The 115,343-nt window shown below is 73.2% G+C and carries 95 protein-coding genes (2 of these 95 only partly in view); 53 read left to right on the top strand and 42 right to left on the bottom strand.

All coding sequences use genetic code 11. The features are described from left to right. Positions 1-418: the 5' end (the start) of an aminotransferase-like domain-containing protein gene (locus ACVGV0_RS23045; RefSeq protein ID WP_459157776.1), read on the bottom strand. Its footprint begins 920 nt before the window's first position; the window shows 418 of its 1,338 coding nt (coding positions 1-418); it begins with the start codon at positions 416-418; its stop codon lies off the left edge, out of view. A gap of 428 nt (positions 419-846) precedes the next feature. On the opposite strand from ACVGV0_RS23045, the gene ACVGV0_RS23040 reads away from it, so the two are divergent. Beyond that, positions 847-1,476, top strand: coding sequence for a GNAT family N-acetyltransferase (locus ACVGV0_RS23040; RefSeq protein ID WP_459157775.1), 630 nt, complete (start codon positions 847-849; stop codon positions 1,474-1,476). A gap of 33 nt (positions 1,477-1,509) precedes the next feature. Here the strand turns inward: ACVGV0_RS23040 and ACVGV0_RS23035 are convergent, their stop codons facing one another. The 9 genes from ACVGV0_RS23035 to ACVGV0_RS22995 form a co-directional block, all read right to left on the bottom strand. Beyond that, on the bottom strand, positions 1,510-2,658 hold the full coding sequence (locus ACVGV0_RS23035; RefSeq protein ID WP_459160112.1) for an N-acetylmuramoyl-L-alanine amidase: 1,149 nt from the start codon (positions 2,656-2,658) through the stop codon (positions 1,510-1,512). A 343-nt stretch (positions 2,659-3,001) separates the two neighbouring features. Then, on the bottom strand, positions 3,002-3,328 hold the full coding sequence (trxA, locus tag ACVGV0_RS23030; RefSeq protein WP_459157774.1) for a thioredoxin: 327 nt from the start codon (positions 3,326-3,328) through the stop codon (positions 3,002-3,004). A 37-nt stretch (positions 3,329-3,365) separates the two neighbouring features. Continuing rightward, positions 3,366-4,358, bottom strand: a complete 993-nt coding sequence (gene trxB / locus ACVGV0_RS23025; protein WP_459157773.1) for a thioredoxin-disulfide reductase — start codon at positions 4,356-4,358, stop codon at positions 3,366-3,368. 264 nt (positions 4,359-4,622) lie between these two features. Beyond that, positions 4,623-5,537 (bottom strand): hypothetical protein, encoded by a 915-nt coding sequence (locus ACVGV0_RS23020; RefSeq protein ID WP_459157772.1) that lies wholly within the window; start codon positions 5,535-5,537, stop codon positions 4,623-4,625. Continuing rightward, on the bottom strand, positions 5,534-6,160 hold the full coding sequence (gene sigM / locus ACVGV0_RS23015) for an RNA polymerase sigma factor SigM (RefSeq protein ID WP_459157771.1): 627 nt from the start codon (positions 6,158-6,160) through the stop codon (positions 5,534-5,536). Before sigM ends, ACVGV0_RS23020 begins: the two co-directional genes overlap by 4 nt. Before the next feature lie 82 nt (positions 6,161-6,242). Then, positions 6,243-7,799, bottom strand: coding sequence for a protein kinase family protein (locus ACVGV0_RS23010; RefSeq protein WP_459157770.1), 1,557 nt, complete (start codon positions 7,797-7,799; stop codon positions 6,243-6,245). Positions 7,800-7,903: 104 nt separating this feature from the next. Then, positions 7,904-9,595, bottom strand: a complete 1,692-nt coding sequence (gene murJ / locus ACVGV0_RS23005) for a murein biosynthesis integral membrane protein MurJ (RefSeq protein ID WP_459157769.1) — start codon at positions 9,593-9,595, stop codon at positions 7,904-7,906. Positions 9,596-9,916: 321 nt separating this feature from the next. Beyond that, entirely contained in the window at positions 9,917-12,136 is a 2,220-nt protein-coding gene (locus tag ACVGV0_RS23000) for a DUF6049 family protein (protein ID WP_459157768.1), read from the bottom strand. Further along, positions 12,133-12,717, bottom strand: coding sequence for an NUDIX hydrolase (locus tag ACVGV0_RS22995; RefSeq protein ID WP_459157767.1), 585 nt, complete (start codon positions 12,715-12,717; stop codon positions 12,133-12,135). The genes ACVGV0_RS23000 and ACVGV0_RS22995 overlap by 4 nt, the downstream gene beginning before the upstream one ends. Here ACVGV0_RS22995 and ACVGV0_RS22990 point away from each other — a divergent pair. Beyond that, on the top strand, positions 12,716-14,302 hold the full coding sequence (locus tag ACVGV0_RS22990; protein WP_459157766.1) for a CCA tRNA nucleotidyltransferase: 1,587 nt from the start codon (positions 12,716-12,718) through the stop codon (positions 14,300-14,302). The genes ACVGV0_RS22995 and ACVGV0_RS22990 overlap by 2 nt on opposite strands. 663 nt (positions 14,303-14,965) lie before the next feature. Continuing rightward, the gene (locus ACVGV0_RS22985) at positions 14,966-15,538 is read left to right on the top strand and encodes a YqgE/AlgH family protein (RefSeq protein WP_459157765.1); all 573 of its coding nucleotides are present in this window, start codon (positions 14,966-14,968) and stop codon (positions 15,536-15,538) included. 85 nt (positions 15,539-15,623) lie between these two features. On the opposite strand, the gene ACVGV0_RS22980 is transcribed toward ACVGV0_RS22985, so the two are convergent. Both ACVGV0_RS22980 and ACVGV0_RS22975 read right to left on the bottom strand, forming a co-directional pair. After that, the gene (locus ACVGV0_RS22980) at positions 15,624-16,064 is read right to left on the bottom strand and encodes an SdpI family protein (RefSeq protein WP_459160111.1); all 441 of its coding nucleotides are present in this window, start codon (positions 16,062-16,064) and stop codon (positions 15,624-15,626) included. Positions 16,065-16,242: 178 nt separating this feature from the next. Beyond that, positions 16,243-16,887, bottom strand: a complete 645-nt coding sequence (locus ACVGV0_RS22975; RefSeq protein WP_459157764.1) for a class I SAM-dependent methyltransferase — start codon at positions 16,885-16,887, stop codon at positions 16,243-16,245. A 235-nt stretch (positions 16,888-17,122) separates the two neighbouring features. Between ACVGV0_RS22975 and leuS the strand changes: the two genes are divergently transcribed. The 8 genes from leuS to ACVGV0_RS22935 all read left to right on the top strand — a co-directional run bounded on the left by leuS (position 17,123) and on the right by ACVGV0_RS22935 (position 29,110). Further along, positions 17,123-20,008 carry a leucine--tRNA ligase gene (gene leuS / locus ACVGV0_RS22970; protein ID WP_459157763.1) on the top strand — a complete coding sequence of 962 codons (2,886 nt, stop codon included), beginning with the start codon at positions 17,123-17,125 and terminating at the stop codon, positions 20,006-20,008. 394 nt (positions 20,009-20,402) lie between these two features. Continuing rightward, complete coding sequence (locus tag ACVGV0_RS22965) at positions 20,403-22,304, top strand: acyl-CoA dehydrogenase family protein (RefSeq protein WP_459157762.1); 1,902 nt, start codon at positions 20,403-20,405, stop codon at positions 22,302-22,304. An 823-nt stretch (positions 22,305-23,127) separates the two neighbouring features. Further along, complete coding sequence (locus tag ACVGV0_RS22960; protein WP_459157761.1) at positions 23,128-23,889, top strand: DeoR/GlpR family DNA-binding transcription regulator; 762 nt, start codon at positions 23,128-23,130, stop codon at positions 23,887-23,889. After that, positions 23,886-24,839, top strand: a complete 954-nt coding sequence (gene pfkB, locus ACVGV0_RS22955) for a 1-phosphofructokinase (protein WP_459157760.1) — start codon at positions 23,886-23,888, stop codon at positions 24,837-24,839. Before ACVGV0_RS22960 ends, pfkB begins: the two co-directional genes overlap by 4 nt. Next, the gene (locus tag ACVGV0_RS22950) at positions 24,836-25,294 is read left to right on the top strand and encodes a PTS sugar transporter subunit IIA (protein ID WP_459157759.1); all 459 of its coding nucleotides are present in this window, start codon (positions 24,836-24,838) and stop codon (positions 25,292-25,294) included. The genes pfkB and ACVGV0_RS22950 overlap by 4 nt, the downstream gene beginning before the upstream one ends. Next, positions 25,291-26,790, top strand: coding sequence for a PTS fructose transporter subunit IIC (locus ACVGV0_RS22945; RefSeq protein ID WP_459157758.1), 1,500 nt, complete (start codon positions 25,291-25,293; stop codon positions 26,788-26,790). The genes ACVGV0_RS22950 and ACVGV0_RS22945 overlap by 4 nt, the downstream gene beginning before the upstream one ends. Before the next feature lie 182 nt (positions 26,791-26,972). Beyond that, a complete protein-coding gene (locus ACVGV0_RS22940) occupies positions 26,973-27,254 on the top strand; it encodes an HPr family phosphocarrier protein (protein ID WP_459157757.1) in 282 nt (93 codons plus the stop codon). 284 nt (positions 27,255-27,538) lie between these two features. Further along, a complete protein-coding gene (locus ACVGV0_RS22935; RefSeq protein ID WP_459160110.1) occupies positions 27,539-29,110 on the top strand; it encodes a glycoside hydrolase family 32 protein in 1,572 nt (523 codons plus the stop codon). 367 nt (positions 29,111-29,477) lie between these two features. Here ACVGV0_RS22935 and ACVGV0_RS22930 read toward each other — a convergent pair whose 3' ends face one another. Further along, a complete protein-coding gene (locus ACVGV0_RS22930) occupies positions 29,478-29,675 on the bottom strand; it encodes a hypothetical protein (protein ID WP_459157756.1) in 198 nt (65 codons plus the stop codon). A gap of 159 nt (positions 29,676-29,834) precedes the next feature. Here ACVGV0_RS22930 and ptsP point away from each other — a divergent pair, with 159 nt between their 5' ends. Continuing rightward, the gene (gene ptsP / locus ACVGV0_RS22925; RefSeq protein ID WP_459157755.1) at positions 29,835-31,451 is read left to right on the top strand and encodes a phosphoenolpyruvate--protein phosphotransferase; all 1,617 of its coding nucleotides are present in this window, start codon (positions 29,835-29,837) and stop codon (positions 31,449-31,451) included. 230 nt (positions 31,452-31,681) lie between these two features. On the opposite strand, the gene ACVGV0_RS22920 is transcribed toward ptsP, so the two are convergent. From ACVGV0_RS22920 to ACVGV0_RS22910, 3 genes are all read right to left on the bottom strand, one after another. Next, complete coding sequence (locus ACVGV0_RS22920; RefSeq protein WP_459157754.1) at positions 31,682-32,377, bottom strand: response regulator; 696 nt, start codon at positions 32,375-32,377, stop codon at positions 31,682-31,684. Further along, the gene (gene macS, locus ACVGV0_RS22915; RefSeq protein ID WP_459157753.1) at positions 32,374-33,579 is read right to left on the bottom strand and encodes a MacS family sensor histidine kinase; all 1,206 of its coding nucleotides are present in this window, start codon (positions 33,577-33,579) and stop codon (positions 32,374-32,376) included. The genes ACVGV0_RS22920 and macS overlap by 4 nt, the downstream gene beginning before the upstream one ends. 84 nt (positions 33,580-33,663) lie before the next feature. Then, on the bottom strand, positions 33,664-34,824 hold the full coding sequence (locus ACVGV0_RS22910; RefSeq protein WP_459157752.1) for an AI-2E family transporter: 1,161 nt from the start codon (positions 34,822-34,824) through the stop codon (positions 33,664-33,666). A gap of 235 nt (positions 34,825-35,059) precedes the next feature. On the opposite strand from ACVGV0_RS22910, the gene ACVGV0_RS22905 reads away from it, so the two are divergent. Together ACVGV0_RS22905 and ACVGV0_RS22900 are read left to right on the top strand one after the other, a co-directional pair. After that, the gene (locus ACVGV0_RS22905) at positions 35,060-36,352 is read left to right on the top strand and encodes a DNA polymerase III subunit gamma/tau domain-containing protein (RefSeq protein WP_459157751.1); all 1,293 of its coding nucleotides are present in this window, start codon (positions 35,060-35,062) and stop codon (positions 36,350-36,352) included. Positions 36,353-36,475: 123 nt separating this feature from the next. After that, positions 36,476-38,002: a hypothetical protein gene (locus tag ACVGV0_RS22900; RefSeq protein ID WP_459157750.1), complete on the top strand. Its 1,527-nt coding sequence runs from the start codon at positions 36,476-36,478 to the stop codon at positions 38,000-38,002. Positions 38,003-38,078: 76 nt separating this feature from the next. On the opposite strand, the gene ACVGV0_RS22895 is transcribed toward ACVGV0_RS22900, so the two are convergent. Continuing rightward, a complete protein-coding gene (locus ACVGV0_RS22895; RefSeq protein WP_459157749.1) occupies positions 38,079-39,404 on the bottom strand; it encodes a glycosyltransferase 87 family protein in 1,326 nt (441 codons plus the stop codon). 482 nt (positions 39,405-39,886) lie between these two features. On the opposite strand from ACVGV0_RS22895, the gene ACVGV0_RS22890 reads away from it, so the two are divergent. Further along, positions 39,887-40,705 carry a GGDEF domain-containing protein gene (locus ACVGV0_RS22890; protein WP_459157748.1) on the top strand — a complete coding sequence of 273 codons (819 nt, stop codon included), beginning with the start codon at positions 39,887-39,889 and terminating at the stop codon, positions 40,703-40,705. A gap of 206 nt (positions 40,706-40,911) precedes the next feature. Here ACVGV0_RS22890 and ACVGV0_RS22885 read toward each other — a convergent pair whose 3' ends face one another. Together ACVGV0_RS22885 and ACVGV0_RS22880 are read right to left on the bottom strand one after the other, a co-directional pair. After that, entirely contained in the window at positions 40,912-41,991 is a 1,080-nt protein-coding gene (locus ACVGV0_RS22885; protein WP_459157747.1) for an inositol-3-phosphate synthase, read from the bottom strand. A 20-nt stretch (positions 41,992-42,011) separates the two neighbouring features. Further along, positions 42,012-42,584, bottom strand: coding sequence for a PadR family transcriptional regulator (locus ACVGV0_RS22880; RefSeq protein ID WP_459157746.1), 573 nt, complete (start codon positions 42,582-42,584; stop codon positions 42,012-42,014). Positions 42,585-42,782: 198 nt separating this feature from the next. Between ACVGV0_RS22880 and ACVGV0_RS22875 the strand changes: the two genes are divergently transcribed. Further along, the gene (locus ACVGV0_RS22875; RefSeq protein WP_459157745.1) at positions 42,783-43,187 is read left to right on the top strand and encodes a DUF5318 family protein; all 405 of its coding nucleotides are present in this window, start codon (positions 42,783-42,785) and stop codon (positions 43,185-43,187) included. Positions 43,188-43,670: 483 nt separating this feature from the next. Here the strand turns inward: ACVGV0_RS22875 and ACVGV0_RS22870 are convergent, their stop codons facing one another. Further along, the gene (locus tag ACVGV0_RS22870) at positions 43,671-44,648 is read right to left on the bottom strand and encodes a hypothetical protein (protein ID WP_459157744.1); all 978 of its coding nucleotides are present in this window, start codon (positions 44,646-44,648) and stop codon (positions 43,671-43,673) included. Here ACVGV0_RS22870 and ACVGV0_RS22865 point away from each other — a divergent pair. From ACVGV0_RS22865 to ACVGV0_RS22825, 9 genes are all read left to right on the top strand, one after another. Continuing rightward, positions 44,640-47,030, top strand: a complete 2,391-nt coding sequence (locus ACVGV0_RS22865; RefSeq protein ID WP_459157743.1) for a transglycosylase domain-containing protein — start codon at positions 44,640-44,642, stop codon at positions 47,028-47,030. The genes ACVGV0_RS22870 and ACVGV0_RS22865 overlap by 9 nt on opposite strands. A gap of 99 nt (positions 47,031-47,129) precedes the next feature. Then, positions 47,130-48,761 carry a glycosyltransferase family 87 protein gene (locus ACVGV0_RS22860; RefSeq protein WP_459157742.1) on the top strand — a complete coding sequence of 544 codons (1,632 nt, stop codon included), beginning with the start codon at positions 47,130-47,132 and terminating at the stop codon, positions 48,759-48,761. Between the two features lie 95 nt (positions 48,762-48,856). Continuing rightward, positions 48,857-49,957: a hypothetical protein gene (locus ACVGV0_RS22855; RefSeq protein WP_459157741.1), complete on the top strand. Its 1,101-nt coding sequence runs from the start codon at positions 48,857-48,859 to the stop codon at positions 49,955-49,957. Between the two features lie 363 nt (positions 49,958-50,320). After that, a complete protein-coding gene (rpsF, locus tag ACVGV0_RS22850; protein ID WP_459157740.1) occupies positions 50,321-50,650 on the top strand; it encodes a 30S ribosomal protein S6 in 330 nt (109 codons plus the stop codon). A gap of 57 nt (positions 50,651-50,707) precedes the next feature. Then, the gene (locus ACVGV0_RS22845; RefSeq protein WP_459157739.1) at positions 50,708-51,187 is read left to right on the top strand and encodes a single-stranded DNA-binding protein; all 480 of its coding nucleotides are present in this window, start codon (positions 50,708-50,710) and stop codon (positions 51,185-51,187) included. Between the two features lie 54 nt (positions 51,188-51,241). Then, positions 51,242-51,481, top strand: a complete 240-nt coding sequence (gene rpsR, locus ACVGV0_RS22840; protein WP_459157738.1) for a 30S ribosomal protein S18 — start codon at positions 51,242-51,244, stop codon at positions 51,479-51,481. Positions 51,482-51,509: 28 nt separating this feature from the next. Further along, positions 51,510-51,962 carry a 50S ribosomal protein L9 gene (rplI, locus tag ACVGV0_RS22835; protein ID WP_459157737.1) on the top strand — a complete coding sequence of 151 codons (453 nt, stop codon included), beginning with the start codon at positions 51,510-51,512 and terminating at the stop codon, positions 51,960-51,962. Between the two features lie 584 nt (positions 51,963-52,546). Then, on the top strand, positions 52,547-55,624 hold the full coding sequence (locus tag ACVGV0_RS22830) for a replicative DNA helicase (RefSeq protein WP_459157736.1): 3,078 nt from the start codon (positions 52,547-52,549) through the stop codon (positions 55,622-55,624). Positions 55,625-55,806: 182 nt separating this feature from the next. Then, on the top strand, positions 55,807-58,179 hold the full coding sequence (locus ACVGV0_RS22825; protein ID WP_459160109.1) for an ATP-binding protein: 2,373 nt from the start codon (positions 55,807-55,809) through the stop codon (positions 58,177-58,179). 413 nt (positions 58,180-58,592) lie between these two features. Here the strand turns inward: ACVGV0_RS22825 and ACVGV0_RS22820 are convergent, their stop codons facing one another. Continuing rightward, positions 58,593-60,020, bottom strand: coding sequence for a M20/M25/M40 family metallo-hydrolase (locus ACVGV0_RS22820; RefSeq protein WP_459157735.1), 1,428 nt, complete (start codon positions 60,018-60,020; stop codon positions 58,593-58,595). 54 nt (positions 60,021-60,074) lie between these two features. Beyond that, positions 60,075-60,731 carry a GOLPH3/VPS74 family protein gene (locus tag ACVGV0_RS22815; protein WP_459157734.1) on the bottom strand — a complete coding sequence of 219 codons (657 nt, stop codon included), beginning with the start codon at positions 60,729-60,731 and terminating at the stop codon, positions 60,075-60,077. A 328-nt stretch (positions 60,732-61,059) separates the two neighbouring features. Here ACVGV0_RS22815 and pdhA point away from each other — a divergent pair, with 328 nt between their 5' ends. The 5 genes from pdhA to ACVGV0_RS22790 all read left to right on the top strand — a co-directional run bounded on the left by pdhA (position 61,060) and on the right by ACVGV0_RS22790 (position 66,584). Continuing rightward, positions 61,060-62,286 carry a pyruvate dehydrogenase (acetyl-transferring) E1 component subunit alpha gene (gene pdhA, locus ACVGV0_RS22810; RefSeq protein ID WP_459157733.1) on the top strand — a complete coding sequence of 409 codons (1,227 nt, stop codon included), beginning with the start codon at positions 61,060-61,062 and terminating at the stop codon, positions 62,284-62,286. Continuing rightward, positions 62,286-63,305: an alpha-ketoacid dehydrogenase subunit beta gene (locus ACVGV0_RS22805; RefSeq protein WP_459157732.1), complete on the top strand. Its 1,020-nt coding sequence runs from the start codon at positions 62,286-62,288 to the stop codon at positions 63,303-63,305. Before pdhA ends, ACVGV0_RS22805 begins: the two co-directional genes overlap by 1 nt. Positions 63,306-63,316: 11 nt before the next feature. Further along, complete coding sequence (locus tag ACVGV0_RS22800; protein WP_459157731.1) at positions 63,317-64,837, top strand: dihydrolipoamide acetyltransferase family protein; 1,521 nt, start codon at positions 63,317-63,319, stop codon at positions 64,835-64,837. Between the two features lie 179 nt (positions 64,838-65,016). Continuing rightward, positions 65,017-65,892 carry an SAM-dependent methyltransferase gene (locus ACVGV0_RS22795; protein ID WP_459157730.1) on the top strand — a complete coding sequence of 292 codons (876 nt, stop codon included), beginning with the start codon at positions 65,017-65,019 and terminating at the stop codon, positions 65,890-65,892. A gap of 266 nt (positions 65,893-66,158) precedes the next feature. Further along, positions 66,159-66,584, top strand: coding sequence for a VOC family protein (locus tag ACVGV0_RS22790; RefSeq protein ID WP_459157729.1), 426 nt, complete (start codon positions 66,159-66,161; stop codon positions 66,582-66,584). Between the two features lie 104 nt (positions 66,585-66,688). On the opposite strand, the gene ACVGV0_RS22785 is transcribed toward ACVGV0_RS22790, so the two are convergent. The 4 genes from ACVGV0_RS22785 to ACVGV0_RS22770 all read right to left on the bottom strand — a co-directional run bounded on the left by ACVGV0_RS22785 (position 66,689) and on the right by ACVGV0_RS22770 (position 70,617). Further along, a complete protein-coding gene (locus tag ACVGV0_RS22785) occupies positions 66,689-67,879 on the bottom strand; it encodes a CapA family protein (protein WP_459157728.1) in 1,191 nt (396 codons plus the stop codon). A gap of 199 nt (positions 67,880-68,078) precedes the next feature. Further along, entirely contained in the window at positions 68,079-68,459 is a 381-nt protein-coding gene (locus ACVGV0_RS22780) for a hypothetical protein (RefSeq protein WP_459157727.1), read from the bottom strand. A 389-nt stretch (positions 68,460-68,848) separates the two neighbouring features. Beyond that, positions 68,849-70,057, bottom strand: coding sequence for an acyl-CoA dehydrogenase family protein (locus tag ACVGV0_RS22775; RefSeq protein WP_459157726.1), 1,209 nt, complete (start codon positions 70,055-70,057; stop codon positions 68,849-68,851). 2 nt (positions 70,058-70,059) lie between these two features. Further along, positions 70,060-70,617, bottom strand: a complete 558-nt coding sequence (locus ACVGV0_RS22770; RefSeq protein WP_459157725.1) for an SCP2 sterol-binding domain-containing protein — start codon at positions 70,615-70,617, stop codon at positions 70,060-70,062. 177 nt (positions 70,618-70,794) lie between these two features. Between ACVGV0_RS22770 and ACVGV0_RS22765 the strand changes: the two genes are divergently transcribed. Then, a complete protein-coding gene (locus ACVGV0_RS22765) occupies positions 70,795-71,454 on the top strand; it encodes a TetR/AcrR family transcriptional regulator (protein WP_459157724.1) in 660 nt (219 codons plus the stop codon). A 242-nt stretch (positions 71,455-71,696) separates the two neighbouring features. Here the strand turns inward: ACVGV0_RS22765 and ACVGV0_RS22760 are convergent, their stop codons facing one another. Beyond that, positions 71,697-72,527, bottom strand: a complete 831-nt coding sequence (locus tag ACVGV0_RS22760) for a MaoC family dehydratase (RefSeq protein WP_459157723.1) — start codon at positions 72,525-72,527, stop codon at positions 71,697-71,699. Position 72,528: 1 nt separating this feature from the next. Next, positions 72,529-73,875, bottom strand: coding sequence for a 3-oxoacyl-ACP reductase (locus ACVGV0_RS22755; protein ID WP_459157722.1), 1,347 nt, complete (start codon positions 73,873-73,875; stop codon positions 72,529-72,531). A gap of 236 nt (positions 73,876-74,111) precedes the next feature. Between ACVGV0_RS22755 and ACVGV0_RS22750 the strand changes: the two genes are divergently transcribed. Next, the gene (locus ACVGV0_RS22750; RefSeq protein ID WP_459157721.1) at positions 74,112-75,404 is read left to right on the top strand and encodes an acetyl-CoA C-acetyltransferase; all 1,293 of its coding nucleotides are present in this window, start codon (positions 74,112-74,114) and stop codon (positions 75,402-75,404) included. Positions 75,405-75,700: 296 nt separating this feature from the next. Continuing rightward, entirely contained in the window at positions 75,701-76,696 is a 996-nt protein-coding gene (locus tag ACVGV0_RS22745) for a pentapeptide repeat-containing protein (RefSeq protein WP_459157720.1), read from the top strand. A gap of 758 nt (positions 76,697-77,454) precedes the next feature. Here ACVGV0_RS22745 and ACVGV0_RS22740 read toward each other — a convergent pair. Beyond that, entirely contained in the window at positions 77,455-78,444 is a 990-nt protein-coding gene (locus tag ACVGV0_RS22740; protein WP_459157719.1) for a pirin family protein, read from the bottom strand. Then, the gene (locus ACVGV0_RS22735; protein ID WP_459160108.1) at positions 78,441-78,854 is read right to left on the bottom strand and encodes a MarR family winged helix-turn-helix transcriptional regulator; all 414 of its coding nucleotides are present in this window, start codon (positions 78,852-78,854) and stop codon (positions 78,441-78,443) included. Before ACVGV0_RS22735 ends, ACVGV0_RS22740 begins: the two co-directional genes overlap by 4 nt. Before the next feature lie 257 nt (positions 78,855-79,111). Here ACVGV0_RS22735 and ACVGV0_RS22730 point away from each other — a divergent pair, with 257 nt between their 5' ends. Both ACVGV0_RS22730 and ACVGV0_RS22725 read left to right on the top strand, forming a co-directional pair. After that, on the top strand, positions 79,112-80,089 hold the full coding sequence (locus ACVGV0_RS22730) for a ring-cleaving dioxygenase (RefSeq protein WP_459157718.1): 978 nt from the start codon (positions 79,112-79,114) through the stop codon (positions 80,087-80,089). Next, positions 80,086-80,712, top strand: coding sequence for an alpha/beta hydrolase (locus ACVGV0_RS22725; RefSeq protein ID WP_459157717.1), 627 nt, complete (start codon positions 80,086-80,088; stop codon positions 80,710-80,712). Before ACVGV0_RS22730 ends, ACVGV0_RS22725 begins: the two co-directional genes overlap by 4 nt. Positions 80,713-81,085: 373 nt before the next feature. Here ACVGV0_RS22725 and ACVGV0_RS22720 read toward each other — a convergent pair whose 3' ends face one another. Continuing rightward, on the bottom strand, positions 81,086-81,475 hold the full coding sequence (locus ACVGV0_RS22720) for a phosphotransferase family protein (RefSeq protein ID WP_459157716.1): 390 nt from the start codon (positions 81,473-81,475) through the stop codon (positions 81,086-81,088). A gap of 21 nt (positions 81,476-81,496) precedes the next feature. Then, positions 81,497-82,033 (bottom strand): hypothetical protein, encoded by a 537-nt coding sequence (locus ACVGV0_RS22715; protein WP_459157715.1) that lies wholly within the window; start codon positions 82,031-82,033, stop codon positions 81,497-81,499. Between the two features lie 59 nt (positions 82,034-82,092). Between ACVGV0_RS22715 and ACVGV0_RS22710 the strand changes: the two genes are divergently transcribed. From ACVGV0_RS22710 to ACVGV0_RS22680, 7 genes are all read left to right on the top strand, one after another. Then, entirely contained in the window at positions 82,093-82,428 is a 336-nt protein-coding gene (locus ACVGV0_RS22710; protein ID WP_459157714.1) for a hypothetical protein, read from the top strand. A 139-nt stretch (positions 82,429-82,567) separates the two neighbouring features. Next, positions 82,568-82,993: a heavy metal-responsive transcriptional regulator gene (locus ACVGV0_RS22705; RefSeq protein WP_459157713.1), complete on the top strand. Its 426-nt coding sequence runs from the start codon at positions 82,568-82,570 to the stop codon at positions 82,991-82,993. A 49-nt stretch (positions 82,994-83,042) separates the two neighbouring features. Further along, on the top strand, positions 83,043-83,312 hold the full coding sequence (locus tag ACVGV0_RS22700; protein ID WP_459157712.1) for a hypothetical protein: 270 nt from the start codon (positions 83,043-83,045) through the stop codon (positions 83,310-83,312). A gap of 121 nt (positions 83,313-83,433) precedes the next feature. Continuing rightward, positions 83,434-85,293, top strand: a complete 1,860-nt coding sequence (locus tag ACVGV0_RS22695) for an NHL domain-containing thioredoxin family protein (RefSeq protein ID WP_459157711.1) — start codon at positions 83,434-83,436, stop codon at positions 85,291-85,293. A gap of 123 nt (positions 85,294-85,416) precedes the next feature. After that, entirely contained in the window at positions 85,417-85,737 is a 321-nt protein-coding gene (locus ACVGV0_RS22690; RefSeq protein ID WP_459157710.1) for a GroES family chaperonin, read from the top strand. 296 nt (positions 85,738-86,033) lie between these two features. Next, the gene (locus tag ACVGV0_RS22685) at positions 86,034-88,343 is read left to right on the top strand and encodes a VanW family protein (RefSeq protein ID WP_459157709.1); all 2,310 of its coding nucleotides are present in this window, start codon (positions 86,034-86,036) and stop codon (positions 88,341-88,343) included. Between the two features lie 187 nt (positions 88,344-88,530). Continuing rightward, entirely contained in the window at positions 88,531-90,813 is a 2,283-nt protein-coding gene (locus ACVGV0_RS22680; protein ID WP_459157708.1) for an AsmA family protein, read from the top strand. Positions 90,814-91,043: 230 nt separating this feature from the next. Here ACVGV0_RS22680 and ACVGV0_RS22675 read toward each other — a convergent pair whose 3' ends face one another. From ACVGV0_RS22675 to ACVGV0_RS22655, 5 genes are all read right to left on the bottom strand, one after another. Then, the gene (locus ACVGV0_RS22675) at positions 91,044-92,273 is read right to left on the bottom strand and encodes an ROK family transcriptional regulator (RefSeq protein WP_459157707.1); all 1,230 of its coding nucleotides are present in this window, start codon (positions 92,271-92,273) and stop codon (positions 91,044-91,046) included. Between the two features lie 734 nt (positions 92,274-93,007). After that, positions 93,008-94,825 (bottom strand): phosphoenolpyruvate carboxykinase (GTP), encoded by a 1,818-nt coding sequence (locus ACVGV0_RS22670; protein WP_459157706.1) that lies wholly within the window; start codon positions 94,823-94,825, stop codon positions 93,008-93,010. Positions 94,826-95,319: 494 nt separating this feature from the next. Then, complete coding sequence (locus ACVGV0_RS22665; RefSeq protein ID WP_459157705.1) at positions 95,320-96,285, bottom strand: DUF6802 family protein; 966 nt, start codon at positions 96,283-96,285, stop codon at positions 95,320-95,322. Positions 96,286-96,555: 270 nt separating this feature from the next. Continuing rightward, positions 96,556-98,532, bottom strand: coding sequence for a dynamin family protein (locus ACVGV0_RS22660; RefSeq protein WP_459157704.1), 1,977 nt, complete (start codon positions 98,530-98,532; stop codon positions 96,556-96,558). A 104-nt stretch (positions 98,533-98,636) separates the two neighbouring features. After that, positions 98,637-99,137 carry a MarR family winged helix-turn-helix transcriptional regulator gene (locus ACVGV0_RS22655; protein ID WP_459157703.1) on the bottom strand — a complete coding sequence of 167 codons (501 nt, stop codon included), beginning with the start codon at positions 99,135-99,137 and terminating at the stop codon, positions 98,637-98,639. A gap of 53 nt (positions 99,138-99,190) precedes the next feature. Here ACVGV0_RS22655 and ACVGV0_RS22650 point away from each other — a divergent pair, with 53 nt between their 5' ends. Further along, complete coding sequence (locus tag ACVGV0_RS22650) at positions 99,191-100,573, top strand: chloride channel protein (RefSeq protein ID WP_459157702.1); 1,383 nt, start codon at positions 99,191-99,193, stop codon at positions 100,571-100,573. A gap of 61 nt (positions 100,574-100,634) precedes the next feature. Here ACVGV0_RS22650 and grpE read toward each other — a convergent pair whose 3' ends face one another. Both grpE and ACVGV0_RS22640 read right to left on the bottom strand, forming a co-directional pair. After that, complete coding sequence (grpE, locus tag ACVGV0_RS22645; RefSeq protein WP_459157701.1) at positions 100,635-101,030, bottom strand: nucleotide exchange factor GrpE; 396 nt, start codon at positions 101,028-101,030, stop codon at positions 100,635-100,637. 86 nt (positions 101,031-101,116) lie between these two features. Further along, a complete protein-coding gene (locus ACVGV0_RS22640; RefSeq protein WP_459157700.1) occupies positions 101,117-102,676 on the bottom strand; it encodes a dynamin family protein in 1,560 nt (519 codons plus the stop codon). A 274-nt stretch (positions 102,677-102,950) separates the two neighbouring features. On the opposite strand from ACVGV0_RS22640, the gene ACVGV0_RS22635 reads away from it, so the two are divergent. The 5 genes from ACVGV0_RS22635 (at position 102,951) to ACVGV0_RS22615 (ending at position 107,704) form a co-directional block, all read left to right on the top strand. Then, the gene (locus tag ACVGV0_RS22635) at positions 102,951-104,168 is read left to right on the top strand and encodes a sensor histidine kinase (RefSeq protein ID WP_459157699.1); all 1,218 of its coding nucleotides are present in this window, start codon (positions 102,951-102,953) and stop codon (positions 104,166-104,168) included. A gap of 100 nt (positions 104,169-104,268) precedes the next feature. Continuing rightward, entirely contained in the window at positions 104,269-104,925 is a 657-nt protein-coding gene (locus tag ACVGV0_RS22630) for a response regulator (RefSeq protein WP_459157698.1), read from the top strand. Positions 104,926-104,962: 37 nt separating this feature from the next. Then, a complete protein-coding gene (locus tag ACVGV0_RS22625) occupies positions 104,963-105,745 on the top strand; it encodes an HAD family hydrolase (RefSeq protein WP_459157697.1) in 783 nt (260 codons plus the stop codon). 281 nt (positions 105,746-106,026) lie between these two features. Next, on the top strand, positions 106,027-106,968 hold the full coding sequence (locus ACVGV0_RS22620; protein WP_459157696.1) for an ABC transporter ATP-binding protein: 942 nt from the start codon (positions 106,027-106,029) through the stop codon (positions 106,966-106,968). A gap of 1 nt (position 106,969) precedes the next feature. Next, positions 106,970-107,704 carry a hypothetical protein gene (locus tag ACVGV0_RS22615; RefSeq protein ID WP_459157695.1) on the top strand — a complete coding sequence of 245 codons (735 nt, stop codon included), beginning with the start codon at positions 106,970-106,972 and terminating at the stop codon, positions 107,702-107,704. A 476-nt stretch (positions 107,705-108,180) separates the two neighbouring features. On the opposite strand, the gene ACVGV0_RS22610 is transcribed toward ACVGV0_RS22615, so the two are convergent. Further along, positions 108,181-108,645: a universal stress protein gene (locus ACVGV0_RS22610; protein ID WP_459157694.1), complete on the bottom strand. Its 465-nt coding sequence runs from the start codon at positions 108,643-108,645 to the stop codon at positions 108,181-108,183. A 252-nt stretch (positions 108,646-108,897) separates the two neighbouring features. Here ACVGV0_RS22610 and ACVGV0_RS22605 point away from each other — a divergent pair, with 252 nt between their 5' ends. Beyond that, positions 108,898-109,488: a hypothetical protein gene (locus ACVGV0_RS22605; protein WP_459157693.1), complete on the top strand. Its 591-nt coding sequence runs from the start codon at positions 108,898-108,900 to the stop codon at positions 109,486-109,488. Between the two features lie 192 nt (positions 109,489-109,680). Continuing rightward, entirely contained in the window at positions 109,681-110,325 is a 645-nt protein-coding gene (trmB, locus tag ACVGV0_RS22600; RefSeq protein ID WP_459157692.1) for a tRNA (guanosine(46)-N7)-methyltransferase TrmB, read from the top strand. Positions 110,326-110,345: 20 nt separating this feature from the next. Here trmB and ACVGV0_RS22595 read toward each other — a convergent pair whose 3' ends face one another. Next, positions 110,346-110,486 (bottom strand): hypothetical protein, encoded by a 141-nt coding sequence (locus ACVGV0_RS22595; RefSeq protein ID WP_459157691.1) that lies wholly within the window; start codon positions 110,484-110,486, stop codon positions 110,346-110,348. Between the two features lie 421 nt (positions 110,487-110,907). On the opposite strand from ACVGV0_RS22595, the gene ACVGV0_RS22590 reads away from it, so the two are divergent. From ACVGV0_RS22590 to ACVGV0_RS22580, 3 genes are all read left to right on the top strand, one after another. Beyond that, positions 110,908-112,767 (top strand): sensor histidine kinase, encoded by a 1,860-nt coding sequence (locus ACVGV0_RS22590; protein ID WP_459157690.1) that lies wholly within the window; start codon positions 110,908-110,910, stop codon positions 112,765-112,767. Beyond that, on the top strand, positions 112,764-113,420 hold the full coding sequence (locus tag ACVGV0_RS22585; protein WP_459157689.1) for a response regulator: 657 nt from the start codon (positions 112,764-112,766) through the stop codon (positions 113,418-113,420). The genes ACVGV0_RS22590 and ACVGV0_RS22585 overlap by 4 nt, the downstream gene beginning before the upstream one ends. A 262-nt stretch (positions 113,421-113,682) precedes the next feature. Next, positions 113,683-115,017, top strand: a complete 1,335-nt coding sequence (locus ACVGV0_RS22580; protein ID WP_459157688.1) for an amidohydrolase family protein — start codon at positions 113,683-113,685, stop codon at positions 115,015-115,017. 53 nt (positions 115,018-115,070) lie between these two features. On the opposite strand, the gene ACVGV0_RS22575 is transcribed toward ACVGV0_RS22580, so the two are convergent. Then, positions 115,071-115,343 carry the final stretch of an SDR family oxidoreductase gene (locus tag ACVGV0_RS22575; RefSeq protein WP_459157687.1) on the bottom strand. It continues 411 nt past the right edge of the window, so only the last 273 of its 684 coding nucleotides appear in the window; its start codon lies beyond the right edge, outside the window; its stop codon occupies positions 115,071-115,073.

Raw genomic sequence — 115,343 nt, 5'->3', positions numbered from 1 at the left:
CGTCGCCCGGGTCGCAGAAGATCCGCGTGACCATGTCCAGCGCCATCTGCGAACCGACGGTCACCATCACGTCGTCCGCGTGCGCCTCGATGCCCTCCAGGGACATGACCTCGCAGATCTGCTCGCGCAGCTCGGGAACACCGTGCGCGGAGCCGTACTGCAGGGCGCTCTGGCCCTCGCGGGCCACGAGATCGCCGATCTCGGCGGAAAGGGAGTCCAGCGGGAGGTCCGCGAGGTTCGGCATCCCCCCGGCCAGCGACACCACCTCGGGGCGGTTGGCCACGGCGAACAGCGCGCGCACCTCGGAGGCGGTCATCCCGGTCGCTCGCTGCGCGTACAGCGCGCGGTGCGCGTCGAGGTTGCGGGCCGGGGAGTCTTTGTCCGGTGTGCCCTCCGGCTGACTTTCCTGATCAGACATGTCCCGCTCCGATCCGATGTGTGCGCCGTGCTCGGTATGCTACCGGCGGCGGTGGTGGCGTGATTCTAGTCGTCCTATCGCTGCACCTTGTTCAGGTGTGACACGGGTTCAGGTGTGACACGGGTCGAGCTGCGACACGGGCCGGCGCGCGGCACGGCTCCTGGTGCGCCCGGCCCTCGCGCACCCGGTGCCCCGGCTGCGCGGCCGCTCCCCGCAGGTCGAGCGCGGTGTCCCGGTGCGACACGGAGCCATGGTGCGCCCGTCCGCCGGCGCCCGCCCGCGCGGCCGTGCGTGCGCCCGCACCGTCTCACTCCATCGGGTCCGGTGGGCACTGCGCGCGACTTTCCCGTGGTGAAAGCCACATCGTATGCTGTGCCCTGCGCGGTTCGTGCCGGCGATCGCCCGCATCGCCATCCCTGGGAGGTTCGGTGTCCCGACGTGTTGTCGAGGTCACGCTGGACAACCTCGACCAGCTGCCGCCGCGGTGCCGTCGTTGCGTGTTCTGGGAGCTCGGCAGCACCGGTCAGCAGGCCGAGGAGTTCGGCGCGACCGAACTGGAGAAGGAGGCGTGGGTCTCCGGTGTGCTGCTGGACTGGGGCGTCTGCGGCCACCAGCTGCTCCTCGGCGACACCCCTGCCGGCTACGCCTTCTACGCGCCCCCGGCGCGGGTGCCGGCGGCGGGGGCCTTCCCCACGGCGCCGGTCAGCGCGGACGCGGTGCTGCTGACCGCGCTGCACGTGGTGCCGGAGCGGCGGCGCCTCGGCCTCGGGACGCTGCTGGTGCGCAACGTCGCGCGCGAGCTGAGCCGCCGGGGGGTGCGCGCGGTGGAGGCCTTCGCGGACGCCGCGGGCGAGCGCTCGTGCGTGATCCCCGCGGAGTTCCTGCAGCGGGTCGGGTTCCACACGGTGCGGGCGCACGAGCAGTGGCCGCGGATGCGGATGGAGCTGCCGGAGGAGCCGACGTGGAAGGCGGACGTGGACGCGGCGCTGCAGAACCTCACCGCCACGATGACGGTCTCCACCGCCCGGCCGCACGCGGAGCCGTCCACGTGCCGCTGAGCCGCCCGCACGGGCCCGCGGCCGGAACTCCGGTCAGGCGCCCTCGGCGCGGGCGTACTCGTAGCGAAGCAGGTCGTCGAAGGTGAACGTGCCGGTCGGCTGGTCGTTCTGCCCCAGCAGGTACAGCCGCTTGATCGCCACGAGCAGCCCCTCGGCGACCACGTCGCGGAAGCCGGGGTCGAGCAGCCGGTACCGGTCCTGGGCGTTGCTCAGGTAGCCGATCTCCATGCGCACCGCGGGCATCCGGGTCAGGCGCAGCACGTCCCACGTCTTCGGGTGGGTCTTGCAGTCGGTCATGCCGGTGCGTGCGACGAGCTCGCGCTGCAGGAACCCGGCCAGCGCCTCCCCGACGGTGGAGGTGGTGCCGTTGCCCGTGCCGAAGTGGAACCCGGCCACGCCCTGCGCCAGCGCCGAGCGGTTCGCGTCGATGTGCAGCGACAGGAACATGTCCGCACCCGCCTCGTTGGCGAACCGCGCGCGGTCGGCGTCGGGCGGGCAGCCGTGCGGGCCGCGCGTGATGAGCGCTTCCATGCCGGTGGCGATCATCCGGCCCTCGAGGCGGCGCGCGAGGTCCCAGGTCAGGTCCGCCTCGCTGACCGAGCCCCACTGGGCGCCGCGCTCGGGCCCGCCGTGCCCGGGGTCGATGACGATGCGCTTGCCGCTCAGCCGCGGGCCGGAGCGGCGCACCTTCTCCTGCTCGCGCAGGTACACGGGCCGGCCGCCGCGCACCTTCGGGGCGAGCTGCTTCAGCGCGCGCAGCGTGCTCGGGCCGCAGATGCCGTCCGCGTTCAGGCCGTAGTCGCGCTGGAAGCTGCGCAGGGCCTGGTCGGTTTCGCGCCCGAAGATCCCGTCGGGACGCCCCGCGTCGTAGCCCAGTTCGAGCAGCCGTTCCTGGAGGGTGAACACGTCGTCGCCGCTCATGGGCTTGCTCACGAGGAAGGTCAGCGAGCGGTCGCCGAGCTGCCAGCGCGCGTCGGTCAGCGCCCGGTAGGTCGCGGGGCCGACGACGCCGTCGGTGATCAGACCGCGCTGCTGCTGGAAGATCCGCACCGCGTGCTCCACCGCCTCGTCGAACACGGCGGCACCGCGCCCGTCCTGGGCGGGCAGGAGTCCCAGCGTGGCCAGCGTGTTTCTGATCTCGGTGACGCCCGGGCCGACGTCACCGCGGCGGAGCAGCTGCATGCACTCCTCGCTCGTGTCCGGCGCCGATGAGTGCATCGGCGCGAATGGATGATCGTGCCTCTCCCCGTTCGCGCGGTGCTCGTCCGGGCAACGGGTGGCACAACGCCGATTCCACCTATCTGGGCAGTCATTGTGCCTTGCTCGTCCGGCACCGGCGTTGCGGGCCGAGATCGACACCGCGGCGGCGGGGTCCGCTTCCGCGGAGGTGCGTCGATTCAGCTGAGCAAAAACGCGGCCCCGCCGTCGCTGTGTTCATCGACAGGACGGCGGGGCCGCGTTATTCGGTTGCACGCGGGAGGAGTGCGAACTCACACCCCTCCGCGGGGTCCCGCGGGGCTCGCGGTCACAGGTACTCGGAGAGCTCCTCGAGCATCGCGGCCTTCGGCTTGGCGCCGACGATCTGCTTGACGGGCTCGCCCTGGTTGAACAGCAGCATCGTCGGAACGGACATCACCTGGTAGTCCCGCTGCAGGGTCGGGTTCTGGTCGATGTCCAGCTTGGCGATGGTGATCTGCTCCGGGTACTCGTCGGCGATCTCCTCGAGCACCGGGGCGACCATCTTGCACGGTCCGCACCAGGTGGCCCAGAAGTCCACGAGCACCGGCTTGTCGCTGTTCAGAACGACGGACTTGAAGCTGTCGGCGTCCACGGTCACGGTGTTGCCGGCCATGTCTACTCCCTTGCTCGATCAGTGGGGACGGGGGCGGTCAGTTCACGTCCGGGCCGTAGCCGCCGCCGACGAGCTCGGCGGCCTTCTCGGCCTGCGACACGGACTCCTGCTCGGCGAGCCATCGCTCGGCGTCGATGGCCGCGGAGCAGCCGGTCCCGGCGGCCGTCACGGCTTGCCGGTAGGTGCGGTCGACCAGGTCGCCCGCGGCGAACACACCGGGGATCTCGGTGCGCGTGGAGGGCGTGTCCACCTGCAGGTAGCCCTCCTCGTCGGTGGCCAGCTGGCCCCGGACCAGTCCGCTGCGCGGGTCGTGCCCGATGGCCAGGAACATGCCGGTCACGTCCAGCTCCGACTCCTGGCCGGTGGCGGTGTCGCGCAGCCGCAGTCCGCTGACCGTGCCCTCCCCCAGCACCTCGGTCGGCGCGGTGCTGGTCAGCCACTTGATCTTCTCGTTGCTGCGGGCGCGCTCCAGCATGATCTTGGAGGCGCGGAACTCCTCCCGCCGGTGGATGATCGTCACCGACCGGGCGAAGCGGGTCAGGAAGGTGGCCTCCTCCATCGCGGAGTCGCCGCCGCCGACGACGGCGATGTCCTGGTCCCGGAAGAAGAACCCGTCGCAGGTGGCGCAGGAGGACACGCCGCGGCCGAGCAGCCGTTCCTCACCGGGGATGCCCAGGTAGCGCGGGGCCGCGCCCATGGACAGGACCACCGCGCGCGCCTGGTACGTCCGGCCGTTGGCCCGCACGGTCTTGACGTCCGCACCGAGGTCCAGCTCCTCGACGTCCTCGGCGCGCAGCTCCGCGCCGAACCGCTCGGACTGGGACCGCATCTGCTGCATCAGGTCCGGGCCCATGACGCCGTCGGTGAAGCCCGGGTAGTTCTCCACCTCGGTGGTGTTCATCAGTTCGCCGCCGAACTGGGTTCCCTCGAAGACCAACGGTTCGAGCTCGGCCCGCGCGGCGTACACCGCTGCGGTGTAGCCGGCCGGCCCCGAGCCGACGATGATCACGTTGCGCACGTCGCCAGTCACCGCGCCCCTTCCGTCGTCGCGTGCTCGCCCGCTTCCCGCGCGCGAGCCTACTCGGCACAACACGGGCGGGGCGTGGCGTGTTCCCGCGCACCACCGAGGGGTGCGGCACCGCACACCGCGCCGGTTCCGGTGCCGTTGCGCAGCTGTTTCCGCCGGATCCGGGGCACCGGAGCGGATGCGCGCCGCTGCACCGCGCCCGCTCCCCGCCTGCTTCGACCACCGTACTGGCGGCGGCGGTTCACACACGAGTGCGATGCGCGGCCGTCATCCGCCGTAGGTGGCCTCGGAGATCGTGGCGGGCTCGTCCGGACCGCAGTCCGGGCCGACGGCGAGCAGGTGGAACCGGCCGATCTCCCCGGTGGAGAGCACGAACAGCTGGGCCGGCTTCCCGTCGAGGGTGATGGCGTGCGCGCCGAGCGGTTGCTCGCCGCCGGTGCCGTTGGCCCGCAGGCAGCCCGGCCACTGCCGCTCCTCCCGCAGCCCGTCGTAGTTCTGCGCGCGCATCACCCGGGTGAACTGCTCGCCGGTGAGGTCGACCTCGGGACCGGTGAGCGCGAGGGGGGCGGAATCACCGGGTGCGGGGGGCAGACCGGTCTGCGGTTGCTGCCCCGGAGGGGGCTGCTGGGTCGATGGGGGTTGTTGGGCCTGCTGCTGCGTCCTCGGCCAGGGCGAGAGCACGAGGACGAGGACCGCGGCCACCGAGGCCGCGGCGGCGACCGCCGCCACCGCCCAGGCGGAGCGGACGCGGCGACGTCTGCGCGCGGAGAGGTCGACCGCGGGGGCCGGCCGCGCAGCCGTCCCGCCCGCCGGGGCGCCGTCCGCGGTGGGCCGCTCCGCGGCGGGGGCTGCGGGGCCGTGCGGCAGGTGCGGTCCGGGCTGCTGCCCCGCCGGCCGGGCCGTCGGCTGCGGGGCGTGCCGCTCGTGCGCGGCCTCGCGCAGCGCCCCGTCGATGCGCGCGGCGACCGCCTCCGGGACGGGTTCGGCGCCGAGCTCGCCGAGCTGCTCTGTGGTGGTCCGCAGCGCGGCGAGCACCTCCCGGGCCGCCGGGTCCGCGGAGACCTGCTGCCGCAGCTGCTGCGCCGCGTCCTCGTCGAGCGCCCCGGCGTGCAGGTCGGCCAGCGACTCCGGGGACCACGACGGGTCCTGCGGCGCGGATCCGCGCCGGTCGTGACCGCTCATCGCCCCTCCCCTCGCTGCTTCGACTCCGCTCGTGCCGGAGCACCCGCGGGACCTGGGACGTCCGGGTGCGCGCTCGGGTTCCGCAGATGCCCGAGAAGTTTCGCCATGCGCAGCCGTCCCCGCGCGCAGCGGCTCTTCACCGTGCCGGAGGCGACGCCCAGCATCGCGGCCGCTTCGGCCACCGAGTAGCCCTCGACGTCCACCAGGACGACGGGGGCCCGTTGATCCTCCGGCAAGCTGGCCAGCGCGTCGCGCACCTCCATCCGCGTGTCCTGGACGGCGAAATCATCTCGTTGCACGGCGGGCTCGCCCTGTCCGGTTTCGGGGAGGGGGACGCTGGGGCGTGCGCGGCGGCGCCGCATGCGGTCGACGCAGGCGTTCACCACGATGCGGTGCAGCCACGTGGTGACCTGGGATTCGGAGCGGAACGATGCGGCGTTGCGGAAGGCCGACAGCATCGCGTCCTGCAGCGCGTCGGCGGCTTCCTCGGGGTCGCGCATCGTGCGCAGCGCCACGGCCCACAGCCGCTCGCGATGCCGGCGGAACAGCTCGGAGAACGCGTGCGGATCTCCACCGAGGTGCGCCGCGAGAAGATCGGCATCCGAACTGACAGGCACAGACACGATCTCGCACTGTACTGTTCACGCGACGGAGAATGATCCCCCGTGTTCCGCAACCTCGATCGTGCCTGCTCACCTGGGCGGTTCAGCCCGCGGAACCGGTCACCTCGATCTCGCCGATCTCCGCGCTGTAGTTCCCGCCGGACTCGGCGAGCTTGGTCAGCACCACGAGCACGCGGTCGGTGGGCTGGGCCGCCTCGATCGGGATCGTCGTCCGCCCGTCCTGCAGCGTCGCCGAGCCGAGCACCCGACCGCCGTCCAGGGCGGGTTCGCCGTCGACCGTGCGGATCTCGACCTGCGCGCCCGCACTGGGGGAGTTGATGGTGACCTCGCCCAGCACGGCGGGCCGGTCGAGGGTGAGCACCGCACCGGTGCCGTTGCTGATCCCGCCCGGGCCGAGCTGCTGGAAGTAGTCGAAGGTCTTCCACGCGGTGCTCGGGTCGCCGTCGTAGAGGTTCGGGATCCGGTGCGGCGCATCGGGTTCGCCGTTGTCGTTGTACGCGGTGCCCTGGCTGACCGCGAGCGGTTCCGCCGGTGGCGGGGGTTGCGTGGAGGTGCCGTCGCTCGCGTTGCCGGACTCGTCGATGACCTGGCTGTCGCCGGGGTTGACCGGGTCGGTGAACACGCCGATGAGGCTGGCCGCGATCCAGCCGACCACCAGCAGCGTGGCGACGCCGAGCACGCTCACGCTGAGCACGAGCTTCTTGCGCTTCGCCCGGTCGGGTTTGGGGTCGTCGGTGCTCCACACCGCGGTGCTCGACGCGCCGGCGTTGGCGACGGCCGCGGAGTGCTCGTCGGTGGCGTGCTGCTCCAGCACGCGCAGCACGGCCGCGCCGGTGCGCACTCCGCCGGTGGTGCCGGAGTTGTCCACCGGGCCGAGCGCCCGGGAAGCCACTGTGGACAGTTCCATGGGGACGGTCGGGCGCAGCGTGCGCGGCGGCACGACGCCGCCGTCCTGGCCGAGCGGGGCGGAGCTGAGGCCACCGGGGGCACCGGCCAGGGGCCAGCGCGCCGTCAGCATCAGGTACAGCACCGCGCCGAGCCCGGCGACGTCCTCGTTCGACGTCGCGTGCGCCAGCGGGCCGGGGAAGGCCATCCGCACCTCGCCCTCCGGGGTGACCCGGATGCGCTGCGGGTGGTCCACGCCGAGGACGAGCCCCGCGTGGTGGCCGGCCTCCACGGCCGCGGCCAGCGGTTGCAGCAGCCGCGCCGCCGTGCCCGGAGCCAGCGGGCCGTTCTCGACGAGTTCCACGAGGTCGGTCCCGTGGGTCCACTCGGCGATGACGATGCCGAGCACGCCGTCGGGATCGCCGGGGGACGGTGCGACCACGTCGAGCACGCGGGCCACGCCGAGGTGGTTGAAGGTGCTCGCGTGCATGGCGCGTTCCAGGGTCCGGCGCGCGCCGGCCGCCGCGTCCGTGTCGGAGCGGTCGCCGACGAGGACCGTCAGCGCCACGTCCCGGCCGAGGACGCCGTCCTTCGCCCGCCACAGCTGGGCGTTGCAGCGCGTGTCCGCGCCGACCTGGGCGAGCAGCCGGTACCGGCCGTGGTCGAGCACCGTCCCGGGAGTGAGGTTCACCCCGCTCCCGCCGGCGTCCCCGTCGTCCTCCGGCGTCATCTGCTCGGTCTGTTCGCTGGTCACCTTCCCTCTCCCGCTCCTTCCGGTCCGCTCTCGGGGGCTGGAGGCGCCCCTGACTACTCCCCCACGGAAGGAGACTTCCACGACGAGGGTACGTGACGCGTGTGTCAGCGACGACGCAGCAGACCGGCGAGCCGCCCGATCGCGGGGCTCATCTCGCGCACGCGCAGCAGCGCCATGCCGCCGAACGCGACGGCGAACCCGGCGAGGCCGCCGAACACCAGCTGCAGCCAGCCCGTGCCGCCGCCGGCCTCGCCGGGGACGGCCGCACCGATCGCCAGCGTCACCAGCCACGCCACCGCACCCCCGACCGCGGAGGCCAGCAGCGTCTTGCCCAGCGTGACGGCGAACCGCCCCGTGCCGAGGGGGCCGAGCCGGTGCCGCAGCCAGAGCTCGCCGATGATCCAGCCGACGAGGAAGCTCGCCGAGTTGATGATCGACAGCGCGTACAGCACGTCCTCGGTGCTGCCCAGCGTTCCCGCCCACATCGACGCGGGGATCTTGAACGCCGTCATCAGCACCATGATCAGCGTGGGCGTGCGCGCGTCCTTGAGGGTGTAGAACACGCGCATCTGCAGCATCGTCAGCGCGTAGGGCAGCACGCCGAACGCGCTCACCGCCAGCGCCGTGCCGACGGTGCCCGCGTCCCCGGCGCTGCGGCCGAGGGAGAACAGCGCCAGCCCCAGCGGCGGCCCCACAGCGGCCATGACCGCGCTGACGGGCAGCAGGCTCACCGTGGACAGCCGGTTGCCGAGCGAGAGGTCGTCGATGACGCGCTGGTGGTCGCCGTCGGCCGCTGCGGCGCTCATCCGCGGCAGGATCGCGGTCATCACGGAGAAGCCCAGCACGCCGTAGGGCAGCTGCAGCAGCATCCAGACGTACTGGTACATCGACCAGGCCCCGGCCTCGGTGCCGGCCTTGCTCATCGCCATCAGCCCCAGCTGGCTGACCGCGACGTAGCCGACCATCCACGCGGCCAGGCCGCCGAACTCGGTCAGGCGCGAGTCCCAGCCCCAGCGCCACCGCAGCCGGATCCCCGCCCTGCGCAGCGCGGGCAGCTGGATCGCGGCCTGCGTCAGCACGCCGAACGTGACGCCGATGCCCAGGGTGAGCAGGTGCGCGTCACCCATCTCCACCGGGTTGAAGGTCAACCGGCCGGGGATGAGCCAGTACGCGCCGAGCGTGGCGATGACGACGAGGTTGTTCATCACCGGTGCCCAGGCGGGCACGGCGAACTTCTCCTTCGACTGCAGGATCGCGCCGATGAGCGCGCTGATCCCGTAGAAGAAGATCTGCGGCAGCAGCAGGTAGGCGAACGCCGTCGCCAGCTCCGGATTGCCCGAGCCCTCGTCGGCCGCGTAGCGGGCGACCAGCCACGAGGCGCCGACCAGGGACAGCGCGGTGCCGACGCCGAGCACCACCACCGACAGCGTCAGCAGGCGCTGGATGTACCCCTCGCCCCCGTCGGGATCGGACTTCTGCGCGCGCACCAGCACGGGCACGATCACGCTGGTCAGCACCCCGCCGAGGAGCAGCTCGAAGATGCTGTTCGGCAGGTTGTTGGCGACCATGAACGAGTCGTTGACCACGCCGTAGCCGATCGCCCAGGCCAGCATCACCTTCCACAGGAATCCCGTGAGGCGGCTGAACAGCGTGGCCACGGCCATCGAGCCCGTGGCGCGCAGCAGCGACCTGCCGCCGCGCCCGGACTCCTCCGCACCGCCGGGGACGGGGTGGATGACCTGCGTCCGGTCCGAGACGTGCTCGGTGGCCTGGTCGATGCCCGGTTCCGGGGGCACGGTCGGGATCGGCTCGGTCGGAGCGGCGTGCCACCCCCGGGCCGCCTGCGCGTTCGGGCGGGTGCTCTCGGGGTCGGACGCGCCCGGTGGGCGCGTGGACGCGGTGGGTGCGCCGGACGGGTGCTGCTCGGTCCCGGGTGCCGGTGCCGCCCCGTTCCCGGTGGCGGGAGGCATCCGCCGCGTCCCGGCCGGGGTCGGCCTCGCGGGCCGCTGTCCGTTCTCTCGCACTCCTCGCGTCCCTTCCTCAACGGTCACCGCGCGACCCGCTGCCGCGGGGTCACGCGGGGTGCCGGAGCACCGGAGGATGACCGCGCCAGGATCTCAGTTCCCGGTTCGATCGCCGTCCGCGGTGGCGTCACCGGGCGGAAACTCGGTGGTGGGCGTTTCGTCCGGCGTCCCCCCGCGTCCGGCGCGCATGCGCCGCACGATGCGCATCGCGGACAGCACGACGAGCAGACCGCCCGCGGTGATCGTGATCGCCGGGATCAGCGGGCCGTAGGCGCTGGAGTCGACCTGCAACCGCTTCGGGCGCCCGAGGGGCGTGCCGCCCTCGGTCACGGCCGCGACGTCGAGGTTGAACTCGCCGACGCGGTGCACCGAGACCTCGGGCCAGAACTGCCTCCTGCTGTGCGCGGGGATGCGCAGCGTCCCCAGGTCCGACACCTCCACGCCGGGCGTCGGACCGACGCGCAACCGCAGGCTGACCGTAACCGGCAGGTCGTTGACCACGGTCAACGGGATGGCGCTGTTGGAGGAGGCCAGTGCGATCTTGCCCTGGAACTCCTCGATGTAGACGTGCGAGAGGGTATTGCGCACCGCCGCTCGCCCGAGGCCGGTCCAGCGGCGCGCCCCCGTCGGGTCGCCGCGCCACGCGCTCGACACGCCGCGCAGCAGGCCGTTGCGCAGCGGAGTGGTGACCTGGGCCGGGTCGACGTGGCGTGCCTGCTCCTCCGAGGAGGACCGGTACAGGTCGCCGACCGCGTAGTTGGCGCGCGCCAGCGTGCGCAGCACCGGCTGCGGGATCTCGGCGCTCGCCGCGGTGTCCGGGTAGGTCAGCTCCGCTTCGGGCAGGCGGCCGCCGGGGTGCGGCAGCGCGGTGGGTTCGACGTAGCCGGCGTCGGCGAGCGCGCGCATCCCGTCGAGCAGGCCGCGCAGCTGCTCGCCGTTGATGTTCCACCGGCGCGGTGGGGCGAGCACGGAGGTCGAGTCGGGCAGCGACCCGAGGGTGGAGCGGAACAGCAGCGAGCCGAGCGCGTCCTGCGCGGTGGCCGACTCCTCCGTCGGCGGGGACTTCGCCGAGGACTGCCGCGGCGTGCCGCGGAGCGGGTTGAGCGCGCTGCTCAGCAGCGGGTCGAGCGGTTGGGCGGTCAGGTCGGTGCCCCGGATCCTGGCCGGTGCCAGCGTGCCCGCGGGCACGTCCAGCGAGCGGGTGTCGAGCAGGGCCGTCTCCGTGCGGGGGAGGTCCGCTGCGGTGCGCTGGTCGAGCGCACCGGAGATCGGCCAGGTGGCGGGGCGCGGGTCCACCGTGGCGTTGCCGCCCTCGTTGAGGATGCGGCCGACGACCCGGCTGCCGTCCACCGCTCCCTTGGTCACGTCGGGCAGCCCCGCCCTGCTGAGCGCGACCAGGTCGGCGTCGGCGTAGGGCAGCGCGAGCACGCAGCGCCCGTCGACGGCTTCGCGCAGCTTGCTCAGCCACAGCCCGGCCGCCTCGCCGCCGATGCCGGGTTCGGTGCCGCCGTTGGAGGTGCGCACCAGGTACCCCTCGGGGCGGCTCATCGCCTTGGCGGTGGCCAGCAGGTCCGGGTCGATGGCGAAGCACAGCGCGCTGCCCAGCGGTGATCCGTTGTTGACGCGCTCGTTGACGGCCTGCACCAGCTCGTAGAGCCGCCCGCCGGGGGAGAGCTCGCCCGCCAGCCGGTCGTCGGTGAGGATCGCGCGGTTGCCCGGGGAGGTGGAGCGCTCCATCCGCGGGTAGTCGACCAGCGGCACGAGCAGCGAGGTCGGGGTCGGTGCTGGCGGCGGTTGCGGGGTGCCGCCGGGCGGGGCCTGCACCGGCAGCAGGAAGTTCGCCTCGGCGACGCGGGCCCGCGAGCTCGACTCGGGCTGGCCGTTGACGTTGACCAGCAGCGGGTACGTGCCCGGTTCGGTGATGTCCAGCGAGTCGGGGCCGGAGAAGGGGATGCGGATCTCCACCGGCACCTGCTCACCCGGGCGGATCCGGTCGACGACCGGGGTGAACTGCGGGTCGGTGGTGATGTTCGCCTCGCCGCGGAGGGCCTGCTGGACCCCGGGCTCGGTGGTCGGGGCCTCGCCGCGCTGGACGCGGGCCTCGACGTCGTCGATGACGTGGTCGCTGGTGTTGGTGAGCCGCCCGCTGACGACCAGTTCGCCCGGAGCGCGCTCGGTCACCACGTTCGGAGCGACCCCGGTCACCTCGAATCGGGTGAGCTGCTGGGCCTGCGCGTGCGCGCGGGGCGCCGGGACAGCCGGCAGCAGCGCGAACACGAGCGCGGCGACCAGCGCGGCCAGTAGAAACCTCACCCCGGCTCCGTTCCACTACCTCGTGCCGGTTCGATGCGAAAACCGCCCACCGGTCCCCGCGGGCCGGACGTCCGGGGGCCGCGCGCGCCGCGGTGCTCGTCGCGGTCCAGGGCCCGCCGCACGAGCCGCCGCTCGTCGGTGTAGGCCAGGACCTCGTCGAGCTCGCCCAGCGGCACCCACGCCACCTCGGTGACCTCCACATCCTCGTCGGACAGCTCGCCGCCCACCGCTTCCAGCAGGAAGTGGTGCACGGTCTTGTGCACGCGCCGGTTGCCCGCCACGAACCAGTAGTCGATCGTGCCGATCGGAGCCACCACGCTGCCGGTGATGCCCGTCTCCTCGGCGACTTCCCGCGCCGCCGCCTGCTCCGGGGTCTCACCGGCCTCGATGTGGCCCTTGGGCAGCGACCACAGCAGCCGCCCCTTCCGATCCAGCCGCCCGATGATCGCAGCCATCCCCTCGCCGCCGGCGATCACCAGCCCACCCGCCGATGTTTCCTCGAACGTCCGCAGCCGACGCCGGCGGCGTCGGTTCCGACGCCCCGGTTGGCTACCGCCGGAGCGGCCGGGCGACGGGGGCATGCCGCCGATACTAGGCCGTTCACTCAACTGGTCGGCGCTCCGGCGGGCCGACACGCCACGGGGTCCGAGGAGCCGCCCAGTACCCTGGAGAGCCGTGTCCAGTTCGGAGTACGACGCCACCTCGACCGCAGGCGCACCGCCGGTGAACAGCCGCTCCCGGGAGCGGGCCGTGGACGACATGCTGCGCGCGGCGCCGCTGGCGGGCGAGCTCGGCGAGCTCTTCGCGGCCGCGGGCCACCAGCTGTACCTGGTGGGCGGCAGCGTGCGCGACGCGCTGCTCGGACGTCTCGGCACCGACCTGGACTTCACCACCGACGCCCGCCCCGAGCGGATGCGCGAGCTGCTGACCGGCTGGGCCGAAACCATCTGGGACACCGGCGTCGAGTTCGGCACGCTCGGCGCGCACAAGCGCGGCACCACCGTGGAGATCACCACGTTCCGGGCGGACCAGTACGACCGCGTCGGCCGGAACCCGCAGGTCGCGTTCGGCGACAGCATCGAGGGCGACCTGCTGCGGCGGGATTTCGCCGTCAACGCCATGGCCGTCGACGTGATCGACCGGACCTTCGTGGATCCGCACGGGGGCATGGCCGACCTCACCGCCAACCGGTTGGACACCCCGGCCACCCCGGAGGAGTCCTTCGCCGACGATCCGCTGCGGATGCTGCGCGCCGTCCGGTTCGTCTCCCAGCTCGGCCTGCGGCCGGCCGAGCGCGTGCTGACCGCGCTGCACGAGATGTCCGGCGAGATCGCGCGGATCACCGCGGAGCGCGTGCAGGTGGAACTGTCCAAGCTCGTCTGCGGGGAGCACCCGCGGCGCGGTGTGGAGCTGCTCGTCGACACCGGCCTGGCCGAGCACGTGCTGCCCGAGGTGCCCGGCATGCGGCTGACCATCGACGAGCACCACCAGCACAAGGACGTCTACGGGCACTCGCTGAAGGTGCTCGAGCAGGCCGTCGACCTGGAACGCGCCGCCGATCCCGGCGGGCCGCCGGACCTCGTGCTGCGCCTGGCCGCGCTGCTGCACGACATCGGCAAACCGGCCACCCGGCGGTTCGAGTCCGGCGGCGGGGTGAGCTTCCACCACCACGAGGTCGTCGGCGCGAAGATGGCCCGCAAGCGGCTGCGCGCCCTGCGCTACTCGAAGGACGTCGTCAACGAGGTGTCCGATCTGGTGTACCTGCACCTGCGGTTCCACGGTTACGGCGACGGGCAGTGGACCGACTCCGCGGTGCGGCGCTACGTCAACGACGCCGGCCACCTGCTGCAGCGGTTGCACAAGCTCGTGCGGGCCGACTGCACCACGCGCAACCGGCGCAAGGCGGCCGCGCTGCAGCGCGCCTACGACGACCTGGAAGCGCGGATCGCGCGCATCGCCGAGGAGGAGGACCTGGCGAAGGTCCGCCCCGACCTCGACGGCAACGAGATCATGCAGCTCCTCGACCTCCCGCCCGGTCCGGTGGTCGGTCGTGCCTGGCGGCACCTCAAGGAGATCCGCCTCGACCGCGGGCCGATGGAGCGCGACGAGGCCGTGGCCGAGCTGAAGCGGTGGGCCCGGGAGGACGAGGGCCTGGAGGTCCCGTAGCACCGGCGATCCCGTAGCGCCGGTGATCCCGTAGCGCCGGCGATCCCGTAGCGCCGGCCCCGGGGAGGACGAGCGCCTGATCGCCCCGCCGGCACTGCGAGGCCGCCCCGCCGACACTGCCGGCCTCGGGCTCCCCCGCCGGCCCCCGGACCCTCCGGACCTGGGCGATCACCCCACCTGCCCTGCTTCTCCGACGGGCAAGGCCCTCCGCTCAATCTGGACTCGTTCCAGAGAGCGCAATTTTCATGAAAATTGTGAACCATCCCCACACGGATGGGGGACGGGTCATCCACAAGATACGGCGCGTCGGGCTGGAGCCGCCCCTCGGCCGGGCGAGTCGGGCGGGGCGACGCGGTGGCGGCGCGGGTGCGCGAGGTGGTGGACGAGCTTGTCCTCGCGGTGCGTGCCGCTGCCGCCACGTGGCCGCTGCCGCTGCTGCAGATGAGCGCTGCCGCCACGTGGCCGCTGCTGCGGGTGTTCGCTGCTGCAGCTGGCCGCCGCCCGCGGCGCGCGAGGGCGGAAGCGGATCGTTGCGTCTAATAGTAATACTCGGCGTTATTTCCAGGCATTGCCATTGAAGCGCTGCCTCGGGCGAACCCCGTGGGCACGGCTTTCTTGGTGTTGCCGGATTCGTGCGTGGGCAATGAGTGCGATCATGGGGGCGTGGCATCGGACGCGGACGTGGAACCGGGGACGCTGTTGGTCGCGGCCCCGAAGTTGTTGGACAGCAACTTCCAGCGCGCCGTCGTGTACGTGATCCACCACCGGCGGGAGGGCACGCTCGGTGTCGTGCTCAACCGCCCGAGCGAGGTGTCGGTGGAGGAAGTGCTGCCGAACTGGGCGCCGCACGCCACGCAGCCCCCGTCGCTGTTCGTCGGCGGCCCCGTCGAGCAGCGCACCGCGATCTGCCTCGGCGCGTTCCGCGCCGGCCAGGACGTGGACGGGATGGACGGCGTGGTCGGCGTGCGCGGGCCGGTGGGGCTGGTCGACCTGGACTGCGATCCCGAGCAGCTGGCGCCGCGCGCCCGGGGGCTGCGGTTCTTCGCGGGCTACGCCGGGTGGGAATCCGGCCAGCTCGGCGGGGAGATCGACCGGGGCGACTGGTACGTGGTGCCGGCGCTGCCGGACGACGTGCTCGCGGGCAGCGCGGAGCGCCTGTGGAGCCAGGTGCTGCGCCGCCAGGGGCTGCCGCTGGCCCTGCTGGCCACCCATCCGGGCGACGTGAAGCTGAACTGATCCGCGGGGCGGGCCGACTCACCGGGGGCGGGTCGACACAGCGGGGCGGGGCAACGCCGGTGCCCGCGGCGTGAGCCCGCGCGGCTCAGTCGCCGCAGATCCCGCCGCCGCACCCGGGCGTCGCGGACGCGCCCCGGCACGCACCGGCGAGCGCGCAGCCCCCGCACGGCCCCGCGGGCGCGGGATCGGGCAGCGTCGCCGCGGCCCGGTGACCGGCCACACCGCCCAGGGTCATCAGCGCGAACGCGCCGCCGAACCCCAGCACCGCCACGAGCACCACGCTCACCACCGAGGCCAGCGCGGGCATCGCGGCACCGGCGAGCAGGGCGGCACCACCGCCGGCGAGCAGCGCCGGACCCGCCGCGCGGTTGGCCAGCGCGAAGGCCTGGTCGCTGCGCATGGCCTCCGGGGTGCGCACCCCGGCGTACCGGTTGCGGGGCAGGGTGCCGCGCGTTCCGCGCAGCCCGACGAACACCAGCCCCGCCCCGGCGAGGACGAGGACCGCGCAGAGGAACACCTGAGCCATCAGCACGCGCCCAGCCTATGCCGTGCCGCGGTGGGCACCGAGCCGGCGGCGCCCGGCCGTGCCCCGGGGCACACCTCCGGGGCGCACCTCGTGCTGCTGCGCACGGCCGGATCGCGGTCTCCGCTCCCCGGGCGCACCCCGCCCCCGCGGGACCGCGAAGCCCGCCGGGACGCGCGGGTCAGAGGCGGCGCACCCGCGCGAACCACCCGCCGAGGCCCGTCCGCTGCCCGGGCGGGACGCCGAACCGCTCCGCCGTGCGTTCGGTGGCGATGCCGTTCAGCTCGGTCGCGCGCAGCTCCTCGACCTCCCAGCCGGCGCCGAACGCCGCGCGCAGTTCCTCCGCGGTGACCTGGGGCGGCCCGTCGGCCCCCGCTCCGGGGTGGTCGGGCGGCGGGGGCGCGGCGGCGAGCACGTGCACCCGCCCGCCGGGGCGGCACAGCCGGTGCAGGTTCGCCACGTACTCCGCCCGGTCCTGCCCGCCGAACACGTGGAACAACGCGCTGTCCACGATCGTGTCGAACGCGTTCGGGCGGTCGAACCGGAGCGCGTCGGCGACCTCGAAGCGGGCCCGCACCGAGCGCGCGGCGGCGTTGTCCCGGGCCCGCCGGATCGCCTGCTCGGAGAAGTCGACGCCGAGCACCTCGTAGCCGCGCTCGGCGAGGTGCAGGGTGTTGTCGCCGGAGCCGCAACCGATGTCGAGCACGCTGCCGCGGATCGCCCCGGCTCGTTCCTGCCGGACGATCTCGGGTTGCGCCTCGCCCAGCACCCACGGCGCGTCGTGCTGGGCGTAGATGTCGTCGAACCACGTCTTGTCGCTGATCATGGCACGAGCGTGATCCATCGAGTGCGCTCGAAGTCAATGCCGCGACCCCACCCTTCTGCGACGGCGGGGGAGCCGGGCAGGCACACTGAACGGTGGAGGTCATCGGACCACGAGCCGGCCGCGTTCACCTGGTTGACGCAGTCAGCCGCCGACCGGAGGGTGCCCGCCACCAACACCGGTGCCGGTGCAGCGCGCGGCGGGAGCCGAAGCTGAGCACAGGGAAGGAACGCACGCGATGAGTGGCCAGGACGGGGCGACGGACGGGACCGCGAACGAGGAGGTCCCGCCTTACCGCTACACGGCGCGGATGGCCGCCGAGATCGAGCAGCGCTGGCAGCGCCGGTGGTCCGAGCTCGGCAGCTTCCACGCCCCGAACCCGGCCGGTCCGCTCCGCGGGGAGGTGCCGGCGGGGAAGCTGTTCGTGCAGGACATGTTCCCGTACCCGTCCGGGGCCGGGCTGCACGTGGGGCATCCGCTGGGCTTCATCGGCACGGACGTCTACGCCCGCTTCAACCGGATGCTGGGCTACAACGTGCTGCACACGATGGGCTTCGACGCCTTCGGGCTGCCGGCCGAGCAGTACGCGGCGCAGACGGGCACCCACCCGCGCACGACGACCGAGGAGAACATCGAGCGGTACCTGGCGCAGGTCCGCCGGCTGGGGCTCGGCCACGACGAGCGGCGCCGGATCGCGACGACCGACATCGAGTTCTACCGCTGGACGCAGTGGATCTTCCTGCAGATCTTCAACGCCTGGTACGACTTCGACGCCGACGGCGGCCGCGGGCGGGCGCGCCCGATCGGCGAGCTGCAGCGGCAGTTCGCCGCGGGCGAGCGGGCCGCGCCGGACGGCCGCGCCTGGGCGGAGCTGTCCGACGTGGAGCAGCGCGAACTGCTCGACTCGCACCGCCTGGCCTACCTGTCCGAGGCGCCGGTGAACTGGGCACCGGGGTTGGGCACCGTGGTGGCCAACGAGGAAGTCACCTCCGAGGGACTGACCGAGCGGGGCAACTTCCCGGTGTTCCGCCGCGACCTCAAGCAGTGGATGATGCGGATCACCGCCTACGCCGACCGCCTGGTCGACGACCTGGACCGGCTGGACTGGCCGGACAAGGTCAAGACGATGCAGCGCAACTGGATCGGCCGCTCGCGCGGCGCCAACGTCCGCTTCGAGGTGGAGGGCCTCGACGAGGCGATCGACGTGTTCACCACCCGGCCGGACACGCTGTTCGGCGCCACGTTCATGGCGCTGGCCCCGGAGAGCCCGCTGGTGGAACGGCTCCTCGCCGAGGAGTGGCCCGCCGGTGCGGACGAGCGGTGGACGAACGGTGCCGCGACCCCGGCCGAGGCCGTTGCGCAGTACCGGCGCCGCGCGTCCACGAAGTCCGAACTGGACCGGCAGGAGAGCCGGGAGAAGACGGGCGTCTTCACCGGCGCCTGGGCGGTCAACCCGGTCAACGGGCGGCGCATCCCCGTGTTCGTCGCCGACTACGTGCTCATGGCCTACGGCACGGGTGCGGTCATGGCGGTGCCCGGCCAGGACGAGCGCGACTGGGAGTTCGCCGAGGTCCTCGGCCTGCCGATCGTGCGCACGGTGCAGCCGCCCGCGGACTTCGCGGGGAAGGCCTACACCGGTGACGGCCCGGCGATCAACTCCTCCTCGGCGGAGACGGGGCTGAACATCGACGGCATGGACGTGGCCGCCGCGAAGGACGCGGTCATCGACTGGCTGGGTGAGCACGGCCACGGCAGCGCCAGCGTGCAGTACAAGCTGCGGGACTGGCTGTTCGCCCGCCAGCGCTACTGGGGCGAGCCGTTCCCGATCGTCTACGACGAGCACGGCCTGCCGCACGCGCTGCCGGAGGAGCACCTGCCGGTGCAGCTGCCCGAGGTCGCCGACTACTCGCCGCGCACCTTCGACCCGGAGGACGCGGACAGCGTGCCGGAACCGCCGCTGTCGAAGTCCACCGAGTGGGTCGAGGTGGAGCTGGACCTGGGCGACGGGCCCAAGACCTACCGCCGCGACACCAACGTCATGCCGCAGTGGGCGGGTTCGTGCTGGTACCAGCTGCGCTACATCGACCCGGACAACGGCGAGCGCTTCGTCGATCCGGAGAACGAGCGCTACTGGATGGGCCCGCGGCCCGCGGAGCACGGCCCCGACGACCCGGGCGGTGTGGACCTGTACGTCGGCGGTGTGGAGCACGCGGTGCTGCACCTGCTGTACTCGCGCTTCTGGCACAAGGTGCTCTACGACCTGGGCTGGCTGTCCTCCGAGGAGCCGTACCGCAAGCTGTACAACCAGGGCTACATCCAGGCCTACGCCTACACCGACGCGCGCGGCGTGTACGTCCCCGCCGAGGAGGTCACCGAGTCCGGCGGCCGCTACTACTGGGACGGCCAGGAGGTGTTCCAGGAGTACGGCAAGATGGGCAAGAGCCTGAAGAACTCGGTCTCGCCGGACGAGATGGCCGACTCCTACGGCGCGGACACGCTGCGGCTGTACGAGATGAGCATGGGGCCGCTGGACGCCTCCCGCCCGTGGGCGACCAAGGACGTCGTCGGGGCGCACCGGTTCCTGCAGCGGCTGTGGCGCAACGTCGTCGACGAGCACGGCGGGGAGCTGCGCGTGGTCGACGAGCGGCCGGACGACGAGCTGCTGCGCGCGCTGCACAAGACGATCGCCACGGTGCGCGCGGAGTACTCCGAGCTGCGCTTCAACACCGCGGTGGCCAAGCTGATCGAGCTGAACAACCGGGTGACCAAGACCTGCGCGGGCGCGGGCACGCCGCGCGAGGTCGTCGAGGCGATGGTGCTCATGGTCGCGCCGGTGACGCCGCACGTCGCCGAGGAGATGTGGGCGCGGCTCGGCCACGCCGGCAGTCTGGTGCACGCGCCGTTCCCGCAGGCCGAGGAGGACTACCTCGTCGAGGAGACCGTCGAGTACCCGATCCAGGTCAACGGCAAGGTGCGCTCGCGGGTGACCGTGCCGGCCTCGGCCGACGACGAGGCGGTGCGCGCGGCCGCGCTGTCCGACGAGCGGGTCGCCTCGGAGCTCGACGGCGGTGAGCCGCGCAAGGTCATCGTCGTGCCCGGCCGGCTGGTCAACGTCGTGGCGTGACTCCCGCGGGGCCGGTCGGGAGGGGTCGGACTTCTCCTGCCGGGCGGCCCGTCCGCGGGCGGCCGGGTCCGGGCGGGGAGGTCCGGCGATCGGGCGGTGCCCGGGTTCGAGCGGAGGGGGATCGCTGCGGGGTGCCGTTCCCGCCGCGACCTCGTCGCGTTCTCGGGCCGGCCCCGCCGTGGCCGGGTGGGTCCTCCGCCGAGCGCGCTCGCGCCGCCGGGGCTGCGGGCGCGGTCGGCGGGCTGCGGCCGCCCCGCCCGGGCGCCGCGGCCGCCGGGTACCCGCGTGCTGGTGGTCCCCGCGGCGCGGAGGCGGAGTCGCGAACGCCACAGTGGCGAAGTTACTCAGTGGTAACTACGCTCGGGGCAGCAGGCCCTGACGTGTGGAGGTCCTCATGACCACGCCGAACACCCCGCGTGCATTCGACACCGCGGCGCTCGCCGACCTGTTCGACGGACGTTGGGCGGACGTGCGCGCGCAGGTCCGCGCGGGCCTCGCCCACGTCGACCTGGCTCCGGACACGGCGGCCGACACCGAGACGCAGCGCACCCGCACCCTCGAGCAGCTGGGGATGCTGGCCAAGACGGGCGTGCAGGAGCTCGGCTTCCCCGCCGAGCACGGCGGCGGCTCCGACGTGGGCGGCTCGGTGGTCTCGCTGGAGATGCTGCCCGGCAACCTCTCGCTCATGGTCAAGGCCGGGGTGCAGTGGGGCCTGTTCGGCGGTGCGGTCGTGGCCCTCGGCACGGAGCGGCACCACGAGCGCTACCTGCGCGACATCATGGGACTCGACCTGCTCGGCTGCTTCGCCATGACCGAGCGCGGCCACGGCTCCGACGTGCAGAGCGTGCGCACCACGGCCGGCTACGACGCCGACACCGGCGAGTTCGTCGTGCACACGCCGGACGAGTCGGCGATGAAGGAGTTCATCGGCAACGCCGCGCGCGACGGGCGGATGGCCGTCGTGTTCGCGCAGCTGCACACCCCCGACGGCGGCGAGCACGGGGTGCACGCGCTGCTGGTGCCGATCCGCGACCGCGACGGCGCCGTGCTGCCCGGCGTGCGCATCGGCGACTGCGGGCACAAGGCCGGCCTCAACGGGGTGGACAACGGCACCCTGACGTTCGACCAGGTGCGCGTGCCGCGGGAGAACCTGCTCAACCGCTACGGCGACGTCGCCGCCGACGGAACCTACTCCAGCCCGATCGACAAGCCGACCAAGCGCTTCTTCACCATGCTCGGCACGCTCATCCGCGGGCGCGTCTCCGTCGCCGGAACCGCGGGCGGCGCGACGAAGCTCGCACTGGAGATCGCGCTGCGCTACGGCGAGCACCGGCGGCAGTTCACCCGGCCGGACACCGGGCAGGAAGTGTCCATCATGGACTACCTGGGGCACCAGCGGAAACTCCTGCCCGCGCTGGCGAAGACCTGCGCGCTGCACTTCGCCCACACCGACCTCGTCGAGACGATGCACGACCTGACCGGCTCCGGCGACGAAGCCGGTCAGCGCAAGCTCGAGAGCGACGTCGCCGGGTTCAAGGCCGTGGCCACGTGGCACGCCACGCGCACGATCCAGACCTGCCGCGAGGCCTGCGGCGGTGCCGGCTACCTGGCCGAGAACCAGCTCGCGCAGCTGAAGGCCGACACGGACGTGTTCACCACGTTCGAAGGCGACAACACGGTGCTGCTGCAGCTGCTGGCCAAGGGCATGCTCACGAACTACAAGGAGCAGTTCGACGAGCTCGGGACCCTCGGCATGGCGCGGTTCATCGCCGACCAGTTCATCGAGGCGGTGGCCGAGCGCACCGCGGCCCGCAACCTCGTGCAGCAGCTCATCAGCTCGGGCAAGGACGACGTGCACGACCGCGGGTGGCAGCTGAAGCAGTTCGAGGAGCGGGAGAAGCACAGCCTCGACGGGCTGGCCCGGCGGCTGCGCCGCGCGGGCGGGGCCAACGCCTTCGACGTGTTCAACGGGGCCCAGGACCACGTGCTGCTGACCGCGCGTGCGCACGTCGACCGGATGGTGCTCGAGTCGTTCGTCGGCGCCATCGACCGCTGCGCCGACGGCGGCACGCGGCAGCTGCTCGAGCGGGTCTGCGATCTCTACGCGCTGTCCACGATCGAGGAGGAGCGCGGGTGGTTCCTCGAGCACGAGCGGATCAGCCCGCGGCGCTCGAAGGAGGTCACGCAGGCCGTCAACGCGCTGTGCCAGTCGCTGCGCCCGCACGCCGTGGACATCGTGCAGGCCTTCGGCATCCCCCGCGAGTGGGTGATGGCCCCCATCGTCGACCGCGGCTGACGGAGCTGTCCGCAGGCGGGCGGGTTGTCCACAACCCGCCTTCCGACAGCTGCGCCGCACGGGCGCGCGCGTGCACGTTGGGAACACGACGCAACGCCGTTGCACCGGGACGAGGGTTCCCCTCGCCTCGTCACCCGCCGGGAAGCGCTCGCCGGGGGGTGGACGGACCAGGACCTCCGCCGGAGCGCGGACGTCTACCGCGCGATCCGCGGCGTGTGCGCACCGGTGCCGGTCCCCTGGCGCACCGCCTCGGATGCGAGGCCGCAGCGAAGTGCTTTCCGCCGGAAGCCGTCATCACCGGGCGTTCTGCCGCTGTGCTGCACGAGGATCCCGACGGCGTGGTCAGCGAAGTTCGCGACCTGCTGCGATGGCGTCGTCGGTGAACGTTCCGCGGGAAATGCGCGCACCCCCTCGGGAGCGGAGCCGGTGTTGCGTGGCGCCCGGTAGTCCCCGCTGCTGAGCACTGCGACCCCGCGGGGCGGCGGGTGCGCGGGTGCTTCGAGCGCGGGGCGTTCCCGGAGACCGACCGCACGGGGGGCGTTGCGGTCGGTCCCGGTGAGCCGGCGGTTTGTCGTCGGTTGGCGCGAACCCTGGCAATCCGCGGCACGGCCATTGCAACCCGCCGCCCGTGCTCGGTGGCCGTTTCCGGATCAAGTTCCTACGAACGATGGATCAACGATGCCCGGTGTTGCCCGGTTCCCCCGGGGTGTGGCGGCTCGCGCTGCGGAAACGAGCAGTGGCGCGCAGGCAGCACGCCCTTGACAAGCACGCAAAAAAGGGCAGAATCTCTCAACAACCAACAAGCAATCGGAGGACATCGGGCATGTACGGGGCGGAGCGGCAGCAACTGCTCACGCAGCGGGCCCGGCAGCAGGGCCGGGTCGACGTGGCGGCCACGGCCACCGAGCTCGAGGTGGCTCCGGAGACGATCCGCCGGGACCTCGCCGCGCTGGAACGGCGCGGCATCGTCCGCCGCGTGTACGGCGGTGCGATCCCGGTGGAGCGCCTCGACTTCGAACCGGGCGTGTCCCTGCGGGACCAGACCAACGCCGCCGACAAGGAACGGATCGCCAAGGCCGCGGTCGACCTGCTGCCCGACCGGGGGACGGTGCTGCTCGACGCGGGGACCACCACCGGCCGGCTGGCCACGCACATGCCGCTGGACCGCGAGCTCACGGTGGTCACCAACGCCCTGCCCGCAGCGCAGCAGCTGGCCAGCCGCAGCAACATCACGCTGCACCTGCTCGGGGGGCGCGTGCGGTCGACGACGCTGGCCGCCGTCGAGTCCTGGGCGCTGGACGTGCTCAACGGCCTCACCGTCGAGGTCGGGTTCTTCGGCACCAACGGCTTCTCGGCCGGACGCGGCTGCACCACCCCCGATCCGGCCGAATCCGCGGTCAAGGCCGCCATGGTGCGCGCCTGCCGCCGCCGCGTGCTGCTCGCCGACCCCGCCAAGTACGGCGACGACCAGTTCAGCCGCTTCGCCGAGCTGGCCGAGATGGACACCATCGTCACCGGTGCGGACCTGGACGACTCCGCGCGGGAGGAACTCGACCGCGCCGACACGGAAGTGGTGCTCGCGTGATCGTCACCATCACCCCGAACCCCAGCCTCGACCGCACGATCCAGGTCGACAGCCTCGTGCCCGGCGGCGTCCACCGCGCCGAGCAGGTGCAGCTCGACCCGGGCGGCAAGGGCGTCAACGTCGCGCGGGCGCTCGCCGCGGCCGAGGTGCCGACCGCTGCGGTGCTCCCCTTCGGCGGGGCCGAGGGGCGGCGGCTGGCCGAGCTGCTCAGCCCCGAATCCGTGCCCGTCGTGGAAGTGCCGCTGCGCACGCGCACGCGCAGCAACGTGACCGTGGTGGACCAGGACGGGGTCACCAGCAAGTTCAACGAACCCGGCCCGCAGCTGGACGAGTCCGAGGTGGGCGAGCTGGAGCGCACCGCCGGGGAGCTGGCCGGCACCGCGGACTGGGTCGTCAGCAGCGGCAGCCTGCCCACCGGCTGTTCCGCGGACCTGCACGCGCGGCTGGTCCGCGCCGCGCGCGCGGCGGGCGCGCGCACCGCCGTGGACGCCTCCGGCGCCGCCCTGCGGGGGGCCGTCGCGGCGGGCCCCGATCTGATCAAGCCGAACCTCGACGAACTGGCCGAGCTGGCCGGGCGGGACCTCGCCGACCTCGGCGAGGTGGTCGACGTGGCCCGCGGACTGCGCGACCGCGGCGTCGGTGCCGTGCTCGTGAGCCTCGGCGAACTCGGTGCGGTGCTGGTGGACGAGCACGGCGGCCTGCACGCCACCAGCCCGGTCGCGGAGGTGCGCAGCACGGTCGGCGCGGGCGATGCCGTGCTCGCCGGGTTCCTGCGGGCCGACGCGGCGGGGTGGGGCCGCGGGGAAACCTTGCGCACGGCCGTGGCCTACGGCGCAGCGGCGGTGGGGCTGGCCGGGAGCCGGATGCCGGCCCCCGGGGACGCGCTCGGTCACCGGGTGCGTGTGGACACAGTGGACGAAACAGTGAGCCTGAGTGGAGTGGCGGCATGAGCACCGAGCTGATCACAGCGGACCTGGTGGACCTCGACCTCGACCGGCACGGCGCTGACAAGGACAAGGCCGTGCGCGCGCTGGCCGAGCGGCTCACCGCGGCCGGACGCGTCACCGACCTGGAGCAGTTCCTCGCCGACGTGCGGGAGCGGGAGAGCCAGATGCCCACCGGCATGGAGGGCGGCATCGGCATTCCGCACTGCCGGTCCACCGCGGTCACCGCGCCGACCCTGGCCTTCGGCCGCAGCGCGGGCGGCGTGGACTTCGGCGCCGAGGACGGCCCGGCGCACCTGGTGTTCCTCATCGCCGCGCCGGAAGGCGGCGACTCCGACCACATGACGGTGCTGGCGGCGCTGGCCCGCCGGCTCGTGCGCGCGCAGTTCAAGCAGACGCTGCTGGAGGCCACCGACCCCGCCGCGGCCGCGGCGTTCATCAGCACGGAGGTCGCGTCATGAGATTCGTCGCGGTGACCGCGTGCCCCACGGGGATCGCGCACACCTACATGGCCGCGGAGGCGCTGGAGCAGGCCGCTGCCGACGCGGGGCACGACATCCAGGTCGAAACCCAGGGCTCCGCCGGGTCCGCAGCGTTGTCCGAAGAGGACATCGGCGCGGCGGACGCGGTGATCTTCGCCGCGGACGTGGGCGTGCGCGACCGCGACCGGTTCGCGGGCAAACCCCTCGTCGAAGGCGGCGTCAAGCAGGCCATCAACGACGCGGCCGGGCTCGTCGAGCAGGCGGGCGCCGCGGTCGGCACGCCCGCCGCGGACGCGGCGGAGTCCACCCGGGCCGAGCCGGCGGCAGCGGCCTCCGGCGGCGGGGGATCCGCCGGTGGAACCAGCTCCGGCCGCCTCGCCGGCTGGGGCGGCCGCCTGCGGCAGTGGTTGATGACCGGCGTCAGCTACATGATCCCGTTCGTCGCCGCGGGCGGGCTGCTCATGGCCCTGAGCTACGCGCTCGGCGGCTACGCGATCACCGAAGCCCCCGACGTGACCGAGCAGTTCGACCCGGCGAGCCTGACCAGCTGGGCGGCGTTGGCCAACCAGACGGGTGAGACCGCGTTCGAGTTCCTCGTGCCCGTGCTGGCCGGGTTCATCGCCTACGCCATGGCCGACCGGGCGGGCATCGCGCCCGGGTTCGTCGCCGGCGCCGTGGCCTCCACGGTCGGGGCCGGTTTCCTCGGCGGCCTCGTCGGCGGTCTGCTCGCCGGTGGCGTCGTCGCCGGCCTGCGGCGCATCCCCGTGCCCCGCGCGGTCGCCGGGATCATGCCGGTGGTGGTGCTGCCGCTGTTCGGCTCCGCGATCGTCGGCGTTCTCATGTACGTCGTGATCGGACAGCCGATCGCGCTGGTCATGTCCGGCCTGACCGACTGGCTCAACGGTCTGTCCGGCGCCAACGCGGCACTGCTCGGCGCGCTGCTCGGCGGGATGATCGCGCTGGACATGGGCGGTCCGGTGAACAAGGTCGCCTACACCTTCGCCGTCGGCGGGCTGTCCACCGGCACCACGGCCTCGCTGGAGATCATGGCGGCGGTGATGGCCGCGGGCATGGTGCCGCCGCTGGCGGCCGCGCTGGCCACGGCCGTGCGCGGTTCCCGGTTCACCGATTCCGAACGCGCCAGCGGGCGCACCGCCTGGCTGCTGGGCGCCTCCTTCGTCACCGAGGGCGCCATCCCGTTCGCCGCGGCCGATCCGCTGCGCGTCATCCCCTCGGTGATGCTCGGCTCGATCACGACCGGAGCGCTGTCGGTGGGCCTCGGCGCGACGGTGCGGGCCCCGCACGGCGGGCTGTTCGTGCTGCCGCTGGTCGGCGGACCGCTGCAGTACCTGCTGGCCATCGCCGTCGGAACGGTGCTGTCGGCCGCGGCGCTGCTCGTGGTCAAACGGGCGACGGCCGCGTCGCCGCAGAGGAGCACGGCAGCGGAGGCCAGCGGCACCGCCGTGACCGCCTGAACCGGGGCCTGCCGCGCGGCGCCGGCGTTCCCGCACCGCGCGGCCGAGCCCGCACCACCGGCACCGCGCCGGTCACCCGCGCGGGACGTCCCGCCGCCTGCGCAGCCACACCGGTCCGATCCGGGCCGGTTCCCGAGACCTGACAGCCGACCCCGCACACCGGGGAGAGCGGAGGAGTTGCCATGCGCCGCCGAGTCACCGTCGCCTCGCGCGTCGGACTGCACGCCCGCCCGGCCGGGCTGCTCGCCCAGACCGTGGCCGGCCAGGCCGCACCCGTGCGCATCGCCAAGGTCGCCGACGGCGCCGTCGGCGAGTTCGTCGACGCCGCCAGCGTGCTCGGCCTCATGACCCTCGGTGCCGAGCACGGCGCCGAGGTCGAGCTCGATTCCACCGACGAGGCGGCGCTCGACGCGGCCGCCGCCGCCATCGCCACCGACCAGGACGCCGAAGCCCCCGCGCAGTAAGGGAGTCCGCGGATCGGCTGGCGTTGCGGGTCGGGTGGGAGAACCCCAGCGGCTCGGTCTGCCTGCGCGGGAAGGGAAGCGGCTCCGCCGCTTGCCTGACGGGCCGGTGCGGTCGAGCACGTGGCCGCCAATCCGCGCGGCCCCTTACCTGACGAACCGGTGCGACCAAGCAACCGACCGCCAATCCGCGCGGTCCCTGAGTCCCCGCTGGTCGGGCCGCCCGAACAGCGGAACATCGAGCAGCCCGGGCTGCCCGCCCTCGGGAGTGGAAGGAGATCGACGTGATGTCACAGGACGAGCAGCGGCCGCTCCGGCCGCACCGGAGGGCGTTCCTGACGGGTGCCGGTGCCGTGGCCGGGTTGGGGTTGGTTTCGGCGGCGACCGGTTCGGGCGGCCTCTTCGCACGTGCGGAGCGGGGTGCGCGCTCCGCGCGGGCGACGGAGCAGTGGCGGCCCCGCGTCCGGTTCGCCCCCGCGCGCAACTGGATGAACGACCCCAACGGCATGGTGTGGTTCGACGGCGAATACCACCTGTTCTTCCAGCACAACCCGTACGGCAGCGATCACGACAACATGAGCTGGGGTCACGCCGTCAGCACCGACCTCGTGCGGTGGGAGCAACTGCCGGTCGCGCTGCGCCCGGACGAGCTGGGAGCGGTCTTCTCGGGCGGCGCGGTCGTGGACGAGCACGACACCAGCGGCTTCTTCGGCGGCGAAGCCGGTCTGGTCGCCTTTTACACCGCCGACGGGGAGAGCCAGACGCAGTGCCTGGCCCACAGCGCCGACCGCGGCAGGAGCTGGACGAAGTACGAAGGCAACCCGGTGATCGACAACCCGGGGATCGAGGACTTCCGCGATCCCAAGGTGATCCGGCACGAAGCCACCGGCAGGTGGGTGCTCATGCTCGCGGCCGGCGACCGGATCATGTTCTACGGCTCCTCCGATCTCGTGCGCTGGGAGCTGCTGAGCGAGTTCGGCGCCGAGCGGGGCGCGCACGGCGGCGTCTGGGAGTGCCCCGAGCTGTTCGAGCTCCCGGTCGACGGGGGTGGACGCAGCCGGTGGGTGCTCATCGTCAGCATCAACCCCGGTGGCCCCGCGGGCGGTTCCGCGGCGCAGTACTTCCTCGGCGACTTCGACGGCACCACGTTCACCCCGGACGACGACGAGGTGCGGTGGGTGGACCGCGGCGCCGACTTCTACGCGGCGCAGACGTGGTCGGGCGAACCGGACGGCCGCCGGCTGTGGGTCGGCTGGCTGAGCAACTGGGACTACGCCGAGCAGGTGCCCACCGAACCGTGGCGGGGCTCGATGAGCGTTCCGCGGGAGCTCGGGCTCACCGAGCGCAGCGGTGCCGTCGAACTGGTGCAGCGGCCGGTCCGCGAGTTGGAAGCGGTGCGCGGCAGGCGGCACGGGTGGCGCGGATCCGTGCGCGGCGAGCAGGAGATCCCCGGATTGTCCGGTGGTTGCCTCGACATCGACGCGACGTTCCGCCTTCCCGGGGGCAGCGGCGGCGCGTTCGGACTCGACGTGTTCGCCACCGGGAACCACCGGACCCGCGTCGGCTACGACGCGGACGCCGGTGAGCTGTTCACGGATCGGACGGCTTCCGGATCCGCGCAGGTGCATCCGGACTTCCCCGCCCGCCACGGCACGCCGTTGACGTTGCCGGACGGCGGACAACTGCGGATCCGCCTCGTGCTGGACCGCAGCAGCGTGGAAGTGTTCGCCGATGACGGACGGGCGGTGCTGACGCACCTGGTGCTGCCCGACGCTCCGGAGGAGTCGGTGGTGCGCCTGTTCGCCACCGGTCTCGGAGTCAGCGCGGACGTGCAGGCCTGGGAGCTCGCCGTCGAGTAGGGCGGGCCGAGCAGAGCGCCGTCGAGCAGGGCGGGCCGAGCAGGGCGGGCGCCGCCTTCGCCGAGGTCGCGGCGCCGCACCGGCTCGGCCGGAGCGGCCGGGGCTGTTCCCCGGCCGCGGGGCCCCGAGCCGGTGCGGCGCACGGATGCCGAACCGGCGCGGGGAGGAGCGGGCACGCCCGGGTCCACTTGTCTGGACTCGTTCCAGAGAGCGCAATTTTCATGAAAATTGGAACCCATCCCCACACGGGCGGGTGACGAGTTGTCCACAACGAACGTCGTGTCGGGCTTGCCTCGCCGGTTTCGGGGCCCACCGGGTCCCGGAGCACCGGTTGCCGGGGGGGCATCGGGTCCCCGGGTCGCCGGGGCTAGGGGGAGAAGCTCGTGTCGACCGGTTCTCCGGGTATCCGCCCCCCGGTGCGGCCTCCCCCGCTCGTCCCGGGAGCGCCGGTGCCGCCGGGCACCGGACCGCGGCCGAAGGCGGGAGGGGTGCTCGGCAGGGCGGCGGGCATCATGGTGCCGTGCTGCTCGGTCGCGGGCTGCGCGCTCGTGAACTGCGTGGTCATGGGCACAGCCTGCGACGTGCCGGGGTGTCCCGGAATCAGTACGCGTACTCAGGTGTTACTCAGCAGTAATCGCCGCGGTGGGCAGTGAGTACCGGAGCGGGCGGCACCGTAGAAGTCCGCTCCGGTCGGTGAAACACCAGGAAAGGTTTGGTCGAACCCATGTCGCGTTTGCGTGGTGTCGGAGTCAGCCCGGGCATCGCCGCCGGACCCGCCGTCCGCGTCACCGAAGCGCTCGGCGAGCCAGCGTCGGGACCGTCCCCGGCCGATGCGGAAGCCGAGGCGGCGCGCATCAGGCCCGCCGCCGACGCCGTCGCCCAGCAGCTGTTCCAGCGCGCCGCGCGCGCCGAGGGCGACGCCAAGACCGTCCTCGAGACCACGGCCGCCATGGCCATGGACCCCGCGCTGCTGTCGCAGGCCGAGCAGCGCGTGCACAGCGGCCTCCCCGCCGCGCGCGCCGTGCACGACGCGGCCGGGGGCTTCACCGAAGCGCTGCGCTCCGCAGGCGACTACCTCGCCGAGCGCGTCCGCGACGTGCAGGACGTGCGCGACCGGATCGTCGCCGAGCTCCTCGGCACCACCCCGCCGGGCGTGCCCGACCTGGACCGGCCGTCCGTGCTGCTCGCCCGGGACCTGGCGCCGGCCGACACGGCCGCGCTCGACCCCGAGCACGTGCTCGCCCTCGTGACCGAGGAGGGCGGTCCCACCAGCCACACCGCCATCCTCGCCCGCTCCCTCGGCATCCCCGCCGTCGTCGCCGTGCGCGACCTGCTGATCACCGGGGGCGTCGGCATCACCGTCGACGGTGACAGCGGCGAGGTGGTGCTCTCCGCCGAACCCGTCACCACCCGCGCGGCCGAGCGGCGGAGCGCGGCGGCGTGGGACGGCACCGGCGCCACCGCCGACGGCCACCCGGTCAAGGTGCTGGCCAACATCGGCTCGGCCGCCGACGCCCGCGCCGCAGCCGAGGCCGGGGCCGAAGGCGTCGGCCTGTTCCGCACCGAGTTCTGCTACCTCGACGCGAGCACCGAACCCGACGTGGCCACGCAGCGCGCCGCCTACGCCGAGGCGCTGACGCCGTTCGCCGGGAAACCCGTCGTCGTCCGCACGCTCGACGCCGGGGCGGACAAACCCCTGCCGTTCCTCGGCATGGGAGCCGAGCCCAACCCGGCGCTCGGCGTGCGCGGGCTGCGCATCGCCTTCGACCGCCCCGAACTGCTCGACCGGCAGCTCGAAGCCGTCGCCGCCGCGGCCGCCGACAGCGGAGCCGAGGTCTCCGTCATGGCCCCCATGGTCGCCACTCCGGAGGAGGCGGCCTGGTTCGCCGAGCGGGTCCGCGGCGGTACCGGGCTGCGCGCCGGCGCGATGGTCGAGGTCCCCGCCGCGGCGCTGTACGCCGACGAGCTGTGCCGGGCGGTCGACTTCGTCAGCATCGGCACCAACGACCTCGCGCAGTACCTGTTCGCCGCCGACCGGATGACCGGCGCGCTCGCCGAGCTCAACGACCCGTGGCACCCGGCGCTGCTGCGGCTGATCGAGCGCATCGCCGAAGCCGGGCAGCGCCTCGGCACGCCCGTCGGGGTCTGCGGCGAAGCCGCCGCGGACCCGCGGCTGGCCGGCGTGCTCACCGGGCTCGGCGTGACCAGCCTGTCCGTGGCCGCGGCGGCGGTGGGCGGCGTCGGCGCGGAACTCGCCCGGCACCCGCTGCCCGCGTGGCAGCAGACCGCGCGGCGAGCGGTCGACGCGCCCGATCCGCGGACGGCCCGCACCGCGGGCTGATCCCGTTCCGCTGCCGCGGACTGCAGCCGAGCGGCATCGCTGCGGGATCCGCCAGTGCGCTTCGGCACCGCCCGCTGCTGGCGGCACCGTCGCTGCCCCGGAGACCGCCGAGCGGCACCGCCCCCGCGGCAGCGGGCGTCCGACCGGGGCGAGCGGTGGCGGGGCCGAGCGGCACCGCCGGCGGCAGCCTCGTCAGGGAGCCCGCGGCTCGCGCAACGCGCGGTCGAGCGTCAACCGGGCTGCTCGCCCCGCTCGTCCTGCGCCGCCTCGGCGCCTTCGGCGAGCCCGTGCTCGATGGCGTAGCGCGCCAGCTCGACGCGGTTGTGCAGCTGCAGCTTCCGCAGCGTCGACTGCACGTGGTTCTCCACCGTGCGGTGCGAGATCACCAGCCGGTTCGCGATCTGCCGCGCCGTCATCCCCTTGGCGACCAGGCGCAGCACCTCCGTTTCCCGGTCGGTCAGCTGCGGCGCCTGCGGCTCGTCCTCCGGTGTCGCGGCCATCCGCCGGTACTCCCCGAGCACCAACCCGGCCAGGCCCGCGGTGAACACGGCGTCACCCGCCGCCGTGCGGTGCACCGCGTCCACCAGCTCCTCCACCGAGGCGGACTTCACCAGGTAGCCGGAGGCCCCCGCCTTCACCGCTTCGAGGACGTCGCTGTGCTCCCCGCTGGCCGACAGCACGAGCACCCGCGTGCCCGGGATCTCCTCGGTGATGTGGCGGGTCGCGGCGACCCCCGAGCTGTCGCCCAGGTTCAGGTCCATCAGCACCACGTCCGGGGTCACCGCGCGGGCGATCCGCAGCGCCGAGGTGGCGTTGTCCGACGTGGCGGGAACCTCGAAGCCGCGCTCGGTGAGATCCCGAGCCACCCCGTCCCGCCACATCGGGTGGTCGTCGACCACCATCACCGACACGGGCGGCCCGCTCATCGAACTCCTCCTTCGGAACCTTCTGCTGCCGATGCTCCGCGTTTCGCCGCGGACGGCGACTGCGGCCGCGGAAGCCGCACCTCCCACTCGGTGCCCTCGCCGGCGGCCGTGTCGAGGTTGAGCTCACCGCCCATCTCGCGCACCCGTCCGCGGATCGACTGGGCCACGCCCATGCGCCCCTCGGCGGCGGCCTGCTGCAGCCGGCCCTCCGGGATGCCCGGACCGTCGTCGCGGACGCACACGACGACCTCCTCCGGCAGCTCCTCCAGCAGCACCCAGCCCTGGGCGTCCCCGCCGGCGTGCTTGGCGACGTTGTTCAGCGCCTCCCGCACCACGGAGAACAGGTCCGAGTTCAGCGGTTCCGGCAGCCACACGGGCGTGGCCGGCACGGACACGTGGGTCCGGCTGGTGCGCAGCACCTGCAGCCGGGCGGCGAAGTCGGTCTCCGCGTCCGAAGTGGACTCCTGCGGCGTGGTCGCGATCAGCGCCCGCAGCGCGATCTCCTGCTCCCCGGCCAGCTTCGCCAGCTCGGCGGCCTCCCCGCCGAGCGCCGAGCCGCGCTGCCGCACCCGCGCCAGCACCTGCAGCACGCTGTCGTGGATGGACCGCGCCAGGCGCTCCCGCTCGGCCGTGGCGGCTTCGACCCGCATCGCCTGCGCCAACCGCTCGGTCGAACGCCGCGCCGTGTTCGACGCCAGGCCGACGACGACGCCCGCCCCGACCAGCAGGACCGCGTCGAACCACATCGACGAGTCGACGTAGCGGCGGATGAGGAAGTCGCACGCCGAGGCCAGCAGCCCGGAGGACACGCCGCCGGGCATCCCCCACCGGGCGGCCGCTGCGGTGACCATCGTGGAGTGCCACACCGTGGTCACCGACGTCTCCCCGCCGAGGCGCTGCGCCTCGCTGAGGACCCATTCGTTGCTCAGCACCAGCGCGGTGACCACGACGAGGTCCGCCGAGACCATCCGGTTCGTCCGGCCGGAGGGGTACCAGTAGCGCCAGACCGTCAGCGCCGTCCACGCCCCCATGGCGGTGATCGTCACCACGGCGAGCCACGGCAGGTCGTAGTCGTCGAACTGCACCGCGACCCACACGCACGCGTAGAGGTACGTCACCACGCGGTACACGTTGTGCGCCCGCCACAGCGGTGTCGCCCCGTCGGTGGGGCGCTGGCTGCGCGTCGTCGCCGTACTCGTCACGATCGTGCTCCTTCCCGGCGGACATCCTCTCCCATTCGGGGCGGGTGCCACGACCGCCGGACCGAGCACGGTGCGTGGCAGTGATCACCGCGCGGGATCGGCGGGGGGTTCCTCCGGATCCCCGTCCGCCGGGCCGGTGCTCGCACCGGCCGGTTCCGGTGGCGCCGTCGGGTCGGGGGACTCCTCGCCGGAGGTGAGCGACCGGACCGCCGAGTTGAGCACCGCCACCACCGGAACGGCCAGCAGCGCGCCGACGATGCCCGCGATGACCACGCCGACGCTGATCGCCAGCACGACGCCGAGCGCGTGGATGCGCACCGCGCGCCCGAGCAGCAGCGGCTGGAGCACGTTGCCCTCCAGCTGCTGCACCAGCAGCACCACGCCGAGCACGATCACGGCGACCAGCCAGCCCTTGGTGACCAGCGCGACGAGCACGGCCACCGTGCCGGAGGCGACCGCGCCGATGATCGGCACGAACGCGCCGAGGAACACCAGCGCGGCCAGCGGAACGGCCAGCGGCACGTTGAGCACGGCCAGACCGATGCCGATGCCGATCGAGTCGATGCAGGCCACGAGCAGCGTGGCGCGGACGAAACCGACGAGCGAACCGAAGCCGCGGCGGCCGGCGAGGTCCACCCTGCCGCGGACCTCGCCGGGCGCGAGCCGCAGCAGGAACGTCCACACGCCGCGCCCGTCGTAGAGGAAGAAGATCAGCGTGAACAGCGCCAGGATCAGGCCCGTGAGGAACTGGCCGAAGGTGCCGGCGGTGGAGAGCGCCCCGCTGGTCAGCCACTCCTGGTTGTTCTCCAGCCAGATCCGCGCCTGCTGCACCAGGTCGTCGATCTGCCGCTGGTTCAGGTGCAGCGGCCCGGTGGTCACCCACGCCCGCAGCGTGGCCAGGCTGCGCAGGACCTGGGCCTGCAGGTCGCCGAAACCCACGATGAACTGGTTGATCACGAAGGTCAGCACGCCGCCGACGGCGGAGACGCCGGCGACCAGGGCGATCGCCGTGCCCAGCGGGCGGGGGATCCGCGCGCGGTTGAGCAGTGACACCAGTGGTTCCAGCAGGGCCGCCAGCAGCAGCGCGATCGCGACCGGGATCACGACGACGTAGAGGCTGGACAGCACCCTCGCCAGCACGTAGACCGCACCGGCGATGACGAGCAGGCGCCAGCACAGCGCTGCCGCGATCCGCAGCGGACGGGGCAGCTCGGCGGCGGCGTTCCCCGGGGGCTCCTCGCTCACGTGGACTCCGATCGGTGGTGGTTTGCCGCCAAGTCTATGGATCACCGGTCGCAGGTCGATGGTCGCTCCCCTCCGGCGGCCGCGCGCGACGCGCGTAACACGATGTGGCGATCCTGATGCGCAGTGCGTGCGTCGACGAGCGGCGCTCTGGAAGAGTGCCCTCTCGTGATCGGATCGCCATCCGGTCACGCCGGAGACGGGGAGTCGCATCCACCGGAGAAGGAGCGGACCGCGGATGTCGCACCGCGACCAGGAAACACCGGGCCGGTGCCGCCGCGCACTGGCCCGCGGTGCGGTCGCTGCGGGCGCGGTGTTCGCCGGTTCCCTCCTCGCGTGGCTGGTCGGCTCCGGCAGCCCCGTCAGCGCCGAACAGCTCTCGCGACCCGCTCCGCCCGCGGACACCGTGACCGATCGCACCGTGGCCGATCACGCCGAGGCGGTGGTGCGCACCGCCTCGGCGGCGCTCGGGCCCGATGCCGCGGAGGGCTCGGCGCCCGGTGCTCCCGGAGCCGACCGCACCACCGGTGCCGGCACCGCCGAGCCGACCACCGCGCCCGCCGGCCCCGGGGCGGGCCAGTCCGAAACGACGCACTCCGGGACGGCGCCCGGCCCCGGGGAGGGGCAGCGCGAAACAGCCCAGCCGGAAATCGCCCAGCTGGAAGCCGTGCGGCCGGAAGCCGTGCAGCCCGCTGCCGAACCCGCTCCTGACCGCGCGGCCCCGCAGTCCGAGCCCGCGCCCGTTGTCGCCCCGTCCGCGGAGCACATGACCGAGTCGCCCGGGGCCGCATCGACCGGAGCCGCCACCGGACCGTCCGAGTCCGCGCAGCCCGGCCCCGCGCACGCCGAAGTGGCCCCAGCCGAAGCCGCCCCAGTCGAAGCAGTCCCAGCCGAAGCCGCCCCAGCCGAAGCCGCGACGCGGAGCGGGCCGGTGCGCGGTCTGACCGACGTCGTGGCGGAGACGGACCTCACCGGTGATCAGGGCCTGCTCGGCCGCAGCGCGCTGCCGCTGGCGCAGGAGCTGCTCGACGGGCCGCAGGGCCTGCTCGACGATCGGGGGGCTGTCGGCGCGCTGCTCGCGCCCGTCGAAGGCGCGCTGCACCCGCCGCGTCCCGCGGAGGCCGCCTCCCCGCAGCTCGCACCGGTCCCACCGCAGCGGACGGTGCCGGCGGCCGAAGCGCCGCGGGAGGCACCGAGCGCCCGTGCGAGCGCGGTGCAGCAGGCCCCCACCGGCACTGCGCAGCCGCTGGTGCACGCCGCACCCGCGCAGCGCACCGCCGCGGGCGATGCCGTCGTGCCCCGGCAGGCCCCGCCGCAGCAGCAGGACCGGAACGCCCCCGCGCCGCTGCCCGCCCCGGCACCACCGGCCCCGGTGGGCAGCGCGGACGCGACCCCGCCGCTCGCGCCGGCGTTCCTCGCCCGGAACACCGCGGTACCGGGATCCGACGCGGGCGCGCGTCCGACCGCGCGGCGCGGCGCTCCCGGACCGCACGGTGCTCCCGCACCGCAGCCGGGCACGACCCCCGACTGAACCCGCAGCGCGCAGCCGAAACCCGTCCGATGTGAACCCCTCGCCGCACGTCGCCCGGCCGTGGCGGCACGCGTCACCTGAGTCGTTCTCCGCGCGGCGGTACCCACCGCGCGGGGAAGACCCGTGAAGGAGAGAGAAGCCATGCAGAACTGGGCCAAGCGGAGCATGCGAGCCGCGCTGGTCACCGGTGGTGTCCTCGCCGTCGGTACCAGCGGTGTCGCCTCCGCCGAGGACGAGTCCGAGCAGCCGACCCTCGGTGACGGGCAGCTGACCTGGGACGAGATCCGGCAGGCGGGCAGCCCGTTCACCCAGCCCGGCTCCACCGTCACCCGCATCAGCGGCACGCTCGACTCCGAGCGCGACCTGCTGCCCGCGGTGGAGAACGACGTCACCCGCGAGATCCCCGCCATCACCGACGACGGGGAGCTCCGCCCGGCCGGTCCCGCCCGGACCTCCTCTCGCGCCGCCTCCGCCGGGCCGCGGCACCGCCTGCAGGAGCCGGTCACCGCACCCGACGCGGAAACGCTGGTGCTGCCCCGGATCGACGCCGTCGAACCCCCCGCGGGTGACGCGGCCCCCGCGGAAGCGGCCCCGGCGGAAGCGGCCCCGGCGGAAGCGGCGGAGAGGAGCGCCGCTTCCCGGGGCGGGCAGCACCGCAGGGAACCCGCGCAACCGACCGAGCGCGCAGCCGCGACCCCGGCCTCCGCGGAGGCCACCCCGGCCACCCCGGCCGCCGCGGAGGCCCGGCGGCCGCTGCCGGACGGATCGCCGGCCCGGGGCGTCTACCGCTCGATGAGCTGGACCGGACCGATCGGGGACGTGGTGCGCGGGGGCAGCTCCTCCGCCAGCACCGCAGCCTCCGGTGGCCCGGTGCTCGCGGAACCGCTGATCACCCCGAGCGAGGAGATCGTCTACGCGGACGGCTTCGAGGACTTCGGCCGGTCGACGCGCCCCGCGGGGCCCGACGCGGCCCGGCAGCCGTCCGGCGCGGTTCAGCAGCCCTCCGGCACGACCGGGGCCGAACGGGCCACCGCGCAGCCGGCGCGCGCGAACCCGCCCGCCGGCGGGCTGCTCGGCGGGCTGCTCGACCCGTCCGGCCAGGACCTCACCACCGCCGACCTCTCCCGCGCGACGAAGCTCCACCCCGTGCCGCACGCCGTGCTCAACAAGGCGCTGGCCACGACGGCTCCCCGCTCGGCCGCCCCCTCCGAGCCGCGCACGCTCACGGTGCCGGGGGAGTACCAGGACCGGGTGGACGAGCTGCCCGGTCTGCGCGGGTTGGACAGGGCGCCGCGCGCCGCCGCGATCCCGGAGGGCACCGCACCGCTGCGCGGCGTGGTCGAGGCCGCGTTGAGCGGGACCCTGCCGAGCGGCGCGGACGGGAGCGCCGATGCCGTGCGCTTCTCGCCCGACCCCTCGCGCTCCGCGGTATCGGTGACCACTTTGGACGAGTTGACCGCGGGGATGCCGGAGCGGAACTGGGTCGCCCGCAACCCGTTCCCCACCCGGAAGGCGCTGCCCGCGATGCCCGACCTCGGCATGGCGCTGCCGACGTTCTCGGCACCGCCGAACGCCGGAGCACCGGACGCCGGCCGACCGAGCACCGGCCAGAACGACGAGACGCTCGTCATGCCGGGTCAGCGCGCCTGATCCCGACCAGCGCCGATCCGCGGAGTCCCGCATCCGGCCCCGCGCCCCGCCCGGCGGAGCGCGGGGCCGGTGCGCATCAGCGGTGGGCCGCGCTGCGCAGGGACCCCGGTGCCTCGGCGGGGCCCGACCCGGCGTCCTCGGCGGAGCGCAGCCCCGCGCCGCTCCGGTCGTGCCACCACCGCACGGCCATGTACACCAGCAGCGCCACGCCCAGGTACACGTAGGAATTGCCGAGGGCGTGCTGGAGCACGTTCCACTCCAGCTCCAGGCCGTCGCCCTGCGGCACTCCCCAGTGCGGTCCGATCAGCGCGATCGCCGCGGCCACTCCAGTGGTCAGCAGCAGCGCCCAGTTGCGCGCCGCGAAGGCCGAGCCCGTCAGCAGCACCAGCGCCGGCACCGCCCACGACCAGTGGTGCGACCACGAGATCGGCGAGGCGAGCAGTCCGAACACGGCGTTGATCATCACCGCCATCGGCAGGTCGCCGCGCCGCATCGCGCCGCGCATGCCCAGCACGGTGAGCACGAGCAGCAGCGCCAGCAGCACGGCCAGCACCGCGGACGGCGCCGGGACGTGCGCCTGGACCAGGAACGAGCGCAGCGACTGGTTGCCCGCGTAGACCGAGGCGTCGCCGGTGAACATCGGGCCGAAGGACACGTTGCTGGTCGCCCAGACCTCCCGCGTCCAGAACGTCGCCGCGTCGCGGAAGGTCACCGCGAATCCGAGCGCGGCGGTGGCCGCGAACGTCAGCACGCTGACGGCGATCGTGCGCACGTCCTTGCGCAGCAGCGGGAACAGCAGGAACACCAGCGGGGTCAGCTTGATGCCCGCGGCGATGCCGATGAGCGCCCCGCGCGGGTACGGCAGCGAGCGCGCTCCGCCCGTGCGCCACAGCAGGTCCACCGCCACCAGGGCGATGAGCACGAGGTTGATCTGCGCGTAGGTGAGCGTCTCCACGACCGGTTCGGTCAGCGTGAGCAGCGGCAGCGCCACCGCCGTGCCGAGCAGGATCCGGTCGCGGTTCGCGCGGGTGAACGGCGCCGCGGCGAGCACCACGTAAAGCGTCGTCAGCAGTGCGAGGTGGCTGACCAGCATGATCGCCGCGATGGCGGCCGCTTTCGGCACGTACGCCAGCGGGGCGAACAGCAGCGCGGCGAACGGCGGGTAGATGAACGGCAGGTGCAGCCCGCCTTCGGTGGCGGGCAGGTCGTCGTAGACGGACTGGCCGGACACGAGCGTCCGCGCGCCGAGCTGGTACACCTCGCCGTCGACGTGGGCGTGCGGGTTGATGGTGCCGGTGTACAGCAGGGCGATCAGTTCGGCGAGCGCGATCGCGACCAGCAGCCCGCGCTGTTCGCGCATCCTGGCCCGCAGGCCGAGCTCGGCGCCTCGCGTGGTCGGCACGTGTCACCGTCCCCTGGTGCATCGGATCGGCCGCGGCCCGCGGCGCTCGGTCTGGCGTGCTCGCTGACCACCTTAGAAGGCGGTGGCCGCTCCGGTGAGCGCGGTGCTCCCGCGACGGCTATGGGCGGGATGCCGGGATCAGCGCGTGGTCACGTGATGTGACTCGCTCTCGTGCCAGGACGAATTCCCCTGTCCGGACCAAGAAGGGCGGACCGAGGCTCGGAAAAGTCCACATTGTCACGACTCCCCGGCAACGGGGGGACGGTGCGTGTCACGCGCTCGGCGCAGCGCTCCCCGCTCGGGGGTTCCCATCGGCCGAACCGGGACGGTGCGTGATGCGAGCAGAGTAATACCACCATTACGGGTGGTAGCTGATCTCTTGAATTTCGCCCAGCTGTCAGAGGAACCTCGAACGGGACTGCTCCGTTCGGAGGGGAGGGGAGGGCCGAATGAGTGTCCTCGACATAACCGCACCATCCCCGTTGACACCGGTTTGGGACGAGCTGATCACGGGGCTCACCATGGGGGTCGTCATCGCCGACGAGCGCGGCCAGGTGCACGCCACCAACGACATCGCCGCTGACCTGATGCGCCTCGACAAATCGGATCTTCTCACGGGGAATCGCCCCGACGGCTGGCAGGTGTGGGACGACACCGGAGCGCCGCTGCCGGACTGGGCGGACCTCATCGGCCAGGTGCTCCGCGCCGACGTCCCGATGTCCACGCCGATGATGATCGTCCGCCACGGGCAGCCGACGAGCCGCATCTGGGCCGATTACCGCGCCGTGCGCATCCAGGGCCGCAAACGCGTGCTCATCCTGCTGCAAGCCGTGCAGACCGACGTCGCCCACAACCGCGGGCTCATGGACACGCTCACCGGGCTGCCGGGACGCGTGCTGCTGCTGGACAGGCTCGAGCAGGCCCTGGCGCGGGCCCGCACGCACGGCGTGCTCACCACGCTGGTGCTCATGGACGTGCACCGGCTGGCCGCGTTCAACGCCGAGCACGGCTTCGCCCGGGGTGACGAACTGCTCACCACCCTCGCCGGCAGGCTCCGGGAGGGGCTCGCCGACGACCACACCGTTTCCCGCTACGGCGGTGACGAGTTCGCCGTGATCGCCGAGCACACCGGCGGCGCGGGGGAGGCGCTCGCCGAGCACGCGCGCGAGATCGCGAACTGGCCGATGCGCATCGGGGGCGCGCGCATCCGCCCCGGACTGCGGGTGTCCTGGGTCACCTCCGACGGGCACGCCTCGGTGCACTCCGTCCTCAACCGAGCCGAGCAGCAGCTGCGCCGCTGAGCACCCGGGCGCCCGGGTGCTCAACGGCGCCCGGCCCCGGCCCGGCCCCGGAACGCGGCACCGACGACCGCGGAACGCCGGGGCGGGAACAGCCGGGCGCGGGAGCCGAGCGAGCACCACCCGAGGAGCGCCCCGGGCCGCGCGGGCAGCCCGGGGCGCGATCGTGCTGGGGACATCGTGCTGGGGGCGTCGCGCCGGGCGCCGCTTCAGCGCCCGGCGATGAACTCCTCCACCGCCTGGTAGGCCTCCGAGTCGGAGTACTGCTCCGGCGGGGACTTCATGAAGTAGGACGAGGCCGACAGCACCGGCCCGCCGTGCCCGCGGTCCGCGGCGATCTTCGCCGCGCGGATCGCGTCGATGATGATCCCCGCCGAGTTCGGCGAGTCCCACACCTCGAGCTTGTACTCCAGGCTCAGCGGCACGTCGCCGAAAGCCCGGCCCTCCAGCCGCACGTAGGCCCACTTGCGGTCGTCCAGCCACGGCACGTAGTCGGACGGTCCGATGTGCACGGAGTCGTCGTTCATCTGCCGGCCGACCTGGGAGGTCACCGACTGCGTCTTGGAGGTCTTCTTCGACTCCAGCCGGTCGAGCTCCTTCATGTTCAGGAAGTCCATGTTGCCGCCGACGTTGAGCTGCATCGTCCGGTCCAGGTGCACACCCCGGTCGGAGAACAGCTTCGTCAGCACCCGGTGGGTGATCGTCGCGCCCACCTGGGACTTGATGTCGTCGCCGACGATCGGCACGCCCGCAGCGGTGAACTTCTGCGCCCACTCCGGGTCGGAGGCGATGAACACCGGAAGCGCGTTGACGAAGGCCACACCGGCCTGCAGCGCGCAGTCCGCGTAGAACTTCGCGCTCTCCTCCGAGCCCACCGGCAGGTAGGACACCAGCACGTCGGCCCCGGACTCGCGCAGCGCCCGCACCACGTCGACCGGCTCCTCGTCCGACTCCTCGATCGTGTCGCGGTAGAACTGGCCGAGCGCGTCGAACGTGTGCCCCCGCTGCACGGGGACGTCCAGCGGGGGGACGTCGCAGATGTTGATCGTGTTGTTCTCGCTGGCGACGATCGCCTCGGAGAGGTCGCGGCCCACCTTCTTGGCGTCCACGTCGAACGCTGCGACGAAGCGCACGTCCCGCACGTGGTAGTCGCCGAACTGGACGTGCATCAGCCCCGGGACCCGCGCGTCCGGGTTCGCACCGGCGTAGTAGTGGACCCCCTGCACCAGCGACGCCGCGCAGTTGCCGACGCCGACGATCGCCACGCGGACGGGTCGATCTTCGCTCATGGCAGGGGCCTCCTTCTTGGTCATGTGTCGTTCCCTCGCTGCTGTTCCGCGGCCGCTGGGGCGCCCGTCGCGGCGCACTCCCGCTCGCGCTCGATGACCGAGTCGAGCCAGCGGACCTCTTGTTCGCTGTGGTCCAGCCGCAGCCGGTGGAGCTGGCGCAGGTACCCGCTGTCGTCCTCGCAGCACGACAGCGCGGTGCGCAGCGCCTCACCCCGCTGCTGCAGGCGGCGCCGCCGCGCCTGCAGGACGCGCAGCCGCACCTCGGCGGGGGTGTGTGCGAAAAACGCCACGTGCACGCCGAACATCGTGTCGTCGCAGGCCTGCGGACCGCAGGACCCGACGAGTTCGGTGAACCGGTGGTGCCCGCGCTCGGTGAGGCAGTAGACGCGGCGGCCGCGGCGCCCCCAGCCGCGGGAGGAGGCGTCCGACTCGTCGGCGATGAGCCCGTCGCGCAGCATCCGGCGCAGGGTCGGATACAGCGTTCCGTACGACAGCGTCCGGAACACACCGAGTGTCTCGCGCAGTCTTTTTCGCAGCTCGTAGCCGTGCATCGGTGCTCGTTGCAGGAGGCCGAGCACGGCGAACTCGAGCATGTGCCCCCTCCGCTCGACGGGTGCGAATGGACCGCGAGCGATTGTATCGGGCCGATGCATCGCGCTCGCCGGCAGCCGAGCGCGCCGCCCGGCCGCGGACCACGCCCCACCAGGGGTCGCCCCGGGCGGGGCGGGCCGCGCGCCCACCTGCCCTGAACGGCGCATGGAGCACACGTCGCGGACACGTACCCTGAGGGCGTGCGGACCCAACGGCATGTGGTCGACTACGCGCTGCGCCGCCGAGCGCTGCTGGCGCAGCTGCGGTCGGGCCGCGTCGACAGGATGGAGGTCTGCGACGCCGACCCGTACCTGCTGCGGGCTGCGGAGTTCCACGGCCAGTCCAGCCAGGTGACCTGCCCCGTCTGCCGGCGGGCGAAGCTCACCATGGTGTCCTGGGTGTTCGGTGACGAGCTCAACAGCGCGTCCAACACGGCGCGCGAACCGGTGGAGCTCGAGCGGATGGCGGCCGTGTTCAAGGAGTTCAGCGTGTACGTCGTAGAGGTATGCCGCGCATGTAGTTGGAACCACCTCGTGCAGTCCTACGTGCTGGGAACCGGCGGGTTGAACAATCCCGGTCGCCGGAGCAAGACTGCTGCCGAGTGAATCCGGCCGCGTCCCCGAGCGGCCGGGCGCCCGGTGCGGCGCACCCCCGACGTAACCGCATCGCTGGCGTCGTGCGCGACGCCTGTCCGAAAGGCCCGACACGTGAACGACGAGCGTGACCAACGCCCGCGCGATGACCGGTATTCCCAGGATGACCGGAATTCGGATCGCGAGGGGCACACCCCCGACTCCGGGTCTGGTCAGCCCAACGGCGCGAACCGGGGCGCACCCCCGCCGCCGGGACAGCCCGGCGGGCCGGCGCAGCCGCCCGGCAACCAACAGCAGCGCGGCAACCAGCCGCCGCCCGGCAACCAACAGCAGCGCGGTCCGCAGCAGCCGCCGCAGCCGCCTCCTCCCGGTGCCGCGCCCCGGCCGCCGCGTCCGCACGACACCGGGCAACCCCCCCAAGCTTCGCAAGGGGCACAACCCCCTCCGAGCCCGGCGGGCCCTCCGCCGAACCCGCCGGGCCAGCCGCCCGCCGGGTCACCACCTGCCGGGCCCCCGCCCGCAGGCGGTCAGCAGCGGCCCGGGCCGCCGCAGCCGGGGAACCAGCCCGGCCAGGGGCAGCCCGGCCAGGGGCAGCCCGGAGAAGCTCAGCACGCCCCGGGGGCGCAGCCCCCGGGGCCGCACGCGCAGCGTCCGGACCAGCAGCGTCCGGACCAGCCGGGGCAGGCCCGCCCGGCTCCACCCGGCCCCGGCGGCGCGCCGCAGGCGCCCGGAACCGGCGCGCCCGGACGCCCCGGTGCGCCGCAACCGCCGACCGAGGGCGGACAGCGGCAGGAGAGCCCCGCCGGGGAACCGGGGTGGCCGCAGACCGACCAGGGCTCCGGCGACGATTCCGGCGGGCAGCGTTCCTCGCTGATCAGCAGGCTCACCGGCGAGGACGACCCGGAGGCCACGAACGCGGGGCCGAGCGCTCCCCCGCCGACCGCTCCGCCGCCGATCGACTCGCACACGCGGCAGGCACCCCCGCCCGGTCAGCAGCCGCAGTCCCAGCCGCCGCAGGGCGCTCAGCAGGGCGGTCATCCGCCGCAGGGCGGCCAGCAGGGTGGCCAACCGCCGCAGGGCGGTCATCCGCCGCAGGGCCGGCCGGTTCCGCCGCCTCCGGGCGGTCAGCAGCCCGGACCACCGCGTGCGCAGCAGCCCGACGCGGGCGGGAGGCCGCACGGCGCCGCCGAGCCCGGTGCCGGTGACGGGCAACCGCCGCGGCCGCCCGCGGCCGGCCCGCCTCCCGGCGGACCACCACCCGGTGGGCAGCAGCCCGGCGGACCATCGCCTGGTGGGCAGCAGCCCGGTGGACAGCAGCCCGGCGGGCAGCAGCGCCCCGACCAGGGGCAGGACGGCCCGGGCCGGGCGGCCGCAGCAGGCGCAGCAGGTGCCGCAGGCGCGGGAGCAGCAGGAGCGGGTGCCGGTGCCGGCGGCCCGGGCGCTTCGGGGCGCGACCCCGGCCTGGTGACGCACGGCGTCGGCGGGTACGACTACTACGCCGCGGCCGGCGAGGGGCCGGACGACGACCCCTACGGCCCCGCGTCCGACGAACCCGGGCCCGGCGAACCCGGGCCCGGCGAGGAAGCGACGCACGTCGCGCACTCCCCGCCACCCGGTGACCCCGCGCGCCGGTCCGCGGCCGGGTCGGGCGCGAAGGCCGCGCGGCGCCGGGCGCTGTGGCGGCGCGTGCGCCGCAGCTGCTACGTCGCCGCGTGCCTCATGTTCGTCGTGCCCGTGCTGGTGTTCATCTACGGCTACTTCAGCTGGAAGACGCCGACCCAGGAGGACATCACCTCGCAGAAGCAGCCGATCCAGATCAACTACTCCGACGGGAGCCGGCTGACCACGGTCGAGGACGAGGGCTCGCGGCGCATGATCAACAGCCTCCAGGACGTCGCGCCGTCCGTGCGCAACGCCACGATCTCGGCCGAGGACGACACGTTCTACAGCAACCCCGGCTTCGACATCATGGGCATCCTGCGCTCGGCGTTCTTCCTGGTGAGCGGCACCGGCAGCGGCGGCGGATCGACCCTGACCCAGCAGTTCATCAAGCTGCACCTGGAGCTCAACGAGAAGAACTCGGACTACGTCCGCAAGGTCAAGGAGATCGTCCTCGCCTACAAGATGACCCAGCAGCAGGACAAGGACGACATCCTCAAGGCCTACCTGAACACCGCCTACTACGGCCGCGGCGCCACCGGCATCACCGCGGCCTCCGAGGCGTACTTCGGCAAGGCCCCCGACCAGCTCACCCCCTCCGAGGCCGCCGTCCTCGCGGGCACGGTGCAACGCCCCTACGACAACGACCCGCGCGGCAACCGCGAGCAGGCGCAGCAGCGCTGGGACTACGTCATGGGGCGGATGGTCGCCAACGGGTTCATGTCGCAGCAGGACCGCGAGCAGGCCGCCATGCCGCAGACGCGGGACCGCACCGAGTGGCGCAAGGACAACCGGCTCACCCCGGTGCAGTCGGCGATCAAGAACCGCGTCCTCGACGAGCTGGAGCGCGAGGGCTACAACCAGCAGACGCTGTCGACCGGCGGCTACAGCGTCACCACCACCATCGACCCGAAGGCGCAGCAGGCCGCCGAACGCGCGGTGCAGGAGACGCTGCAGGGCGAACCGGAGAGCATCCGCACCTCGCTGGTGGCCGTCGACCCGAAGAACGGGGCCGTGCGCGCGTACAACGGCGGCTCCACCGAGGTCGAAGGGCTCGACTACGCCAACCAGCCGCAGCAACCGGGCTCCTCGTTCAAGCCCTTCGTGGCCGTGGCGGGCCTGCAGCAGGGCCAGGGCATCGGCCGGTTCTACGACGGCACCGCGCCGCAGGAGATCGCGGGCACCGTCTTCGACAACTCGGAAGGCGTGGCCTGCGACGTGCCCGAGCACTGCGGCGTGCGCGAGGCCATGACGAAATCGGTGAACACGGCGTTCGTGAACATGGCCACCCAGTTCGGCCCGGGCAAGGTCGCCGAGGCCGCGCACCAGGCCGGAATCCCCCGCAAGTACGGGGAGAACCCGACGCTGCAGAGCCCGAACGGCGGCGTCGAGTCGGGCATCGCCCTGGGCATGTACCCGGTGCGGCCGACCGACATGGCCGCGAGCTACGCGACCTTCGCCAACGACGGCATGCGGGTCGATCCGCACTTGGTGCAGTCGATCTCGCACAAGGTGGAGGGCGAGAAGCAGAAGATCCAGCTGCACACGGCCCAGCCGCAGCCCGCCTACGCGTCGAACCCGGCCGAGAGCAAGAACATCGCGGCCAACGCGGCCGAGGCGATGATGAAGGTCGCCGAGCACTCCAAGATCCCCCTCGCGGGCGGCCGCCCGGTGGCCTCCAAGACCGGTACGCACCAGTTCGGCGACACCGACGACAACCGGAACGCGTGGATGATCGGCGCCACCCCGCAGATCTCCTCGTCGGTGAGCATGCTCGCCGAGAACGAGCAGGGCGAGCCGATCCCGCTGACCGACAGCTCCGGCTCGATGGTCTACGGCTCCGGCCTGCCCGGCGAGACGTGGCAGCGGTTCATGAACTCCTACCACGAGGGACTGCCGATCGAGCACTTCCCGAAGCCGGACCCCATCGGCCAGTTCCAGGACGTGCCGCCGTCCACGCCGGAGACGAGCTCGACGCCGCCGTCCTCGTCGAGCAGCCCGCCGCCGACGTCCTCGCAACCGCCGACGTCCTCGCAGCCGCCGTCGGAGTCGGAGAGCGAGGAGCCGACCTCCTCGGAGCCGTCCGAGGACAACTGCGGCATCTTCGGCTGCCCGGAGGGCGGCGAGGACCCCGCCGGCCCGCCCGGCATGTCGCAGCAGCAGCAGCCGAGCCGGACCGGGCGGGAAGAGGAGTGACCCCCGCCGGCTGACCGGGGTGCGCGGCGCGCCCGCACGGGCGCGCCGCGCACGACCCCGTCGCGGGGGCGGGGCTCCGCCTGCCAGTAGCATCCGGGCGTGTCCACCTCGCGCGAGCCCGCGCCCCCCGCGGGAACCGGCCCCGCCGAGTCGTTCGTGGACGACGACTCGCTCGGCCCGGAAGACCGGTTCGCCGCCACGTGGACACAACCGCTCGCGGCCGCGGCCGGCCGCATCACCGGAGGCCGCCTCGGCCGGCACGCGCAGGTCGGGCGCCAGTGGTTCTGGACCCCGCTGCGCGTCGTCCTGCTGCTCGCGGTGCTGACCCTCACCGCGGCCTGGCTGTTCAAAGCGCCCTGCCAGGTCACCACCGACACCGGCAGCGGACCCCAGCTCAACTGGGACGACCAGCGCCAGTACTCGGCGATGTGCTACAGCGACATCATCCCCCGCTACGGCATGGGGGACCTGGCCGGGCAGGGCACCTTCCCCTACAAGACCTCGTGGGTGGAGAACCCGGGCACCCCCCAGGAGCAGGTCCGCTACATGGAGTACCCGGTGATCACCGGGCTGTTCCAGTGGGTCAACGCCAAGACCGCCGACGGCTGGGCCACGCTCGCCGAGCACGGCTTGCTGCCGGGCGGGCTGAGCAGCGTGCTCTACTTCAACATCAGCACCCTGTGGCTCGGCGCCGCCTGGCTGGTCACCATCTGGGCCCTGGTCGGGCTGTGCCGCAGACGCGTGTGGGACGTGGCGATCGCCGCGATCTCCCCGCTGGTGTTCGTGCACGCCTTCACCAACTTCGACGCGCTGGCCACCGCCCTGGGCACCACGGCCCTGCTGGCCTGGGCGCGCCGCCGCACCGCGCTCGCGGGCGTGCTGCTGGGACTGGGCGGTGCGGCCAAGCTGTACCCGCTGTTCTTCCTCGGACCGCTGCTCGTGGTCTGCCTGCGCGCGGGCCGGCTGCGCGAGGGGGTGCGCACCACGGCGGCCGCGGTGGCCTCGTGGCTCGCGGTGAACCTGCCGATCATGCTCGCCTACCCGGCCGGGTGGGCCGAGTTCTTCCGCCTCAACAGCACGCGACCCGCGGATCCGGACTCGCTGTACAACGCGCTGATGTACTTCACCGGCTGGGCCGGCTTCGACGGCCCGCTCGCCGAGGGGGAGCCCCCGAGCGTGCTCAACGCGGTCAGCACGGTGCTGTTCCTGGCGCTGTGCCTGGCCATCGGCTGGCTCGGCCTGGCCGCGCCGCAGCGCCCCCGGCTGGCCCAGCTGTGCTTCCTCGTGGTCGCGGCGTTCCTGCTCACCAACAAGGTGTGGAGCCCGCAGTACTCGCTGTGGCTCGTGCCGCTGGCCGTGCTCGCGCTGCCGCGGTGGCGGCTGCTGCTGGCGTGGATGGCCGTGGACGCGGCCGTGTGGGCACCGCGCATGTACTACTACCTCGGCCCCGGCAACGGCGGTCTGCCGGAGGGCTGGTTCCTGGGGGCGGTGCTCGTCCGCGACGCCGTGGTCGTGGCCCTGTGCGTGCTCGTCGTGCGCGAGGTCCTCCGGCCGCGCACCGATGCGGTGCGGCGCGACCTGCGCGTGCCGGGCCGGCGCGTGCCGGACGCCGCCGACGACCCGACCGGCGGGGTGTGCGACGGCCTACCGGACCGGGTGCGCCTGTCCCTCCCGCGGCGCCCCCGACGGGTGACCGCTGCCCCGGGAGTCGACCCGGCTGTGCAACGCTGAGTAGCCTTCCCCGCGGCACCGTTACTCGAACCGGTGTTGCCCCGTTGAAAGATCTGACAGAGTCGACACGACCCGATCGACGCCGGAGGCCCACGATGGAGCGTTCCTCACAGCCGGCGGACGGCCCCGCCGGGCGGCGCGCCAAGCGCACCCTCGCCACCAGCACCGCGGCGGTCGCGTTCGGCGCGAGCGTGTTCGCCGGTGCCGGGGCCGCCCAGGCCGAGCCCTCCACCGAACCGCTCGTCGTGGACAGGTCCCTGGCCGTCGTCGACGCCACCGTCGGCCAGCCCGTCGCCATCGACCCGGCGACGATGGACTTCAAGGTCCGCGAAGCGGTCCTGCTGGCCCTCCCCCTGGCCTTCGACCAGGCCGACGCGGCCAGCAGCCGCTTCGCCGAGCTCGCCCCCATCTCCCTGGACCGGGCCCAGGAGGGCAGCACCTTCTACTCCGGTTCCGAGATCGCCGAGGCCGCCGCGCCGCAGCTGTCCGAGATCGGCCTGCCCGCGGACAAGGTCGAGGACGTGCGCCGGCACTTCGACAACCTCGTCAGCCTCGGCAACGGGATCACCGTGCGCGGCGAGCAGCCCGCGGAACCGGAGGAACCAGCGCCCGCCCCCGACGAGGGGGAGGACCCCGCGCCGCCGCCCTCGGAGCAGCCGCCGTCCTCGGAACCGTCCGAACCGGCCGAACCCTCCGAACCGGCCCGGCCGCCGGAGTCGTCCGAACCGGCCGAGCCGGAACCGCGCCCGGACGCGCAGCCCGAACCGCGGACGTCCGAGCCCGCTCCGGCCACCCCGGTCGAGTCGCGCCCGGACGCGCAGCTGCCCGCCTGGGCGCGCGGCGGCCAGGGCGTCACGAGCATCCAGCCGGACATGAGCACTCCTCCCTCCGCGGGCGAGCTGCCCGATCTCGGCGAGCTGCTGGGAGGCAGCGGTGATGCGCCGACCACGCCCGCGCCGGAGAGCTCGCAGGAGGACGGCGCGCGCGGTGCCGCGGGCGGTCAGGAGCGGACGAGCGGGCAGGACCCGGGTGCGCAGGACCGCCAGCAGGCCGACGCGCGCGCCGCGGGCCGGGCAGAGGCGGTTCCGACGAGCGCGTCCACCCCGAGCATCACCACGCCGGTCGTGCTCGCCGCGGCCGCGTTGGCCGTGGTCAGCGCCGGTCTGGTGCGCACCTGGGTGCTGCGCCGCCAGTGACAGCCGGTGCGCCACCGGTGATCCGCCGGTGCGCCGGCAGTGAGCGCCGGTGCGCCGGCAGTGAGCGGTGGTGCGCCCGCCGACGAGGTCGAGCGGTGGACATGTCGCGAGAAATGTCCACCAACTCCGCTCAGGTGAGGTTCTTGCGCAGCAGGGGCAGCGCTGTTCTCCGGTGCTGATCACCCGTGCTGATCAGCGGGAACGCCCGTCGGGGCCGGGGTGCGGCGCCGGATCGCGGCAGCCGGGGGTCCGCGGGCCCCCGCGGTGCGGGCGGCGCGTCCTGCCTTGCTAGCCTTGACGGGTTCGTCGATAGACGAGCCTCCTGCCACGGAACGTCCGTGGCCGCGAGTCCATGGGAGGTGAATGGTCTTTATGCGTCCTTACGAGCTCATGGTCATTCTTGACCCGAGCCTCGACGAGCGAAACGTCGGCAAGTCGATGGACCAGTTCCTCGAGGTCGTGCGCAACGGTGGCGGCAGCGTCGAGCAGGTCGACGTGTGGGGCCGTCGGCGGTTGTCCTACGAGATCAACAAGCACGCCGAGGGCATCTACGTGGTGCTGGACGTCAACAGCGAGCCGGCCACGGTCGCCGAGCTCGACCGCCAGCTGAACCTGAACGACTCGGTGCTGCGCACGAAGATGCTGCGGAAGGTCGAGCCGCGCAAGTCCAAGGCCAAGAAGAGCAAGGCCTGACGCCGGTTCGCAGCCCGCGCAGGCGAATCCGCATCCGACTACTGGAGTCTGAAGGCCATGGCTGGTGAAACCGTCATCACGGTCGTCGGCAACCTCACCGCCGACCCGGAACTGCGCTTCACGCCGTCCGGTGCCGCGGTCGCCAACTTCACGGTCGCCTCGACACCCCGCACCTACGACCGCCAGGCCGGGGAGTGGAAGGACGGCGAGGCGCTGTTCCTGCGCTGCAACATCTGGCGGCAGGCCGCGGAGAACGTGGCCGAGTCGCTCACCCGCGGCATGCGCGTGGTGGTGCAGGGCCGGTTGCGGCAGCGGTCCTTCGAGACGAAGGAAGGCGAGAAGCGCACCGTGGTGGAGCTGGAGGTCGACGAGATCGGCCCGTCCCTGCGCTTCGCGACGGCCAAGGTCAACAAGGTCGGCCGGGGCGGTTCCTCCGGCGGCGGTGGCGGCGGGGGCTTCGGCGCCTCCGACGACCCGTGGGGCTCGGCCCCGCCTGCGGGCTCCGGCGGCGGATTCAGCGACGAGCCGCCCTTCTAGGCGCGGCTCCCCTCGACACTTGACGACGTTTTTCTCGCACAGGAGGAACAACCGATGGCCAAGGCGCCCGTGCGCAAGCCGAAGAAGAAGGTTTGCGTTTTCTGCACCGACAAGAGCGCGCCGCTGATCGACTACAAGGACACGACGCTGCTGCGGAAGTTCATCTCGGATCGCGGCAAGATCCGCGCGCGTCGGGTGACCGGCAACTGCAGCCAGCACCAGCGCGACGTGGCCACTGCCGTGAAGAACGCGCGGGAGATGGCGCTGCTGCCCTACACCTCGACCGCCCGCTGATCCGCGAGACTGGACAAGGAGACACGTCGTGAAGATCATTCTGACCGCTGACGTGGCGGGTCTCGGCGAGTCCGGTGACATCGTCGAGGTCAAGCCCGGCTACGCGCGCAACTACCTGCTGCCCCAGGAGAAGGCCATCGTGGCCACCGCGGGCGCGGAGAAGCAGGTGCACAACCTGCGGCGCGTCCAGGAGTCCCGCCGCGTGCGGAACCTGGAGAACGCGCAGCAGCTGCGCGAGCAGCTGCAGGAGCTCGGGGACGTCAAGCTGATCGCGAAGGTCTCCCCGAAGGGCAAGCTGTTCGGCTCCGTCACCGCGGCCGACGTGGCCAACGCGGTGCGCGAGGCCGGTGGTCCGCCGCTGGACCGCCGCACGCTCACCCCGCGCGAGCACATGAAGGCCCTCGGCAAGTACACGGTGGACGTGAACCTGCACCCCGACGTGCAGACCACCCTGCGGGTGGAGGTCACCACCGCCAAGTGAGGGCGAACCCGGTTCCGGCCGCAGTGCGCTCCGCACCGCGGCCGGAACCGGAGCATCTCCGGCTCGGTCCGGCTCCGCAGAACACCGCGAGCCTGCTTGTGGACAACTCGGGACGGCGTCCCCAAGGAATCCCCAAGGGCGTCCACAGGGTTATCCACAGGGTTTGACCTGCGGTCTCGGCGTTCGACCTGCGCATATCCGCAGTCGATCCCCATCTGATCCGGTGAAGCACCGAATTGTCCCCAGAGTTGTCCACAAGGGGGTCGCACCGGTGGGGACATGTGTCCGCAGCCCCGAGCGCGCACACCCGGACACGTGTGTCGCCGTGCTCGTCCACCCCCGTGGTCCCGCCCGGCCCGGCGGCCCCGTCCCCACCGGTGATGCGCACCGCGCGGCGCAGCAACCCCCCGCGGCTCCCGCGCGCGACAATCGGAGTCGCACACCCGTGCGCCTCGGGGACCGGCTCGCACCGCGGTCCGCCGGCGCACTCCCCCCGGACGCCGCTGAGCGCACCGCGCGGTCGGCGGGTCCGACCCGGATCGACCACGTGGCCACGACACGCCACCAGGAGGTGACCGGTTCCGGTGGCATCGCCTGACTCCCCCGAGACTCTCCCCCCCGAACCGGGCGGCGACAACGGCTCCTTCGACCGCCAGCCGCCGCAGGACATCGCCGCGGAGCAGTCCGTGCTCGGCGGCATGATGCTGAGCAAGGACGCGATCGCCGACGTCGTCGAGGTCGTCCGCCCGAACGACTTCTACCGCCCCGCGCACCAGGCGATCTACGACTGCGTCCTCGACCTGTACGGGCGCGGCGAACCCGCCGACGCGGTGACCGTCTCGCACGACCTCGACCGGCGCCAGCAGCTGCAGAAGGTCGGCGGCGCACCGTACCTGCACACGCTGCTGGCCACCGTGCCCACGGCGGCCAACGCCGGGTACTACGCCGAGATCGTCGCCGAGAAGGCCGTGCTGCGCCGTCTCGTCGAGGCCGGCACCCGCGTGGTCCAGCTCGGCTACCAGGGCGGTGAGGGCGCCGAGATCGACGAGGTCGTCGACCGCGCCCAGGCCGCCGTCTACGACGTCACCGAGCGCCGCGTCAACGAGGACTACGCCGCGCTGGAAGACCTGCTGCAGCCGACGATGGACGAGATCGACGCCATCGCCTCGCGCGGCGGGGAGTCCCAGGGCATCCCGAGCGGGTTCGCCGACCTGGACGACGTCACCAACGGCCTGCACGCGGGACAGATGATCATCGTCGCCGCCCGGCCCGGTGTCGGCAAGGCGCTCGCCCTGGACACGCCGCTGCCCACGCCGGGCGGTTGGACCACCATGGGCGAGGTCGCCGTCGGCGAGCAGCTGCTCGGCGCGGACGGCTCGCCCACGGCGGTCGTGGACGCGACCGGGGTGCTCACCGAGCGCAGCTGCTACCGCGTCGAGTTCTCCGACGGCGCGGCCATCACCGCCGACGCCGAACACCGCTGGGCCCTGGACGGCGGGCGCGTGCTCACCACCGCCGAGCTCGCCCGGGTCCTCGGCGATGTCCCGGGCGGCGATACCCCGAACGACGAGGCCCCGGTGATCGCCGGCCGCCCGGGGCTGGCGGTCACCGCCGTGCACCCGGTGGACAGCGTGCCGGTGCGCTGCGTGCAGGTCGACGCGCCGGACCGGCTCTACCGGGCCGGGCCCACCGGCATCCCCACGCACAACTCGACGCTCGGCCTGGACTTCGCCCGCGCCGCCTCCATCAAGCACCACATGGGCAGCGTCATCTTCTCCCTGGAGATGGGGCGCACCGAGATCGTCATGCGCATGCTCTCGGCCGAGGCCCGCATCCGGTTGGCCGACATGCGCGGCGGCTCGATGAGCGACGAGGACTGGACCCGGCTGGCGCGGCGGATGAGCGAGATCAGCGAGGCGCCGCTGTTCATCGACGACTCGCCGAACCTGACGATGATGGAGATCCGCGCCAAGGCGCGGCGGCTCAAGCAGCGCCACGACATCCAGCTCGTCGTCGTGGACTACATGCAGCTGATGACCTCCGGCAAGAAGGTCGAGTCCCGGCAGCAGGAGGTCTCCGAGTTCTCCCGGAACCTCAAGCTGCTCGCCAAGGAGCTGGAGATCCCGGTCGTGGCGATCTCCCAGCTCAACCGCGGCCCGGAGCAGCGCAACGACAAGAAGCCCCAGCTGGCCGATCTTCGCGAGTCGGGCTGCCTCACCGGCGGCACGCGGCTGCTGCGCGCCGACACCGGCGCCGAGGTCGCCTTCGACGAGCTGATGCGCACCGGCGAACGCCCCCTCGTGTGGTCGCTCGACGACCGGATGCGCCTGGTCCCCCGCCCGGTGACGAACGTGTTCTCCAGCGGGGTCAAGGAGGCCTTCCGCGTGCGGCTGGCCTCCGGGCGGGAGATCGAGGCCACCGCGAACCACCCGATGCGCACAGTCGACGGATGGACCCCGCTCGGCGAGCTGGACGTGGGCTCGCGCGTGGCCGTGCCGCGCCGGACGCCGGAACCGCTGCGCACCGAGCCGATGCCGGAACCGGAGGTGGTGCTGCTGGCCCACCTGATCGGTGACGGTTCGTTCGTGCGGCGGCAGCCGATCCGCTACGCCAGCGTCGACGAGGCCAACCTCACCGCGGTGACCGAGGCCGCGCAGCACTTCGGCGTGACCGCCGTGCGCGACGAGTACGCGGCGGCGAAGGTCACCACGTTGCGCCTGCCCGCGCCGCACAAGCTGACGCACGGGCGGCGCAACCCCGTCGCGGCCTGGCTCGACGACCTGGGAGTCTTCGGGCAGCGCAGCTACGAGAAGCACGTACCCGAGCGGGTGTTCCGGCTGCCGAAGGAGCAGATCGGCCTGTTCCTGCACCACCTGTGGGCCACGGACGGTTCGGTCTTCGTCCGGAGCAACAACGCCGTGAACGTGTACTACGCGACGACGAGTCGTCAGCTCGCGGACGATGTCCAGCAGTTGCTCCTGCGCTTCGGGCTCAACACTCGCATCCAGCGGGCGAAGAAGTCCGGTTACCGCGACAGCTGGCACGTTCACGTGTGCGGCGTTGAAAGCCAGCGAGCCTTCCTGAACGAAATCGGTGTGCACGGGGCCCGTGACGCTCAGGCGAGCGAAGCGCTCGTCCGGTTGTCCGAGATGACCTACGTCGGTCGCTTCGACACGATCCCCGCCGATGTCTGGCCGCGCGTGGCACGGGCGATGCGTGAAAAGCAACTCGCGCTTTCGCATATTCATGCAGTTGCGGGGGTGAGTAGTGGGGATCTCAACCCCGCTTACTCGCCGACGCGCCAACGTGTCGCCAAAATGGCCGAGGCGCTCGAAGATTCTGTTGTGTCGGACCTCGCGACCAGCGACGTCTTCTGGGACGAGATCGTCGAGGTGACCTCGCTGGGCGAGCAACCGGTGTACGACGCGACGGTGGATGGTACGCATAATTTTGTAGCAAACTGCATATTTATGCATAACAGTCTCGAGCAGGATGCGGACATGGTCATCCTGATCCACCGGCCGGACGCGTTCGAGCGGGACGACCCGCGCATGGGCGAGGTGGACCTGATGCTGGCCAAGCACCGCGCCGGCCCGACCTCGACGGTGACCGTGGCGCACCAGCTGCACTACAGCCGCTTCGTCGACATGGCCTCCGAGTAGCGGCGCACCAGCTGCCGCCGGCGGCACCCGCGCCGCCGGCACCACCCGCCCGGCCCGGGCCGCGCCCCGCTCCCGGCGCGCCTGCGGACAACCCCGCGGACAGCTGAAGCGGAGCTGCTCGGGACGGGCACGAACCGGAGTTCACCGCCTACACTGCGAGCAGAGCTCTGCTGAGGCGGGTGATGGTCATGTCGTCCAGCCGCGAACGCACGATCGAGCCCGGGACGTCCCGGCTCGGGCACGAGGCGGAGCTGACGAGCTTCGTGGGGCGACGTGGTGCCGTCAGCGGGATCAAGCGACTGCTGTCGAACTCGCGCCTGGTGACGCTGACCGGCACGCCCGGGGTCGGCAAGACGCGGCTCGCCCGGCGCGCCGCGCACGACGTGCGCAGGGCCTTCCCCGGTGGGGTGCGCTTCGTCGAACTGGCCGACCTGCCGGAGCCGGCCGATGTCGCCGTCGCGGTGCTCGCCGGGCTCGACCAGGACGCGGAACCGCACCACCCCGTCCCGAGCGGGCGCGCGTCCACCCCCGCTCGCCCGGCCGCCGGGGAGCCGGCCGATGCGGAGACCTGGTTGGCGCGGCACCTGTCCGGGCCGCGCGTGCTGCTCGTCCTCGACGGCTGCGAGCAGCTGGTCGAGGACTGCGGTGATCTCGTGCGCGAGCTGCTCGCCGCGGTGCCCTCGCTGCGGGTGCTGGTCACCAGCCGCAGCCCGCTCGGCATCGCGGGCGAGCAGGTGTGGACGGTGTCGCCGCTGAGCCTGCCCGGGTTCGAGCGCTCGGGTGAGATCGCCGCCTCGGAGGCGGTGCGGTTGTTCACCGCGCGGGCCTCGGCGGTGGCGCCCGGTTTCACGTTGAACGCGGACAACGAGCGGCGCGTGGCCCGGGTGTGCCGCCAGCTCGACGGGTTGCCGCTGGCCATCGAGCTGGCCGCGGGCTGGATGCGCTCGCTGTCGATGGACGACCTGATCGAGCGGCTCGCCGACCCCTACGCCCTGCTGAGCGCGGGGGCCCGGGATGCGCCACCGCGGCACCGCTCGCTGCGGGCCGCGGTGGAGGCGAGCTACGCCCTGTGCACCCCGGTGGAGCAGGCCGTGTGGGCGCGGCTGTCGGTGTTCACCGGCGGGTTCGAGCTGGAGGCGGCCGAGGAGGTCTGCGCCGGGGACGGGTTGAACCGCTCGGACGTGTTCTCCGCGGTGGCGGGGCTGGTGGACAAGTCGGTGCTGCAGCCGGAGCCGCAGGACGACCGCGCCCGGTACCGGCTGCTGCGCACGATCGGCGAGTACGGGCGCCACCGCCTGGGCTCCGGGCCGGTGCGCGAGCGGTTGCGGCGGCGGCACCGGGACTACTACCTGCACCTGGCCGAGGACGTCGACGTGGCCTGGCTCGGGCCGAACCAGGTGGAGTGGCTGGGGCGGCTGCGCGCCGACCGGGGCAACTTCGACGCGGCGCTGGACTACAGCGTGACCGAGCCGGGCGAGTCGGACGAGGCGCTGCGGCTGGCGGCGGCGCTGTGGTTCGCCTGGATCGCCAGCGGGGAGCTGCGCGCCGGCTGGGAGTGGTTGACCCGCGCGTGGGAGGCGGCCGACGAGCCGAGTTCCCCCGGGGACGCGGTGGCGGCGCGAGCGGCGGTGGTCACGGCGCTGATCGCGGCGCTGTCGGGGGATGTCGCGGCGTGCCGGCAGGCGTGCGCGGGGGCGCGTGCGGTCGGGGCGAGCGATGACGACCTGGCGCAGGCCACGGGGCTGGCCTCGTTGCTGGAGGGGGATGCTGACGAGGCGTGGCGGTGGCTGTCGCTGGCCGTGTCGCGCTCCCGGGAGCGCGCGGTCAGCGGCGCGCTGGGGATGCCGAACCTGGCGCTGGCCGCCGTGGTGCGCGGGGAACCGGAGCGGGCGCGCGAGCTGTGCGAGCGGTGCCAGGAGCTGTGCGCCGAGCACGGCGAGCTGTGGTGCTGGTCGTGGGCGGATGTGGTGCTCGGGCTGGTCGAGTGGTCGGTGGGGGACGTGGCCGCGGCGTTGACGCGGCTGCGGGAGGCGCTGCGGGTGAAGTACCTGTTCCGGGACGTGCTGGGCATCGTCACCTGCCTGGAGGCGGTGGCGTGGGTGGAGGTCGGCCGCGGCCGGGCCGTGCGGGCGGAGCGGCTGTTCGCGGCGGTGACCGAGCTGGCCCCGGTGGCGGGTGGTTATCCGTTCGCGCTGGGGGCGTTCCGCGCGTGGCGCGCGGAGGCGGTGCAGCGGGTGCGCGCGGCGCTGGCGGAGCGCGATCGGGCTTCGGCGGCGGAGCGGGGCGCCCGGTGCACGGTCGACGAGGCGGTGCGGTTCGCCCTGGGCGGTCGCCGGGCCGATTCCGGTGCGGAGGTCCCGGCGCAGCTGACGCCGCGGGAGCGGGAGGTCGCGCGGTTGGTGGCGCGGGGGTTGTCGAACCGGGAGATCGCCGAGCGGTTGGTGATCGCCAAGCGCACGTCGGACAGCCACGTGGAGCACATCCTGGCGAAGCTGGGGTTCACGTCCCGGGCGCAGATCGCGGCGTGGGTGGCCGAGCAGCGCGTCGAGGCCTGAGAGCCCGTTCCTCGACCTCGCGTACCTGCTGCGCGGGGCCGGGCCGGGGGCCGCGGGATCGCTCGGGGAGGTCATCCGGGACGTCTCGGTATGGATATCGGTACTTCGACCGGTTCCGCCGCGCGGCCGCGAGGGGCGAGTGTGGAGTCACCCGGCGAAGCCGGGTTTCACGTTCCGAGAAGGCGGTACCCGCCTCGGGTGAGGCGCGTGCAGCCAGCACGTTCCGGTCACCGCGACCGCCGGGTGCCCAGCTGTGTACGAGGAGGTACGTGCTCGACCACTGGCCGAGCGGCGGCACCTGCCCCAGCCATCCCGCCGCCGGCCGTCCTGGCAGCGGGGTGGATGCGCAGCATCGACGGCGATGACGGGAATCGCCCCATCCGCCCCGCTGCTCTCATGTCCGCACCCGCGCCTCACTCCTGGGGGCGGCGCGCGTGCGCGTCGAGGACGTGGCCGATCGCCGAGGTGACCTTGGCCGCGAACGGCAGGTTGAGGGCTTCGTCGGGCACGTGCGCGTTGCTTCCCGGGCCGAGCGCGCCGGTGACGACGAACTGCGCGTTCGGGTAGGTGCGCTGCAGCAGGCCCATGAACGGGATGGATCCGCCGAGGCCCATGGTGCGCCAGTCGGCTCCGAACACCTCGCTGCTGGCGGTGTCGAGGGCGGTGCGCAGCCACGGTTGCGGGTCCGGGGCGTTCCAGCCGAGGCCTGCCTCGGTGTGGTCGATGGTGACGTGCGCGCCGGAGGGCACGTCGGTGGTCAGCGCGTCGGTGACGGCCCGCAGCGCGGCGTCCGGGTCGGCGGTGGGCGGCAGGCGGAAGCTGAGCAGCAGCGTGGTCCAGGGCCGCAGCACGTTGCCCGCGTTCACGGGCAGCGGCAGGCCGTCGGCGCCGGTGACGGACAGGGTGGGGCGCCAGGTGTTGTTCAGGTTGAGCTCGGTTTCGTCCTCGGTCACGGGGCGCACGCCGTCGGGCAGGGCGATGGCGTCGCGGACGAGTCCGGGGGCGGCTTCGACGGCGGCGCGGGCTTCGGCGGCGCGGTTGTCCGGGATGGTGACGTTGAGCTCCGGCAGCAGCAGTTCGCCGGTGCGGGAGTCCTCGATGCGGTCGAGCAGCTGGCGCAGCACGCGGAAGGAGCCGGGCACGATGCCGCTGGCGGTGCCGGAGTGCTGGCCGGCGTCGAGCACGCGGACGGTGACCTCGACCTGGGCGAGGCCGCGCAGCGAGGTGGTCAGCCACAGCCGGTCGTAGTCGCCCGCGCCGGAGTCGAGGCAGATGACGAGGCCGACGTCGCCGAGCCGGTCGGCGAGGTGCTCGAGGTAGGCGGGCAGGTCGGGGCTGCCGGACTCCTCGCCGGTCTCCAGCAGCACGACGCAGCGCTGGTGGGCGCCGCCGTGGGCGCGGACGGCTTCGAGGGCGGTCAGCGCGGCGTAGCCGGCGTATCCGTCGTCGACGGCGCCGCGGCCGTGCAGGCGGTCGCCGCGGACGACGGGGGTCCACGGGTCGAGGCCCTCAGACCAGCCGCCGGCCGGGGGCTGCTTGTCCAGGTGGCCGTAGAGCAGGACGGTTTCCTCGCCGGAGGCGCCGCCGTGCGCGGGGACGTCGATGAGCAGCAGCGGGGTGCGCTCGGGCAGGTGCACCACGTCGATGGTGGCGTCGGGCAGGTCGCGTCCGGCCGCCCAGCGGCGCAGGTGCTCGACGGCCGCGTCGAGGTGCCCGCTGGTCTCCCAGTCGGGGTCGAACGCGGGCGAGACGGCGGGGATGCGGACGAAGTCGGACAGGCTCGGCAGGACGTCCGCGTCCCAGGTGTTCTGCACGGTGTTGTTCAGCGCTGCGCGATCCACACCGCGATCCTATGCCCGCCCGCGGCTGCGCGGCCCGTCGCTTCGGGATCTCGCCTACTGGCTGCCGAGGGCGGTGGGGACGACGGCCGCGGCCATGGTGGTGGTGATGGTGCTGTCGATGTGCGCGGGCAGGTTCTCGGCCTTCGCGATGGAGCGCAGCGCGGCGGTCTCGTCGCGGGTGAGGCCGAGGGAGTGGCCGATGCCGGTGCGCTGGACGAGGGCGCACAGCAGCGCGGTGCGGTCGTCGATGGTCTCGGGGTGGGCCAGTGCGGTGCGGATGTCGTTGATGCTCCGGTCCCGGTTGCCCTCGTCCGGGTAGTAGCGGTCGTCGGGGATGAGTCCGAGGAACCGCTTGGGCACGTGCCGCAGCAGGCCGTTCTCGACGAGGTTGTGCCGGTGCGTGCGCAGGGTGCGGGAGCGGTTGGCCAGCCACCAGGACAGGTCGGTGCGCGCGGTGCCGTTCCTGGTGCGCTCGGCCAGTTCGGTGATGATCGCGTCGAGCCAGGGCAGTCCGGTCGTGCCGGTGTCGTGCAGGGCGAGGTCGTGCCCGGTGCGGTGGCGGTGCAGGGTGACGTGCCCGCGCAGCACGAGTTCGCCGATCTGGGCGGCGGCGACGGTGCTGTCGGCGGCCGGGGTGAGATACTGCGCGCCGTCGGGCTTGTGCAGCAGCAGCGTGATCTCGTCGGGCACGGTGGGGAAGTCGCGGCTCACGGGCACAGTATGCGTCGTGCTGGACGCGGGCGGTAGTCGTTGCTCGTGCGATGGTCGGCCCCCGCGTTAGTCGGATCTCCATTGCTTTGATGACCTGCGGATTCCCCGTCGCCGCGGGGGACCTACGGTGGCGTCGCCGAACCGTTCAGGACGGGCGGTTCTTGTGGCAGGCCTCACGGAAGCGGCCGAGTTCGTGCAAGGATGGCGGAAAGCGATCCAAGCCCCGGATCGCCCGGCGGAGGGCCCACAGGCCGTCTCCGGCGGCGGTCCGGGGTGTGTCGGAACGGTCGCCACAAGCGGCCTGACCGGCGTGAGCTGAGGAGGCAACATGTCCCCCGAACGTTGGACGCGTGACGGCACCGCCGATCCCGGGAGTTCCGGCCCACCTGCCGCGACCGCAGCAGTACCCACAGGGGAGCAGGTGATCGCCGGTTTGCGGGCGACGAGTGAAGGTGGAGCTGCCCTGGTGCAGCTCCTGACGCCGGAGGGCCAGCGGGTCAGCCCGAGCGATTGGAGCTTGGACGTCTCCGCGGACGAGTTGCGCGGGTTGTACCGCGACATGGTCCTGGTCCGCCGGTTCGACGTGGAGGGCAACGCGCTGCAGCGGCAGGGCCAGCTGGGCATCTGGGTGCCGCTGCTGGGGCAGGAGGCCGCGCAGATCGGTGCGGGCCGCGCGCTGGGGCCGTCCGACATGGCGTTCCCGAGCTACCGCGAGCACGGGGTGGCCTGGTGCCGCGGCATCGACCCGACGGAGCTGCTGGGCATCTTCCGCGGTGTCGACCACGGCAGCTGGGACCCGTTCGAGCGGGGCATGCACCTGTACACGATCGTCATCGGCAACCAGTGCGTGAACGCCGCCGGCTACGCCATGGGGCAGCGCTTCGACGGGCGCGTCGGCGACGACGAGGGCGAAGCGACGATGGCGTTCTTCGGCGACGGCGCGACGAGCCAGGGCGACGTGCACGAGGCGATGGTGTGGGCCTCGGTGTACGAGGCGCCGGTGGTGTTCTTCTGCCAGAACAACCAGTGGGCGATCTCCGAGCCGGTGGAGCGGCAGACGCGCGCTCCGCTGTACCACCGGGCCAGCGGTTACGGCTTCCCCGGTGTGCGGGTGGACGGCAACGACGTGCTGGCGTGCCTGGCCGTGTCGCGGTGGGCGCTGCGCGAGTGCCGCCAGGGCGGCGGTCCGGTGTTCGTCGAGGCGGTCACCTACCGCATGGGGGCGCACACGACCTCGGACGACCCGTCGCGCTACCGGATGGCCGACGAGGCGGAGACGTGGAAGCTCAAGGACCCGATCGAGCGGTTGCGGGTGCACCTGTCGCGGGAGCACCTGGCCGGGCAGGAGTTCTTCGACTCGGTGCAGGCCGAGGCCGACGAGTTGGCGGAGCGGTTCCGCGACCACTGCACGCGGTTGCCGGACCCGGCGCCGGAGCGCATGTTCTCGGAGGTGTACGCCCAGGAGAGCCCGCGGGTGGCGGAGCAGCGGGAGGAGTACCTGCGCTACCTCGCCGGGTTCGCCGATGCCGAGGCGACCGCGGGAGGTGGTCGGTGATGGCCGCTCCGACGACGGGTGCGCAGGCGCAGGCGGCGTCCGCGCAGCAGTCGGTGACGCTGGCGAAGGCGTTGAACATGGCGCTGCGCTCGCGGATGGAGGCCGATCCGCGGGTGCTGGTGATGGGTGAGGACGTCGGCCAGCTGGGTGGTGTCTTCCGCATCACCGACGGGCTGCACAAGGACTTCGGGGCGAGCCGCGTGCTGGACACCCCGCTGTCCGAGTCGGGGATCGTGGGCACGGCGATCGGGTTGGCCATGCGCGGCTACCGGCCGGTGTGCGAGATCCAGTTCGACGGGTTCATCTTCCCCGGTTTCGACCAGATCGTGTCGCAGCTGGCGAAGATGCGGTTCCGCTCCCAGGGCAAGGTGCCGATGCCGGTGGTGATCCGGGTGCCGTTCGGCGGCGGCATCGGCGCGGTGGAGCACCACTCGGAGTCGCCGGAGAGCCTGTTCGCGCACGTGGCCGGGTTGAAGGTGGTGGCCTGCTCGAACCCGGTGGACGCCTACTGGATGCTGCAGCAGGCGATCGACTCGGACGACCCGGTGCTGTTCTTCGAGCCGAAGCGCCGCTACTACGAGAAGGCGGAGCTGGACGTGGCGGCGGCTCCGGCGCCGCTGGAGTCGGCGCGGGTGCTGCGCTCGGGCACGTCGGCGACGCTGGCGACCTACGGGCCGATGGTGCGCACGTGCCTGGACGCGGCGTCCGCGGCCGCGGAGGAGGGCACCGAGCTGGAAGTGGTCGACCTGCGCTCGCTGTCGCCGCTGGACCTGGAGCCGGTGTTCGCGTCGGTGCGGCGCACGGGGCGCCTGGTGGCCGTGTCCGAGGCCCCCGGCGAGTCCTCGGTGACCTCGGAGGTCGTTTCGCTGGTGCAGCGGCGCTGCTTCTACTCGCTGGAGGCGCCGGTGCTGCGGGTGACCGGTTTCGACACGCCGTACCCGCCGAGCAAGGCCGAGGACGGCTACCTGCCGGATCTCGACCGCGTGCTGGCCGCCGTCGACGAGGCCCTGGCCTACTGAAGGGGAGTGGCATGATCAAGCGTTTTCCGCTGCCCGACGTGGGCGAGGGGCTGACGGAAGCGGAGGTCCTCGGTTGGCGGGTGAGTCCCGGCGACGAGGTGAGCGTCAACCAGACGATCGTGGAGATCGAAACGGCCAAGGCCACGGTGGAGCTGCCCTGCCCGTGGGCGGGCACGGTCTCCGAGCTGCTGGCCGAACCGGGCCAGACCGTCGCGGTGGGTGCGCCGATCGTGGCGATCGACGTGGCCGGGGAGGCGGGTTCCGAGGAGGCCTCCTCGGAACCGGCCGCGGCGGAGTCGGCGAGCGCGGGCGAGGGCAACAACGGCTCGGTGGCCACGCTCGTCGGTTACGGGCCGCGGGAGAGCTCGACGAAGCGCCGGCCGCGGAAGCGCTCCGGTGCGGCCGGGACTTCCCCGACCGGTCCCGCCGGCAGCGGCCCGGCCGGGAGTGCGGCCGCCGGCAGCAGCACCGCCGGTAGCGGTCCGGCCGGGAGCGGCGCCGCCGGCGACACCGGCAGTGCGGGGGTCGAGCAGCCCCCGGCTGCGGGGGGTTCCGGCGGCGCGGCTGCGCAGGACGGGGTCGCCGCGGGAGCTGCCGCGGCGGGGTCCGGCGGTGCGGCCCCCGGGCGGGACGGCACGGGTCCCGCCGCGGTGCAGGAGGTGCCGCTGGCGAAGCCCCCGGTGCGCAAGCTCGCGCGCGACCTGGGCGTGGACCTGCGGCAGGTGACCGGTTCGGGTGCGGGTGGTGTGATCACCCGCTCCGACGTGCAGGCCGCCGCCGCTCCTGCCGCGGAACCCGCGGCGGCTGCGCCGGAGTCCGCTGTGGACTCCGGGCGTCGCGAGCACCGGGTCCCGGTCAAGGGCGTGCGCAAGGCCACCGCGCAGGCCATGGTGGACAGCGCGTTCACCGCGCCGCACGTCACCGAGTTCCTCGCGGTGGACGTGACCGAGCTGATGCGGTTGCGCGAGCGGCTGCAGGCGCGGTCGGACTTCTCCGAGGTGAAGCTCACGCCGCTGGCCTTCGCCGCGAAGGCGGTGTGCCTGGCGCGGACGCGCACGCCGGACGTGAACGCCGCGTGGGACGAGCAGTCCGGTGAGATCGTGTACAAGGACTACGTGCACCTGGGGATCGCCGCGGCGACCCCGCGGGGGCTCGTGGTGCCGAAGGTGCGCGATGCCGACCGGATGTCGCTGGTCGAGCTGGCGCGGTCCGTGCAGGAGCTGACCGGGACCGCGCGGCAGGGCGCGACCCGCCCGGAGGACATGCTCGGCGGCACGTTCACGATCACCAACGTCGGCGTGTTCGGCGTGGACACGGGTACGCCGATCATCAATCCGGGCGAGTCGGCGATCCTCGCGCTCGGCGCGGTCCGGGAGATGCCGTGGGTCGTGGACGGCGCCGTGGTGCCGCGGCAGGTGTGCCAGCTGGCGCTGAGCTTCGACCACCGGGTGGTCGACGGCGAGCAGGGGTCGCGGTTCCTGGCCGACGTGGGGGCGCTGCTCTCCGATCCCGGGGTGGCGCTGACGTACTGAGGAAGTCCACCGATGTGGACGATATCCGTCCGTTTTCTGGCGCGGTGACTGGAATTGCTGGTCACCGCGCCAGAAAACCTCTCCCGGGTGCTGTGCGTGATGCCACAGACGCGGGATGTGCGGTGCCGGTGCATCCGAAACTAGTTCGTGACGCTCACGAACAGTGGAGGAGGTTCGCGGTGACCGCGCAGCACGAGCAGTGGGACATCGTGCACGGTGTCGGCCTCACGGCCCTGGCCGTGGCCGCAGGCCGCGCACTCGAAACCGCACGTCCCGGGGGGATGATCACCGACCGGTACGCCGCGGAGCTGGTCCGCGCGGCGGAACCCCCGGTGCCGATGCCGACCGACCCCCGGCAGACCTCGGACAACGCCGATCTCTGGGAGTTCCTCTCCGTCCACATGGGTCTGCGCACCCGCTTCCTCGACGGCGTCTGCGAACGCGCCGCCGCCGACGGCGCCGAGCAAGCGGTCATCCTCGCCGCCGGGCTGGACGCCCGGGCGTTCCGCCTGGAGTGGCCGGAGAAGGCCGCGGTGTTCGAAGTGGACCAGCCCGCCGTGCTGGACTTCAAGGACCGGGCGCTCGGCGAGCTCGACGCCGTCCCGGCCTGCGCGCGGACCAGCGTGCGCGCGGACCTGCGCGAGGACTGGCTCGGCGCGCTGACCGAGGCGGGCTTCGACCCGCAGCGGCCCACGATCTGGCTGGCCGAGGGGCTGCTGCCGTACCTGCCCGCGGAGGCCGAGCAGCGGCTGCTGCGGCTCGTCCACGACTCCTCCGCACCCGGCAGCACCCTCGCCGTCGAAGGCGGCTCGCCGAGCGCGTGGCTGGACCACCCGGAGTTCCAGCGCGTGTCCGACTCGTTCGGCATCGACATGGCCGACCTGCTCCACGACGACGAACGCGCCGCCCCCGACGCGCAGTTGGGCGAGCTCGGCTGGCGGACCGACCGCACCACGATCGGCGAGCTCGGCCGCGACGCGGAACGCGACGCGAACGAGCTCGTGGCGCAGGTGGCCGACTCCCACTACTTCGTCACCGCGGACCTCCCGGGGTGATCCGCGGTGCTGCGGGATCGCGCGCGGCAGCGCTCCGACGAGCCGCAGGCACCACCCGGGCGGGTCGCAGTCACCCCGCGAGGACGCCCCCGGTGACCCCGAGCGGTTCGCCGCACCCCACCTGACCAGGGGTTTGTGCACTTCCCGAGGAATGCGCAGCGACCTCGACCAGGTGAGCTGCTCGCGCGCCGGGGTGCGCCGCGCACGCAGCGATCCCGCCGACGCGGCGCTACGCTGCGGAAGAACTGTTCCGAGGGGAGCGCACCATGGGTTCTCGGCTCAATCCGTACCTCACCTTCGACGGCACCACGCGGCAGGCGATGGAGTTCTACCGGGAGGTCTTCGGCGGGCGGCTGGACATGAGCACGTTCGGCGAGTTCGGCGTCGGCCGGCACGCCGAGGCGGACAAGGTCATGCACGCCATGCTCGACACCGACCTCGGGTTCACGCTCATGGCCTCGGACGTTCCGGAGGGCATGGAGCTCAAGCCGGGGGACAACATCGCCATCGCCGTCAACGGCGACGACGTCGCAGCGCTGCGGGGCTACTGGGAGCGCCTCGTCGCGGACGGCACGGTCACGATGCCCCTGGAGAAGCAGGTGTGGGGCGACGAGTTCGGCATGTGCACCGACCGGTTCGGCATCCAGTGGATGATCGACATCGGCACTGCCGAGAACTCGCCCTCGTCCTGAGGCCCGACTCCCCGGGCGGGCCGTCGGGCGCTGACCGGCGGGCACCGCGACGCCGGTGCGCGCACGGGGGACCGCCGGCGGGGCGGCGCGCCGCGGCAGCTCCGTCAGTCGCTGCCGAGAACCGACAACCCCGCTTCTGCCCCGCCGCGGCTCTCCACCACCTCGGTGGTGCGCGCCATGGCTTCCTCGAGCCGAGCAGCGCCGGCCGTGCCGACGTCCCCGCCGTCGAGCCCCGCAGCGACGTCGAGCACTTCGAGCGGTGGTTCGTCGGTCTGGTGGAGGGGCAGGTATTCGGCGTCGGTGACGGCGAACTCCCCGGTGCTGACGTCCTCGGTGAACGTGAAGCTGGTCAGCAGTCCCTCGGACTTGGGGCCTTCCGGCTCGGAGTGGTTGGCCACGAGGTTGCCCATGCCGTACACCACCCACTGGCCGTCGAAGTTCTCGATCGGCTGCACGACGTGGGCGTGGTGCCCCAGGAGCAGGTCGATGTCCGGTGACGCGATCAGCTCCGGGGCGAGCGCGCGTTGCTGCCCGTTGGGCTCGTGCTGGTACTCGTCGCCCCAGTGCATCGCGGTGACGACCACCTCGGCGCCCTCCTGCCGGGCGGCCGCGGCATCGTCGAGGATCTTCGCCTCGTCGATCTCGTCGCTCCGCCAGGTTTCGCCGTCCGGGTGCGGAGCGCCGTTGAACCCGAACGTGTAGGAGAGCAGCGCGACCTGCACCGATCCCGATCCGGCGGGGACGTCGAGCATGGTCGTCCGGTCGGCTTCCTGCGCGGTCCGCGCCGAGCCGGCGTGCGCGATGCCGGCTGCGTCCAGCGTGTCGAGGGTGCGGTCCACGCCCGCGGCGCCCTGGTCGAAGGTGTGGTTGGAGGCCGTGGTGCAGGCGTCGTACCCGGTGTCCGCCAGCGCGGTGGCCACCTGCGGCGGGCCGGCGAACCTCGGGTAGCCCTCGTACGGGCCGCCTCCGGCTGCCAGCGGCACTTCGAGGTGGCAGACCGCCACGTCGGCGGCTTCGACGACGGGGGCGATGCCCGCCAGCTGCGGGGCGAAGTTCATCCCCTCGCCGGCACCGGCGTCGCGCTCGGCCTGGTGCCACAGCGGTTCGTGCAGCAGCACGTCACCGGTGCCCACCAGAGTGAACTCCCTGGGGCCCTGGACGGGTGCCGGGGTGGGCCGCGGCGCCACGTCCGCCGGCGGGAGTGCGAGCGACCCCCCTGGTTCGTCGGCAGTGCAGCTCGCGGCGGACAGCACGACGACGGCGAGGACGGGCGCGGTGCGACGCCTGGTGAACATTCCGGGGAACGTACCGGCACGTCAGCGGTGGTGCAGGGCAGTGCGCGGGCGTCCCCGACCCCGGCCGTGCTCGAGCTGGCGTCGCGCGGGTCCGGCCAGCACGAGCACGCGCGAGCGCTCGACCTCCCCCGGTTCCTCCGCGGGGCCCTCCGCTCCGGGGTGCCCGCCCGGCGGGATCAGTTGCGAGCCCGGGGGCCGGTCACCGCCCCTCCTTGCGGCGGCGGCCGCCCTTGCGCGGCGCGGAGTCGTCCTGCTGCTCGCCCGGCGTCTGCTCGTCCTGGGCCTGGTCCCCCTGGGCCTGCTCCAGCGGTTCCGCCGCCTCCGGGGTCTGCTCGGCCGGCTCCGCGACGACGCCGAGCTCCGGTCCGGCGGACGGTTCCGCCCGCTCTTCGCCGTCCGCGGTGGTGGGGCCGTCCGCGGTGGTGGGCTCGGGCTGCGCCGCCGCCGCGGGCTCCGCGCCGTCGTTCAGGAACCCGAAGGCGTGCTCCGTGAAGTCGTGGACGTCGATCTCCGGGAGCTCGCCGAGTTCGGCGTTGATCTCCTGGAAGATCGGGGTTTCCGAGTCGGGGATGGTCTGCACGCTTCGCCCTCCCGTGTTGCTTCGCACGCTGCACCGGGCCCGCGAACGCTTCGCGGGCCCGGCCGCCGAACCGCGGGCCACGCCGCCCGGGCTCGGATGACGCGGTGGCCCCCGGGGGCCGCTGGTGGGAACCGCGGGGGTCGCGTCACATCATGGGTCACCCCGTGGGGACGCGCACGGATGTTCGGCGTGACGCGACACCACGAGGTTAACTCGTCCGTGTAAACACTCCTGTGCGTACGAGGCCGCACAGGCCCAGGGCATGATGCATTCCCGCGGCGCCGTCCGCTGGGCGGTTGTGCGATTCGGCACCGTGTCAATCGACACGTAACGCGCCGTTCATCTACCGGTTGCCCCGGGAGGGCGCACCGGCGGTTCCGCGCGGCCGCTCAGTCGATGTGCCGGCCGGAGAGGGCGCGGGCGATGACCAGCTGCTGGATCTGCTCGGTGCCCTCGAAGATGTCGTAGACCTTCGCGTCCCGGTGCATCCGCTCCACCGGGTACTCGCGGGTGTAGCCGTTGCCGCCGAGGATCTGGATCGCCCGCTCGGTCGCCCACGTCGCCACGCGCCCGGCCTTGAGCTTGGACATCGAGCCCTCGCCGTGCTGGAAGCCCTCGTTGCGGCCCTGCCAGGCCGCCCGCCACACGAGCAGGCGCGCCGCGTCGATCTCCGTGCGCATGTCGGCGAGGGTGAACGCGATCGACTGGTTGTCGATGATCGGGCGGCCGAAGGTCTCGCGCTGGCAGGCGTAGTCGAGCGCGTGCTCGTAGGCGGCGCGGGCGATGCCCAGGGCCTGGGCGCCGACCGCGGGTCGGGAGAGCTCGAAGGTCTTCATCGCCGCCTGCTGGGAGGCGCGGGTGCCCTCGCGGGCCCGGGCGAGCCGCTCGTCGAGCTTCTCCTTCTCCCCGAGCAGGCACCGGCCCGGCAGGCGCACGTCGTCGAGGAAGACCTCCGCGGTGTGCGAGGCGCGCAGCCCGTGCTTGCGCAGCTTGCCGGGGGAGCTCAGCCCCTTCGCGCCCGGTGGGACGACGAACGCCGCCTGCCCGCGCGAGCCGAGCTCGGGGTCGACCGCGGCCTGCACGACGTGCACGTTGGCGATGCCGCCGTTGGTCGCCCAGGCCTTCTGGCCGTTGAGCACCCACTCGTCGGTGGCCTCGTCGTAGGTGGCGCGGGTGCGCATCGCGGAGACGTCCGAGCCCGCGCCCGGTTCGGACGAGCAGAACGCGGCGACCTGCGGTTCGTCCTCGTCGCCGTAGCACTGCGGCACCCACTCGGCGAGCTGGTCGGGCGTGCCGGCGGCGAAGATGCCGGCCACGGCCAGCGTGGTGCCGAAGATGGCCATGCCGACGCCGGCGTCGCCCCAGAACAGCTCCTCGTTCGCGAGCGGCAGCGACAATCCGGTGTCGTCGGCCCAGAACGTGGCCAGGGACTCGAAGCCGTAGAGGCCGATCTTGGCCGCCTCCTGGATGACCGGCCAGGGCGTTTCCTCGCGCTCGTCCCACTCCGCGGCGGCGGGGCGGATCGTCTGCTCGGCGAACCCGCGCACCCACTCGCGCAGGTCGCGCTGCTCTTCGCTGAGTTCGAGGGAGAAGGTCATCGCTACGCCTTCGGGATCTGGAACAGTTTCGTCAGGCCGGCGGCGAACCCGAGGTCGCCGGCGACCTTGAGCTTGCCCTTCATGAACAGGGCCGGCGGGGAGGCGTTGCCGGAGGCCAGTTTCAGGAAGTCGGTGCCGCCGAGGGTGATCGTCGCGCGCGGGTCGTGCTGCGGCTCGCGGTTGACCGTGCACTGCCCGCCGCTGAGCACGCACTCGTAGCGGCGGTGCTCCGCGGCCGAGGGCGGGCCGATGCGCCAGCGGATGACCGCTTCGGTGCCGGCTCCCGCCTTGTCGGCGCGGTAGTGCTCGCTCATGCGCCGGAAGACCTCGTCGAGGATCCGGTCTGCGAGTTCGGGGCGCGCCATGACCGCGTCGACCTGCTCGGTCGAGGCGCGGGAGATGAGGCGGGCGAACTGCTCCGGGGGGAGCGTGCTGAGGTCGACGCCGGCGTCGTCGCGGGCGGCCTCGGAGGCGGTTTGCAGCAGGGCGACGAACCGTTCCTGGTCGACCTGTCGGGGGTCGAGGTCGCCGAGAGCGGTGATCGGATCGGGTTCGGGCATGCCCACCTCCATTACCTACTCGCGAGTAAGACTACGTTCGAGTAAGTTGACGTGCAAGCGGGGAGCGAGATCCGATGATCGACGCCCCGCGCAGCACGCTGCGCTGCTGCGAGCGCGCGTCACCGCGGTGGCGCCCCCGCTGGGCCGAGGATCCGCGCGCCGAACGAATGGGATGAGATGTCCGAACCCGTCGAACGGGCCAAGCCCCGCACCCGCCGCCTGCCGCGCGCCGTGCGCGAACGCCAGATCCTGGACGCGGCGGTGCACGTGTTCGCGGTGCACGGCTTCCACCCGGCCTCGATGGACGAGATCTCGGAGAGGGCCGGCGTGTCCAAACCGATGCTCTACTCCTACCTCGGGGCCAAGGACGAGCTGTTCCTCGCGTGCCTGCGCCGCGAGGGCGCCCGCCTCACCGAGGAGATCAACGCCGCGGTCGACACCGAGCTGGGGGCGGCCGAGCAGCTCTGGCGCGGTCTGCGGACCCTGTTCGAGCACGTGCGGGACAACCCCGACGGCTGGACCCTGCTGCGGCGGCAGACCAACGCCCAGGGCGACCCGTTCCTCGCCGAGCTCGCCCAGTGGCGGCAGAGCATCGTCCGGCTCATCGCCGAGATGCTCGCCCGCGCCACCGAGGACGGCACCACCCCGCGCAGCCCCGAGCAGCTCGAGCCGTTCTCGGCCGCCCTGGTGGGGGCCAGCGAGTCGCTGGCGAACTGGTGGTTCGAACACCCCGACCACACCGCCGACGGCATGGCGCGCCGGTTGATGAACATGGTGTGGATGGGGTTCGGCGACCTCGTCGAGGGCAACTACTGGGAGCCGCCGCAGGAGCGGTGAACCGCCCGGCTCCCGCGCCGCGAGGTGCGCTGCTCGTGCTCGCGCGCCAGCAGCGGCCCGGCCCAGAACACGGCGATCACCGCGGAGCAGCAGGACGGTCCGGAGGTCAGCAGGGCGGCCGGCGCCCCCGCACCGGATCGCAGCGGCTCCGCGGCCGCGAACCGGCAGCGCCCGGGTGCCGACCCGGCGAGCGGGCGTCGCGCCAGCGCTGCACCGGGGTCGGCACCCCGCCGCGGGGAGGGTCAGTTCCGCAGCGTTCCCACCAGGTGCGGTTTCCCGGAGCGGGAATACACGCCGAAGTCGAAACCGCCGTCCTGCTCGCGCGCAGCGAAGTCCACCGTGGACGGGATCAGGAGCGGTTTGCCGAACTCCACCGAGATCGCGCCGGTCGCGGGCGCGCGCCCCTGCAGGGCGCCCAGGCACCGCGCCAGCGTCCACATGCCGTGCGCGATCGCCCGGTTGAAACCGAAGACCTTGGCGCTGAGCGGGTGCAGGTGGATCGGGTTGCGGTCGCCGGACACCGCCGCGTAGCGGCGTCCGATGTCACCGGGCACGCGCCACTGCGCCGTCGGTTCGCCCGGGTCGACCTCCGCCCGCTCGCCGCGCTGCCCGGAACCGCCGCCGCGGCGCAGGTACGTGCTGCGCTCGCGCCACACGAGTTCGCCGTCCACAGTGGTCTCGGTGCGCACGTCGAACTGCGTGCCCTTCGGGTGCGGGCGCTCGTTGTCCACCCGCACCCGCTGCGTGGGCAGTTCGGTGACCGTCAGCGGGCGGAACTGCTCGATGGTGTTGGCCACGTGCACCAGCCCGACCAGCGGGTGCGGGAACCCGCGGTCGGTCATCAGCTGCACCGACAGCGGGAACGACAGGACGTGCGGGTAGGTCGCGGGGACCTCGTCGCGCACGCCGAAACCGCAGACCCGGTTGTACGCGGCCAGGTGCTCGAGGTCGATCGGCACGTCGCGGCGCACGTACTCCGCGTCCGGCAGGCCGCCCCCGCGGCGGAGCGGCGTGGTGGCCGCGGCCTTCGCGTACAGCGCGGCCAGGTTCGGGGCTTTCGTCAGCTCGGTCATGTCAGGCTCCCAGCAGGCTCTGTCCGCACACGCGCACGAGGTTGCCGTTGACCCCGGCCGAGGCCGGGTGGGCGTACCAGGCCACCGTCTCGGCCACGTCCACCGGCAGCCCGCCCTGCGACATGCTGTTCATCCGGCGGCCGGCTTCGCGCACCACCAGCGGGACCGCCGCGGTCATCTTCGTCTCGATGAAGCCGGGGGCGACGGCGTTGATCGTGGCGCTGCGCCGAGCGGCGCGCTCCCCGTGGGCGCGGACGTAGCCGATCACGCCGGCCTTCGAGGTCGCGTAGTTCGCCTGGCCCACGTTGCCGGCGATGCCGGCGATCGAGGAGACGCCGATGATGCGGCCGTCGGCGCGCAGCGGCGAGTCCTCGGCGGTGAGCAGCTGCTCGTTGATGCGCTCCGGGGCGGTGAGGTTGACCCGCAGCGCGGCGTCCCACTGCTCGCGGGTCATGCGCTTGAGCGTCTTGTCCCGCGTGATGCCCGCGTTGTGCACCACGACGTCCAGCCCGCCGTGCCGCTCGGCGAAGTGCTCGGAGATGCGCTGCGGCGCGTCCTCGGCGGTGATGTCCAGCTGCAGCGCGGAACCGCCGACCCGGTTGGCCACGGTGGCCAGCTCGCCGCCCTGGGCGGGCACGTCCAGGCACACCACGTGCGCGCCGTCGCGGGACAGCGTCTCGGCGATGGACGCCCCGATGCCGCGGGAGGCGCCGGTGACCAGGGCGGTCTTGCCGCGCAGCGGGGTCTCGTCGGCGAGGTCGCCGGCCACCTCGCCGCGGGCGCCGACGCGCACCACCTGGCCGGAAACGTAGGCCGAGCGCGCCGACAGCAGGAACCGCGCGGTCGAACCGATCGCGCCCTCCCCGCCCTCGGAGACGAGCACCAGCTGGGCCGTGGCGCCGCCGCCGATCTCCTTGCCGACGGTGCGCACGAAGCCCTCCAGGGCGCGCTGGGCGGTGGCCGCGCGGGCGTCGTCGAGCTCCTCGGGCGGCGTGCCGAACACGACGACGCGGCCGCAGCGCCGCACCTGGCGGATCGCGCCGTGCACGAACTCGTACAGCTGCCACAGGTCCTCGCTGGACGTGATGCCCGTGGCGTCGAAGAGGAGGCCGGCGTAGGAGTGCTCGTCCTCGCGGGTCTCGGCGGTCTCCGCGGAGAGCGCGCGCAGCACGCCGCGCAGGCTGTCGCCGAGGCGGCCGTTCGCGGCGCTGCCGAGCAGCACCGGGCCCTGCACCGCGGGCGCGCCGGGCCGGTGCCGCTGCAGCGGGGCGGGTGTCGGCAGGCCCAGCCGCTTGGCGAGCGGACGTCCCAGGGAGGAGGAGGTGAACTGCTGGTACCGGTCGGTCATGCGTTTCTCCTGCGAACGGTTCACGGCGCGGTGCTCGCCGGTGTGGTGGGGTGCTCCGGTGCGCGGGTTCCCTCCGCGGATGCCGCTGCGCGGAACTGGCGCACCATAAGCTACCCATCAGTAGGTTAGTCTGTCGTCGCGGGTCGCACCAGACCGACCGGCGGCTGCCGGCGGCACCGCCCGGCATCCGGTCAGGTGCGCGCGCCACATCGTTCGGCACGCACAAGGAGCCAGGGATGTCCCCACAGCGAGTCGCCATCGTCGGCGGCAACCGGATCCCCTTCGCCCGATCCGGTGGGCCGTACGCGCACGCGTCCAACCAGGACATGCTCACCGTCGCCCTGGACGGACTGATCGCCCGCTACGGGCTGGCCGGGCAGCGGCTCGGCGAGTTCGCCGCCGGGGCGGTGCTCAAGCACAGCCGCGACTTCAACCTCGCGCGCGAGACCGTGCTGGGCTCGCAGCTCGATCCGCGCACCCCGGCGCACGACGTGCAGATGGCCTGCGCGACCGGCCTCGAATCGGTGATCTCGGTGGCGAGCAAGATCGCGCTGGGCAAGATCGACGTCGGCGTGGCCGGCGGCGTCGACTCCGCCAGCGACGCCCCGATCCAGGTCAACGAGGACCTGCGCCGAGTGCTGCTGGACGTCAACCACGCGCGCGGCCTCGGCGGCCGGCTCAAGGCGCTGACCGGCCTGCGGCCCGGGCAGGTCGTGCCGGAGATCCCGCGCAACGCCGAACCGCGCACCGGGCTGTCCATGGGCGAGCACGCCGCGCGCACCGCGCTGGCCTGGGGCGTCTCGCGCGAGGCGCAGGACGAGCTGGCCGCGCGCAGCCACCAGCGCCTCGCCGCCGCCTACGACCGCGGGTTCTTCGACGACCTGGTCACGCCCTTCCACGGGCTCGTCCGCGACCAGAACCTGCGCCCGGACTCCACCGCGGAGAAGCTCGCCGGGCTCAAGCCCGTCTTCGGCGCTGGATCCGGGTCCGGCGAGGGCGCGGGGGCCACGATGACGGCGGGCAACTCCACCCCGCTGTCCGACGGGGCCGCCACGGTGCTGCTGGCCAGCGAGGGCTGGGCGCGCGAGCACCGGCTGCCCGTGCTGGCCTACCTCAGCGACTTCGAATCGGCGGCCGTGGACTACGTCGACGGCACCGACGGGCTGCTCATGGCCCCGGTGTACGCGGTGCCGCGGATGCTGGAGCGCGCCGGCCTCGGCCTCGGCGACTTCGACTTCTGCGAGATGCACGAGGCCTTCGCCTCGCAGGTGCTGTCCACGCTGCAGGCCTGGCAGGACCCCGAGTTCTGCCGCGAGCGGCTCGAGCGGGGCGCGCCGCTGGGCGAGGTCGACCCGGACCGGCTCAACGTCAACGGCTCGTCGCTGGCGGCCGGGCACCCGTTCGCCGCCACCGGCGGGCGCATCGTCGCCACCCTCGGCAAGCTGCTCTCCGAGAAGGGTTCCGGCCGCGGGTTGATCTCGGTGTGCGCCGCGGGCGGCCAGGGAACCGCGGCCGTGCTCGAGCGGTGAGCGGCGGAGCTCCGCCTCGGGCGTTCCCCGGTGCGCGCACACCAGCGATGGTGACTCGTGTCACACTCCGGTGAGTGTGTAACGCCCGCCGCGGGGCTGGCGATACACAGGATGACCCCGCGGTGCTGTCGGACCCCCGACCTGGCAGCGCCGCGGGGTTATTCACGTCCGAGTCCCGTTGCGGGCGGTCTCCGGACTCGTGCGGCCTGGTCCCGGGCGCCCGGCGCGGAGCCCGCCGCGGCTCCGCGGAGCGGAACGCTCCCCGGCTGCGCCGCGCGGCTGCCAAGATCGCCCCCATGGAACGATCCGGGCAGTCGAAGGTGAACCCGCCGGTGCTGAGCACGCGGACGATCGCGATCAGCGCCGCCGTCGTCGCGCTCGGCACGCTCGCCGCCGCCACCGCCCTGTTCCTCGTCTACCCGCCGGCGAAGAGCTCGGAGGCCCTCGACATCATCCGCACCGCGGCGGGGCTGGGCGCGGGCACGGGCGGCATCGCCGGGCTGGTCCTGACCGCCCGGCGGCAGCAGTCGACCGAGATCGCCAACCAGGACTCCCGGCACGACGCGCGGGAAACGCGCGTCACGGACCTGTACTTCCGGGCAGCGGAGCAGCTCGACAGCGACCGGGCGCTGGTGCGCTCGGCGGGCATCTTCGCGCTGGAACGGCTCGCGCAGGAGCACCCCTCGCACCGGCAGACCGTGGTGGACCTGCTGTGCCTGTACCTGCGCACCCCGCCCGAGCGGGCCGCGGACGCGGCAGCGGAGACGCCGGTTCGCGCGCAGGAGTGGGAAGTCAGGCAAACGGTGCAGGAAGTGCTCATCGCGCACCTGAGCGATCCGGGCGGCGAGTCGCCCGGTGAGCCGGACCGGTTCTGGCCGGACATCCGCGTGGACCTCAACGGGGCGCAGCTGCACCGGTTCCTGTTCACCCACTGCCGCGTGCGTTCGGCGGTGTTCACCGGTGCCCGGTTCACCGGCCCCGCGGTGTTCCGCGGCAGCGTCTTCGACGGCCGGGCGGACTTCCGGGAAGCCGCTTTCGACGGGCTCGCCGACTTCCGCCGCGTCCGGTTCACCGGGCAGGACGAGACGTTCCGCGGCGCGCGGTTCGCCGGTGAAGTGGATTTCGGTACGCACACCGCGGCGAACCTGACCGGTGCGGCCACGTCGACCGGTCAGGAGACGCGGCGGAAGTGGCCGGTCGGCTGGCTGGAGGGATCGCCGGACGTGGCGGGGTGGAGCGTGCTCACGCGCGCCGCCGCGTCGGAGGCGACCGTTCCTGGCGCGGTCGGGTAGCGGTGAACCCTTCCGGCGCGCGGTGGAACCACAACCGGGATGCGTGCGTCCCAGGGGGGTGCGGTCGATCGCCAGACCGCACCGATCGGAAGGAGAGTTCGCATGCGATGCGGGGTAGCAGCGCCGATCCGATCGGCGTGCTCGCTCGATCGCGCGCTATCGCTCGAGAGTCGGGTGATCTCGCGCAGGGCGGCGAGGGATGTCCCGAAGACGTCGCAGATCGCGAACCCGTTCCGGTGATGCCGCTGCGCGGCTTGGTGGTTGCGTGAAGGCTCGCCGGGCGGTTCGGGGACCTGTCCGGCGTCCGAGTGGTCATCCGCGCGGTGTCGTCCGTCGCGGCAGCGCGGCCGACGGGTGGTCGGAGGCGGGTGTCCGCGCGGCTTGGTGGTCGTAGCGCATTCGTCATCCGACCGCGCGCGGTGGCGCCCGCGGCGGGCGTGCCGCCGGCACGCGCCCAGATCCAGCCTTCCTCCCAGGGCCCCTTCCACGGGTCCCGGCGCAGGATCTCGCGGGTGGCCGGGGTGCCCCGCGGTGCTCGGGGCGGTGCGTGTTCCCCCACTCTGGACTCGTTCCAGAGAGCGCAATTTTCATGAAAATTGGAAGCCGTCCCCACACGGGTGGAGCACATGTTGTCCACAGGGGTGCGGGTTGTCCCCAGGGTTCCGGCGTGTCAGCGGGGCACGATCGGGTGTTGTGCTGGGCGCCGTGCCGGCGGCGGAGCTGCCGGGTGCGTCCGCGCTCGGCGGGGCTGACCCGGTTCAGCGCTCCGAACCGCGGGGCTTGAGCCGCGCGGTGGGCAGCTCCGGGGCGGGCAGCGTGCTCTCCCAGGCCGCGGGGAACGCGCCGAAGCGGCCGCCGGCGCTCGGCGCGGCGCGCTCGGCCTGCCACTGCTCGCGGTAGGCGGCGATGTCGTCGTGGCTGCGCCCGACGAAGTTCCACCACATGACGATCTGCTCGTCGAGCGGTGCACCGCCGAGCAGCAGCACCCGCGCTTCGCCCGCGGCCCCCGCGCGCACCGGCAGCACGCGCGCGCCGGCGGACTGGTGGACGAGCTCACCTGCGGTGGCGTCCACGCCGGCTGCGGTGACGTCGCCGATGTCGACGAGCACGCCGTGCTCGAACCCCGGGTCGACGTCGAGGTCGAGCCGCTGGCCGGGACGCAGGGCGAGCTCCGCGCCGAGCAGCGGGGTCCAGGTGGCCACCGGCGAGGCGTGCCCGAGCAGCGAGCCGAGGAAGACGCGCGCGCGGGCGCCGTCGCGCTCGAGCAGCGGCGGCGCGTGGTGCTCGAAGGCGGGTGCGGTGTGCTGGTGCTGCTCGGGCAGGGCGACCCACAGCTGGACGCCGTGCAGCGTGCTCGTGTCCGCGGTGGAGTACTCGGAGTGCGCGATGCCCCGGCCCGCGGTCATGAGGTTGAGCTCGCCGGGGAGGACCCGGGCGTGGGCGCCGGTGGTGTCGCGGTGCTCGATGGCGCCGCTGAACAGCCAGGACACGGTCTGCAGTCCCACGTGCGGGTGGCCGGGCACGCGCATGCCGCCGCTGGTGGAGACGTCGTCGGGGCCGTAGTGGTCGACGAAGCACCAGGCGCCGATGAGCGAGCGCGCCCGCTGCGGCAGCGTGCGCCGCACGCGCATGGAGCGGGGGCCGCCGAGGGGGACGTCGCGGGGCTCGATGAGCTGGGCGCGGGGGTGGGTGCCATCCCGCTCGGTGGTGCAGGTCACCTCGGGCGGTGCGGTCTCCAGGTTGCTCAACGGCCCTCCTCCGGGGCGGGGTCCAACCGCTCGAGGACGCGGTCGGCGATGGTTCCGAGGGTATCGACCTCCTCGGCCGTGAGTTGGTCGAACACGAGGCTCCGCACGGTTTCCACGTGGGCCGGGGCGGCCTGCTCGATCGCCGCGCGCCCCGCGTCGGTGAGCGCGATGTAGGCGCCGCGGGCGTCGTCGGCGCACTCCTCGCGGACGACCAGGCCGCGCCGCTGCATGCGGGCCAGGTGGTGCGACAGCCGGCTCTTCTCCCACTGCAGGACTTCGGCGAGTTCGCCGATGCGCATGCGCGGGTCGTTCTGATCGGTGAGCTGGACCAGCACGTCGAAGTCGCTCAGCGAGAGTCCGGCGTCGGCCTGCAGCTGGCGGTGCAGGCGTGCGGTGAGGCGGGCGTTCATGTCGAGGTAGCGGCGCCAGGCGTGTTGTTCGCGCGGGTCGAGCCAGCGGGTCTCCGTCACGCGTCCATCCTATCGAGTTAGTTGACGTATCACCAACTACCGTGCAACATGTATGTGACGCATCAACGAGATGCTCGTGGCGGACCGCGCGCAGCGGCCCCGGTCCGCACCGCGACGGGAACGCCGGGAGCTCGCCCACCACGGGGGGCGGTGGGCGCACCCGGCGCACACGTCCCCGGACCCGAAGGAGGCTGGCGATGGCGCTGGCGACCAGCGGACTGCACCACGTGACGGCGATCGCCGGGAATCCTCAGCGCAACGCGGAGTTCTACCTCCGCGCGCTGGGGCTTCGCCTGGTCAAGACCACGGTGAACTTCGACGCCCCGGACACCTACCACCTCTACTACGGCGACGAGGCCGGACGGCCGGGCACGCTGCTGACGTTCTTCCCGTTCGACGGGGCGCCGGCCGGGCGGCGCGGAACCGGGCAGGCCACCACGACGTCCTTCTCCGTGCCCGCCGCCTCGATCGGGTGGTGGCGGCAGCACCTGCAGGGCCTCGGCGTCGAGGTCGGCGAGGTCGGCGAACGCGCCGGCGAAGCCGCGCTGACCTTCCACGACCCGGACGGGCTGGAGATCTCGCTCGTCGCGCACCCGCAACCGGACCCGCGCGCCCCGTGGGACAACGGCGTCATCCCGCCCGAGCACGGCATCCGCGGTCTGCACTCGGTCACCCTGTCCACCGCCGACGAGGACGGCACCGCAGCGATGCTGGAGGAGCTCGGGCTGCGCAGCGCCGGGCGCGAGGGCGACCGCCTGCGCTACGCCGCAGGTGAGGGCGGTCCGGGATCCCTGGTGGACGTGCTGGTCACCCCCGGTGCCGAGCGCGGGCTCGTCGCCGGCGGCACGGTGCACCACGTCGCCTGGCGCGTGCCGGACGAGGCCACCCAGGAGGAGTGGCGCGCCGAGCTCGTCGAGCGCGGGGCCGAGGTGACCGCGATCCTGGACCGGCAGTACTTCCGGTCGATCTACTTCCGCGAACCCGGCGGCACGCTGCTCGAGATCGCCACCGACGAGCCCGGGTTCAACGTGGACGAACCGCTGCTGGAGCTCGGCCGCGCGCTGAAGCTGCCGCCGTGGATGGAGCCCGACCGCGAGCAGATCGCCGCGGCGCTGCCGGCGCTGTCGCTGCCGCAGGAGAACAACCCGGAACTGGCCGGGAGGAGGTCGGCATGACGGCTGCGATCGACCGCCCGCACGTCTGGCTGCCCGGTGCCGCGGGCACGGCCGAGGCGCCGCTGTTGCTGCTGCACGGCACCGGCGGGGACGAGAACGACCTCCTGCCGCTGCGCGAGCACCTCGCCCCCGCCGCACCGGTGCTGTCCGTGCGCGGCAGCGTGCTGGAGAACGGGATGCCCCGGTTCTTCCGGCGGCTGCGCGAAGGCGTCTTCGACCAGGACGACCTGCGCTCCCGCGTCGACGAGCTCGCCGCGTTCCTCGCGGAGGCCGAGCGCGAGTACGGCGTCGGTCCCGGCACGTGGCGCGCCGTCGGGTTCTCGAACGGCGCGAACATCGCCGCGGCGCTGATGCTGCTGCGGCCCGCTGCGCTGTCCGCGGCGGTGCTGCTGGCCGGCATGGTGCCGTTCTCCGAGCGGCCCGCGGTCGAGCTGGCGGGCAAGCGCGTCGCCGTGGTCAACGGCGCGGCCGACCCGATGGCCACCCCGGAGCACACGGCCGCGCTCACCGCGTGGTTCTCCGAGAGCGGCGCCGAGGTGGCCCGGTTCGACCACGGCGGCGGGCACACCGTCGACCCGGGGCAGCTGCCGGAGGTGGCGGCGTTCCTGGCCCCGCGGGGCTGACGGAGCCGGCGGGACGGACGGTGGTGTCGCTGCGGAATCGTCGGCGGTTCGGCAGCCTGAGAGAGCCCGCGGATTGGCTGTTGAGGGCGGGGGGATGGGGGTAGCTGGGAGGAACCTCCCGCGGCGGGGCGCGCTGCGTACGTGGCGAGGAAGCGGCTGCGCCGCTTGCCTGACGGGTCGGTGCGGTCGAGTACATGGCCGCCAATCCGCGCGGCCCCTTGCGGGAAGCTGCCGGCGAGCGCCGCTCGTGTGAATCGAGGCCGAAAACCTGCAGCGTGCCGGCTCTTTCCGCGCTTCGCGAGCAGCCTCGGCGCTGAGCCCTGCAGAACGCCGGACCCTGCGGGTCGTCGGGCCGATCGAACCACCGGGCCGGTCAGGTCGTCGGGTCGGTCAGACCGCCGGCGAACGGCATCGTGCGCCACTGCTCGATGGCGGGTTCCAGCGCTTCCGCGAGCACGGGCAGCTGTGGCACCAGCGCCAGGCACGCCACTGTCCGGGACATGCCCGCGGCGTTGGCAACGCGCAGCGCGCTCTCGTCCAGCTGACGCAGACCCCGGCGCTGTGCGGCGGAGTTGTAGGCGGCCTCGCAATCGGGACCGAGCAACGCCAAGTCCCATTCGACCGGTCCGAGGGTGGCGAGCTCGAAGTCGGAGTACAACGCGCCGCCCGGAGTGGTGACGATGTTGGCCGCAGGGGCGTCGCCGTGGATCGGCTGCAAGTCGATCGCCGGGAACGCCGCCTCGAATTCCGCGCGCGAGCGCACGATCGGTTCCAGGACCTCCCACTATCGCCGTGCGCGGTCGAGATCATCCGGGTCGATGAGGTCGGGAAGCTCTTCGAGGGCGGCAAGACCTTCCGAAACCATCCTCGGTTCGGCCGATGACAGGAACGACAGCTCGCCCGGGTAGTCGCGCAGCGCGGCGTGCAGATCGGCGGTCAGGCGGGCGTTGCGCACGAGGTCGAGCTCGACGCCGTCGTCCTGTTCGACGAACTGCCAGCACGTCATCGAGAAACCGCCGCGCTGCACGGGTTCCCGCGGCACGAGTGGACTCGGCGGGATCACCGGCTGGCCCCGCTCGGCGAGCCGTGCCACCACGTCGAGCTCCGCCTGCTGCCGCGCCGCCTGGGATTCGAGGTCGGTGTACGAGGGCAGGACGGTGGGCGCCCGGACCACCACCGGTGACGGGGCGAGATGCACCACGACGGAAAACACGTCGTGGAGCACTCCCGCGTCGGAGACCGCGAGACCGAGATCCCGACCCGCGGCGACGGCCGCGTCGAAAGCACGTGATGTGCGAGCCGCGAGCTGGTCGGCTGTCATGGCTGCTGGCACCGCGCGGTGGTCGCACGCCGCCGCACGGGTTGGCAGCCAGGTCGCAGGTGCGCAGCGAGATCCTCGATGCGGCCCGTGCGGAGCGGGACGAGCAGCCGCACCGCTGGCGCGGCACTCGGCTTTCGGCGCGACCACCCGGCTCTCGAATGCCGGATGCGGCCTCACTCCTCCTGCCCGGGACCCGCAGTGGGAAAACCCAGTTGAGCTGCGGAATCCAGCAATCGGCGGTCGTACGTCACGAACGTGATCTCCTCGTCCGCGCCGTCGAGCAACTGCACGGTCGCGAGGTGGATCGCATCGAGATCACGTCCATGCGACCCCTGCAGAACGAATCGTTCTACATTCCCGTCCCTTCCGCGCGCCGAACCGAATCACTGTGGTGAGCAGGCATGATCCTGTTGAGCTGGTAACGCTCGGGGCTTCAACGCGGTTGGCGCTCGTTGGAGCTTCCACCCGCCTGGAAGATGCAACCTGGGGAGAGAGCTCGCTGGAACGCGATCTGACCAGTGCAGGGGGACTGTCGTGCGTATCGGAGAACTGGCTCGGCAGGTCGGGGTGAACCCCAAGACCGTGCGCTACTACGAAAGTATCGGGCTGCTGCCCGCGGCCGAGCGGACCAGCGCCGGATACCGGGTCTACAACCAGGGCGACGTGGATCGGCTGGGCTTCATCAAAGCCGCCCAACGGCTGGGCATGCGCTTGGACGAGATCGCCGAGGTACTGGCCCTGCGCGATGCCGACCAGCGCCCCTGCGGATACGTGCGCGGCGTGCTGCATGAACACGTCACCGACATCGACCACCGCATCGCCGAGTTGCAGCGCCTGCGGCAGCAACTGCTGGACCTGGACCAGCGCGCCGACCGGTTGGCCGCTGATCCTGATGCGACCGCGGCCTCGTGCCCACTGATCGACCACGTTCGTCACCAGGACACGGCAGCGCGGGCTTGACCTTGCACCCGGCTGGAATCCCTAGCGTGCGGTGTGGAGGTGATGAAAGATGGCACAGCGCCACATCGAAGTATTCACGACCGGCTGCGCAGGGTGTGCACCTGCGGTAAGCCTGGTCGAAGAAATGGCGGGTCCGGGCTGCGAGGTCATCGTGCGCGACCTGCGCAGCGACGCCGAGGCCGCTACCAAGGCGACCGACTGCGGGATCGCTCGTATCCCCGCCGTGGTGGTGGACGGCCGCCTGGCCGAGTGCTGCCAGGATGCACGCGGCCCGACCCACGAGGGCTTGGCCGCCGCCGGCGTCGGCACCTGCCCCTGAAGCACGCGTGGTGGTCCTGCCTTCCCGGGCAGGACCACCACCTCGTCGCCGGCTGTGGCTTGCCCAACAGGGCGACGGTCCCCGGGGAACACCACCCGATGCGGTGTTGTTGACTTCAGACATGAGCTCTGAGCAGCAGAAACACCGCGCCCGCGTCCGCGCGCCGGAACTGACCGGACGCCAGTGGTTGAACACCGAGGGCGCGGACTACTCGATCAAGGACTTCCGCGGCAAGGTCGTGCTGCTGGACTTCTGGACGTTCTGCTGCATCAACTGCCTGCACGTCCTCGACGAGCTGCGCCCGCTGGAGGAGGAGTTCGCCGCGGAGCTCGTCACGGTCGGCGTGCACTCGCCCAAGTTCGAGCACGAGCGGCGCGAGCAGGCCGTCGCCGCCGCCACCGAGCGCTACGGCGTGCACCACCCGGTGCTCGACGACCCGAACCTCGAGACCTGGCAGGCCTACGCCGTCAAGGCCTGGCCCACGCTGGTCGTCGTCGACCCGGAGGGCTACGTGGTGCACGTCGCCGCCGGCGAGGGCCACGTGGAGACGTTGCGCAGCGTCATCGCCGATCTCGTCGCCGAGCACGACGCCAAGGGCACGCTGCACCGCGGTGACGGCCCGTACGTGCCGCCGGAGCCGGCCGGGACCGCGCTGCGCTTCCCCAGCGAGGCCATCGCCCTGGACAGCGGGCACCTGCTCGTCGCCGACGCCGCGCACCACTCGCTGGTCGAGTTCGACGCCGACGCGGAGACGCCGCTGCGCCGCATCGGCACCGGTGAGCGCGGCGCGGCGGACGGTGCCGGCGAGGAGGCGAGCTTCTCCGAACCCGCCGGTCTGACCGCGCTGCCCGCGGAGGTCGCCGCGCGCGTCGGCTACGACGTGGTCGTGGCCGACACGGTCAACCACCTGCTGCGCGGCGTGCGCCTGGCGGACGGTCAGGTGACCACCGTGGCCGGCACCGGCCGCCAGTGGCGCGACGAACCCGACGCCGGCGCCGCCACCGAGGTCGCCCTGACCAGTCCGTGGGACGTGGCCTGGTGGGAACCCGCCGGTGGTGTCGCGGTCGCCATGGCGGGCAACCACACGCTGAGCCTGTTCGACCCGCAGCGCGGGACGATCCGCCGGCTCGCCGGCACCACCGTGGAAGGCCTGCGCGACGGTGCTGCGGAGGAGGCGTTCTTCGCGCAGCCGTCCGGTCTCGCCGCGCACGGCGAGCAGCTGTGGCTGGCCGATGCGGAGACCTCGGCGCTGCGGCGGCTCGAGCACGGGGCGGACGGCTGCACCGTGCGCACCGAGATCGGCACGGGCCTGTTCGACTTCGGCCACGCCGACGGACCCGCCGAAACCGCCCTGCTGCAACACCCGCTGGGCGTTGCGGTGCTGCCGGACGGGTCGGTGGCGATCAGCGACACCTACAACGGCGCGGTGCGGCGGTTCGACCCGGCCGCGCGCGAGGTGTCCACGCTGGCCGCGGACCTGGCCGAACCGTCCGGCGGGGCGGTGCTCGACGGGGAGCTCGTCGTGGTCGCCTCCGCCGCGCACCGCCTGGAACGCCCGGTGCCGCCGGGGACGTCGGCCGAGGTCGTGCGGGGCGCGAACCAGCAGGTGGCGCGCCCGTCCAGCGACATCGCCCCGGGTGAGGTGGAGTTGGCCGTGGTCTTCACCCCGCCGCCGGGCACGAAGCTGGACGAGCGCTACGGGCCCTCCACCCGCGTCGAGGTCAGTGCGAGTCCGGAGCACCTGCTCGTCGAGGGCGCGGGCGCGGGCACCGAGCTGGCGCGGCGGCTGGTGATCGACGGTGCTGTCGGCGAGGGCGTGCTGCACGTGGTGGCGCAGGCGGCCAGCTGCGCCGACGATCCGGAGGTGGAGCACCCCACGTGCCAGCTGAGCAGGCAGGACTGGGGTGTGCCGGTGCGCGTGACCGCTGACGGGCCGCGCCGGTTGCCGCTGGTGATGGGCGGTCTCGACACCGGCCGGTGATCCCGGGCAGCGGCGCCGGTGCCGTGCGGTGCCGGCGCCCGCCCGGGTGCTCGCGCGCCCGGTCCCGGCGCGTCGGGCGGGCCGGGACCGCGCGCCGCTGGCCACGGGGAGTAAACTTTTCGGGTGACCGATGCCAAGCTTGAGATCCAGATGCTGCACGACCGGGTCATGGTGCTCGTGTCGCAGGAATCCGGGGAACGCCGCAGCAGCGGTGGCATCGTGATCCCGGCCACCGCCCAGATGGCCAAGCGGCTCATCTGGGGCGAGGTGTACGGGGTCGGTAGCCACGTGCGCAACGTCCAAGTCGGCGACCAGGTGCTGTTCAACCCCGAGGAGCAGTACGAGGTCGAGGTCCAGGGCCAGGAGTACCTGGTGATGCGGGAGCGGGACCTGCACGCGGTGGCCACCGAGCAGACCGAGCAGGGCACCGGCCTGTACCTCTGATCCCCGGACCAGCCACGAGCGGGTGAACGTGTGCGGCGGCGTGCGGAAACGTGCGCACAGCGCGCGCTTTCGCGGGGCCGCTCGGTCGTTCCCCGGTTTTCGCCGTTTGCGCGGCGGCGCGAACCTTGGTGGAGAACACCGGTGTTGTCCATTTCGGCGCTCGAACGGAGCGCTGTTTATGCAGGTCACGCGGCTTATTTGGAGTAATGTGCCCCCTGGCCGGGGGAAGTGAGTGCGCACGGCATCCTGGAACGCGGTGCATTCGCACCGCGGGGCCAGCGGACGAAGGGGAAGCGGTGCCGGACAACCACGACGAACGACGCGGTGACGAGCAGTACACCGACCGGGTGTCACCCGAGTCGGGCGAGACCGCGGGTGCTCAGGGCGGTGCGGGCACGCCGGCCTCCGAGACCGCCGCGGAGGCGCCGGCCTCCGAGCACGGCTCGGACACCGTGCGCCTGTCCGGGGCGCTCGACGCCGGGGCGGGCGAGGCCGAGCAGGGTGCCGGCGACAGCACCGCGCGCACGAGCGCGAGCGGCCGCTCCGCCGGTGGCGAGGACGCTTCCGGCCAGGACGCGGCCGGTGGCGACGAGGCCGCGAGCGGTGCGAGCGCTGCCGACGGCGCCGCCACGAGCGGCGGGGACGTCGGCGAGGAGAGCACCGAGCGGAACAGCCCGGTGGAGGCGTTCTCCTGGCCCGGTGAGCAGGAGGCCGCGCCGAGCGCGGAACCCGCCGAGTCCGACGCCGAACGGACCGCGCAGATCGCGGCGCTGCCCTCCGACTTCCCCAACCTCTCCGAGACGACGCAGAGCATCCCGGCCGTTCCGGCGGGCACGGCGGTGCACGAACCGCAGCCGGCCGCGGAAACCGGACCGGCGGGCGGTGCGGACGGCGAGCGCCGCCGCGGCCTCCTGCGCGGCGGGATCATCGCCGGTGCCGTGGTGCTCGTGCTGGGGCTGCTCTACATCGGGGACGTCGTGTTCAGCAGCGGCACCGTGCCGCGCGGCACCGTCGTCGCCGACGTGGACATCGGCGGGATGCAGCCCGCCGCGGCCGAGAAGAAGCTGCGCGAGCAGCTCGGCCCGGAGCTGCACGGGCCGGTCGAGGTCCGCGCGGGCGACAACGTCACCACGCTCGACCCGGACTCCTCGGGGCTGCGGATGGACTGGCAGTCGACCGTGTCCAAGGCCGGTGACCAGCCGCTCAACCCCTTCACCCGGGTGGCCTCGTTCTTCAGCGACCGCGAAGTCGCCCCGGTCAGCACCGGCGACCGCCAGCAGGTGGCGGCTGCGCTGCAGCGCATCAAACCGCAGTTGGACCGCGAGGCCCGGGAGGGCACGGTCCGCTTCGAGGGCGCCGAACCGGTGCCCGTGCTGCCGGTGAGCGGGCGCCACGTGGACGTGGAGCAGGCCACCGACGCGGTCATGTCGGACTGGGCGAAGTCCGGGCCGGTGGACGTGCCGTTCGACGAGAACCCGGTGCGCACCACCGCCGAAGGCGTGCAGCGGACGGTTCGGGAGATCAAGCAGGGGCCGCTGGCCGGTCCGGTGCAGGTCACCGGCGAGGGTGCGCAGGCCTCCCTCGACCGGGGGGCGATCGCCGCGGCGCTGCGGTTCGAACCCGGCGCCAACGGCAGCCTCGACTGGCACCTGGACGTCCCCGCCGCGGCGGAGGCGCTCGAACCGCAGCTGGCCGGGACGCTGCGACCGCCGAAGAACGCCGAGGTCGTCCTCGAGGGCGGCAAGCCCACCGTCCGCCCGTCGAAGGCCGGGCGCGGCGTCGACTGGGAGAAGAGCTTCGCGAACATCTCCGAGGTGTTCTCCCGCGACCAGAACCGCTCGGTGCAGGCGGTGTACGAGGAGGTCCCGCCGGAGTTCACCACCAAGCAGGCCCGCGACCTGGGGATCCGCGAAGTGGTCGGGGAGTTCCAGACCGGCGGGTTCGAGAAGGCCTCCGGCGTCAACATCAGGCGCGTGGCCGAGCAGGTCAACGGCGCGATCATCAAACCGGGCGAGACGTTCAGCCTCAACGGCCACACCGGCCGCCGCGGCAAGGCGCAGGGCTACGTCGAGTCCGGCGTGATCGAGGACGGCCGGCCGCAGAAGGCCGTCGGCGGCGGCATCTCCCAGTTCGCCACGACGCTGTTCAACGCCTCGTACTTCGCCGGGATGCAGGACGTCGAGCACAAGGAGCACAGCTACTACATCAGCCGGTACCCGGCCGGGCGGGAAGCCACCGTGTTCCAGGGCGAGGACGGCACGAGCATCATCGACGTCAAGTTCAAGAACGTCTCCGACAGCGGCATCATGATCACCACCGAGTGGACGCCGCAGTCGATCAACGTGAAGCTGTGGGGCACCAAGCAGTTCGAGGTGCAGTCGCAGACCAGCGAGAAGCGGAACATCACCCCGCCGCACGAGCAGGTGATCCCGCCCGGCGAGCCGTGCAGCCAGAGCTCCGGCACGCCCGGCTTCACCGTGGTGAACACCCGGACGATCAAGGACCTCAAGGACGGCGGGACCAGCAAGGAGCGGGAGAAGACGGTGTACGAGCCGCAGCCGATCATCCACTGCGGCGCGCCGCCGCCACCCCCGCCGGGCCGCTGAGGCGCCGGCCGGAGCACGGCCGCAGCGGGGCGGGCCGCCAGGCCCGCCCCGCTGCTGTTTTCGGAGGAATTTCCGGCGCGCGAGCGGATCACACCGGTCTCCTGCGCAACCGCAGCCCCGCCGCGGACGTCACCATGAACACGAGTTCGCGGAGGAACTCGCCGGTGCACCTGCGAACGGGGGAGCTGTGCAGGGCAGGAGCAGAGACCACCACGGCGCGCTGACCGAGGCGGAGCGGCGCGTCGACGAGGCGTTGCGCGATCGCAGCGGAGCGGAGTCGCACCACCCCAGGTTGGACGTGCACGCGGCCGAGTTCGACGGCCAGTGCACCGTGCGCGGCGAGTACCTCGCCCGCCGGCTCGTCGAGTCCACCGATGACGGCGGGTGGTGGCCGTTCTCGCGGCGCTCCGGGCGCAGACCGGTGGCCGTGGTGGAGGACGCGGTCATCACCGGCTGCCTCGACCTGCGGGCGATGGAGCTGCCGCACCTGCTGCAGTTCGTCCGCTGCCGCTTCGACAACCCGCCGGACCTGCGGCAGGCCACGCTGCCCGGGGTGATGTTCGGCGAGTGCCGGCTGCCGGGGCTGGAGGCCAGGAACCTGCGCACCGCGCACGACACGGTGCTGCGGAGCTCGCTGTGCGACGGCGTGCTCAACCTCGCCGACGCCGAGTGCGGGGGTTCGCTGCTGCTGGACGACTCGGAACTGCACCGGCCCGGGCGGCGCGCCCTGTACGGCGACCGGCTGTCGGTGGCGGGCGCGCTGCTGGGCCAGCGCCTCAGCGCCACCGGGGAGCTGCGCATGCCCGGCGCGAAGATCGGCGGCAACCTGAACTTCTCGGGCGGTCGCCTGCACCGCCCCGGCGGGCTCGTGCTCAACGCCAACGGTGCGCACATCGGCGGCAGCCTGCGGCTCGACCGGGACCCGCGCAGCGCCGAACCCGCGCGCGCCATCGGGCTGCTGTACCTGCCGAGCGCGCACATCGCCGGCGACATCCGGATGGCCGGGGCGGTGCTCGACCCCGGGGTGCGCCCGTCGTCCCGCGACGAATCGCGCTACGACGACCCGTCGAGCACGCTCGTCGCGGACCGGGCCGACGTCCGGGGCGGCGTGCTGATGCGCGACGGGTTCCGCAGCAAGGGCACGTTGCGCGCCGTCAGCGCCTCCATCGGCGGCGACGTGCGCATGGGCGGTGCGCGGGTGGACCTGACCTGGTCGCGCTCGCCGAGCGAGTTCGCCGTCGACCCGCTGCGCGCGCTGCACTGGGACGGCACGGTCATCCGCGGCAACGTGGAGGCCGAGCGGGCGGAACTGCGCGGCCAGCTCCGGCTCAGCGATCTGCACGTGCACGGGAGCTTCCTGCTCACCGGTGCGCGGGTGCACGCCCCGCGCACGGACGTGATCCGCGCCGGTCGCCTGCAGCTCGGGGGCGATCTCGACGGCCGCTCCGCGGAGGTCACCGGAACCCTGCACCTGCAGGGCGCGCGGATCGGGGCGAGCGTCGACATGCGCGGGGCGCGGCTCGGCAAACCCGCCTGGCATCCGCACCGGTTGAGCTACAAGCCCTCGATCGACCTGCGCACCGCCCGCGTCGAGCGGGACCTCGTCTGCGCCGCGGGCGACCGCCCGTTCAGCGCCGAGGGCGAGGTGCAGCTGCGCCGCGCGGAGATCGGGCGGCAGGCCAATTTCTGGGGGTGCGAGCTGGGCGAGGTCGGCACGGCCACGGCGCTCAACGCGTTCGGCCTGCTGGCCCAGGAGCTGACGCTGCTGCCGGCGGGAGCCCCGGTCGGACGGGTCGTGCTGCGCCAGGCGCAGTGCGAGCTGCTGTCCGACAACGCGGAGCTGTGGTCCGCTTCGGGCGGGGTGCGTGCCGAGGACTTCCGCTTCGACACGTTCAGCACGCCGATCGAGCCCACCGACCGGGCGCGGGTGGTGGAGCGGCTGCGCTGGCTGCGCACCAGCCGCCGCAGGTACGCGCCCGAGCCGTACGACCAGCTCGCCCAGGTGTTCCGGCAGAACGGCACCGAGCAGCACGCCTCGGTGGTGCTCATCGAGAAGCAGCGGCGGCGCTACCAGGCGATCGCGGCCTCCGCGCCGGCACCGCTGCGGTGGACGGTGCGGCTGTGGAGCTTCCTGCAGCGGGCCACCGTCAGCTACGGCTACCGGCCTTCACGCGCGGTGCTGTGGATCCTGGTGCTCGTCGCGCTGGGCACGGCCTGGTTCGCCGAGCACCCGCTGCAGCCGGCCAACCCGCGCGAGCGGCTCGTGTGGAACCCGTTCCTGTACACGCTCGACCACATGATCCCGGTGGTGAACCTGGGGCACGAGACCGTCTGGCGCGCGACCGGGGCCTCGCAGTGGATCACGGTGGCGCTCGTCGCCACCGGCTGGCTGCTGGCCACCACCGCCGCGACCGGCATCACCCGCACCCTCCGGCGCACCGACGGCGGTGACACCCGCTCGCGATCGTAGCGGGACCCGCTCGCGCGGCACCGGACCGCGCCGGCCCCGGCACGGGCCGACCGGTGACCGGGAAGCCTCGGCACCGGGACGTACCGGCACCGGGCCGCGCCGACCAGGCCGAACCCGGGTGCGGCCCGCGGGTCTCGCCTGCCGCGCGGTGCCGCGGGGCGTGCGTTTCCGAGAAATGCACGCCCCGGGTGGGGACGGGCGGTGGGAGGCAGCGTGCCGGTGCGGGGGGCTCACTCCTCGCGGTGCCGGTCCGCCGAGGTCCCGAGCAGCGCGGCGACCTGCGGGGAGTAGGCGTGGTCGAGCACGAGGGCGGCCGCGCCGATCGTGCCCGCGTCGGAACCGGTGGCGGCGGTCTCGACGGTGACCGGGCGGATGTCGGCTGCCCAGGCCACCTCGGCGATCGCCTCCGAGACCTCGTCGCGGACGAGGCCCTCGACCTGGCACACCCCCGGCCCCCCGAGCACCACCCGGTCCACGTCGAGGACGCTGACCACGGAGGCGAGCGTGCGGCCGAGCCGGTTGGACGCGCGGCGCAGCACGCGGACCGCGGTGCTGTCGCCCGCGGCGGCGGTGCGGCACAGCTGCGCGTAGCCGGTGCTGACGCTGCTGCTCTTCGGATTGCCGCCCGCGGCGCGCCAGTCGGCGAGGATCGCGGGCATGGAGCAGTAGGCGTCGAGGCAGCCGCGCTTGCCGCAGCGGCACCGGCGCCGCCCGCCGTGCGGCACGTGCCCGATCTCGCCGGCGTTGCTGCTGGCGCCGCGGTGCACCTGGTCGTCGAGCACGATGCCGACGCCGACGTTGCCGCCGAGGTAGGCGTAGACGAACGAGCCGCTGCGCACGCCGTTGCCGGACCAGCGCTCCCCGGTCGCTGCGGCGGTGGCGTCGTTGTCCATCACCACCGGCACGGCGGCGCGCTCCTGCACCGTGTCGGCCAGGGCGACTTCGTCCCACCCGTCGAGGCCGGGCGGGGACAGCACGTGCCGCTGGCCGGGGTCGAGCGGGCCGGGCACGGCCAGGCCGAGTCCGAGCACGCGTTCGGCGCCGTCGGTGAGGTAGCGGTAGGTGTGCTCGAGCGCGGTGACCACGGTGCTGGGCCGCGCGTGCGGGGACGTGCGGCGGTGGCTGCGCGCGCGCACGGTGCCGGTGAGGTCGACGAGCGCGCCGTGCACCCGGTCGCCTTCGACGTGCAGCCCGACCGCGTAGGAGGCCTCGGGCACGATGCTCAGCAGCACGCGGCGCTTTCCCCCGGTCGAGGGGCCGTTGCCGGTTTCGCGGACGAGGCCGTCGTCGATGAGTTCGCGGACGATGTTCGACATGGTCTGCGGGGTGAGCTGGGTGGCTCGGGCGAGTTCGACGCGGCTGACCTCGCCGTTGCGGCGGATGGCGTCGAGAACCACCGCGCGGTTGAAGTCGCCGACCCGCGGCAGGTTCGTGCCGTGCAAGGACTCTGCGCGCCCCATCGTGGCTCCCTTGTGTCCGTGGCATGCGGGTTGTGTGCTCGCAGACGCGTGGGCCGGTCGACCGGTGGAGCGCTTCATCGAATGGACGAAGCTCACAGGAGTGTGATGCAGATCTCTGCTGCGGCGCAAGCGTTGATCGGGGATCGCTCGCGGCGGCGCTGCGGACGCGGATCCGGGTGTCCACTTTCACTCTACAGTGGACTGGGGGTGACGTGGGTGAACGCGCAGAGCGGGCGCGGAGGACCGGGTTGGGGCGCGCGGTGCGCGGGTACCCCGCGGGCGCGGCGGTGTTCCGCCGCCGGTCCGCGAACCGTGGAGGTGCGCCGTGGAAGACATCGCCTTATGCGTGCTCGTCGCCGTCGCGGTCGTCGCCCTGTTCATGGCGTTGCGCAGCGACGAGGATCCCCGGCCCCGGCGCAGGCGGCTCCCGGGGCCCGGGGCCCGGAGGAACCCGCGCAGGACGCACCGGCGCGTCCGCCGCCCGGGTGTCGGGGGAGCCTGAGCGCGGGCTCCGGAGCTCCCCGCGGGAGCCCGCGGCTCGCGCCGGCCGGACACGACCGGCCGAACACGACCGGCCGGACGCGGGGCCGGCGGAACACGAGCCGCGGACTCCCCGCGCGCCGACGGACGCGCGGGGAGTCCACGGCTGCTCGAGCGCGGGCTCCGGAGCTCCCCGCGGGAGCCCGGGCCGGGTGCCCGGTCAGGACTCCCGCGGGGAGCAGGGCCTCAGCCGGTCAGGAGTTCAGGCGCTGCTTGAGGGCCTCCAGCTCGTCGCGCATCGACGTCGGCAGCGCGTCGCCGATCGTGTCGAACCACTCCTCCACGAGCGGGATTTCGGCCTGCCACTCGGAGCGGTCCACGTGCAGCGAGGTTTCCACGTCCTCGCGGGTGCAGTCCAGACCGGACAGGTCCAGCTCCTCGGCGGAGGGGACCCGGCCGACCGGAGTTTCCGAGGCGGCGGCCTTGCCCTCGATCCGGTCGACGATCCACTTGAGCACCCGGCAGTTCTCGCCGAAGCCCGGCCACACGATCTTCTTGCCGGACTCGTCGCGGCGGAACCAGTTCACGTAGAAGATGCTGGGCAGCTTGGTCGAGTCCGCGCTCTTGCCGACGTCGACCCAGTGCTGGAAGTAGTCGCCGACGTTGTAGCCGATGAACGGGAGCATGGCCATCGGGTCGCGGCGCACCTCGCCGACCTTGCCCGCCGCGGCGGCGGTCTTCTCGGAGGACAGCGTCGCACCCATGAACACGCCGTGCTGCCAGTCGAACGCCTCGTTCACCAGCGGGACGGTGGTCTTGCGGCGGCCGCCGAACAGGATCGCCGACAGCGGCACGCCCTGCGGGTCGTCCCACTCCGGCGCCAGGATCGGGCACTGGCTCATCGGCGTGCAGTAGCGGGAGTTCGGGTGCGCGGCGGGCTCGTCCGAGTCGGGAGTCCAGTCGCGGCCCTTCCAGTCGGTGCAGTGCTCCGGCTGGTTCTCCATCTCCTCCCACCAGACGTCCCCGTCATCGGTGAGCGCGACGTTGGTGAAGATGGAGTTGCCCTTCTCGATGGTGCGCATCGCGTTCGGGTTCGTCTTCCAGTTCGTCCCCGGTGCGACGCCGAAGAACCCGGCTTCCGGGTTCACCGCGTACAGCCGCCCGTCGGAACCGAACCGCAGCCAGGCGATGTCGTCGCCCAGCGTTTCGACGCGCCAGCCCGGAATCGTCGGCTCGAGCATCGCCAGGTTCGTCTTCCCGCACGCCGAGGGGAAGGCGGCGGCGACGTAGTGCACCTTGTTCTCGGGCGAGATGAGCTTGAGGATGAGCATGTGCTCGGCCAGCCATCCCTCGTCGCGGGCCATCGCCGAGGCGATCCGCAGCGAGTAGCACTTCTTGCCGAGCAGCGCGTTGCCGCCGTAGCCCGAACCGAAGCTCCAGATCATGCGCTCTTCGGGGAAGTGCGTGATGTACTTCGTGTCGTTGCAGGGCCACTGCACGTCCTGCTGGCCGGGTTCGAGCGGAGCGCCGACCGAGTGCAGCGCGGGGACGAACTCGCCGTCGCTGCCGAGCCGGTCCAGCACCTTCCGGCCCATGCGGGTCATGATGTGCATGGACACCACGACGTACTCGGAATCGGTGATTTCCACGCCGATTCGCGGCTCGTCCGCGTGCAGCGGTCCCATGCAGAATGGGATGACGTACATCGTGCGGCCACGCATGGAGCCCCGGTAGAGCTCGGTCATGATGGCCTTCATCTCAGCGGGGTCCATCCAGTTGTTGGTGACCCCCGCGTCCTTTTTCTCCCGCGAGCAAATGAACGTGCGTTCTTCGACCCGGGCGACGTCGCTCGGGGCGGAGGCGGCGTAGAACGAATTCGGCTTGTTCGCCACCCGGGTGAAAGTTCCCGCCTCGACCAGACGATCAGTCAGTCGCTGCCATTCATCGGGCGATCCGTCGCACCAGACGACCTGCTCGGGCGTGGTCAGCTCGGCTACGTCGCGCACCCAGGCCAGCAGGTCCTCGTGCTGTGTCGGTGCCTGGTCGAGTCCCGGAATGGTCACTGCGGTCATCGCGTCTTGTCTCCTGACTGGGCGCCACAGCCCGGAATCATGTCGACGGCGTGCCGTCGACGCTTTCTCAGGGAATGCTTCGCCCGCCGGCGTTGCCGGACGAAGCGGGAAGGGATGCACCGAGGTTAACGGGGCAGCGGTGGCAATACGCAGATCAGCCGTGTTCGTTCGCTCACAGGAACGATAAGGGGATCGATTCAGTTCCCGGGTCGGACCGGAAATCCGGGCGACCGCACGAGGGTGCTGCGGAGAATTTCCGGCGAAGCGCCGGTGAACCCGCGACCGGGGTCACCGGCGGTGTTGGCCCGTTCGGCGGTCGCGGGAGCGCGGCCCCGCCTCACCCGCGCGGGTGGAGCAGGCAGCACGGGTGGGTGACGTTTGGGACTTTTCTCGAGAAATGTCCGGAACCCGGCGCGGGCGCGCACCTCCGCCGCGGGGGCTGTTCCGGGGCGCGGGGCTGGCGAGCGCGCCGGGTCCGGGGCAGCGGACCTGCGTCAGCGGGGAGGGGCCCCGGGCTGCGCACCGCGCACGTCGGGGCCGCCGGGGGTGCCGCGGTTCTCGCCGGTCGCGGCGCCGCCGGGGGTCTCGTGGCTTTCGCCGGTCGCGGCCCCGCTGGCGCGGCCGCGCTCACCGGCCGCCGGGTCCTGCCCGGGTGCCGAGTCCTGCCCGGGTGCCGAGTCCTGACCGGTCCTCGGGTTCTGCCCGGCGCTCTGCTCCTGGGCCGGTGGCGTTTCCCGGGCCGCCCTCCGCTCCTCGGCGGGTTCCGGTTCCGCGGCGGGTGTCGATTCCTGCCCGGCCGTCGGCTCCTGGGCGGGACCGCCGCCACCGCCGGCCTCGGCGCCCGGCGGTGGACCGAGGTCCCAGGCGGCGTCGTCGGTGAGCTCCGCCCCCTCGGAGGCGAAGCGCCCCTGCTCGTCGAGGCGACCGCGGTCGACCACGGTCCACTCCCCCGAACCGGTGTGGTGGGACACGGTGACCGCGCCGTCGGAGGTGATGCGCACGAGCTGGTCGGCGCGGCCGTCGCCGTCCACGTCGGTGGCCAGCATCGTTCCGCTCTCCGTGGCCACGATGCTCGTGTCCGGCCGGCCGTCGTGGTTGGTGTCCTCGGTGGGCGGGCCGATCTCGTGCGGTCCGTCCGGTGCGTGCAGCACCATCGACTCCCCGGCCGGGCGCGGATCGCCGGTGTTCTGCTCGGGCGCTTCGGCCACCCACGTGCCCGCGGTGGCGTCGAAGCGCGCCTGGCCGGTGACCACGCCGTCGGTGTCGACGTGCCGCATCACGTCCGCGCGGCCGTCGGCGTCGGAGTCGACGTAGGCGACGAAGCCGTCGTCGGTCATGATCGTGACGGCCTCGTCGATCCCGTCGCCGTCCAGGTCGCGGTTGGCTTCGGCCGTGTACTCGGCGCCGTCGACGGGGATCGTGATGTCGCCGTCGCCCGGGCCCTGGTCCTCCAGGTACAACCTCGGTACCCCCTCGTGCCGTCGTGTCGCCGTGGTGCTCGTGCCGGGCCGCTGCGCGCGGGGGCCGGCGGTGCGCACCGGCAGTGCCGCTCGCGGCGGCGGACCCCGCACCGGGGAACACGCCCCGGGCACCCGCGGTACCCCGCCCCGCGGTGTTCCAACCCGCGGTGTTCCAGGCCCCCGCGGTGTTCCAGTGACGCAGTGTTCCAGTTCTGACGCGCCCGCGGGAGCGCCGGTTCCGCGGGGCCGACGCCCGCGTCCGGTGCGGGGTCACGCACCGGGTGCGTCCGCGCCACCCCGCACCGGTGCGGCGCTGCCCGCCGGGGCGTCCTGCTCGCCGTCCGGCGCAGCACCGTCCTGCCCGCCGTCCGGCGCCGGGGCGCCCGCGCGCAGCGCCGCCTCGTGCCCGTCGCGCAGGTTGCGGATGCCGGCCAGCAGGTGCTCCGCCTTCTCCCGACCGGAACGCGCCTGGTCCACGCGCTGCTTGATCTCCCGCGCCTGCCGGCCGCGTTCGGCCGCGTCCATCCGCAGCGCCCGGTCGACCTCGCGCAGCTCCTCGTCGATCGCCTCGATGCGCCGGGTGAGCACGTCGTCCAGGGCCAGCAGCAGCTGCTGCTCGGCCTCGATGAGCTGTTCGGCCACCAGCTGGTCCAGGGCGGAGCGGGCGTCGGTGATGGCTTCGGTGAGCCACTGCTTGAGGTGCTGCTTGTCCGCCGCGTGCCGCCGCGTGCGCGCCATCCACCACCCGGCGCCGAGCCCCAGCGCGATCGACACGGGCAGCACGACCGGGGTCAGCGTCCCGGCGCCGAGCCCCAGCCACGGCAGGGCCACCGCCACGCGGCCGAGCCCCAGACCGCTCGAGATGCCCATGACCACCAGCAGCTTGTCCTCGGCGGTCGGCGGTCGCTTGTCCGGGGTGCGCAGGGTGACCGGCGGGTGCGCGCCGCGGGCGAACTGGGAGCGGATGACGTCGAGCTCCTCGGCGGAGAACAGCTCGGCCAGCGACCTCTCCGCCGCCCCCGCCAGCCTGCCGGACAGCAGCGAGGCGGTGCGCGAGGCGACGAGCTGCAGCGCGGAGTCGGCCTGCGCGGGCAGTTCGGCCAGCTCGGCGCGGTCGGCGGCGTCGATGGCGCGGCGGAACCGGGTCTGCACCTGGCGCACCTGGTTGGCCACCTCGTGCCCGATCTCCGCGCGGGCGCGCTGGATCTCCCCGCGCAGCCGCACCTGCCAGCCGCGCGTGGAGGAGCGGCGCGCTGCCTGCAGCTCGTCGCGCCGGCTGCGCAGCGATTCGGCCTCGTGCTCGCCGCAGGTCAGCGCGCGGTGCTCGGCTTCCCAGCGGCCGATCAGCTCGCCGAGGACCGTGGACAGCGCGCGCAGCGTGTTCGCCTCGCCGAGCATGGCCGAGCGGTCGGTGATCGCCGCGCGCACCGCGGTGCTCAGTTCGCCGATGCCGGACTTGCCGCGCAGCAGCTCGCGCGCGTGCTCGTGCGGTGCGGCTTCGGCCTGGTGCAACATCCGCGCGGACACCGGGTGGATCGGTGCGTGGGCGAACCGCGGGGCGTGCTCGGCCAGCAGCCGCCGGTTCTCCTCCCGGATCTCCCGCCAGCCCCGGTGCCGGTCGGTCTTCGTCAGCGCGAAGAGCACGGTTTCCACGCGCGCGGCGACGGTGTTGAGGAATTCCAGCTCACCGCACGTGATCGGGGCGGAGGCGTCCGAGACGAACAGCAGCGCCGTGGCGGATCCGGCGGCTTCCAGCGCCAGCTCGCCGTGCTCGGCCCGCAGACCGCCGACGCCGGGGGTGTCCACCACGGTGATCTCGTCCAGCGCGGGCAGCGGGGCGCGCACGCGGACCCGGCGCGGCGGGACGTGCCCCGCGGTGTCCGGGGCGACGACGGTCCAGTCGGCCAGGGCGTCGAAGTCCACGGGCACGGGCTCCTGCCCGGGGTAGCAGGCGTGGGCCTGCCACCGCTCGCCGCGCTCGAACCACAGGTGCGTGGCCGTGGCCCCGCCCGCGTCCGCGCTCGACAGGCCGTCGTGCCCGAGGAGGGCGTTGACCAGCGAGCTCTTGCCCCGGTTGGTCTCGCCGACGACGACCACGGTGGGCTTGTCCGGCCGCGCCCGGCGGAGGTCGTCGACCCACGCGGCGACGTCCGGGGCGGTGTCGCGCAGCAGCGTGAACAGCCGGTCGCGGGTCTGCTGGACCTGCTGCGGCAGCGCGGCCGTGAAGGCCACGTCCGGAGAGGTCATGCGTGCACCCCCTGGTCGGTGTCCGCGCGCATTCTCCAGCAGTGCGGTGCGGTCGGCGCACCGTCGGGGTCACCGCCGGGCGCCGGGGGCGGCTGCCCCGGCGCTCACCGCCAGCGGGTCCAGCCGGCGTCGTAGGGGGAGACCCGCGTGGGCGGTTCGCCGCCGGCTTCGCTGAACGCCTGCAGCGCCCGCACGAGCCCTTGGCGCTGCTCGTGCGGGATGCGCTCCACGATCGCCTCGATCTCGCTGCGCCGGTAGTCGGTGACCTGCTCGACGAGGTCGTGGCCGCTGCGGGTCAGCGCGATGGTGACTTCCCGACGCGATTCGGGGTTGCTCTGCCGCTGCACCCAGCCGGCGTTGACGAGCCGGTCGACGGTGCGCGTGGCCGTCGAGGGGTTCACCCCGAGCAGCTCGGCGAGGGCGACGAGCTTCAGCGGCCCCCGGGAGTCCAGCGCCACCAGCAGCCGGAACTGCGGGAGCGTGATGCTCCCGGCGACGGCGGCGACGGACTTCGCCGACACGCCCACCAGGAGCCGGGAGGCGGTCAGCACGGCCTCGGTGATCGCGTCCACCTCGTCACTGCCGGGGGACTCCGCGGTGCTCATGTCGCCATTGTCACATTGACTTGCAGTGAGCAAGTGTTGCATTATGCAAATCGATGGATCGCGCACAGGTCCTCGCAACGGCCCGCCGATCGCTCACCACCCAGCTGCGGGAGCGCGGCGGCGGCCTGCTCGTCCTGTCCCTGCTCATCGGCCTCGGCGCCGGCCTCGGCGCCGTCGTGTTCCGCTGGCTCGTCGTCACCGCCACCCGGTTCTTCACCGGCCGGGACGAGTACACGACGGCCCCCGGCGCGGCGCACGCCTGGCTCCCCGCGCTCGGTCCGTGGTTCCTGCTGCTGGCCCCCGTCGTGGCCGGGCTGCTGTACGGACCGCTCGTCGCCTGGCTCGCCCCCGAGGCCAAGGGGCACGGCGTCCCCGAGGTGATGTACGCCGTCTCCGAGCGCGGCGGGCACATCACCCCGCAGGTCAGCCTCGTCAAAGCCCTCGCCTCGGCCCTGTGCATCGGCTCCGGCGGATCCGTCGGCCGCGAAGGCCCGATCGTGCAGATCGCCTCCGCCCTCGGCTCCACGCTCGGCCGCATCACCCGGCTCGACGACCGGCGGATGCGGGTGCTCGTGGCCTGCGGCGCGGCGGGCGGCATCTCCGCGACCTTCAACGCCCCGCTGGCCGGGGTGTTCTTCGCGATGGAGCTCATCCTGCGCGCCTTCACCGTCGACGCGTTCGTCGCCGTGGTGATCGCCAGCGTCTCCGCCGACGTCGTCGGCCGGGCCGTGTTCGGCAACGAGGCCTTCCTGACGCTGCCCGCGTTCCACCCGGACAATCCGAGCCAGTTCGCGCTGTTCGCCGCGCTGGGCCTGGTCGTCGGCGCGGTCGGCGTGCTGTTCTGCAAGGTCCTGTACCGCGTCGAGGACCTCTGCGACCGGATCTGGCCCGGCCCCGAGTGGCTGCGACCCGCCGTCGGCGGGCTCGTGCTCGGCCTGGTGCTGCTCGTGCTGCCGCAGATGTACGGCGTCGGTTACCCCGTGCTCGGCCACGCCGTCGCCGGCGACTACGCGTTCGGCTTCCTGCTCGTCCTGCTCGCCGGCAAGATGCTGGCCACCAGCCTGACCATGGGCATCGGCGGCTCCGGCGGGGTGTTCGCGCCCTCGCTGTTCGTCGGCGCCACCGCGGGCAGCGCGTTCGGCGTCCTCGCGCAGGAGGTGCTGCCCGGCGTCACCGGCTCCCCCGGGCTGTACGGGCTGCTCGGCATGGGCGCGGCCTTCGCCGGCGCGACGCGCGCACCGATGACCGCGGTGATCACGCTGTTCGAGCTGACCGGGCAGTACTCGATCATCCTGCCGCTGATGTTCGCGGTCGCCCTGGCCACGGCGATCAGCCGCGCGCTCAGCCGCGACACGATCTACACCGAGAAGCTCAGCCGCCGCGGCATCGACCTGAACGCCCCGCCCACGCTGATCGCCGCCCACCGGAGGGCGTGAGCTCTGCGGGCCCGTTCCCCGACCTCGCGGCGGAGGAGGTCGGGGAACGGGCCCCGAGCGGTCAGGGCCGGAAGCGGTACACCGTCACCGCCGGTGCGCGCAGCACCTGCGCGCGGTCGGTGAAGCCGGGGACCTCGGTGCCCGCGATCACCCCGTCGAGCGCGGGATCGGCGGTGTCGACCGTGCCGACGGCCTCGTGCTGCGCGGGATCGAACCACGCGCCGTCCGGCCGCAGCGCCACCACGCCGACCTCGGCCAACCCCAGGGTCAGCCGCTCGACCACACCGGCCGAGCGGGCCCGGTCCACCGCGTACAGGCACAGCTCGATCAACCGGGCGCGCTCCTGCACCGCCGAGTCCCGCCCGGCCGGTTCCCGCGGCTGTTCGGCACCGCAGCCCGGCGCGGCGAACGGCAGCACCACCCGGTCCGTGGAGGCATCGCTGGTCGTGGCGGTCATCTCGGTGCCCCTTCCGGTGTCGACGTGCCGATCCCGCCCCTCGGACGCGGCGGGCACCGCCGCGGTTCCCGCGGGCCCGCACCCGCTCAGGCCCGACCCGACAGCCGCCGCCACAGCAGGAAGTACGCCCGGTGCACCACGTGCGCGACCCGCGACTGCGCCGGCGTCGCCCCGAACGTGGCGAACGAGCGCCACCACTTCGCGCGCTCCAGCGCCGCCGCGGCCACCTCCGGCCGCCCCGCCCCGGGCATTCCCACCCGCTCGGCGTCCGTGGTCGCGCCGCCCAGCCGCAGCACCTCGTCGACGAGGTCCTCCGGGAACTGCACCCCGCCCGAGGACACCAGCGTCAGCGCCTCCAGCACCCGCAGCTGGTGCGCCTCCGGGCGGGCCAGCAGCGCCTCCAGCGCGTCGTGCGCGGCCCGCCACTCCTCCGGATCACCCGACTCGTGCACCAGCGAGGTCAGCGAAGCCAGCGCGGCAGCCGCCTTCAACCCGTCCGCGCGCTCGCGGAACACCGCCGCCACCCGAGCGCGCAGCTCCGCCAGCCCCGAGGCGGTGCCGAGGGCGCGCCGCAGGTCCCCGGCGCTCGCCTCGGAGCAGCGGTCCAGCTCCTGCAGCGCGCACCGGATGCCGTGGAGGTCCAGCCGCTCCACCAGCCGCGTGCGCGCGCTCACCGGAACCGCGCACTCCCACTCGGTGAACAGGTCCGCCGACAGCAGCATCGTCTCGCGCGTGTCCCGGTCCAACCGGGCCAGCTGCCGCAGCGCGTCCGCATCGGCGGCGGTGAACCCGCCGGTCTCGGTGGTCTCCGCGAGCAGCCCCAGCACCGGCAGCACGTCCGCCACCCGCGGGCGCAGCACGCGCGCCTGGCCCTCGGCGAGGATCGACGCGGCCCGCCACACGTCGCCGTCCGCGCCCGCGACCGACTCCGGCTCCACCGCGTCCGCCTTGTTCAGCACGGCCACCGCGTTCACCGGACCGGCGTCCCGGCTGGCCGTGGCGGCGCTGAACGCGGCCAGCGCCTGCTCGTCGTCGGCGCGCACCGCCTGGGTCACCACGTACAGCACGGCCTCCGCCCCGGCCACCGCGCCCCGCGAGACCGGGTCCAGCTCCTCGTCCTCGCCCGCCCCCGGCGGCCGATCCGCGCCCAGCAGCCGCTCCGCGCGGGTCCTCGCGGTCTCGTTCAACGAGCCCAACCCCGGGGTGTCGATCACCGTGAGGTCGCGCAGCACCGCGTTGGTCAGGTACGCCTCGACGTGCGACACGCGCTCCAGGTCCACCCCCAGGTCGGCGGGCAGCCCGCCGTCCGGCGCGCAGGGCACCGCCTGCCGCGAGCCGTCGTGGCCGACGACCTCGATGCGGTCGACCGTGCCGTACTGGAACCGCGTGACCAGCCTGGTGCACTCGCCCACGTCCGTCGGCGCCACGCGGCGGCCGATCAGCGCGTTGACCAGCGTCGACTTGCCCGACTTCACCCGGCCCACCACGGCCAGCTGCAGCGGTGCCGACAGGCGCTGCAGCACGCGGTCGATGCCCGCGGCGGTGCCCTCGGAGACCTGCTCGCGCAGGTCGCCGCAGAGACGGGCCACGGACTCCGACAGCGGGCCGGGCGCCGCCGGGTCCCCGGGCTGCGTGCGCGAACTCACCGCTGTCCTCTCCGCTCGACCGCGTTCCCGCTCGGCCGCGTCCTGGTCCACCGGGGCGCGGCGCCCGGCGGCGGCCCCGCCGACGACCGCGCCGCGCCACCGCCCCGACGAGCACCCATCCTGCCACGGAGGGCACCACGGGCAACGCGCACAGTGTTCCCCGCCCGGTGAGCTGTTCCCCCGCCCGGTGAGCTCTCTGCGACCTGAGGGGGACGGGCGGTCTCGCGCCGCGGGACGACGCAGCGCAACGGACCGGACGCCTAACCTCGAAGCCGTGCGCCGACTCAGCCTCTGGTTCCGTTCCCACCCGCTGGCCGGTGACGTGCTGCTGGCCGCGTCCGTGGCGCTGTTCGCGCTGTTCGTGTGGCGCCTGTACGCGCCGAGCGACGCCGAGTCGCTCGCCCAGCCGGTGAACTGGCTGCTGTGCTCCCTGCCGCTCGTCGTCCGGCGGCGGTACCCGCTGCCGGCCGCCTACCTGGTGCTGGCGGGAGGGGTGCTGATCTCCTGGATGCACGCGCCCCTGTACGTCGCCGAGCTGAGCACGGCGATCATGCTCTACACGCTCGTGGTGGAGGTGGGCCGGCGGCAGGCGGCGCTGTACGCGGCGTGCCTGGCGGGCATGTCCGCGGTGCGGCCGCTCATCGCGGACTCACCGCTCGGGGCGCTGCCGTTCTTCCTGGTCTTCTCCGGGCTGATCATCGGCACCGCCTGGTCCCTCGGCGAGTTCGTGGGCGCCCGCCGCAGTTACCACGCGGCCGTGGAGCAGCGCGTGCGCAGCCTCGAGTTCGAACGCGACCAGCGGGCGCGGATCGCGGTGGCCGAGGAGCGCAACCGCATCGCCCGCGAGATCCACGACGTGCTCGCGCACTCGGTCAGCGTCATGATCAGCCAGGCCGACGGCGCCACCTACGCCCTGCGCGGTGACCCGAAGGTGGCCGAGCAGGCGCTGCAGTCGATCGGCGACACCGGGCGGAGCTCGCTGAGCGAGCTGCGCAACCTGCTGCGCGTGCTGCGCAACCCCGAGGACGACGCGCAGGCCCCGCGCCCGGACAGCGGCGGGCTGCGCGACCTCGTCGACGGGGTGCGGCGCCTCGGCCTGCGCGTGCAGCTCGACCTGGAGGGCGACTTCGACGAGCTGCCCGCCGGGGTCGTGCTGAGCGTGTACCGCATCGTGCAGGAGTCCCTGACCAACACGCTCAAGCACGGCGGGCAGGCCACCGCGGCCGTCGTCACCGCCCGCAACGACGGCCGGCACGTGATGCTGGAGGTCACCGACGACGGCGCGCCCGGTGCCGACCCGATCGCCGGGGTCGAGCGGACCGAGCAGAGCTCGGGGCACGGCGTGCTGGGCATGCGCGAGCGGGCCGCGCTCTACGGCGGCGACCTCGAGGCCGGACCCCGTCCGGAGGGCGGCTGGCGGGTGCGCGCCCGACTGCCCCTGCGCTCGGAGAACGCCTGGGACCCGGGGTCGGGAGCCCTGGGGAACACCTGAGCCCCGGGAAGCCGGGCCGCTCCGCCGGAGTGGGGAACGCCACCCGGGCGCGGTGCGCGGGGACCCGCCGCGGCCGCGGCGAGGTCCTATCCTGGGAGGTGTGCTCCGCGTGCTCCTCGTCGACGACCAGCAGCTCATGCGCATGGGCTGGCGCATGGTGCTCGAGGCGCAGGAGGACATGAGCATCGCCGGTGAAGCAGCCGACGGGACCGAGGCGGTCTCCCTGGCCGCCGAGCACCGGCCCGACGTGGTGCTCATGGACGTGCGCATGCCCGGTGTCGACGGGGTCGAGGCCACCCGCCGGATCCTCCGCGAGGACACCGCGCGGGTGCTGGTCATGACGACCTTCGACTTCGACGAGTACGTCCTGTCCGCCCTGCGCGCCGGAGCCAGCGGGTTCCTGCTCAAGGACGTGCCGCCGGAAGGGCTCGTCTCCGCGGTGCGGTCGGTCGCGCAGGGCGATGCGGCCGTGTCGCCGAGCGTCACCCGGCGGCTGCTGGACCGTTTCCTCGGTGCCGACCACGCCCCGTCCCGCGATCCCGAGGTGCTGCGGGCGCTGACCGAGCGCGAGCGGGAGGTGCTCCGCCTGGTCGCCACCGGCCTGACCAACACCGAGATCGCCGAGGCGCTGGTCGTGTCCGAGGCCACGGTGAAGACCCACGTCGGTCGCGTGCTGTCCAAGCTGGAACTGCGGGACCGCGTGCAAGCCGTGGTCCTCGCGTACGAAACCGGCCTGGTGCGACCAGGGGCGGCGTGAGCGCCGCCGAAGCATCCCGACGACGAAGGTGGCTGATGTGTCCGCTCCGCAACTAGTCGCGCTCGACATCGACGGCACCGTGCTCGACCCGGAGACGCAGCGCGTGTCCGCTCCGGTGCGCGAGGCGGTCCGGCGCGTCGTCGCGGCGGGCAGCCACCTCGTCGTCGCCACGGGCCGCAGCTTCCTCGGCACCGTGCCGATCCTCGACGAGCTGGACCTCGACGGCGGTGTCGCGCTGTGCTCGAACGGTGCGATCACCGTGGACGTGGCCACGCGGGAGGTGCTCTCCGTGGAGACCTTCGACCCCTCCGCCGCGCTGCCGGAGCTCACCCGGCGCCTGCCGGGAGCCCGCTACGCCGCCGAGCAGATCGGTTCGGAGAGCCTCGTCACCGAACCGTTCCGCACCGACGAGCTGCACGGGCACCAGCGCGCGGCCACTGTGGAGGAAATCGGGCAGCGGCCGGTACCGCGGCTGATCGCCTACTGGACGGGGCACAGCCCCGAGCAGGCCCGCGCGGCGCTGAGCGGAGCCCGGCTGCCGTGCACCGTCACCATCGACCACGAGTCGGCGTGGGTGACGCTCGTGCCCGAGGGCATCACCAAGGGCAGTGCGCTGGAGAAGCTGCGGGTCGAGCTGGGCATCGACGGCGAGGCGACGTTCGCCGCGGGGGACGGCGACAACGACATCCAGATGCTGCAGTGGGCCGCGCACGGCGTCGCCATGGGGCAGGCTCCCGCGGAGGTGCGGGTCGCGGCGAACGAGGTCGCCGGACCGGTCGCCGCCGACGGGCTGGTCGACGTCCTCGCCCGCTGGTTCTGAGGGATTCCGCTCTGGGCGCCCCCGTTCTGGGGGTCCCGGAAGGCGCGGGGCGCGTGCCGGCGCGGTGACGTGCGCCGGGAGCCCACCCCCGGGGAGGTCTCCGGGGCGTCTACGACCTGGGGAGGACGCGGATTCCCGTCCGCAGGCCGATGTCCGCGGAGCGGTGCGTTCGGCATCGTGGGTCCCGATGGCGGTGGCGCGCCGCGGAGGCGGGACCATCGGCGGAACTCGACTCGGGCAGCGCGAGTGACGACGGCCCAGCGAGAAACGGAGAGCAGACCATGATCGAGGCTAGCGGCCTCACGAAGCGCTACGGCGACAAGACCGTGGTGCGCGACCTGAGCTTCACCGTGCGGCCGGGCAGAGTGACCGGATTCCTCGGACCGAACGGTGCGGGCAAGTCCACCACGATGCGCATGATCCTCGGGCTCGACCGGCCCACCGCCGGTGACGTGCGCGTGGACGGTGAGCACTACCGGGACCTGAAGCATCCACTGCGGACGATCGGCGCCCTGCTCGACGCGAAGTGGGTGCACCCCAACCGCTCCGCGCGCACCCACCTGCGCTGGCTGGCGCGCAGCAACAGGATCCCGAACAGCCGCGTGGAGACCGTGCTGGAGCAGGTGGGGCTGTCCGAGGTGGCCGATCGCCGCGCCGGCGGGTTCTCCCTCGGCATGTCGCAGCGGCTCGGCATCGCGGGCGCGCTGCTCGGCGACCCGGGGATCCTCATGTTCGACGAGCCGGTCAACGGCCTCGACCCCGAGGGCATCCACTGGATCCGCCGGTTCATGCAGGGCCTGGCCGCCGAGGGGCGCACCGTGCTGGTGTCCAGCCACCTGCTGTCCGAGATGGCGCAGACGGCCGAGGAGCTCGTCGTCATCGGCCGCGGCGAACTGCTCGCCCAGTGCCCCACGGAGGAGTTCGTGAACCAGGCGGGTGCGCAGGGCGTCGTCGTGCGCTCGCCCCAGGTGGACCGGCTCGCCGCGGCGCTGCGGAGCGCGGGGATCGCCGCGCAGTCCACCGGGGACAGCGCCCTGGAAGTGCGCGGGGCCAGCACCGACCAAGTGGGGGAGATCGCCGCGCAGCAGGGCTGCGTCGTGCACGAGCTGGCCACGCGGAGCGGATCGCTCGAGGACGCCTTCATGCGCATGACCAGCGAAGCGGTGGAGTACTCCAGCACCGAGGAACCGACCGGCGCGAGCGCGCTCAGCGGGGTGAAGTGACATGACGTTGTTGGCCGTCGAACGCACGAAGCTGTTCTCCACGCGCTCGCCGTGGTGGTGCGCGGTGGTCGCGCTCGCGCTCACCATCGGGTTCGCCGCGCTGCTGGCGGGCTATGCGCGCGGCCCCGTGCCGCTGCAGATGAGCCTCGCCGGTTACCAGCTCGGGATGATGGTCGTCATGGTGCTGGCGGCGCTGGCGGTGACCACCGAGTACCGCTTCGGCACGATCCGCGCCACGTTCCTCGCCGTTCCCGACCGCGTGTCCCCCCTGGTGGCGAAGACCGGCGTGGTCGCCGCGACCGCGTTCGTGATCGGTGAGCTGGCGGCGTTCGGGTCGCTCGGCGTCACCGCCCTGCTCGCGTCCGAATCGGACCTGGCGCTCAGCGGGGTCGGGGAGTGGCGGCAGGTGGCCGGTGTCGGGCTCGTGTACGCCTTCGCCGCCGTGCTCTCCGTGGGTGTCGGCGTGCTGCTGCGCCAGTCGGCCGGTGCCGTGACGCTGCTGCTGCTGTGGCCGCTGCTCGTCGAGTCGCTGGTGATGATGATCCCGCGCATCGGATCGGACCTGTACTCCTGGATGCCGTTCCACGTCGTCGACACGTTCCTCGGATCGGTGCACAGCGGGGGCATGGGCAGCGACGTGCCGTTCGGGCCGTGGGGAGCACTGGCCTACTTCGCCGGTTTCGCGGTGCTCGTGCTGCTCATCGGGCTCGGAGTGGTCCGCCGTCGCGATGCGTGAGCGACGCGAACCTTCCATGATCAACTGATCGGATGTCCTGGCGGGAGGGGTGATGACGAAACGTTACCCATCCCGGCCGAGAGGCTTGTCACGTTGGCCGATAGGATCAGCGCAGAGATCGCGCCAGTGATCAGCCCGTCCACAGTGGTGGGCCCGGAAGCACCGGGGTGAGCCCGGAGCGCCGGCTGGCGCGAAGAAGAACGACCGACTGCACCAGCGCTCGGGGGCGCCGGCGGTCGGACGGGGGAGGACCCGGGCTGTCATTCGGGGGACGGCCCGGGTCCACATTTTTCCGGGGGTGCCGGGCTTTTCGAGATGCCGGGCTTTTCGAGATGTCGGGCGGCGGTGCTCGGTGGCTCAGGTGCTCCCCGCCGGCCGCGGCGGGTGCGGGGAACCGGAGCTGGTTCAGGAGCTGTTGAGGGCCGGTCCGAGAGCTGGGAGCCGGTTCAGGAGCTGCTGGGTCAAAAGCTGTTGTTTCAAAAGCTGGGGCGGGCGATGAGCACGGGGCAAGCGGCGTGCCGCACGCACTGCTCGGCGACCGAACCGAGCAGCAGGCCGGCGAACCCGCCGCGGCCGCGATGCCCCACCACCAGCAGGTCCGCGTTGCGCGAGGCCGCCAGCAGTGCCTGCGGTGCCGGGGAGTGCACCACGTGGGTTCGCACCGCTGCCTCGGGCACTCCGATCGTCCCGCTGATGATGCGCTCGGTGTCCGCGCGCACCGTCTGCTCGAACTGCTCCATGCTCGGCATGACCTGGGCGGGCACGTCCGCCGGCCGCGGAGCGGTGCGGATGCTCCACGCGCGCAGCACGTGCAGCACGGCCCCGCGCAGGCGCGCCTCCTCGGCGCCGAGCTCCAGCGCCCGCGCCGCGGAGGCCGACGTGTCCAGTCCGACGACCACACCGCCGTCGATGTGCACCCGTTCCACGGTTTGTTCCGCCATCCGTCCACTGCACCCGGGGCGAGCGGTGTTGTCGAGCGGAAACCCCCGGAGCCGCGACGTCGTTGCGAATCTGTGATTTTGGACACACGCATTTTCGCCGTGCCATGCTCGACTAACCTGGTGATGGGCGACAGCGCGCTCGCCCCAACAACTCCAGCAGCGGCACAACTCCAGCGGCGGGACAACTTCAGCAACGGATCGAGCGCTGCCGCCGGGCACGCGCTCCGCGCCAACAGCAGACGGGGTGGACCGATGACGCGTTCGCGGGAATGGTCGAGAGCTCACGAGCGGCAGTTCGACGAGCACGAGCGCCGCACGAGCACGACGGTCCAACTGGAACCGGTGCCCGAGCTGGAGTGGTCGCTGGCGACCGAGGAGCACCCCACCGCGCCCGCCGACTCCCGGCCGGGACCTGCGGCCGTGCGTCGCGGATGGATCCACACCGCCCCGGAGGCGCGCGTGCTCGCGCTCTACCGCGAACTCCGCGACCGCGAATCCGCCGAATCCCCGCTGCCCGCGCCCTGGTGGCTGCGCGCGCTGGACCGGGGCGCGCTCGGTTCCCGCCACGAGGGGTTCGCCTTCGAGGACGAGGTGCACGCGGTGCTGGGGCGGCGCGACGGCTGGGTGTTCGTTCCCTGGACGACTTCCGGCGACACCGGCTACTGGGAGTACGCCCCGTCCGACAGGGAACCGCGGAAGGCGCCGACCACCGTGCTGTGCACCGACGAGCACCCCGGGTGGCTGAACGTGCTGCCGGCCCACGGTGATGTGGAGCCGCCGGCCGTCCCGCTGGACGGCATCAGCGGGTTGCTCTCGGCGGTCACCCGGATCGAGTCCTGGTGAGCCCGTCGCGCCGGGGTGGCGCGCCGAGGTGGCGGTCGGGGAGCTCGGCGCGTGCGCGGTCTGCCGGGCCGGCCTCCGGCGCGGCCGCCGCCGCGCCGGGCGCGTTTGTCATACTGGCTCCTTGTGAGTTCCTCTGACCAGCGAATTCGTCCTGCCCGATCGATCGTCAGCTACGTCCACCGCGGTGGGCGGATGACCACGGGCCAGCAACGAGCTTGGGACCAGCACTGGTCCGAGTGGGGGACGGAGATCACCGCCCTGCCCGAGGGGCCGGTGGACTTCGAGACCTGGTTCGGCCGGTCGGCACCCCTCGTGCTGGAGATCGGCTCGGGGATGGGGGAGACCACCGCGCAGCTCGTGGAGAACCGCCCCGACGTCAACTACGTGGCCGTCGAGGTCTACAAACCCGGTCTCGCCCAGCTGCTCTCCCGCGCGGTGAACGCGGGCCTGACCAACCTGCGGCTCCTGCGGGGTGACGCGCTGGAGCTGCTGCGGCACCACGTGCCGGAGGACTCGCTGAGCGAGGTGCTGATCTACTTCCCCGACCCGTGGCCGAAGAAGCGGCACCACAAGCGGCGGCTCGTGCAGGGGCCTGCGATGGCGCTGATCGCCTCGCGCATCGCGCCCGGGGGCGTGGTCCACCTCGCCACCGACTGGGAGAACTACGCCGAGCAGATGCGCGAGGTCTGCGATGCCGAACCGCTGCTGCGCAACCGCTACGCGCACGAGTCGGAGGGGTGGGCGCCCCGGCCGGAGTGGCGCCCGGTGACGAAGTTCGAAACGCGTGCTCAGGAGGAGGGGCGCGTCGTGCACGACCTCATCTACGAGCGCCGCTGAGAGCCGTCCGGCGTCGGCGCTCAGTCCTCGCGGCAGCGCGCGGGAGCGCGCCGGGCGGCCAACCACTCGCCCACGTCTGGGAGCGCGGCGCTGGCCGCCATGGCCACGAGGATGACCAGAGCGACCACGGTGCCGATCGCGGACAGGACCTGTACGAACATCGCGGTCTCCTTCAGCGCGCGTGCCCTGCTGCCCTGCCGGCTGCCGGGTCCGCCTCGTGCGGCTTCCGCGTGCCCGCTCCTGCGCGCTCCCGCGTCGCCGCTGCTCCCCGGTCTCCGGTGGTGCTCCCAGCGTCGCGCTCGGGGAGCTGTTGACGAATCGGCCGAACGGTCACAGGCGCTTGTCCGAAAGGACGGGACGGCGGGGCCGTTCCCCGGGCGCTGCTCCGGATGTGGGAACGGCCGCCCGGGTACCGGGCCTGCCGGGGACCGGCTGCTCCGCGGGGAGCGGGGGAGCGCACCGCGGGGAGGTGGGAGCGGGCTGCCGGACTCGTCCGAGCGGCCGGTGGCGATGGCCGACTGGCCGGTGACGATGGCCGATCGGACGGGGTGGGAACCGCCCGGCTCCACTACCGTCGGCGCCGTGTTCAGGCATCCGCGTTCCGAGCCCCCCGCACCGCGGGGTTCTGCCCCGGGGGAGTCCGCCCCGGGGCAGGAGAGCGCACCGCACGAGGCGGCCGGCGCGACCGCGCCGCGCAGCGGCCGCGGGAGGACCCCCGCGGCTCCCTCCGCCCGGCCGGGCCTCGGCTGGCTGGTGGCGCTGCTGCGCGAGCAGTGGATCTTCGCCGCGCTGCTCGGGCTGACCTGGTGCGGGGACGTGCTCCTGCTGGTGAGCGGCGGCAGTGCGCAACTGGTGATCGTTCCGGAGCTGACCGCCCTGGCGGTGCTGGCCCTGCTCGCCCGGCGCGCACCCGTGACGTGCGGGCTGGCGGGCGCGGTCGTGCTGGGCGGCGCGACGCTGCTCGCGCGCGCCGGCCTCCTCCCCGAGCCGGAGGCGTTCGGCCCGCTGCCGGTGCTGCTGGGGACCCGCCCGACGGAGAACCTCGCCGGGCTGCTGCTCGTGCTCGCGCTCTACCGCGGTGCCCCGCTGTCCCGCGCCCTGCCGGTGACCGCCGCGCTGGTGCTCGCCGCGCTCGGGGCGGTGGGCCTGCGCGGTGCGACCGGCTTCGGCATCGACCCGCTGTGGCTGGGTTTCCTGCAGCTCATCCTCGCCGCAGGAACCGGGTTGTACCTGCGCAGCGCGTTCAGCGGGCAGAGTGCCTTCGCCGTGCTGCTGCGGCAGCAGTGGCCCGTCATCGCCGCGCTGTGCATCCTGCTGTTCTTGCAGGTGGCGAGCGTGGAGGCCGGGCCGTACACCGTCCTGACCCAACTGCTGGGCTGCGCGGTCATGGGGCTGTTCGCCGTGCTCGCCCCGACGCGCCCGATCGAGGCCTCCGTGCTCGCCGCGGCCGCGCTCGTGACGATGGTCGTGCTGCTGCGGCTGCTGGGCGAGCCGACCACCGGCCTGCTCGGCCCGGTTCCGGCCACCGCGGTCGGTGCCGGAATGGTGCTGGTGGCCATCACCGTGCGCACCGTCGAACGGGCCCTGGCGGCACGAGTCGTCGCCGGCCTCGTCCTCGTGGCCCTGCTCGCCCTGTTCGGCCTTCCGGGGCGGTCGAACTACCTCGACCCGCGCGTGGCCGCGACCCCGCTGTTCCTCGGGGGCTTGCTGCTGGTGACCGCCATCGGCACCGGCATGTACTTCCGCTCGCGCGACGCGGACCGCGCCCGCTCGGTGGAGGCGGCGATCTCGCTCGCGCAGCAGAACGAGCGCATGGCGCTGGCGCGCGAACTGCACGACATCGTCGCCCACCACGTCACGGGGATCGTCGTGCAGGCCCAGGCCGCGCGCATGGTCGCCGAGCGCGATGCCGCGGCGGCCGGCCAGGCGCTCGACCGGATCGCCGACAGCGGCACCGAAGCGCTCACGGCGATGCGGCGGATCGTCGCGGGCATGCGCGAGGAGGGGGCCGGGGAGAGCGCGAGCACCGATCTCGACTCCGACGTGCGCGCGCTCGTCGACAGCACGCTGGGCCCGCAGGTGCGGCCACGTGTCTCGCTGGGCACGGAACTGGGGGAAACGGTGCCCCAGGAGGTCGCGCGTTCGGCCCTGCGCGTGGTCCAGGAGGCGTTGACGAACGCGGAGAAGCACGCGGCGGACGTCACGCACATCGATGTGCACCTGCGCACTGACGGCAACGACCTGCGCATCCGCGTGCGCGACGACGGCGCGGGGCAGCGGCGGCAACCGGCGGGTGGTTCGGGCGGCTACGGTCTGGTCGGGATGCGTGAACGCGTCGAGCTGCTCGGGGGCACGTTCGAGGCCGGTCCGGCCGAGGACGCCGGCTGGCGCGTCGACGCGGTGATGCCGTTGACCGAGAAGGACGGGAACCGGGGTTCATGACCCGAGTGCTGATCGCGGATGACCAGGACATGGTGCGCGCGGGCTTCCGCATGATCCTCGATTCCCAGGAGGACATCGAAGTCGTCGGTGACGTGGGCGACGGGGTCGACGCCGTGCGCCTGGCCCGGGAGCTCCGCCCGGACGTGTGCCTGATGGACATCCGGATGCCCGGGATGGACGGGCTGGAGGCCACCAGGCAGCTCGCGGGCTCCGACGTCTCCGACCCGGTCAAGGTCGTGGTGGTCACGACCTTCGACCTCGACGAGTACGTCGAGCAGGCGCTCCGCAACGGAGCCAGCGGCTTCCTGCTCAAGGACGCCGGACCGGCCCTGCTGATCGAGGCGGTGCACGCGGCCGAGCGGGGTGACGCGCTGGTGTCCCCGCAGATCACCGTCCGGCTGCTGAAGCACTTCTCCGGCAAGCCGGAGCGGAGGACGCACGCGCCCCCGCCGTCCGAGGAGCTCACGGAGCGGGAACTGGACGTCGTCCGCGCCACGGCGCGGGGTCTGACCAACAGCGAGATCGGCCAAGAGCTGTACATGTCGCTGTCCACCGTGAAAACGCACCTCGCGGCGGCGCAGGGCAAGGTCGGTGCCCGCAACCGGGTGGAGACCGCGGCCTGGGCGTGGCGCCGCGGCCTCGTCGAGGAGTGACCGGCCGCTCCGGTCGCGCGGTTCTGGCCTTCCGGAGGAGGGAGATCAGCCGGAAAGCCGAGGTGCGAGTCCCGCGCAGACGACGATGCTGGAGGTATGCGACTGGGAACTCGTGATGGTGCGTACCTGGCAGTGATCCTGGGGCTGGCCGTGGCGGCAGGACTGGTGATGATGACGACGTTGTCCACGTTCCTCTCGTAGGCCGTGTTCGGTCGCGCCAGCTCTCCGGGACCGGTTCGATCGATGCGGCACAATTGCTCCCATGTCGACCACACCTCTGCGTCTGCACGCTCCGCTGGTTCTGCCGTGCGACCAGGCCTGTTCGGTGATCCGGGATGCGGTTGTGGACGTCGATCAGGACGGGCGCGTCGCGTACTGCGGGCCGCGTACCGCGGCACCGGAGCGTTCGCGGGACGCCGCCGTCCAGGACTGCGACGGCATCCTGCTTCCGGGGTTGATCAACGCGCACGCCCACAGCCCGATGACGCTGCTGCGCGGCATGGGCGGAGACCTCCCGCTGCTGCGGTGGCTGCAGGAGGTCATCTGGCCGGCCGAGGCTCGCCTGCGCCCCGCCGACGTGCGCATCGGCATGGAACTCGGGTGCGTGGAAATGCTGCGCGCAGGAGTGACCACGAGCGCCGAGATGTACTTCGCCGGGGAGTCCGTGGTCGAGGGAGCGCTCGCGATCGGATCGCGCGTCGTGCTCGCCGGAGCGGTCATCGACCTGCCCGACCTCAGCGGTACCGGCGGCTGGAGCGGCATGGTCGAGCGGATCGACCGGTGGATCGACGCGGACGGACTCCGGTTCGGGCCGGGGCAGCGCATCGAGCTCGCCTACGGCCCGCACTCCGCGTACATGCTGCCGATGGAGGCCCTCGAAACGATCGGGGAAGCAGCGCAGCAGCGCAACGCGCTCGTGCACACGCACGTGGCGGAGACGGCGGACGAGGACGCGCAGCAGCGCGCCGAGTTCGGCTCGGTGCCCGCGCTGCTGGACAAGCTCGGCGTGCTCAACGGCCGGGTGCTCGCGGCGCACGGCGTGCACCTCTCAGCGGAGGACCGGGCGCTGCTCGCGCGCCGGGGCACCGGTGTCGCGCACTGCCCCGGGTCGAACGCGAAACTCGCCTCGGGGACTGCTTCGCTGGTGGAGCTGCTCGGCGCCGGTGTGCCCGTGGGCCTGGGCACCGACGGGCCGTCGAGCAACGACGACCTCGACCTGTGGGAGGAGATCCGCCTGGCCGGGCTGCTCTCGCGGACGGTGACGGGCGGTGCCACGGCGCTGAGCGCCAAGCAGGCGCTGCTCGCCGCGACGCGGGGCGGAGCGGAGGCGCTGCAGCGCGAGGACCTCGGGACGCTCGAACCGGGCCGCTGGGCGGATCTGGTGCACCTCGACGTGGACACGCCGGCGTTCGCCACCGGCCTGGACGCGCCGGACGAACAGGTGGTGGCGAACGTCGTGTGGGCAGCGGGCTCGCGGTGCGTCCGGGACGTGTGGGTCGCGGGTGAGCAGGTGCTGCACGACCAGGAACCGACCCGGGCGGACCGCCGCCACGTGCAGGCGGCGGCGCGCACGTCGGCGCAGTACATCCGCGGCTGAGCGGCCGCGCGCCGGCACCACCGGCAGCGCGGCCTGCCGTCGGCACCGGGTGCTCAGGCGGGGCGGAGCACGACCTCGGTCAGGTGCGTGTCCTCGTCCGCGTGCACGGACGAGACGATCGACCGGGCCACGGAGTCGGGCTGCAGGTAGCCCTCCGGCTCGAAGGTCCCGCCTTCCTGGCGGCGCACCTCGCGCTGCATGTCGGTCGCGACGCGCCCGGGGAAGATCGACGTGACCTTCACGCCGTGCTGCGACTCCTCCGCGCGCAGCGAGTCGGCGAAACCGCGGAGCGCGAACTTGCTCGCGGCGTAGGCGCCCCAGCCGGG

The organism is Salinifilum ghardaiensis (genome assembly GCF_054491345.1).
The sequence above is the reverse complement of the archived record's forward strand: the minus strand, read 5'-3'. Positions and strand labels throughout refer to the sequence as shown.

Coding starts and splice junctions, on each gene's coding strand:
- ACVGV0_RS22745 (WP_459157720.1), top strand. CDS start 75,701: ATGGAACGATCCGGGCAGTCGAAGGTGAACCCGCCGGTGCTGAGCACG.
- ACVGV0_RS22765 (WP_459157724.1), top strand. CDS start 70,795: ATGTCCGAACCCGTCGAACGGGCCAAGCCCCGCACCCGCCGCCTGCCG.
- ACVGV0_RS22790 (WP_459157729.1), top strand. CDS start 66,159: ATGGGTTCTCGGCTCAATCCGTACCTCACCTTCGACGGCACCACGCGG.
- ACVGV0_RS22595 (WP_459157691.1), bottom strand. CDS start 110,486: ATGTTCGTACAGGTCCTGTCCGCGATCGGCACCGTGGTCGCTCTGGTC.
- ACVGV0_RS22615 (WP_459157695.1), top strand. CDS start 106,970: ATGACGTTGTTGGCCGTCGAACGCACGAAGCTGTTCTCCACGCGCTCG.
- ACVGV0_RS23035 (WP_459160112.1), bottom strand. CDS start 2,658: ATGCAGCTGCTCCGCCGCGGTGACGTCGGCCCGGGCGTCACCGAGATC.
- ACVGV0_RS22775 (WP_459157726.1), bottom strand. CDS start 70,057: ATGACCTTCTCCCTCGAACTCAGCGAAGAGCAGCGCGACCTGCGCGAG.
- ACVGV0_RS22655 (WP_459157703.1), bottom strand. CDS start 99,137: ATGAGCACCGCGGAGTCCCCCGGCAGTGACGAGGTGGACGCGATCACC.
- ACVGV0_RS22755 (WP_459157722.1), bottom strand. CDS start 73,875: ATGACCGACCGGTACCAGCAGTTCACCTCCTCCTCCCTGGGACGTCCG.
- rpsR (WP_459157738.1), top strand. CDS start 51,242: ATGGCCAAGGCGCCCGTGCGCAAGCCGAAGAAGAAGGTTTGCGTTTTC.
- leuS (WP_459157763.1), top strand. CDS start 17,123: ATGAGTGGCCAGGACGGGGCGACGGACGGGACCGCGAACGAGGAGGTC.
- ACVGV0_RS22855 (WP_459157741.1), top strand. CDS start 48,857: ATGGAGCGTTCCTCACAGCCGGCGGACGGCCCCGCCGGGCGGCGCGCC.
- pdhA (WP_459157733.1), top strand. CDS start 61,060: ATGTCCCCCGAACGTTGGACGCGTGACGGCACCGCCGATCCCGGGAGT.
- ACVGV0_RS22965 (WP_459157762.1), top strand. CDS start 20,403: ATGACCACGCCGAACACCCCGCGTGCATTCGACACCGCGGCGCTCGCC.
- ACVGV0_RS22930 (WP_459157756.1), bottom strand. CDS start 29,675: ATGACCACGCAGTTCACGAGCGCGCAGCCCGCGACCGAGCAGCACGGC.
- ACVGV0_RS22750 (WP_459157721.1), top strand. CDS start 74,112: ATGTCCCCACAGCGAGTCGCCATCGTCGGCGGCAACCGGATCCCCTTC.
- ACVGV0_RS22825 (WP_459160109.1), top strand. CDS start 55,807: ATGGTCATGTCGTCCAGCCGCGAACGCACGATCGAGCCCGGGACGTCC.
- ACVGV0_RS22800 (WP_459157731.1), top strand. CDS start 63,317: ATGATCAAGCGTTTTCCGCTGCCCGACGTGGGCGAGGGGCTGACGGAA.
- ACVGV0_RS22585 (WP_459157689.1), top strand. CDS start 112,764: ATGACCCGAGTGCTGATCGCGGATGACCAGGACATGGTGCGCGCGGGC.
- ACVGV0_RS22725 (WP_459157717.1), top strand. CDS start 80,086: ATGACGGCTGCGATCGACCGCCCGCACGTCTGGCTGCCCGGTGCCGCG.
- rpsF (WP_459157740.1), top strand. CDS start 50,321: ATGGTCTTTATGCGTCCTTACGAGCTCATGGTCATTCTTGACCCGAGC.
- ACVGV0_RS22975 (WP_459157764.1), bottom strand. CDS start 16,887: ATGATCAGCGACAAGACGTGGTTCGACGACATCTACGCCCAGCACGAC.
- ACVGV0_RS22760 (WP_459157723.1), bottom strand. CDS start 72,527: ATGACCGAGCTGACGAAAGCCCCGAACCTGGCCGCGCTGTACGCGAAG.
- ACVGV0_RS22650 (WP_459157702.1), top strand. CDS start 99,191: ATGGATCGCGCACAGGTCCTCGCAACGGCCCGCCGATCGCTCACCACC.
- ACVGV0_RS22730 (WP_459157718.1), top strand. CDS start 79,112: ATGGCGCTGGCGACCAGCGGACTGCACCACGTGACGGCGATCGCCGGG.
- ptsP (WP_459157755.1), top strand. CDS start 29,835: ATGTCGCGTTTGCGTGGTGTCGGAGTCAGCCCGGGCATCGCCGCCGGA.
- ACVGV0_RS22580 (WP_459157688.1), top strand. CDS start 113,683: ATGTCGACCACACCTCTGCGTCTGCACGCTCCGCTGGTTCTGCCGTGC.
- ACVGV0_RS23020 (WP_459157772.1), bottom strand. CDS start 5,537: ATGAGCGGTCACGACCGGCGCGGATCCGCGCCGCAGGACCCGTCGTGG.
- ACVGV0_RS22950 (WP_459157759.1), top strand. CDS start 24,836: ATGAGCACCGAGCTGATCACAGCGGACCTGGTGGACCTCGACCTCGAC.
- ACVGV0_RS22660 (WP_459157704.1), bottom strand. CDS start 98,532: ATGACCTCTCCGGACGTGGCCTTCACGGCCGCGCTGCCGCAGCAGGTC.
- ACVGV0_RS22905 (WP_459157751.1), top strand. CDS start 35,060: ATGTCGCACCGCGACCAGGAAACACCGGGCCGGTGCCGCCGCGCACTG.
- ACVGV0_RS22675 (WP_459157707.1), bottom strand. CDS start 92,273: ATGGGGCGCGCAGAGTCCTTGCACGGCACGAACCTGCCGCGGGTCGGC.
- ACVGV0_RS22940 (WP_459157757.1), top strand. CDS start 26,973: ATGCGCCGCCGAGTCACCGTCGCCTCGCGCGTCGGACTGCACGCCCGC.
- ACVGV0_RS22715 (WP_459157715.1), bottom strand. CDS start 82,033: ATGACAGCCGACCAGCTCGCGGCTCGCACATCACGTGCTTTCGACGCG.
- grpE (WP_459157701.1), bottom strand. CDS start 101,030: ATGACCGCCACGACCAGCGATGCCTCCACGGACCGGGTGGTGCTGCCG.
- ACVGV0_RS22805 (WP_459157732.1), top strand. CDS start 62,286: ATGGCCGCTCCGACGACGGGTGCGCAGGCGCAGGCGGCGTCCGCGCAG.
- ACVGV0_RS22735 (WP_459160108.1), bottom strand. CDS start 78,854: ATGAACGCCCGCCTCACCGCACGCCTGCACCGCCAGCTGCAGGCCGAC.
- ACVGV0_RS22920 (WP_459157754.1), bottom strand. CDS start 32,377: ATGAGCGGGCCGCCCGTGTCGGTGATGGTGGTCGACGACCACCCGATG.
- ACVGV0_RS22885 (WP_459157747.1), bottom strand. CDS start 41,991: ATGAGCGAAGATCGACCCGTCCGCGTGGCGATCGTCGGCGTCGGCAAC.
- ACVGV0_RS22990 (WP_459157766.1), top strand. CDS start 12,716: ATGCCGCCGATACTAGGCCGTTCACTCAACTGGTCGGCGCTCCGGCGG.
- ACVGV0_RS22695 (WP_459157711.1), top strand. CDS start 83,434: ATGAGCTCTGAGCAGCAGAAACACCGCGCCCGCGTCCGCGCGCCGGAA.
- ACVGV0_RS22880 (WP_459157746.1), bottom strand. CDS start 42,584: ATGCTCGAGTTCGCCGTGCTCGGCCTCCTGCAACGAGCACCGATGCAC.
- ACVGV0_RS22980 (WP_459160111.1), bottom strand. CDS start 16,064: ATGGCTCAGGTGTTCCTCTGCGCGGTCCTCGTCCTCGCCGGGGCGGGG.
- ACVGV0_RS22670 (WP_459157706.1), bottom strand. CDS start 94,825: ATGACCGCAGTGACCATTCCGGGACTCGACCAGGCACCGACACAGCAC.
- ACVGV0_RS22700 (WP_459157712.1), top strand. CDS start 83,043: ATGGCACAGCGCCACATCGAAGTATTCACGACCGGCTGCGCAGGGTGT.
- ACVGV0_RS22845 (WP_459157739.1), top strand. CDS start 50,708: ATGGCTGGTGAAACCGTCATCACGGTCGTCGGCAACCTCACCGCCGAC.
- ACVGV0_RS22785 (WP_459157728.1), bottom strand. CDS start 67,879: ATGTTCACCAGGCGTCGCACCGCGCCCGTCCTCGCCGTCGTCGTGCTG.
- ACVGV0_RS22605 (WP_459157693.1), top strand. CDS start 108,898: ATGACGCGTTCGCGGGAATGGTCGAGAGCTCACGAGCGGCAGTTCGAC.
- trmB (WP_459157692.1), top strand. CDS start 109,681: ATGACCACGGGCCAGCAACGAGCTTGGGACCAGCACTGGTCCGAGTGG.
- ACVGV0_RS22610 (WP_459157694.1), bottom strand. CDS start 108,645: ATGGCGGAACAAACCGTGGAACGGGTGCACATCGACGGCGGTGTGGTC.
- ACVGV0_RS22995 (WP_459157767.1), bottom strand. CDS start 12,717: ATGCCCCCGTCGCCCGGCCGCTCCGGCGGTAGCCAACCGGGGCGTCGG.
- ACVGV0_RS22935 (WP_459160110.1), top strand. CDS start 27,539: ATGTCACAGGACGAGCAGCGGCCGCTCCGGCCGCACCGGAGGGCGTTC.
- ACVGV0_RS22620 (WP_459157696.1), top strand. CDS start 106,027: ATGATCGAGGCTAGCGGCCTCACGAAGCGCTACGGCGACAAGACCGTG.
- ACVGV0_RS22945 (WP_459157758.1), top strand. CDS start 25,291: ATGAGATTCGTCGCGGTGACCGCGTGCCCCACGGGGATCGCGCACACC.
- ACVGV0_RS22960 (WP_459157761.1), top strand. CDS start 23,128: ATGTACGGGGCGGAGCGGCAGCAACTGCTCACGCAGCGGGCCCGGCAG.
- trxA (WP_459157774.1), bottom strand. CDS start 3,328: ATGGCCGGCAACACCGTGACCGTGGACGCCGACAGCTTCAAGTCCGTC.
- ACVGV0_RS22770 (WP_459157725.1), bottom strand. CDS start 70,617: ATGCCCGAACCCGATCCGATCACCGCTCTCGGCGACCTCGACCCCCGA.